Source organism: Bacteroides sp. BFG-606 (assembly GCF_024788145.1).
Classification (GTDB): Bacteria; Bacteroidota; Bacteroidia; order Bacteroidales; family Bacteroidaceae; genus Bacteroides; species Bacteroides vicugnae.
The window spans coordinates 5,825,773-5,941,115 of sequence record NZ_JANUIL010000001.1 but is presented as its reverse complement, the minus strand read 5'-3'; the positions used below and the strand labels follow the sequence as shown (position 1 = coordinate 5,941,115).

At 42.7% G+C, this 115,343-nt stretch carries 81 protein-coding genes, 1 tRNA gene and 2 pseudogenes (2 of these 84 only partly in view); 40 read left to right on the top strand and 44 right to left on the bottom strand.

Features of this window, described 5'->3' with window-relative positions; all coding sequences use genetic code 11:
• The 10 genes from NXV01_RS22945 to NXV01_RS22900 all read left to right on the top strand — a co-directional run.
• On the top strand, positions 1-1,012 hold the 3' portion of the coding sequence (locus NXV01_RS22945) for a DUF4980 domain-containing protein (RefSeq protein WP_259023273.1). It extends 824 nt beyond the left edge of the window; the window shows 1,012 of its 1,836 coding nt (coding positions 825-1,836); the start codon falls outside the window, past its left edge; the stop codon is at positions 1,010-1,012.
• A gap of 317 nt (positions 1,013-1,329) precedes the next feature.
• On the top strand, positions 1,330-2,499 hold the full coding sequence (locus NXV01_RS22940) for an MFS transporter (RefSeq protein WP_074556869.1): 1,170 nt from the start codon (positions 1,330-1,332) through the stop codon (positions 2,497-2,499).
• 35 nt (positions 2,500-2,534) lie between these two features.
• A complete protein-coding gene (locus NXV01_RS22935) occupies positions 2,535-3,422 on the top strand; it encodes a carbohydrate kinase (protein ID WP_004311736.1) in 888 nt (295 codons plus the stop codon).
• A gap of 310 nt (positions 3,423-3,732) precedes the next feature.
• Entirely contained in the window at positions 3,733-4,575 is an 843-nt protein-coding gene (locus tag NXV01_RS22930) for a Bro-N domain-containing protein (protein WP_259023272.1), read from the top strand.
• A 356-nt stretch (positions 4,576-4,931) separates the two neighbouring features.
• A complete protein-coding gene (locus NXV01_RS22925) occupies positions 4,932-10,514 on the top strand; it encodes a carboxypeptidase-like regulatory domain-containing protein (protein WP_259023271.1) in 5,583 nt (1,860 codons plus the stop codon).
• A gap of 4 nt (positions 10,515-10,518) precedes the next feature.
• Complete coding sequence (locus NXV01_RS22920; RefSeq protein WP_409012959.1) at positions 10,519-13,389, top strand: substrate-binding domain-containing protein; 2,871 nt, start codon at positions 10,519-10,521, stop codon at positions 13,387-13,389.
• Positions 13,390-13,581: 192 nt separating this feature from the next.
• Positions 13,582-13,920, top strand: a complete 339-nt coding sequence (locus NXV01_RS22915) for an MGMT family protein (protein WP_099146077.1) — start codon at positions 13,582-13,584, stop codon at positions 13,918-13,920.
• Positions 13,921-14,217: 297 nt separating this feature from the next.
• The gene (locus NXV01_RS22910; protein WP_259023269.1) at positions 14,218-15,444 is read left to right on the top strand and encodes a glycine betaine/L-proline ABC transporter ATP-binding protein; all 1,227 of its coding nucleotides are present in this window, start codon (positions 14,218-14,220) and stop codon (positions 15,442-15,444) included.
• Positions 15,441-16,268 (top strand): proline/glycine betaine ABC transporter permease, encoded by an 828-nt coding sequence (locus NXV01_RS22905; RefSeq protein ID WP_008651872.1) that lies wholly within the window; start codon positions 15,441-15,443, stop codon positions 16,266-16,268. The genes NXV01_RS22910 and NXV01_RS22905 overlap by 4 nt, the downstream gene beginning before the upstream one ends.
• A 48-nt stretch (positions 16,269-16,316) precedes the next feature.
• Positions 16,317-17,180: a glycine betaine ABC transporter substrate-binding protein gene (locus NXV01_RS22900; RefSeq protein ID WP_008651869.1), complete on the top strand. Its 864-nt coding sequence runs from the start codon at positions 16,317-16,319 to the stop codon at positions 17,178-17,180.
• 165 nt (positions 17,181-17,345) lie between these two features.
• On the opposite strand, the pseudogene nifJ reads toward NXV01_RS22900, so the two are convergent.
• Positions 17,346-20,895: pseudogene (gene nifJ, locus NXV01_RS22895) on the bottom strand (pyruvate:ferredoxin (flavodoxin) oxidoreductase).
• A 32-nt stretch (positions 20,896-20,927) separates the two neighbouring features.
• The gene (locus tag NXV01_RS22890) at positions 20,928-22,106 is read right to left on the bottom strand and encodes an ATP-binding protein (RefSeq protein WP_008651863.1); all 1,179 of its coding nucleotides are present in this window, start codon (positions 22,104-22,106) and stop codon (positions 20,928-20,930) included.
• A gap of 162 nt (positions 22,107-22,268) precedes the next feature.
• On the opposite strand from NXV01_RS22890, the gene NXV01_RS22885 reads away from it, so the two are divergent.
• A complete protein-coding gene (locus NXV01_RS22885) occupies positions 22,269-23,468 on the top strand; it encodes a hypothetical protein (RefSeq protein ID WP_259023268.1) in 1,200 nt (399 codons plus the stop codon).
• Between the two features lie 54 nt (positions 23,469-23,522).
• On the opposite strand, the gene NXV01_RS22880 is transcribed toward NXV01_RS22885, so the two are convergent.
• Complete coding sequence (locus tag NXV01_RS22880; RefSeq protein WP_259023267.1) at positions 23,523-25,079, bottom strand: ATP-binding protein; 1,557 nt, start codon at positions 25,077-25,079, stop codon at positions 23,523-23,525.
• Positions 25,080-25,912: 833 nt separating this feature from the next.
• On the opposite strand from NXV01_RS22880, the gene NXV01_RS22875 reads away from it, so the two are divergent.
• The gene (locus NXV01_RS22875) at positions 25,913-26,098 is read left to right on the top strand and encodes a hypothetical protein (RefSeq protein ID WP_234132736.1); all 186 of its coding nucleotides are present in this window, start codon (positions 25,913-25,915) and stop codon (positions 26,096-26,098) included.
• A gap of 52 nt (positions 26,099-26,150) precedes the next feature.
• Here NXV01_RS22875 and NXV01_RS22870 read toward each other — a convergent pair whose 3' ends face one another.
• On the bottom strand, positions 26,151-27,602 hold the full coding sequence (locus NXV01_RS22870; protein ID WP_259023266.1) for a glycoside hydrolase family 10 protein: 1,452 nt from the start codon (positions 27,600-27,602) through the stop codon (positions 26,151-26,153).
• A 108-nt stretch (positions 27,603-27,710) separates the two neighbouring features.
• Here NXV01_RS22870 and NXV01_RS22865 point away from each other — a divergent pair, with 108 nt between their 5' ends.
• The 3 genes from NXV01_RS22865 to NXV01_RS22855 are packed head-to-tail and all read left to right on the top strand — an operon-like array spanning position 27,711 to position 29,858.
• A complete protein-coding gene (locus tag NXV01_RS22865) occupies positions 27,711-29,141 on the top strand; it encodes a carbon starvation protein A (protein ID WP_148364664.1) in 1,431 nt (476 codons plus the stop codon).
• Positions 29,138-29,368: a hypothetical protein gene (locus tag NXV01_RS22860; RefSeq protein ID WP_148364665.1), complete on the top strand. Its 231-nt coding sequence runs from the start codon at positions 29,138-29,140 to the stop codon at positions 29,366-29,368. The genes NXV01_RS22865 and NXV01_RS22860 overlap by 4 nt, the downstream gene beginning before the upstream one ends.
• 4 nt (positions 29,369-29,372) lie before the next feature.
• Positions 29,373-29,858 (top strand): outer membrane beta-barrel protein, encoded by a 486-nt coding sequence (locus NXV01_RS22855; RefSeq protein ID WP_008999784.1) that lies wholly within the window; start codon positions 29,373-29,375, stop codon positions 29,856-29,858.
• Between the two features lie 78 nt (positions 29,859-29,936).
• Here NXV01_RS22855 and NXV01_RS22850 read toward each other — a convergent pair whose 3' ends face one another.
• From NXV01_RS22850 to uvrA, 3 genes are all read right to left on the bottom strand, one after another.
• The gene (locus tag NXV01_RS22850; RefSeq protein ID WP_259023265.1) at positions 29,937-30,719 is read right to left on the bottom strand and encodes a bifunctional 2-polyprenyl-6-hydroxyphenol methylase/3-demethylubiquinol 3-O-methyltransferase UbiG; all 783 of its coding nucleotides are present in this window, start codon (positions 30,717-30,719) and stop codon (positions 29,937-29,939) included.
• Between the two features lie 97 nt (positions 30,720-30,816).
• Positions 30,817-32,334: a sigma-70 family RNA polymerase sigma factor gene (locus tag NXV01_RS22845; RefSeq protein ID WP_148364667.1), complete on the bottom strand. Its 1,518-nt coding sequence runs from the start codon at positions 32,332-32,334 to the stop codon at positions 30,817-30,819.
• A gap of 315 nt (positions 32,335-32,649) precedes the next feature.
• Positions 32,650-35,421: an excinuclease ABC subunit UvrA gene (gene uvrA, locus NXV01_RS22840; RefSeq protein ID WP_259023264.1), complete on the bottom strand. Its 2,772-nt coding sequence runs from the start codon at positions 35,419-35,421 to the stop codon at positions 32,650-32,652.
• 16 nt (positions 35,422-35,437) lie between these two features.
• Here uvrA and NXV01_RS22835 point away from each other — a divergent pair, with 16 nt between their 5' ends.
• The gene (locus tag NXV01_RS22835) at positions 35,438-37,024 is read left to right on the top strand and encodes a glycoside hydrolase family 10 protein (protein WP_195650598.1); all 1,587 of its coding nucleotides are present in this window, start codon (positions 35,438-35,440) and stop codon (positions 37,022-37,024) included.
• Between the two features lie 85 nt (positions 37,025-37,109).
• Here NXV01_RS22835 and NXV01_RS22830 read toward each other — a convergent pair whose 3' ends face one another.
• The 4 genes from NXV01_RS22830 to purL all read right to left on the bottom strand — a co-directional run bounded on the left by NXV01_RS22830 (position 37,110) and on the right by purL (position 46,302).
• Positions 37,110-37,658 (bottom strand): chromate transporter, encoded by a 549-nt coding sequence (locus NXV01_RS22830; RefSeq protein WP_074637856.1) that lies wholly within the window; start codon positions 37,656-37,658, stop codon positions 37,110-37,112.
• Between the two features lie 127 nt (positions 37,659-37,785).
• Positions 37,786-38,328 (bottom strand): chromate transporter, encoded by a 543-nt coding sequence (locus NXV01_RS22825; protein ID WP_074637854.1) that lies wholly within the window; start codon positions 38,326-38,328, stop codon positions 37,786-37,788.
• The gene (locus tag NXV01_RS22820; RefSeq protein ID WP_148364670.1) at positions 38,325-42,329 is read right to left on the bottom strand and encodes a response regulator; all 4,005 of its coding nucleotides are present in this window, start codon (positions 42,327-42,329) and stop codon (positions 38,325-38,327) included. Before NXV01_RS22820 ends, NXV01_RS22825 begins: the two co-directional genes overlap by 4 nt.
• Positions 42,330-42,597: 268 nt before the next feature.
• Complete coding sequence (gene purL / locus NXV01_RS22815; RefSeq protein ID WP_148364671.1) at positions 42,598-46,302, bottom strand: phosphoribosylformylglycinamidine synthase; 3,705 nt, start codon at positions 46,300-46,302, stop codon at positions 42,598-42,600.
• A gap of 258 nt (positions 46,303-46,560) precedes the next feature.
• On the opposite strand from purL, the gene NXV01_RS22810 reads away from it, so the two are divergent.
• The 9 genes from NXV01_RS22810 (at position 46,561) to NXV01_RS22770 (ending at position 55,958) form a co-directional block, all read left to right on the top strand.
• Positions 46,561-47,214: a LysE family translocator gene (locus tag NXV01_RS22810; protein ID WP_008774798.1), complete on the top strand. Its 654-nt coding sequence runs from the start codon at positions 46,561-46,563 to the stop codon at positions 47,212-47,214.
• 10 nt (positions 47,215-47,224) lie between these two features.
• A complete protein-coding gene (locus NXV01_RS22805) occupies positions 47,225-47,770 on the top strand; it encodes a DUF4924 family protein (protein WP_008774797.1) in 546 nt (181 codons plus the stop codon).
• Complete coding sequence (rfbD, locus tag NXV01_RS22800) at positions 47,771-48,631, top strand: dTDP-4-dehydrorhamnose reductase (protein ID WP_004300950.1); 861 nt, start codon at positions 47,771-47,773, stop codon at positions 48,629-48,631. It abuts the gene before it with no gap.
• Positions 48,632-48,707: 76 nt separating this feature from the next.
• Positions 48,708-50,282: a peptide chain release factor 3 gene (locus NXV01_RS22795; RefSeq protein ID WP_008025990.1), complete on the top strand. Its 1,575-nt coding sequence runs from the start codon at positions 48,708-48,710 to the stop codon at positions 50,280-50,282.
• A gap of 77 nt (positions 50,283-50,359) precedes the next feature.
• Entirely contained in the window at positions 50,360-50,950 is a 591-nt protein-coding gene (locus NXV01_RS22790; protein WP_008999793.1) for an RNA polymerase sigma factor, read from the top strand.
• Between the two features lie 10 nt (positions 50,951-50,960).
• Positions 50,961-51,800 (top strand): FecR family protein, encoded by an 840-nt coding sequence (locus NXV01_RS22785; RefSeq protein ID WP_148364673.1) that lies wholly within the window; start codon positions 50,961-50,963, stop codon positions 51,798-51,800.
• Between the two features lie 800 nt (positions 51,801-52,600).
• Positions 52,601-52,861, top strand: coding sequence for an OadG family protein (locus tag NXV01_RS22780; RefSeq protein ID WP_148364674.1), 261 nt, complete (start codon positions 52,601-52,603; stop codon positions 52,859-52,861).
• A 26-nt stretch (positions 52,862-52,887) separates the two neighbouring features.
• Positions 52,888-54,723 (top strand): biotin/lipoyl-containing protein, encoded by a 1,836-nt coding sequence (locus tag NXV01_RS22775; RefSeq protein WP_217721190.1) that lies wholly within the window; start codon positions 52,888-52,890, stop codon positions 54,721-54,723.
• Positions 54,723-55,958, top strand: coding sequence for a sodium ion-translocating decarboxylase subunit beta (locus tag NXV01_RS22770; RefSeq protein WP_148364676.1), 1,236 nt, complete (start codon positions 54,723-54,725; stop codon positions 55,956-55,958). The genes NXV01_RS22775 and NXV01_RS22770 overlap by 1 nt, the downstream gene beginning before the upstream one ends.
• Positions 55,959-56,065: 107 nt before the next feature.
• Here NXV01_RS22770 and NXV01_RS22765 read toward each other — a convergent pair whose 3' ends face one another.
• The 6 genes from NXV01_RS22765 to NXV01_RS22740 form a co-directional block, all read right to left on the bottom strand.
• Positions 56,066-57,337 (bottom strand): TolC family protein, encoded by a 1,272-nt coding sequence (locus NXV01_RS22765; protein ID WP_167511752.1) that lies wholly within the window; start codon positions 57,335-57,337, stop codon positions 56,066-56,068.
• Between the two features lie 48 nt (positions 57,338-57,385).
• A complete protein-coding gene (locus tag NXV01_RS22760; RefSeq protein ID WP_259023263.1) occupies positions 57,386-60,418 on the bottom strand; it encodes an efflux RND transporter permease subunit in 3,033 nt (1,010 codons plus the stop codon).
• A 152-nt stretch (positions 60,419-60,570) separates the two neighbouring features.
• Positions 60,571-61,623 (bottom strand): efflux RND transporter periplasmic adaptor subunit, encoded by a 1,053-nt coding sequence (locus NXV01_RS22755; protein ID WP_234132745.1) that lies wholly within the window; start codon positions 61,621-61,623, stop codon positions 60,571-60,573.
• Between the two features lie 434 nt (positions 61,624-62,057).
• Entirely contained in the window at positions 62,058-62,486 is a 429-nt protein-coding gene (locus tag NXV01_RS22750) for a hypothetical protein (RefSeq protein WP_259023475.1), read from the bottom strand.
• Between the two features lie 661 nt (positions 62,487-63,147).
• On the bottom strand, positions 63,148-63,555 hold the full coding sequence (locus NXV01_RS22745; RefSeq protein WP_148364681.1) for a hypothetical protein: 408 nt from the start codon (positions 63,553-63,555) through the stop codon (positions 63,148-63,150).
• Between the two features lie 239 nt (positions 63,556-63,794).
• Positions 63,795-64,049, bottom strand: a complete 255-nt coding sequence (locus NXV01_RS22740) for a type B 50S ribosomal protein L31 (RefSeq protein ID WP_005678397.1) — start codon at positions 64,047-64,049, stop codon at positions 63,795-63,797.
• A 451-nt stretch (positions 64,050-64,500) separates the two neighbouring features.
• Between NXV01_RS22740 and NXV01_RS22735 the strand changes: the two genes are divergently transcribed.
• Complete coding sequence (locus tag NXV01_RS22735; RefSeq protein WP_195649554.1) at positions 64,501-65,505, top strand: class II fructose-bisphosphate aldolase; 1,005 nt, start codon at positions 64,501-64,503, stop codon at positions 65,503-65,505.
• A 113-nt stretch (positions 65,506-65,618) separates the two neighbouring features.
• Here NXV01_RS22735 and NXV01_RS22730 read toward each other — a convergent pair whose 3' ends face one another.
• The 7 genes from NXV01_RS22730 to NXV01_RS22700 all read right to left on the bottom strand — a co-directional run bounded on the left by NXV01_RS22730 (position 65,619) and on the right by NXV01_RS22700 (position 72,918).
• Positions 65,619-66,965: a tetratricopeptide repeat protein gene (locus NXV01_RS22730; protein WP_259023261.1), complete on the bottom strand. Its 1,347-nt coding sequence runs from the start codon at positions 66,963-66,965 to the stop codon at positions 65,619-65,621.
• A 225-nt stretch (positions 66,966-67,190) separates the two neighbouring features.
• Complete coding sequence (locus NXV01_RS22725; RefSeq protein ID WP_117937399.1) at positions 67,191-68,351, bottom strand: sodium ion-translocating decarboxylase subunit beta; 1,161 nt, start codon at positions 68,349-68,351, stop codon at positions 67,191-67,193.
• A 1-nt stretch (position 68,352) separates the two neighbouring features.
• Positions 68,353-68,784 (bottom strand): biotin/lipoyl-containing protein, encoded by a 432-nt coding sequence (locus tag NXV01_RS22720; protein ID WP_148364684.1) that lies wholly within the window; start codon positions 68,782-68,784, stop codon positions 68,353-68,355.
• A 24-nt stretch (positions 68,785-68,808) separates the two neighbouring features.
• Positions 68,809-69,726, bottom strand: a complete 918-nt coding sequence (locus NXV01_RS22715) for an OadG family transporter subunit (protein ID WP_148364685.1) — start codon at positions 69,724-69,726, stop codon at positions 68,809-68,811.
• Positions 69,727-69,757: 31 nt separating this feature from the next.
• A complete protein-coding gene (locus NXV01_RS22710; protein ID WP_148364686.1) occupies positions 69,758-71,311 on the bottom strand; it encodes an acyl-CoA carboxylase subunit beta in 1,554 nt (517 codons plus the stop codon).
• Positions 71,312-71,339: 28 nt separating this feature from the next.
• Positions 71,340-71,744: a methylmalonyl-CoA epimerase gene (gene mce, locus NXV01_RS22705; RefSeq protein WP_002561104.1), complete on the bottom strand. Its 405-nt coding sequence runs from the start codon at positions 71,742-71,744 to the stop codon at positions 71,340-71,342.
• Positions 71,745-71,919: 175 nt separating this feature from the next.
• Positions 71,920-72,918 (bottom strand): GNAT family N-acetyltransferase, encoded by a 999-nt coding sequence (locus NXV01_RS22700; RefSeq protein WP_148364687.1) that lies wholly within the window; start codon positions 72,916-72,918, stop codon positions 71,920-71,922.
• Between the two features lie 238 nt (positions 72,919-73,156).
• Between NXV01_RS22700 and NXV01_RS22695 the strand changes: the two are divergent.
• The 3 genes and pseudogenes from NXV01_RS22695 (at position 73,157) to NXV01_RS22685 (ending at position 79,106) form a co-directional block, all read left to right on the top strand.
• Positions 73,157-76,397, top strand: a pseudogene (locus NXV01_RS22695) (SusC/RagA family TonB-linked outer membrane protein).
• A 23-nt stretch (positions 76,398-76,420) separates the two neighbouring features.
• A complete protein-coding gene (locus NXV01_RS22690; protein WP_195649551.1) occupies positions 76,421-78,445 on the top strand; it encodes a RagB/SusD family nutrient uptake outer membrane protein in 2,025 nt (674 codons plus the stop codon).
• Positions 78,446-78,563: 118 nt separating this feature from the next.
• Positions 78,564-79,106, top strand: a complete 543-nt coding sequence (locus NXV01_RS22685; protein WP_148364690.1) for a carbonic anhydrase — start codon at positions 78,564-78,566, stop codon at positions 79,104-79,106.
• Positions 79,107-79,111: 5 nt separating this feature from the next.
• On the opposite strand, the gene NXV01_RS22680 is transcribed toward NXV01_RS22685, so the two are convergent.
• Positions 79,112-79,330: a hypothetical protein gene (locus NXV01_RS22680; protein WP_148364691.1), complete on the bottom strand. Its 219-nt coding sequence runs from the start codon at positions 79,328-79,330 to the stop codon at positions 79,112-79,114.
• A 122-nt stretch (positions 79,331-79,452) separates the two neighbouring features.
• On the opposite strand from NXV01_RS22680, the gene NXV01_RS22675 reads away from it, so the two are divergent.
• The 5 genes from NXV01_RS22675 (at position 79,453) to NXV01_RS22655 (ending at position 82,396) form a co-directional block, all read left to right on the top strand.
• On the top strand, positions 79,453-79,989 hold the full coding sequence (locus NXV01_RS22675) for a nitroreductase family protein (protein ID WP_004327009.1): 537 nt from the start codon (positions 79,453-79,455) through the stop codon (positions 79,987-79,989).
• Between the two features lie 2 nt (positions 79,990-79,991).
• Entirely contained in the window at positions 79,992-80,327 is a 336-nt protein-coding gene (locus NXV01_RS22670; protein ID WP_148364692.1) for a hypothetical protein, read from the top strand.
• 7 nt (positions 80,328-80,334) lie between these two features.
• On the top strand, positions 80,335-81,129 hold the full coding sequence (locus tag NXV01_RS22665; protein WP_195649550.1) for a Rossmann-like and DUF2520 domain-containing protein: 795 nt from the start codon (positions 80,335-80,337) through the stop codon (positions 81,127-81,129).
• A complete protein-coding gene (locus tag NXV01_RS22660; protein WP_148364694.1) occupies positions 81,110-81,631 on the top strand; it encodes an HAD family hydrolase in 522 nt (173 codons plus the stop codon). The genes NXV01_RS22665 and NXV01_RS22660 overlap by 20 nt, the downstream gene beginning before the upstream one ends.
• Before the next feature lie 183 nt (positions 81,632-81,814).
• Positions 81,815-82,396 (top strand): Maf-like protein, encoded by a 582-nt coding sequence (locus NXV01_RS22655; protein WP_148364695.1) that lies wholly within the window; start codon positions 81,815-81,817, stop codon positions 82,394-82,396.
• A 183-nt stretch (positions 82,397-82,579) separates the two neighbouring features.
• Here the strand turns inward: NXV01_RS22655 and NXV01_RS22650 are convergent, their stop codons facing one another.
• The 8 genes from NXV01_RS22650 to pheS all read right to left on the bottom strand — a co-directional run bounded on the left by NXV01_RS22650 (position 82,580) and on the right by pheS (position 92,744).
• Positions 82,580-84,787, bottom strand: coding sequence for a tetratricopeptide repeat protein (locus NXV01_RS22650; RefSeq protein ID WP_195649548.1), 2,208 nt, complete (start codon positions 84,785-84,787; stop codon positions 82,580-82,582).
• Between the two features lie 7 nt (positions 84,788-84,794).
• Complete coding sequence (locus tag NXV01_RS22645; protein ID WP_074705417.1) at positions 84,795-85,979, bottom strand: DUF418 domain-containing protein; 1,185 nt, start codon at positions 85,977-85,979, stop codon at positions 84,795-84,797.
• Positions 85,980-86,215: 236 nt separating this feature from the next.
• Entirely contained in the window at positions 86,216-87,208 is a 993-nt protein-coding gene (locus NXV01_RS22640) for a porin (protein ID WP_195649547.1), read from the bottom strand.
• 61 nt (positions 87,209-87,269) lie between these two features.
• Entirely contained in the window at positions 87,270-88,238 is a 969-nt protein-coding gene (locus tag NXV01_RS22635) for an ABC transporter substrate-binding protein (protein WP_259023260.1), read from the bottom strand.
• A 105-nt stretch (positions 88,239-88,343) separates the two neighbouring features.
• Positions 88,344-89,603, bottom strand: coding sequence for a phosphoglycerate kinase (locus NXV01_RS22630; protein WP_148364699.1), 1,260 nt, complete (start codon positions 89,601-89,603; stop codon positions 88,344-88,346).
• A gap of 93 nt (positions 89,604-89,696) precedes the next feature.
• Complete coding sequence (gene nth, locus NXV01_RS22625) at positions 89,697-90,374, bottom strand: endonuclease III (RefSeq protein ID WP_004300865.1); 678 nt, start codon at positions 90,372-90,374, stop codon at positions 89,697-89,699.
• A complete protein-coding gene (locus NXV01_RS22620; RefSeq protein ID WP_148364700.1) occupies positions 90,371-91,570 on the bottom strand; it encodes an MFS transporter in 1,200 nt (399 codons plus the stop codon). The genes nth and NXV01_RS22620 overlap by 4 nt, the downstream gene beginning before the upstream one ends.
• 154 nt (positions 91,571-91,724) lie before the next feature.
• Positions 91,725-92,744, bottom strand: coding sequence for a phenylalanine--tRNA ligase subunit alpha (gene pheS / locus NXV01_RS22615; RefSeq protein ID WP_148364701.1), 1,020 nt, complete (start codon positions 92,742-92,744; stop codon positions 91,725-91,727).
• Positions 92,745-92,864: 120 nt separating this feature from the next.
• Here pheS and NXV01_RS22610 point away from each other — a divergent pair, with 120 nt between their 5' ends.
• The 3 genes from NXV01_RS22610 to NXV01_RS22600 all read left to right on the top strand — a co-directional run bounded on the left by NXV01_RS22610 (position 92,865) and on the right by NXV01_RS22600 (position 95,980).
• Positions 92,865-93,881 carry an energy transducer TonB gene (locus NXV01_RS22610; protein ID WP_195649545.1) on the top strand — a complete coding sequence of 339 codons (1,017 nt, stop codon included), beginning with the start codon at positions 92,865-92,867 and terminating at the stop codon, positions 93,879-93,881.
• Between the two features lie 891 nt (positions 93,882-94,772).
• Positions 94,773-95,639 carry a hypothetical protein gene (locus NXV01_RS22605; RefSeq protein ID WP_148364703.1) on the top strand — a complete coding sequence of 289 codons (867 nt, stop codon included), beginning with the start codon at positions 94,773-94,775 and terminating at the stop codon, positions 95,637-95,639.
• 128 nt (positions 95,640-95,767) lie between these two features.
• Positions 95,768-95,980: a hypothetical protein gene (locus NXV01_RS22600; RefSeq protein ID WP_117934125.1), complete on the top strand. Its 213-nt coding sequence runs from the start codon at positions 95,768-95,770 to the stop codon at positions 95,978-95,980.
• A 73-nt stretch (positions 95,981-96,053) separates the two neighbouring features.
• On the opposite strand, the gene NXV01_RS22595 is transcribed toward NXV01_RS22600, so the two are convergent.
• From NXV01_RS22595 to NXV01_RS22555, 9 genes are all read right to left on the bottom strand, one after another.
• Positions 96,054-96,623 carry a PepSY-associated TM helix domain-containing protein gene (locus tag NXV01_RS22595; protein ID WP_004321502.1) on the bottom strand — a complete coding sequence of 190 codons (570 nt, stop codon included), beginning with the start codon at positions 96,621-96,623 and terminating at the stop codon, positions 96,054-96,056.
• 21 nt (positions 96,624-96,644) lie between these two features.
• Complete coding sequence (locus NXV01_RS22590; RefSeq protein ID WP_195649544.1) at positions 96,645-98,852, bottom strand: S46 family peptidase; 2,208 nt, start codon at positions 98,850-98,852, stop codon at positions 96,645-96,647.
• Positions 98,849-101,038, bottom strand: coding sequence for a zinc-dependent metalloprotease (locus tag NXV01_RS22585; protein WP_195649543.1), 2,190 nt, complete (start codon positions 101,036-101,038; stop codon positions 98,849-98,851). The genes NXV01_RS22590 and NXV01_RS22585 overlap by 4 nt, the downstream gene beginning before the upstream one ends.
• A gap of 44 nt (positions 101,039-101,082) precedes the next feature.
• Entirely contained in the window at positions 101,083-102,648 is a 1,566-nt protein-coding gene (locus NXV01_RS22580) for a DUF6850 family outer membrane beta-barrel protein (RefSeq protein ID WP_258981402.1), read from the bottom strand.
• A 91-nt stretch (positions 102,649-102,739) separates the two neighbouring features.
• Positions 102,740-103,927 carry a DUF4876 domain-containing protein gene (locus NXV01_RS22575; RefSeq protein ID WP_195649541.1) on the bottom strand — a complete coding sequence of 396 codons (1,188 nt, stop codon included), beginning with the start codon at positions 103,925-103,927 and terminating at the stop codon, positions 102,740-102,742.
• 8 nt (positions 103,928-103,935) lie between these two features.
• Positions 103,936-106,914, bottom strand: a complete 2,979-nt coding sequence (locus NXV01_RS22570; RefSeq protein WP_259023259.1) for a TonB-dependent receptor — start codon at positions 106,912-106,914, stop codon at positions 103,936-103,938.
• A gap of 23 nt (positions 106,915-106,937) precedes the next feature.
• Positions 106,938-108,008, bottom strand: a complete 1,071-nt coding sequence (locus NXV01_RS22565; protein ID WP_195649540.1) for a FecR family protein — start codon at positions 108,006-108,008, stop codon at positions 106,938-106,940.
• Positions 108,009-108,087: 79 nt separating this feature from the next.
• Complete coding sequence (locus NXV01_RS22560) at positions 108,088-108,660, bottom strand: sigma-70 family RNA polymerase sigma factor (protein WP_122137782.1); 573 nt, start codon at positions 108,658-108,660, stop codon at positions 108,088-108,090.
• Between the two features lie 282 nt (positions 108,661-108,942).
• A tRNA-Ala gene (locus NXV01_RS22555) sits at positions 108,943-109,016 on the bottom strand.
• A gap of 116 nt (positions 109,017-109,132) precedes the next feature.
• Between NXV01_RS22555 and NXV01_RS22550 the strand changes: the two genes are divergently transcribed.
• Genes NXV01_RS22550 through pulA form a run of 3 tightly spaced genes read left to right on the top strand, consistent with a single transcriptional unit; the run spans position 109,133 to position 112,056 of the window.
• Positions 109,133-109,435 (top strand): DUF4286 family protein, encoded by a 303-nt coding sequence (locus tag NXV01_RS22550; RefSeq protein ID WP_004304386.1) that lies wholly within the window; start codon positions 109,133-109,135, stop codon positions 109,433-109,435.
• Positions 109,432-109,998, top strand: coding sequence for a crossover junction endodeoxyribonuclease RuvC (ruvC, locus tag NXV01_RS22545; protein WP_195649539.1), 567 nt, complete (start codon positions 109,432-109,434; stop codon positions 109,996-109,998). Before NXV01_RS22550 ends, ruvC begins: the two co-directional genes overlap by 4 nt.
• Before the next feature lie 51 nt (positions 109,999-110,049).
• Positions 110,050-112,056: a type I pullulanase gene (pulA, locus tag NXV01_RS22540; protein WP_195649538.1), complete on the top strand. Its 2,007-nt coding sequence runs from the start codon at positions 110,050-110,052 to the stop codon at positions 112,054-112,056.
• Between the two features lie 21 nt (positions 112,057-112,077).
• Here the strand turns inward: pulA and NXV01_RS22535 are convergent, their stop codons facing one another.
• Together NXV01_RS22535 and NXV01_RS22530 are read right to left on the bottom strand one after the other, a co-directional pair.
• Positions 112,078-113,790, bottom strand: coding sequence for a glycoside hydrolase family 43 protein (locus tag NXV01_RS22535; protein WP_258981393.1), 1,713 nt, complete (start codon positions 113,788-113,790; stop codon positions 112,078-112,080).
• Positions 113,791-113,897: 107 nt separating this feature from the next.
• A protein-coding gene (locus NXV01_RS22530; RefSeq protein ID WP_195649536.1) for a two-component regulator propeller domain-containing protein crosses the window boundary here: on the bottom strand, positions 113,898-115,343 show its final stretch. 2,688 nt of this gene lie beyond the right edge of the window; 1,446 of the gene's 4,134 nt are visible here — the last part of the coding sequence; its start codon lies off the right edge, out of view; it ends in the stop codon at positions 113,898-113,900.

The following is a 115,343-nucleotide window of genomic DNA, read 5'->3' as shown; positions in this document are numbered from 1 at the left end:
ACGCGACTTCCGCGACCCGAAAGTCTTCTGGTATGAAGGCACTCAACGCTGGATTATGACATTGGCAGTAGGGCAGGAGATGCAATTCTTCTCTTCTCCCAACCTGAAAGACTGGACATTCGAAAGTAGCTTCGGCAAAGGACAGGGTGCTCACGGAAACGTTTGGGAGTGTCCCGACTTGTTCGAACTTCCGGTAGAGGGAACGAATGAAAAGAAATGGGTATTACTTTGCAGCTTGGGCGACGGTCCTTTCGGTGACTCGGCCACTCAATACTTTGTCGGAACGTTCAACGGAAAAGAATTTGTAAACGAATCACCCTCCAAAACCAAATGGATGGACTGGGGGAAAGACCATTATGCTACCGTGACTTGGAGCGATGCTCCCGACAACCGTCGCATCGCTATCGCATGGATGAGCAACTGGCAATATGCAAACGATGTTCCTACCTCTCAATACCGTAGTCCGAACTCTGTTCCTCGCGATTTGAGCCTATTCACCGTAGATGGCGAAACTTATCTTCAGTCGGCTCCCTCTCCCGAACTGCTGAAACTGCGTGACATCTCCAAGAAACGCTCGTTTAAAGTGAACGGAACACGTACCATCAAAGACATGATTGCCGGCAATGAGGGGGCATACGAAATAGAACTGACTATCGAAAATCAACATGCGGATGTAATCGGCTTCCGTCTCTACAATGACAAAGGCGAAGAAGTGGATATGCAATATGACATGAAAGAAAAGAATTTCTCGATGGACCGCCGCAAGAGCGGAGATGTAGGTTTCAATGAGAACTTCCCAATGTTGACCTGGACGACCATTGAAAGTGGAAAAGACGAATTGAAACTCCGTCTCTTTGTCGATAAATCCAGTGTGGAAGCCTTTGGTGATGGCGGACGTTTTGTGATGACTAATCAGGTATTCCCGTCGGAACCTTACACTCATATCGACTTTTACAGTAAAGGAGGAGCGTATAAAGTAGATTCGTTTGTGATCTACAAGTTGAAGAAATAAGCTCATTCTTCTTACTCTATGCGCTCTTTTCTCGTTTCTTTAGAGTAGAATACTTCTTTCCCTATAGACTAATACGTCTTTCATTATGGAAGAGTACGTCTGTCCTAGTGGAAGAGTTCTACTAAAGTGCGGAGACACTTTCCCAAAGCTACGGTTCTGTTAGTTCGTCACGGCCGTGGTAACCCAACAAGACCGTAGCTTTAAAGTAACAAGGAACGGGAGATACATCAACTGTATAAAGGACTGATGCATACATTGCCATAGGGTTATGTGCTCCGCCCTATGGAAACAGAATTCATCATATAAAAGATAAAATAATGGAAAACAGTAAAAACTCTTCCCTCTCCAAACTAATCCCGGTGATGCTTTGCTTCTTCGCCATGGGATTCGTTGACCTGGTAGGCATTGCCTCCAATTACGTAAAGGCAGATCTTGGTCTGTCGGACTCACAGGCGAATATCTTTCCATCACTGGTATTCTTCTGGTTCCTGATTTTCTCCGTACCCACCGGCATGCTGATGAGCCGCATTGGTCAGAAGAAAACAGTATTGCTTAGTTTGATTGTGACTTTCGCTTCTCTGTTGCTACCCGTTTTCGGCGACAGCTATATGCTGATGCTGATTTCTTTCTCCCTCCTGGGCATCGGAAATGCGTTGATGCAGACTTCTTTGAATCCATTACTTTCCAATATCGTGCGTGGCGACCGCCTGGCAAGTAGTCTGACTTTCGGCCAGTTTGTGAAGGCCATTGCTTCTTTTCTGGCACCTTACATCGCCATGTGGGGAGCGACACAGGCCATTCCGACTTTCGATCTAGGCTGGCGCATCCTGTTCCCTATTTATATGATTGTAGCTGTCATTGCTATTCTTCTGCTCAATGTCACACAGATTGAAGAGGAAAAAGAAGAGGGCAAACCGTCTACTTTCGGACAATGTATCGCCCTGCTTGGCAAACCGTTTATTCTGCTTTGTTTCATTGGCATCATGTGTCATGTCGGCATTGACGTAGGTACGAATACTACCGCCCCGAAGATTTTGATGGAGCGCATCGGCATGGGATTGGATGATGCTGCTTTTGCAACCAGTCTTTATTTTATTTTCCGTACGGCAGGTTGCTTTCTGGGTTCTTTCATCTTGCGTAAGATGTCTCCGAAATCTTTCTTCGGCATTAGTGTGGTGATGATGTTGATTGCCATGATCGGTTTGTTTATCTTCCATGAAAAGGCAATTATCTATGCTTGCATTGCTTTGATTGGTTTCGGCAACTCTAATGTATTTTCCGTTATCTTCTCGCAGGCATTGCTTTATCTGCCGGGTAAGAAAAACGAAGTTTCCGGCTTGATGATTATGGGACTTTTCGGTGGGACGGTGTTTCCGTTGGCAATGGGAGTGGCTTCGGATACTTCCATGGGACAGAATGGTGCTATCGCCGTAATGACGGTGGGCGTGCTTTATCTCTTGTATTATACGTTCCGTATCAGAAAATAATTTTATAACTTTGGAAACAATAAAACCCGTATATCATGAATAATATAATTGTAGGAATGGGCGAAGCACTTTGGGATGTGTTGCCCGAAGGAAAGAAAATCGGTGGTGCTCCGGCAAACTTTGCCTATCATGTATCACAGTTTGGTTTTGACAGTCGTGTAGTGAGTGCCGTAGGCAGGGATGAACTGGGAGAAGAAATTCTGAAAGTATTCAACGAGAAGAAGTTGAAGATGCAGATTGAACAGGTAGACTATCCTACCGGTACGGTGCAGGTGACGCTCGATGACGAGGGCGTGCCTTGTTACGAAATCAAAGAGGGCGTGGCGTGGGATAATATTCCCTTTACGGATGAGTTGAAACGTCTGGCCTTGAGCACACGTGCTGTTTGCTTCGGTTCGCTGGCTCAACGTAATGACGTGAGCCGTGCCACTATCAATCGCTTTCTGGATACGATGCCCGATATAGATGGACAGCTCAAGATATTTGATATCAATCTCCGCCAGGATTTCTACTCTAAAGAGGTACTGCGTGAATCGTTCCGCCGCTGCAACGTTCTGAAGATAAACGACGAAGAACTGGTGACTATCAGCCGTATGTTTGGTTATCCCGGCATCGACTTGCAGGATAAATGCTGGATTTTGTTGGCAAAATACAACCTGAAGATGTTGATTCTCACTTGCGGCATCAATGGCAGCTATGTGTTCACTCCGGGCGTTGTCTCTTTCCAGGAGACGCCCAAAGTACCGGTTGCCGACACAGTGGGCGCAGGCGATTCTTTTACGGCTGCTTTCTGTGCTTCCATTCTCAATGGAAAACCGGTGCCCGAAGCGCATAAACTGGCTGTCGAGGTTTCTGCTTATGTTTGCACACAGAGCGGTGCGATGCCCGAACTTCCGCAGGTTTTGAAAGATAGACTGATGTAAGTATGTGTGTATAACTAGTTTATATAATAATTTAGGCACGGATTACGCGGATTTCACGGTCTTTAGTGTTGCTATTACTGCAAAGCAACAGCGTTAATCCGTGTAATCCGTGCCTAAAAGATGATGGCAATCAATTAGTGACCTTATCCGTTTGCGAGAAACATAAAAATGAATTTATGCCTTGTTTTACTTTGATGTCTTTGCTTGTTGTGCTATAAATAAAGTACCTTTGTAGGAGTTTAATAACTACTTTACTTATCCTGATTTTGACCAAGAGGGTAGAGTAAATATGAATTAAAATAGAATAGCAATGACAAAAAGAGAAGCATTAAAGTTGTTTGAGGATAAGAAAGTACGTACCGTATGGGATGACGAACAGGAGAAGTGGTACTTTTCCATAGTAGATGTAGTGGCTGTGTTGACGGATAGTGTAGACCCGACTGCTTATTGGAGAAAATTGAAGCAACGTTTAAAAGTAGAGGGTAATGAAACCGTGACAAATTGTCACGGTTTGAAAATGCGAGCTGCCGACGGTAAAATGAGAATGACAGATGTTGCTGATACAGAGCAACTTTTTCGTCTTATTCAATCAATCCCCTCACCCAAAGCCGAACCCTTTAAACTATGGATGGCGCAAGTTGCCAGTGAACGCATAGATCAGTTGCAAGACCCGGAATTATCCATAAACCAAGCAATGAAAGATTACAAGCGCTTGGGGTATTCTGACAACTGGATCAATCAACGTATCAAAAGCATTGAAGTTCGTAAAGAGCTGACCGACGAATGGCAGCGTGGTGGAATAAATGGTACTCAATATGCATCACTGACGGATATTATTACCCAAGAGTGGAGCGGTCGTACGACTAAAGACTATAAGAAGCTGAAAGGACTGAAAAAAGAGAATCTCCGTGATAATATGACTAATCTTGAATTAGCTCTTAATACGCTTGCGGAAGCTTCAACAACCGAAATTTCAAAGCAGAAGAATCCGAAAGGTTTCGACCAGAATGCCAATGTTGCAAAGAGGGGTGGTAGTGTAGCTAAAGCAGCGAGAAAACAGTTGGAGGCCCAATTAGGACGGACGGTTATATCTTCTGCCAAAGCAAATGATTATTTACTGTCAGATGGTGAAGAGCAAAAAGAAGGTGAATAATTGATATGAAAAAAGTGAATAACGCAAGTTGCTTGATATCCATGGTATAAAATAAAAAAGGAGCAACGCCTTGCTCCAACCTTTGTTAACCTTAAATCTAATACTATGAAAAACACATTGCAAAGATACGGACTTCTGTCAACTTTGCAAATAATCCAAATAAAAAGAGATGTTTTATAACATCAATTAAGTGTTTGTATCACGCTTTATACGTTTGTTAATGGTTTCTTGGGTAAGTATGGGGACTATTTTTACTTTTTTTCAGAGGATAAGATTGCGAATAATCGGATGATTTATAGCATACTCACAGTTTTATTTTCTATTTTTGTTCTCAATCTATCTATTTATCGAATACCATGAACACAATGCTATGCCAGCTAAAGAGCCTGTTGTTATTGGGAGTCCTGCTTTTTGCCAATGGAGCATTCGGACAACCGATGCTCTGGGACGATGCCTCTTCCGAAACGATCGTTTTCGAACTGACCAACAAAGAGGCCTTGAAACTTCTCAAAGGCAAACTCCGACAGAAACAGTGGAAAAAAATACAGCAGACTCCTTTTGCCCGTTTCACGGAAACTTGGAACAACCCTCCGGTCAAAGGGCATTTTCTGCTGGCTGATGTAGAGCGGAACGAAGTTCATTACCGTTATGCTCCGGTGATTCCTTTTCATGTTTTCCTTTTCAAGGAGTATGGTGTACTTACCTTGCAGGTGGTTGATGCCGGGGGAACAATCAGGAAAGATGCCAAAGTGCGGGTAGGCAGCAAGGCTGTTTATTACGATGAAGACAGTCAGACGTATACTGATGATAACTGGTCCCAGAAAGAACAGCACATTTTGACGGTTGAAGTGGATAAGTTTCGTGCGGTATTCGATTTGAGGAAACACCTTGTACCACCCTGGTATAAAAATGATTATGACCGGCAAGATGCACCGGAGTTTTATAGTTACCTGATTACTGACAAGAATAAATACAGACCGGGCGAAACTGTCCGTTTCAAGTCTTATGCTCTCTCCGAACATAAACGCCCTTTGAAACAGGAACTTTCATTGTGGATGCGTGTCGGTTCTTCCTGGCGTGACTATAAGAAGATAATGTCCGTCGTCCCTTACCATCCGGGAGGCTTCGCCGGAGAATTCCTGTTGGCGGATTCATTGAACCTGAAGCTCGATCAGAGATATACTGTACAGCTTCGGGATAAGCGGGGACGCATCGTAGCCTCCACCAATTTCAAATATGAAGACTACGAACTGAACGGAAACAAGTTGTTGGTGAAGCTGGCTTCGAATGTGCAATATACACCGCAGAGTAACCGCATGGATATCAGTGCAACGGATGCCAACGGACTTCCTTTGCGGGAGGTGAATGTAGAAGTGACTGTGGGCAGACAGCAGGTGCTGAAGTCGTATGCGCAGATACTTTCTTTGCCCGACACACTGATGTCCGTGCAAGCGGAACTGGATGCTTCCGGAAAAGCCTCGGTAGATATTCCAGCTCGGATATTCGGAGCTTCCGATTGCTTCTATACAGTGAATGTCGTTCTGCTTACGGCAGACAATAACCGTTTGGAACAGCAAAGCAAAGCGACTTTCTACTATTCGTGCTACGATGTGCAGTGTACCACGCAGGCGGATACCATTTGTTTTTCATTCTTCGATCTGGGAGTGGAACGTCCTGTGGCAGCCGAACTGACCTATGGTGAAAAGAAAGAAGTGAAGAAAGTGCGTTTGCCCTATCGCGAACCGTTCAATCAGGCAGTGACGGACTATCGTTTCAAAATACCGGAAACAGGATATGAAACGACGATTGCTTCCGCCGCACTTGACTCCAAACTGGAACTGAATGGCGGCATAGAAAAAGATTCGTTCTGTGTCTCCCTTTCCAATCCTTTGCAGCTGGAGCTTTCCTGGTATGTGTATCAAGGCAACCGCCTGTTGCAGAAAGGTTCGGGAAAAGAGATGGAACACAAATCCGGAGAGATCGATCCCTCTTCCGTTTATTACGTAGAAGTATTTTATTTCATGGGGGATAAGGAATGTATGTTGAAACGCTCGTACACTTCACCCTCCGAACGGCTGGTGATTGAATCTGATTTGCCGGAACGAGTGTATCCCGGTCAGAAAGTGAAAACAAAACTGAACGTGACCAATATACAAGGGCTTCCGGTATCCAACGTCGATCTGACAGCTTTTGCGGTCAACACGCAGCTGGATTATCACGTACCTGATTTACCCTATTACGGGAGTGCACCCCGTCCACGCGAGCAACGTGCTTCCTACTCAATGAAGCAAAAAGAGTATCTGCATACGGCCACATTGGATTATCAGCATTGGAACCAGTTGCTTCATTTGGATAAGTTGCCTTATTATCAGTTTGCTTATCCTGCGGGAAAGCTGTTCCGTCAGACGGTTGACACACCGGATGGAACCACCCAGTTTGCTCCTTATGTGATGCTGAACGGACGGGCGGTGAATATCTATGTGATTGAGCAGAACGATGTTCCCTGCTATTTTTCGTGGACGGAACAGCCCAAGCAGTATTCTTTTCCTGTATTGCATCCTTCGGGAAAGCAGAAGATAACGTTGCGAATGCACGACAGGGCTTTCATCATTGATTCTCTGGCTTTCGACCGGGGCAAGAAAACGATTTTGAGTTTCGATATGAATCAGTTGCCGCAAGGAGTGGAAGTAGTCTGGTTGCGGCAGAAGAAAGGGAAATATGATGAGTATAAATTTACTTCGGAAGAGAAGAAGCGTTATGAACGGTATCTTTGCCGTCTTCCGGTGATGGATGGGGCGGTATATACTTCGCTCGAACATAATGGAAAGCAGTTTCCGGTTTCACTCATGGAGCTGTCGCGCTACAAGAAAAAGATATTGGCAGGTCCTGTGGAGCCGGGACCTTGGAAATATATGAATGGTGTGTTGTATCGGCATGAGGGAGGTTTCTCTTATGAATTCGAGGGCAATGTGGTTTATAAATATAAGGATGAGGAACTGTGTCCGGCTTATTTGAATTTTTCGTCTGTGGCAAAGATTCCGACTTTGAATGATTACCACTTATCACCGGAAAGATTCTGTAGTCTGGTGGCAGAACTTCGCAAGGGGAAGAGTTGGCATCCTACCCGGATTTATTTCTCCCTACCGGATAAGACGCTGAATTTCCGGCTTCCGGAAGAAAAAGATTCTACCGGAGTGGCTAATTTGCTCTTTAAAGACTGCACTACCGGAGAACTGGTTTATCCGGATACCTTGGTGCAGATGAACAGGATATACTCCAAATTTCCTGCCGGAACGTATGATGCGATTTTACTTTATAACAATGGAAAGTATCTGAAACAGGATGCTCTGAAGATACAATCATATACCTATCTGGATGTAGATATGGAGTCTCTGCCTCTACATGAACGTGATTCGTTGTCATCTGGGTGGCTCTTGCTGGGAAGAGGAATTGGCAGGATCGGTACAAACTTTCTTGGTCACAGGGAAATGAGAATCAGGCAGTATGTACGCAATTATGGCGGTAAAGTCTCCGGTTATGTGACGGATGCTACCGGAGAGCCTTTAATCGGGTGTAGCGTGGTGGTGAAAGGAACGACGGAGGGAACGATCACCGACATGGACGGATATTTTGAAATGGATTGTGACAGGGGAGGGGAGCAGCTCTTGTTTAGCTATGTCGGCTTTAAACAGCAGGAGATGAGAGCAACTCCCGGAGCCAATCTGTTGGTTACTTTGGAAGAAAATAGTCAGACGCTGGAGGAAGTGGTCGTTGTAGGATACGGCACGCGTTCAAGATATTCGTTGACGGGATCCGTTGCCGGACTAATGACTGGTTCTTCTTCTGCTGCTGCAACCGCACCTTTGGAGAAATTGGAGGAGCAGGATCGGGAAGCGAAAGAAGAAGCGGATAACGAACAGTTGTATAATGAACTTATGCAATTGAACGGCTTGCGTCGGAATTTTTCGGATGTGGCTTTCTGGCAACCTCGTTTGTTTACGGATAAAACCGGAACGGTACAGTTTGAAACAACTTTCCCTGATAACGTGACGAAATGGGAGACTGTCGTTTATGGTATGAACCGTCGTTTGCAGACGGGTACTTTCCGACGTTCCGTCCGCTCTTACAAACCGTTGATGGCGGAGTTGAAAACTCCCCGCTTCTTGGTGGAGGGGGATCAGAGTACGGTGGTCGGGACTATCCGCAATTATCTGGATGGGCAGCACATAGCCGGAAAAACACAGTTCTGCGTCGGAACGGATACATTGAAACGGCAGGAAGTGGGTCTCACGGAGGGATTTCATGAAACAGTGCCGATGCAGGCAGCACATGCCGATAGCGTGACCATCAGCTATCTTTTCACTCGCGATGATGGGTATCAGGATGGAGAGGAATATACGATTCCGATACTACCACAGGGAACTGAATTGGCACAGGGCACATTGGGGATTCTGTCTGATGCAAAGACGGTCAAAGTGCAATCCGGCGAGGATGAAGAAGTGATAGTGAGTATCACCGATAATCAGTTGGATATCTATAAAGAATCGGTGAATTATCTGACAGGATACAAATATTTGTGCAATGAGCAGCTGGCATCCAAGTTGATCGGTCTGCTGGCTTACCAACAGTATATGCAGAGTAAGGGGGAAAAGGTGAAAGTAGACAAAGCGATCCGATCTATTATCCATCGACTGACGAATCATCAGAACAAACATCAGTTATGGTCGTGGTGGGGGAACTCTGAAAATACTTCTTTCTGGATGTCTGCGCATATCCTGCGGGCTTTGAAGATGGCGCAAGATGCAGGTTATCCTGTGGAGTTGAATCTGAATGGTTTGAAAGTGGAGTATGCTCATACGAGTCCTTATCGAGGAATGAAACTGGAAGATATAGAAATAGTTCATGCTCTTCATGAGTGGAAAGTGGAGGCGGATTATTCTTCGGCAGTCAGATTATTGGAACCTTTCGTCCGGCAACTGGAACAGAAAGAAGACTCGTTGGCAAATAGAAACAAGTATTATCGTCCTCTTTCCTACCTGAAAGAGAAACTGCTTCTCTGGGAAATCAAGCAACAGGTGGATTCGGTGAATGTGGGTGATAGTGTACGTCCTTATCTGAAAAAGGATCTGCTCGGAGGTGTTTACTGTGACGACGGACGGCGTACTTATTATTGGGAGGGAAATCAGCTGATAAATACATTGATAGCCTACCGGATTATTAAAAATGACTCTTCTCTGTGTAAGTTGAAAGAAAATATGCAATTGCATATTTTGCGGACTAAGGAGCACGGATGGAATACGTATCAGGCTTCTTCGGCTGTGACAACTGTTCTGACCGATTTGCTGGCAGATTCCGGAGGGATGTCAGGAACATCGGTATCTGTGAGCGGTAAGGATCACCAACGGATTACGGATTTTCCTTACCATACCCGGCTGACAGCAGGCGACAGTCTGCTTATTTCAAAAACGGGAAAAGAGCCTTTATTGTATAGTGTCTATTCAATGAAGCGTGTGATGGATGCTCGTCAGAGTGATGCTTTCAAGGTGGAGGCGACTTTGGACAAAGATTCTTTGGTGGCGGGTGTACCTGTTACATTGACAGTTACCTTGCAGGTGAAACAGGAGGGTGCGCAATACGTGATGCTTGAAGTTCCTGTTCCGGCAGGTTGTAGTTATGCCTCAAAACCTGTTAATTTCTCTCGTTCTGAAGTGTATCGTGAGTATTTTAAAGAGAAAACTGTTATCTTTAGCGAAAAATTACCGGTAGGTACTTATCAGTTTACGGTCCCATTGCTTCCACGTTTTACTGGAAAATACACGCTGAACCCTGTGAAAGTGGAACTGATGTATTTCCCGGTGGTGAATGCAAATAATGCGGGGAGAGAAATTTGGATTACAGAAAGAAATACAAAAGATATACGAAAGAAAGGGAATGATTGAAGCGATGAAATATACGAAGTGGATAACAGTCTTGTTTTGTCTTTTGGGCTTGGCGGCCTGTCGGCAGGATGCGCCTCGTTTCCGTATTGGGGTGGCCCAATGCAGCGATGACTCTTGGCGGCACAAGATGAATGATGAGATTCTTCGTGAAGCGATGTTTTATGATGGAGTATCGGTTGAAATCCGCTCGGCGGCGGATGATAACCGTAAGCAGGCGGAAGATGTTCATTATTTTATAGATAAAGGAGTTGATTTACTGATAATTTCCGCCAATGAAGCGGCTCCCATGACTCCAATTGTGGAGGAGGCCTATCAGAAAGGAATACCCGTCATTCTTGTAGACCGGAAGATACTTTCTGATAAATATACTGCCTATATCGGTGCCGATAATTATGAAATAGGTCGTGCGGTAGGAAATTATATCGCATCAAGTCTGAAAGGGAAAGGGAATGTAGTGGAGCTTACCGGACTGGGTGGTTCCACCCCTGCCATGGAACGCCATCAGGGATTTATGGCCGCTATCAGCAATTATCCGGATATCAAACTGATTGATAAAGCGGATGCTGCTTGGGAACGTGAACCGGCAGAAGTGGAAATGGATAGTATGCTTCGCTGTCATCCGAAGATTGATGCGGTGTATGCACATAACGACCGTATCGCTCCGGGAGCTTATCAGGCTGCGAAGAAAGCCGGACGTGAAAAAGAAATGATTTTTGTTGGCATTGATGCACTGCCCGGCAAAGGAAATGGGCTTGAATTGGTGCTTGACAATGTGCTGGATGCAACTTTTATTTATCCGACTAATGGGGACAAAGTGATGCAACTGGCTATGAATATTCTTGAGAAGAAGCCTTATCCTCGCGAAACGGTCATGAATACTGCCGTTGTAGACCGCACGAACGCGCACGTTATGCAACTTCAGACTACCCATATCTCGGAACTGGATCAGAAGATTGAAACATTGAACGGACGTATCGGTGGGTATCTGTCGCGTGTAGCTACGCAGCAGGTCGTGATGTATGGCGGCTTGGTTATTCTTTTATTAGTAGCGGGATTGTTATTGGTAGTTTATAAATCCCTCCGTTCCAAGAATCGCCTGAATAAAGAGTTGTCCGAACAGAAGAAACAAGTAGAGCAACAACGCGATAAACTCGAAGAGCAACGGGATATTCTTGAAGAACAGCGGGACAAACTTGAGGAACAGCGGGATCAGCTTATCCAGCTTTCTCACCAACTGGAAGAAGCGACTCATGCCAAGCTCGTTTTCTTCACAAATATATCTCACGATTTTCGTACTCCACTGACATTAGTTGCCGACCCGGTAGAGCATTTACTGGCTGATTCGTCTTTGAATGAAGACCAGCGACGAATGTTATTGTTAGTTCAGCGAAACGTGAATATCCTCTTGCGTCTTGTCAATCAGATTCTGGATTTTCGTAAGTATGAGAATGGAAAAATGGAATATACTCCTATTTCGTTAGACATTCTTTCTTCTTTTGAGGGATGGAACGAATCTTTCATGGCTGCAGCCCGGAAGAAACATATTCATTTCTCATTCGATTATATGCCGGATACGGATTACCGCACGTTGGCAGATGCAGAGAAATTGGAACGCATCTATTTCAACCTCCTTTCCAACGCTTTCAAATTTACTCCGGAAAACGGAAAAGTAACTGTACGCTTATCTTCCCTGACTAAAGACGATCATTGCTGGATTCGCTTTACCGTTGCCAATACCGGTTCAATGATTTCTGCGGAGCATATCCGGAATATTTTCGACCGTTTTTATAAGATAGATATGCACCATGCCGGTTCGGGTATTGGACTGGCATTGGTAAAGGCTTTTGTGGAATTGCATAAAGGTACCATCACGGTGGAAAGTGATGAAAAGCAAGGAACTATCTTTACCGTTGATTTGCCTGTACAGACTTGCGAGACTGTTGTTTCTGAAAACTCTCCGGCATTCTCTGTGCCTGCTACTTCTGTAACCTCCACCGATGCTGCAACCTCTGTCGTTGCTGGGGCTCCCGTAACTCCTGCAACTTCCGGTTATTCCGGTTCTTCGAGCTTGAATGATGCTTTAACTTACGAAGAAGAGGAATTGGAAAAAAGCTACGACTCTTCCAAACCTTGCGTTCTGATTATTGATGATAACGCTGATATTCGCTTATATGTGCACGGATTGCTCCATACCGATTATACTGTTATAGAAGCTGCAGACGGCTCGGAAGGTATTCGTAAAGCTATGAAATATGTCCCGGACTTGATTATCTCCGACGTAATGATGCCCGGAATAGATGGAATTGAATGTTGTCGTCGCTTGAAAAGCGAATTGCAAACGTGTCATATCCCTGTCATTCTGTTGACAGCCTGTTCTCTGGACGAACAACGGATTCAAGGATATGATGGTGGAGCAGACTCCTATATATCCAAACCTTTCAGTTCGCAATTACTGGTGGCACGTGTCCGCAACCTGATAGACTCACATCGTCGTCTGAAACAATTCTTTGGTGACGGGCAGACATTGGCCAAAGAAGATGTCTGCGATATGGACAAAGACTTTGTGGAGAAATTCAAGGCTTTGATTGAGGCTAAGATGGGAGACTCTAATCTGAATGTGGAAGACTTGGGCAAAGATATGGGATTAAGCCGTGTGCAACTCTATCGCAAAATCAAATCCCTGACTAATTATTCTCCGAATGAATTGCTTCGCATCGCCCGTTTGAAAAAAGCAGCTTCTTTGCTTGCTTCCTCGGATATGACAGTGGCGGAGATTGGTTATGAGGTTGGTTTCAGTTCTCCCTCTTATTTTACCAAATGTTATCGGGAACAGTTTGGAGAAAGCCCGACGGATCTGTTGAAGCGGAAAGGATAGCATTTATTTCTTTGATTGAGGTATAGTAAAAGTGTATGTACTATGTTTTAGGCGTGAATTGCGCAAACCTGGCGTACATACATATAGAAGAAACGGCTAAGGTTGGGGTGTTTATGATTGTAGAGGCGATATTATTTGCAGATTCTTTTCTTTTTTATTTAGTTTTGGGAGTGAATAAGTAAAGTTCAGGTGATGAAAGATTATAAAGTAGACAAGGCGAGCCTTTCCGCATCCTTTTGTCGAGAGGTGTATCAGGTTGTCCGGGAAATTCCGGTAGGTAAGGTTTCTACCTATGGAGGAATCGCAGCATTATTGGGAATGCCTCAATGTTCCCGTATGGTGGGGCGTGCTTTGAAGCAGATTCCGGATGATTTATCTGCACCCTGTCACCGGGTTGTCAATGTGTCGGGACGCCTTGTACCCGGTTGGACAGAGCAAAAGCAGCTCTTGCTGGAAGAGGGGATTTCTTTCAAGCAAAATGGATGTGTAGACCTGAAAAAGCATCTTTGGAATTACTCCACTTCTGAATAAAATTTGCATGTTTAATCTATTTTCCTTACCTTTGTGCCAACAATATGCAAGAACAGACTGTTATTTATTTATGAAAATACTGTTTTTTACTGTTCATTGAGAGGATAATCTTATCAAATTCTATTCCTTTTAAACTACTCAGTCTGTTTTTTTATCATTAAGAAACTCATCGGATTGTCATGTTGCCATGTGACAGGATTGAACCATGCGGATATTCAACTTGTTTATCGTAAGTGAGAATAATGGACGCAGCAGTTGAGAACAAAACAAATATTATAATCTAAACCAATATATTATATGAGTAAAATAGAAATAAAGGATTTGTACCTTATCTTTGGTCACGAGAAGCAGAAAGCACTCAAGATGCTGAAAAAAGATAAGAGTAAGGCGGAAATACTGAAAGATACCGGTTGTACGGTAGGAGTGAAAGACGCCAATCTTTCAATAAATGAAGGAGAGTTTTTTGTGATAATGGGGCTCTCGGGAAGTGGAAAATCGACATTACTGCGTTGTATCAATCGTCTGATACGTCCTACAGCCGGACAAGTGCTTGTAAATGGAGTAGATATATCTAAAATATCCGAAAAGGAATTGTTGCAGGTTCGCCGGAAAGAGCTGGCGATGGTTTTTCAGAATTTCGGTTTGTTGCCTCACCGTTCTGTATTGAGTAATATTGCGTTCGGCCTTGAACTTCAGGGAGTGAAGAAAGAAGAGCGTGAAAAGAAAGCCATGGAAAGTATGAAGCTAGTCGGGCTGAAAGGATATGAGAATCAGATGGTAGGTGAACTTTCCGGTGGTATGCAACAGCGTGTCGGACTGGCACGTGCCCTGGCCAATAATCCCGAAGTACTTTTAATGGATGAGGCTTTCTCTGCGCTCGATCCTCTGATTCGCGTGCAGATGCAGGATGAACTACTGGCCTTGCAATCAAAGATGAAAAAGACGATTGTCTTTATTACCCACGACTTGAGTGAAGCGATTAAACTAGGTGACCGTATTGCAATTATGAAAGACGGAGAAGTGGTGCAGGTAGGTACTTCGGAGGAAATCCTGACTGAACCGGCTAACGATTATGTAGCCCGTTTTGTTGAAAACGTGGACAGGAGCAAAATTATTACCGCCTCTTCTTTAATGATTGACAAACCGTTGGTAGCCCGTCTGAAGAAAGAAGGTCCCGAAGTTTTGATTCGTAAGATGCGTGCGAAGAATATAACTGTATTACCAGTAATAGATGCCGACGATAAACTGGTCGGAGAAGTACATTTGAACGATTTGCTTAAGCTGCGTAGCAAACAGGAAAAATCCATTGAAGCGGTTGTGCGTAAAGAAGTACATTCAGTGTTGTGTGATACAGTGCTCGAGGATATACTTCCTCTAATGACAAAGAGCAATTCACCGGTATGGGTGATAGATGAAATCCACGAGTTTCTGGGAACAATCCCACTTTCATCCTTAATCATAGAAGTGACCGGGAAAGATAAAGAAGAAATAAATGAAATAATTCAAAACGCAATAGACTTATGATAAATATAGGACAATATATAGAAATTGCCATCAATTGGATGATGGTACATTTTTCCACATTCTTTGATGCCGTGAATACAGGCATCGGTAGTTTCATTACAGGTTTCCAACACATTCTTTTCGGAATTCCATTTTATCTGACGATTTTGGTACTTGCCGCAATTGCATGGGTAAAGGCAGGACGGGGTATTTCCATTTTTACCGTATTAGGATTATTATTGATTTATGGAATGGGGTTTTGGGAGGCAACCATGCAAACTCTGGCTCTCGTTTTATCATCTACCTGCCTGGCTCTGATTTTTGGAGTACCTTTAGGAATATGGACAGCCAACAGTCCGCGTGCGGATAAAATACTTCGCCCTATTCTCGATTTGATGCAGACAATGCCTGCCTTTGTCTATCTGATTCCTGCTGTTTTGTTCTTCGGATTGGGAACAGTGCCCGGAGTTTTTGCGACAATCATATTTGCCATGCCTCCTGTGGTCCGTCTTACCGGGTTGGGAATCCGGCAGGTTCCTAAAAATGTAGTGGAAGCTTCCCGTTCGTTCGGAGCTACCCGTTGGCAGCTGTTATATAAAGTACAGCTTCCTTTGGCGCTGCCCACCATCCTGACTGGTGTAAACCAGACAATAATGATGTCACTTTCTATGGTCGTAATCGCTGCAATGATTGCTGCCGGTGGTTTAGGAGAAATCGTATTGAAAGGTATTACCCAAATGAAAATCGGACTTGGGTTTGAAGGTGGTATAGCAGTTGTTATTTTGGCTATCATTCTGGACCGTATCACACAAGGAATGGCAGGAAGAAAAAATAAACAGGATTAAAATGGAAAGAACTAAACCCAAAAGGACTAAAAACAGAAAGGAAGAAAAATGAGAATATATAAATTAGTAGGAATAGTACTGTCCGCGCTGCTTTTGCTAGCTTCCTGCACGAATTCCGACCCAAATAAGAAAAAAGTAAAAATAGCCTATGCCAATTGGCTGGAAGGCATTGCCATGAGTCATTTGGCTAAGGTGGTATTGGAGGAACATGGATATGAGGTTGAACTGCAAAATGCGGATCTTGCCCCTGTTTTTGTATCCATGTCTCGGAAAAAGTCAGATGTCTTTCTGGATGCCTGGCTACCGATAACGATGAAAGATTATATGGACCAATATGGTGATAGCATCGAATTCTTGGGTGAGGTATATGAAGAAGCTCGCATCGGGCTGGTCGTACCTGAATATGTCACGATTCAATCTATTAGTGAACTGGCAGATTATAAAGACCGTTTCTCTTCTGAAATAGTGGGAATTGATGCCGGGGCAGGAATTATGAAGACTACGGATAAGGCCATTGCTGCTTATGGACTTGACGGATATGCTCTTATGACTTCAAGTAGTTCAACCATGTTGGCATCTTTGAAAAAAGCGATGGATAAGGGAGAATGGATTGTCATTACAGGGTGGACACCACATTGGATGTTCGATCAGTTTGACTTGAAATTCCTGGATGATCCGAAGAAAGTATATGGAGATTTGGAAGAAATACATGCCATTGCCTGGAAAGGTTTCAGTGAAAAAGACCCGTTTGCCGCTGAATTTTTCGGTAATATCAAATTAACGACAGAAGAACTTAGCTCTTTTATGACAGCTATGAAGGATGCCCGGATGGATGAAGAAGAAATAGCCCGTAAATGGAGGGATGAACACCGGGAACTGGTTGATAGCTGGATACCGAAATCAAAGGAATAAATAGATGAATAGACTGATTAAATAATGCGAATCTGTAGTTGAATAAGAGTAAAAACGGTCTAAAATTGATTCAAAACCGGCCTAGATATGAAATTGGCTTAGACATAAAAAAGGGAGTCTGCTCAATGCATGACTCCCTTTTTATATTTATCTGAGTGTGATTAATTATTCAGCACCCCAGTTTTCTCTAGCCAAACGTTTGTAACTGTTATAACGCCATTTTGCGTTTTCTTCAGCAGCCTTGAACAGTTCTTCAGCTTCAGTAGGATATTGTTTCATTACAGAAGCGTAACGAACTTCACCCTTCAAGAAACCTTGGAATTCTTCCCAGTTCGGTTCTTTGCTATCCAACTGGAATGGGTTCTTGCCTTCTTCTTCCAAAGCAGGGTTGTAACGCCACAAGTGCCAGTAACCGCACTTAACGGCCTTTTCTTCTTCTTCCTGACTCTTACCCATACCTGCTTTCAGACCGTGGTTGATACACGGAGCGTAAGCGATAATCAAAGATGGTCCAGGATATGCTTCCAGCTTCACGGATAGCTTTCAGAGTTTGAGCTTGGTCAGCACCCATAGCGATCTGTGCAACATATACATAACCATAAGTAGTAGCCATCAGACCGAGGTCTTTCTTACGTACGCGCTTACCAGCAGCAGCGAACTTAGCGATAGCACCTACCGGAGTAGCCTTAGAAGACTGACCACCTGTGTTAGAGTAAACTTCAGTATCCAGAACGAGGATGTTAACGTCCTTACCGGAAGCGATTACATGGTCAAGACCACCGTAGCCGATATCATAAGAAGCACCGTCACCACCAATGATCCACTGGCTGCGTTTAACAAGATATTGTTGCAGTTCAGCGATTTGTTTGCAGTGGTTGCATTTATCTTTGTTAGCTTCAACAATAGGAATGATCTTAGCAGCCAATTCCTTAGTCTTGTCTGCATCCAGCATATTGTTGATCCATTCAGCGAATAGTTCTTTCACTTCAGCAGGAGTACAGTCAGCAGCAATAGCTTCGTTCATCACTTTCACGATACGGGCACGCATCTTTTCGTTAGCCAATTCCATACCCAGACCGAATTCACAGAAGTCTTCGAACAGTGAGTTAGCCCAAGCAGGACCGTGTCCGTTTTCGTTTGTAGTATACGGAGTAGAAGGAACTGAACCAGAGTAGATAGAAGAACATCCGGTAGCGTTAGCAACCATTTCACGGTCACCGAACAATTGAGAAATCAATTTCACGTACGGGGTTTCACCACAACCAGAGCAAGCACCAGAGAACTCGAACAACGGAGTAGCGAACTGTGAGTTCTTCACGTTAGACTTGATATCAACAAGATGTTGTTTAGTCTTCACGTTTTCAGCACAGTAAGTCCAGTTGTCAGCTTCAGCCAATTGGCTTTCGAGGTGTTTCATTGTCAATGCTTTGCCACCTTTCTTCGGATTACCCGGACAGATGTCAGCACAGTTACCACAACCCAGACAGTCGAGAACGTCAACCTGAATACGGAATGTCATACCATCGAATACTTTACCTACCGCTTTCAGTTGTTCGAACTTGGCACCCTTCTGCTCTTCAGCATCGAGTACGAACGGACGGATAGAAGCGTGAGGACAAACGTATGCACACTTGTTACATTGGATACAGTTTTCAGGATTCCATTCGGGAACGAATGCGGCTACACCACGTTTTTCGTATTTAGAAGTACCTTGATACCAAGTACCGTCTTCGATACCCTTGAATGCAGATACTGGCAACAAGTCACCGTCTTGTGCATTGATCGGACGAACTACTTCGTTGATGAATGCAGGATCATTGTTTTCAGCTTTAGCGTCATCCGGCAGGTTAGCCCAAGCAGGATCAACAGCCAAAGTCTTGTATTCACCACCACGGTCAACGGCAGCATAGTTCTTGTTGACAACGTCTTCACCCTTCTTACCGTAAGACTTAACGATGAATTTCTTCATCTGCTCAACAGCTTGTTCTACAGGAATAACGCCTGTGATACGGAAGAAGGCAGATTGAAGGATAGTATTGGTACGGTTACCCAAACCAATTTCCAGTGCAATCTGTGTTGCGTTGATATAGTATACAGAAATGTTGTTCTGTGCGAAATATTTCTTAACCTTGTTAGGCAGGTTCTTAGCCAGTTCTTCACCTTCCCAGATTGTGTTCAGCAAGAAAGAACCGTTCTTACGCAAACCACGAGTTACATCGTACATGTGCAGGTAAGCCTGAACGTGGCAAGCTACGAAGTTTGGAGTATTAACCAAATAAGTGGAACGGATCGGAGTGTCACCGAAACGCAGGTGAGAACAAGTGAAACCACCAGATTTCTTAGAGTCGTAAGAGAAGTAAGCCTGGCAGTGTTTGTCGGTGTTGTCACCGATAATCTTCACAGAGTTCTTGTTAGCACCTACTGTACCGTCAGCACCCAAACCGTAGAATTTAGCTTCGAACATACCTTCGCCGCCTAAAGCGATTTCTTCTTTTTGAGGAAGAGAAGTGAAAGTAACGTCGTCTACGATACCGATAGTGAAGTGGTTCTTTGGCATTGGCATAGCCAAGTTTTCGAATACTGAAAGGATTTGAGCAGGAGTAGTATCTTTTGAACCCAAACCGTAGCGACCGCCAACGATAACCGGAGCATTTTCTGCACCGTAGAAGCAGTCTTTAACGTCAAGATAAAGAGGCTCACCGTTAGCACCCGGTTCTTTAGTACGGTCAAGAACTGCGATAGTTTTGGCAGTCTTAGGTACAGCGGCCAGGAAGTGCTTAGCAGAGAACGGACGATACAAGTGTACGGCAACCATACCCACTTTTTCGCCGTTTGCTATCAAGTGGTCGATAGCTTCGCGGGCAGCTTCTGTTACAGAACCCATAGCGATAATTACGCGTTCTGCATCTTCTGCACCATAGTAATCGAACAAACCGTATTTACGACCTGTAATCTTAGAAATTTCATTCATGTATTCTTCTACGATAGCAGGAACTGCTTCATAGTAGTTGTTGCATGATTCACGATGTTGGAAGAAATGGTCAGGATTTTCAGCCATACCACGAGCTACCGGTTTCATCGGATTCAGTGCGCGGGCACGGAATTCTGCCAAAGCTTCCTGGTCGATCAGCGGAGCAAGATCATCATTTTCCAACATTTCAATCTTCTGGATTTCGTGAGATGTACGGAAACCATCGAAGAAGTTCATAAACGGAACGCGGGATTTGATGGTAGCCAAGTGAGCAACACCAGCCAAATCCATAACTTCCTGTACAGAGCCTTCAGCCAACATCGCAAAGCCAGTCTGACGAGCTGACATTACGTCTTGGTGGTCACCGAAGATACACAATGCGTGAGAAGCCAATGTACGAGCAGATACATGGAATACGCAAGGCAAGAACTCACCGGCAATTTTGTACATGTTAGGGATCATCAGGAGAAGACCCTGAGAAGCAGTGTAAGTAGTAGTCAACGCACCAGCCTGAAGAGAACCGTGAACTGCACCGGCAGCACCACCTTCAGATTGCATTTCCTGTACCAATACTGTTTCGCCGAAGATGTTCTTACGTCCTGCGGCAGCCCATTCGTCTACGTACTCAGCCATAGTCGAAGAAGGAGTGATGGGGTAGATAGCCGCTACTTCAGAGAACATATACGAGATATGTGCTGCAGCCTGGTTACCATCACAAGTGATGAATTTCTTCTGTTTAGTCATAACTAAATTAAATATTTAAGTAAATAAATCTTTTAATATAAAAAGCCGAACATCCAGAGAGGTATCTGGTTGCCCCGACCTATTTCAGCCTTATGCAACGCGTACGTCACATTCGGATTGTTCTTGATCTTTGCGCCTTCCTGGCAAATTTTGAACGGCATTACTTCGTCCACCATAAAAGAGACGTTTTTATCTCCTTTATGTACCTTATGGTCTTTCCATAAAGAATTTGCAAAGAATGTGTCGAGCACATCCTGCTCTTCCACTTTCACCGGATAGATGGAGTACATCAGGTTGGAGTTGTGCATCATTATCTTCGACGGTTTTTTAGGGAATTCTTCCCCTTTCGGATAAACCAGATTAATGAGTCGCGCATCTGCCAGATACTTGATATAGTTCATCACCGTGGCGCGAGATGTCTGTATGTCGCTTGCCAGTTGGCTCACATTCGGAGCCTTCGGTCCGTCGACAGCGAGCAAATATAGCAATTTTTTTATCTTTGAAAGATATTTCAGTTCAATTTGTTTGATGAGCAGGATATCTACTTCTACCATCATGTTCATTGTTTTCAGCAGATTCTCCGAAAAGTTACGCTTTTCGAGGAAGAATGGATAGAACCCATGATGCAGGTAATCCTGGAAGTAATCCAGCGGACGAACTTTGGAGAGTACTCCTTTGGCAATCTGTTCGTGAGTGCTAAGAATTTCTTCGAGGCTGTATGCCCTGAATTTCATGCCTGTCTGCAAGTTCAGGAATTCACGGAAAGAGAATCCGCGCAGGTTATAGCTCTTTGCAATATCACGCAGTTCAAGATTTTCCTCTTTCAGTCGCATTACGGATGAGCCGGTAAAGACAATCTTCAAATTAGGAAAACGGTCGTAACACATGCGCAACTCTCTGCTCCATTCCGGGTGTTTGAACACTTGGTCGATCAACAATACTTTTCCACCACGTTTCTGGAATTCGTTAGCAAAATCTACAATGCTGTGGCCAGAGAAGTAGAAGTTGTTCATGTTGATGAACAGGCAGGAGCGGTCGTTCCCGAATTTTTCTTTGGCGTATTGGAGAAGGAAAGTGGTTTTTCCTACGCCACGTGTCCCTTTGATACCAATCAGGCGGTCGCTCCAGTCGATCTCGTCCATAAGATCGCGGCGAACGGGGGCATTGGTGTGCTCAACGAGGTAGGCGTGTGTGCGATAGAATGATTCCATTTCAGTTCTTTGTTTTTCGGGTGGCAAATATACTGCTTTTTTTAGGATTTGCAAAGTAGAGATGGCAAAATTGTGCTTTTAATTCCAACTTTCTGTTTATTGTAGCTATTCCTGATTATTTCCTGTATATATTTGCAGAATAAAGTTTTGAATTCGTTTAAAATGACAAAAAAGGCTCTTTATATATTCAATCCGGAACATGATTTGGCGTTAGCCAGCGGTGAAACAAACTATATGGCACCGGCTTCCGCCCGGCAAATGGCATCCGAATTGGCTTTGTTGCCGATGTGGTATGCGGAAGAGGGAAGTGTTGTATTGGCTCCTTCCGCTTATAATCTCGATTATGTGAAGAAGATACAGGAATTATTAGGACTTTCGGTTGATTTGATGACAGAACCTGAACTTGCTTCCGAGCGGAATTTGGATATTCATCCTTGGGGCTGGGATATAGCAGTAAGAAAACGACTGTTGGATTTGGGAGTGGAAGAAAGCGAACTTCCTTCTATTGAGCAATTGGATAAACTGCGTTCTTGTTCCCATCGTTCCTGCGCTGTGGAACTATTACCACAGTTACAACTGGGAGCTTGTTTTTGTGGAGAGTCTTTTTACCTGACGATTCCCGAAGAATGGAAGTCATTTGTAGAATCACATGATACTTGTTTACTGAAAGCTCCTTTATCCGGTAGTGGAAAAGGATTGAACTGGTGCAAAGGTGTATATACTCCTTCCATTTCCGGTTGGTGCTCACGCATTGGCAATCAGCAAGGAGGTGTTATTGGTGAACCTTTATATAATAAGATGGAAGATTTCGCTATGGAATTTCGTTCTTCGGGTAACGGTAGATTTGACTTTGCCGGATATTCTCAATTCCGTACGGGTGGGAGTGGGGCATATGAGGGTAATTTGCTGATTTCGGATGCTGCCATCGAACGGAACCTTTCGGAATATATCCCTGTTGAAGAAATTTATAAGCTGCGTAACCGTCTTGAACAAGAGTTGCTTCTTCGGTTCGGAACTATTTATAATGGTTATTTGGGAGTGGATATGATGATCTGCCGTTTCCCGGATTCCCCTGTTTATCGTATTCATCCCTGCGTGGAAATCAACTTGCGGATGAATATGGGAGTGGTGGCGCGTCATATATATGACCGTTATATATATCCTGTTTCGACAGGAGCTTTTCAGATAAGCTATTACCCTTCGGAAGGAGCAGTCTGGAGCGCACATAAAGAAATGGAGGAGACTTATCCTTTGGAGATAGAACAAGGAAGAATAAAATCAGGCTATTTGCCATTGGTGCCGGTTCATAAAAAAAGTAGTTATCGGGCGTGGGTTCTTATCTCAAAAAGCGTACATTTATAACTTTATGCATGGCATACATACATGCATCCATCCATACAGTGGTATAAAGTCTGATTATTCTACTTCTTTCACCAGCCATTTTTCTATATTCCGGGTCTTTGAGCTGAAATTAACCCCAACCTTTACAATCTTACGATTATCTTTTGCAAAGGGTAGTATATATCTTTTTTCTTCAATTTGCTGAAGAGCTTCTTCCGCACTTCCGTCAAATTTGAATTCCATTACATAAATGTATTTATCAGTTTGTACAGTAAGATCAATGCGTCCGTCAGAGGTGTGATACTCTGCCTGTACATAGAACCCCAGTAATTTGCTGACGATAAATAATACATTCTGATAATGTAATTCCAAATCGCGTATCAGTTCGTAAGGAGTGTCGGCAAAGAGACTCTGCAGACGTATGAAGAAGTCCTCATAATTACCTTCTTCTACATCATGGACGAATTCTGTAATGTAGAAAGCGGTCTTTCCTTCGTCGATTGAAGTATAAAAAGGGACTAGGTATTTAATGAATCCCTCTTCTACTTCCCGGTTGGGGAATCCTAAATAGTAGATACCGAAACGTTTATCATAATCTTTGATGGTAAGATAACCACTCTGATAAATCACGGGCACAGGATTCTTGGAAGAAGAATCAATACTATTCAGCGTATCGGAAGTCGCTTTATCATTGGCCAATTGGTGTAAGTCATAATTATCCCGTTTCAGAAGTTTGACGAGATGGGAAGGAGTACCGGTTTCAAACCAGTAATTACCGAATGACATAGAGTCGAATGTATTCAGTAAACTGAAAGGGTTATATATACCTGCCGAATCGAAAGTAAAGTGGTATCCGTCATAGCACTCTTTCAATTCTTGGCACGTCTCTTCATAGCTCATGCCTTGCGTATCTGCAAGGATATGTAAATCCGTCTCTAAATAATGGTGGATTTCTTCGTTTGTGATACCGCAAAGTTCGGTATACCGTTTATCCATAGAAATATCTTTAAGATTATTCAAATCGCTGAATACACTCACTTTCCCGAACTTTGTCACTCCTGTGAGAAAAGCGAATTGAATATACTTATCCATCGTTTTGAGTACTGAATAGAACGCTTTTAAAGTATCACGATAACTATCCTGCAATTCTTCATTCCCAATGGCCTGCAACATCGGCTTGTCATATTCATCAATGAGAATCACTACCCGCCGACCACTCTGTTCAGCGGCACGGCGAACAATGCCGAGAAAACGGAGAGGTGCACCTATTTCCACCGGATTGGATCCATATAGCGATTCCCATTCATCCAGCTTCATGTTAAGTATATTATCCAAACTTTCGGGGCTGTCATACTTCTGCGTATTTAAGTCGAGATGCAGAATGGGGTATTGAATCCAGTCTTTCTCCATTTTTTCAACAGCAAGACCTTGAAATAGCTCCTTTTTGCCTTGGAAGTAAGCTTCGAAAGTGGATAGAAGAAGGCTTTTCCCAAAACGCCGGGGACGGCTAAGAAAGTAGTAGGAACCGGATTTTACCAGTTCATACACGAATGAAGTTTTGTCTATATAAAGATAATTTTCTTTACGCAATTTTTCAAAACTCTGTATTCCGATGGGATAAAGCTTCTTCATAATATTCTTGCTTTTGTTTATTCAAGTAACAAAGATAATAATTCTTCTGTTTATCTATGCCGCTAATGATCATTTTATATGTTTCATTGGTTATCATTCTTTCTGTCAACTTCCGCTTCCCTGCAAAAGATTTTTCATTTTCATTTCTCATATTCTCATAATGTTCGCATAAAGCAGAGATTATCAGATAGATAGTCTATGAGAAATGATTTCTAAATAGGCATTTCTCATACTACTATGGCAAAATATCGCAGGATTCAGGTCATTTCTCATACTCGTTAGAGGTATTTCTCATCGTATTCTGTCGCATTTCTCATTCACAGAAGGGATGGCTTTCTCTGTGTACTGTTCTCTTATTCCTACGCAATAGCATCTTGCAAACAGTTCATTGTTTATTTGTATGAAATGTACTATTTAATCATTTGTGAATCACTAAGTTATACTGTTTTTTATAAGGAGGATCTCATTCGTTCCACTCTAGTGAACAGATCGTTGCACTCCAGTGGAAAGAACCGTTCACTCCAGTGCAAAGATCTATTCACTGGAGTGGAACGAACCGGATAGCGGTAAGATAAAACGGTAATGGTGAAGGAAAAACAGATAAGTATACGGTGAATGATACACAGAAAAGCAATAAACAATAGAGAGTTGCTAAGGAAACTGAAGAAGGAAAGGAGTATGAAAATAAGATGAGAAATGACTCGGAACCTATGAGAAATGCACCGTTTTTAGCTAAAAATAGTGAAAATACTATGAGAAATGCCATTTTATGTTTTATTTCTCATAGTGTCATATAAGTGATTTACAGTAGATTAGCTTTGTTTTATGAGAATATGAGAAATGAAAATGAAAAATCTTTTGCAGGAGAAGTGAAAGTCGATAAAGAATCAGGGCAAACGCTCAATAATTTATACAGACCTCTTGTAGAGGGCGTAGAGTGTGTTTCTACATTATTGTATCATGATATTGCGAAAATGCATGGTATATGTCTCTACTGTATGGCCTTGAGAGGCTTATAAGGGCGTCAATATTATTGAGCGTTTGCCCTGATAAAGAATTGGTCTTTGTATATCATATCTGCGTCGCTGCACTTTCATTTCCGTAACGGTCTACGGCTGTAACGGCAAAATGTTTCTTACTATTCCAAGGGAGGATGGGAGCATAGATATAACTTGTATCCCGAATACCCTGTGCAACAATATTTTCCGGTCGGCTGATGTCTACCGGATATTCATTCGATGCGTAAATAACATACATCGGCTGATTACGCGAATCATTGTCAGTAGCAGCCTGCCACTTTAATTCCGTATATCCATTGTCGATATTCGTTGTTTTCAGTTTGGATGGAGCCGTAGGCGGAACATTGTCCAGCCACGGCATAGGTGGCTGTAAAGCTGGATATGCATAGAAGTTCTCGGCCAATTCGTCATAAATACCTTGTGTGTTTTCCATTAGATATTTCACTCTGTAGTGTGCTTCACCCGCCAGTTTATGAGTGCGAATGAAATTCATCTGACGGTCAATCTCGTCACGCGTCCATTTTCCTTCGTCGGGATGAAGGAAGTAGATGCCGAGTCCCGGAATGACCTGCCGTCCGTTACTCTGCTCCTGCCAGTCGAGGGCAAAAGGATAGAAACTGTTTCCTTGAAAATACATCATTGGATATATTTGATCCATGATACCTTCGCCAAGCCATCCTTGCGGGTCTTGATAAACGGTAAAGAAGGCGTTCCATCCACGGGAAGGATAACGCGAAGTGTCCTTGTATTTTCCTACCGGACTGGCACTTAGTTTCACCCATGGCTTCATGGCCTTTACACCTTTATGTATATAGCGTACGATTTCCGAAATATTATCCCGCCGCCACTGTTCCACTGTGCGGCCTTTGCCATATCGGCGGAAGTCGTACTTGTCGGGGAAGAAAGGAGCATTCTCCGGATAGCGCAGATAATCGAAATGCACTCCGTCGATGTCATAGCGACTGACGACTTCCCGCACCAGCTTCATCAGATATTCTTTAGTCCCCGGGTGTCCCGGATTCAGGAAATATTCATTTTTATACGGTACGCAAATATCTTTCATTCGTTTGGTAACAGACCGGCTACCGAGAGAAGCAACATGCTTTCTGTTTCCCAACGGGATAGTCACCATCCAGGCATGACACTCCATGCCTCGCTTATGACACTCTTCAATGGCAAAAGCGAGCGGGTCATAACCGGGATTCCCATCGGATTTCCCTGTCAGGATAGAATTGAAAGGTTCGATGGACGAAGGATATAATACATCCCCGCGTGTACGCGTCTGAAACAGGACAGTGTTGAAGTTGGCAGCTTTCAGTTTATCGAGAATATCTACCAGTTCTTCCTTCTGCTTACGGATACTTTGCGGACTTACAGCACGTGTACGAGGCCAGTCGAGACCATACAAAGCCGTAAGCCAGGCCGCACGGACTTCATACTTGGGCTGCGCAGCCATCGGGAGTAAAGGAAACAAAAGTGAAAGAATGAAAATAGTCAGGCGCATATTCTTTATTTTTTGTTTTAAATCCCTGCAAAGTTAGTAAAAGTGTCGGTATTGTTGGGCTGTTTCGTGAGATTATGTTACATTTGCCAAGCTAAAAAACGACACACTATGATTACATTTACTCTATGCCTGCTTGCGTTGATAGTAGGCTATTTTACGTATGGACGCCTGATGGAGCGCGTCTTTGGTCCTGATGATCGTAAAACGCCGGCACTGACCAAGGCTGATGGAGTGGACTATATCCCTTTGCCAACCTGGAAGATTTTCATGATTCAGTTCCTTAATATTGCGGGATTAGGTCCGATTTTCGGGGCGATTATGGGAGCGAAGTTCGGTACTTCTTCTTATTTATGGATTGTACTGGGAAGTATTTTTGCAGGTGCGGTGCACGATTATTTTGCCGGGATGCTTTCTTTACGTAATGGTGGTGAAAGTTTGCCCGAAATTATCGGTCGCTATTTGGGACTTACGACGAAGCAGATAATGAGAGGATTTACCGTTATCTTGATGATTCTGGTAGGTTCTGTATTTGTTGCCGGTCCTGCCGGACTGCTGGCGAAGCTCACACCGGAAAACTTGGATGCTACGTTTTGGATTGTCGTTGTGTTTGCTTATTATATTTTGGCAACTTTATTGCCTGTAGATAAAATTATTGGTAAAATCTATCCGCTGTTTGCGGTGGCGCTGCTGTTTATGGCAGTAGGTATCCTGGTGATGCTTTACGTCAATCATCCTGCCTTGCCGGAACTGTGGGATGGTTTGCAGAATACGAATCCCGAAGCGAGCGAGCTTCCTATTTTCCCGATTATGTTTGTGAGTATTGCTTGCGGGGCAATTTCCGGTTTCCATGCTACGCAAAGCCCTTTGATGGCACGTTGTATGACTTCAGAGCGTCACGGACGTCCGGTGTTCTACGGTGCGATGATTACCGAAGGTATTGTTGCCCTTATTTGGGCTGCCGCCGCTACTTACTTCTTCCATGAGAACGGAATGGGAGAGAGTAATGCTTCCGTTATAGTAGATGCCATCACAAAAGAATGGCTGGGGGCAATCGGCGGAGTGCTCGCTATTTTGGGAGTGATTGCAGCCCCGATAACTTCGGGAGATACGGCTTTCCGTTCCGCCCGTCTGATTGTAGCGGACTTTCTGGGACTGGAACAAAGAAGTATGCGTCGCCGTTTATACATTTGTATTCCGATGTTTGTGGTAGCTATCGGTCTGCTTTTGTACAGTCTGCGCGATGCAAATGGATTTAATATGATATGGCGTTATTTTGCTTGGGCTAATCAGACATTGGCGGTGTTTACCTTATGGGCCATAACAGTATTTCTGGCAGTATCCAAGAAACCTTATATCATTACTTTGATACCGGCACTGTTCATGACGAGTGTGTGCTCTACTTATATATGTATTGCCCCCGAAGGATTGGGACTTTCGCACGTGATTTCTTACAGCGTTGGTATAGCGTGTGTAGTGATCGCTGCTGTCTGGTTCTACGTTTGGCTGGGCAAGCAGAAAACAAGAAAATTATCAGAATGAAGAAAATAAAAAAATCAACAGGAGTGGCAATTGCATTCCTTATTTATGTATCCGTAACAGCGGCTTATTTGTTGCCTCGTAATACGGAAGTCAGCTTAACGGAGAAAATAATTACGGTGGCAGTTTCTTATGTCATCGTCTTTCTTCTTTGGCTAGTGCTTCGGAAAAAGGAGCAAATGCGTGAACGCCGCAAAAAAGACGAACAATCTATTCACTTAAAAAAGTAAGTTTATGAAAAAATTAGCTTTGGCACTTTGCTTATTGGCAGTCTCTTTCACTGCACAGGCGCAATTTGAGAAAGGAACTACGATTATTAATCCTTCATTATCGGGATTGGACTTTTCGTATAGTAAAAATGATAAAGCAAAGTTTGGTGTTGGTGCACAAGTCGGTACATTCTTTGCCGAGGGTATTGCCTTGATGGTAAATGCCGGAGCCGATTGGTCGAAACCGATAGACGAGTATACATTAGGTACGGGAGTACGTTTCTATTTCAATAAAACCGGTATCTATTTAGGTGGAGGACTCGACTGGAATCGTTTCCGCTGGAGTGGTGGCAAGCATCAGACTGACTGGGGACTGGGTATCGAAGGCGGATATGCTTTCTTCCTTTCGCGCACGGTAACGATTGAGCCTGCTGTTTATTATAAATGGCGTTTCAATGATGGCGATATGTCACGTTTCGGTGTCAAGATAGGATTCGGTTTCTACTTATAATAGTTGGATTTAATATATTATCCCTCTTGGTAAGCGAAAATTTGCCAAGAGGGATTGATGTATCTTAATCTTATAAGTTTATTCTTTTTGTTTTAAGATGTAGAAGCAACTTGTGCTAGCGAAATTCCTCAGGTAAGGTATTTCGGAAATCATTTTATTCAATTTATGTGGGGATAGCCCGAATTTTATTTTATAATGCGGGTTGATGAACCATAGTTGCCTGTTTAGTATTTTTAGATTTTTCTTTTTAATTAATCTTTCGAATAATTCTACCGTTACACCTGTCTTTTTAATGGAAAGTAATTCATTTATACAGTCAGCATCCGCTCTAAAAGCTTTCAGAAGTAATCGGTATATGGAAGTGGGGAATAAATGAATAAAAGGCAAACAGGACAAAATTTGGTTTCTACATATTTGTTGATGACCTCCGAACGGCATTTGCCATGCAGGAAATGCCATAAAGACAATACCTTGTGGTTTCAGGTATTTGCTCAAATTAGATAAGAATAGTTCTTTTTCTGTGATGTGTTCAAATACATCATGGCAGATAATAATATCAAAATTCTGCTCCAATTCCTTTAGCTTAAATATATCTGCTGCTATAAATTCACCTTCTGCATGAGATTCATTAAAAAAAGTTTTTGTATCTTTAATACGACTTTGGGCTATGTCAACTCCAACGGTATTACATCCAATTTCCGAAAAAGGAAGTAAGTTACCTCCATCACCACAACCAATTTCTAATACATTCATTTTTGCTTCTATTGTATGCCAATACTGGATATATGGGATAAAATAGTTCCTACTTGTTATAGACAGTTCTTTGAAATAGATATTTCTGTTTTGATGACGCTCTTGCATAATAATAGTTCATGTGTAATGATTGATACAATTAGAATAACTTTCTATAATCATGATAAATTATTCCTTGAAAGACTGCATGATGATCGTTCTTTTTTTACCAGGATAGGCGAATACCTATAGGTAATGTCACATCGAATGGCTTTGTAGTCCTAATTGTATTTAGTGTACTTCCATTATTAAAGTAGTAGCGTAAATTAGGTTCTGCATAGATTCCGATAGAAGATGTTATATGATACTGGATTCCTATACCAAAATCTGCCGACCACTGTAAACGTGGATATAGATTACTCATCTTTTGATATATAATTTGCCCATTATCTGATGTGAGTTCTTCTAATGTTGCTCTTACAGGTATATCCAAAGTTATTCCTGCGGAAGTATATATGGAGAATCTTTTTTGTTTCCATATATTGAAAGAACCTTTGAATGGGATTCCTATATAACTGATTTTCTGTACTTTTTCTAAATAGGAATCGTTGATGATAGTGAAATCAGAACGTAAGTATGTATACCGTACTCCGGTTTCTATGCCCCAATGTTCATTTATATTCTTACGCACCGAAAGTGATAGCGTAATGGGAATATGATGATATGATTTTTCTACTACCTCTTTGGAATCTCCGGATGAAATATCACCGGGGATTCTTGAGCGTTGAGTGTTGGTTTGTTTTTCTCCTCCTGAATAAGATAAAGCTAATGACCAATTCTTTTTATCGTTGGAAAGTTGTTTGATTGTATAAGCGGAATAATGTTCTTGCTGCTTTGGGGTATCTTGCTTTTCTGTTATTTGATGATAAAAAGAGTTTATGCTGTCTTTCTCTTCTGTAGCACTGTCTTGCAAAATAACCTTTTGTGTGGATAAATTTCTTATAGGTTCGGAATGTACATACTTGGGAGGAGCAGACACATAATCTTGGCTCAAAACAGTTTTTATGGAATCTTTTAATAATATATTTGCAATTTCGTGTTCTTTCTCTTTCTGTGTAATTGCTATATTTTGTTTTGTAATGATAGTATTCTTAGATATATATAGCCATATTTGTATAGAAATAATAGATGATAATATAAATAATCCTATGACAATGCGGTATTGGGAGATGAGCTTGCGTAGCATATCCTTTGCTCTTGACAATTGCGATGAGGAAGAATGAGGGGCTATGTTTAATAATAAACTAATCTCTTTGTGAGACAATCCTTCTAATATGGCTAATTTGAAAACTGTGCTATATCCCTCCGGGAGTGATTCTATCATTCTGAGCATCGTTTTGTAAGGTGGAAAATCATTGGATGGGAATGTATCCACAGGGTCTTCTTCCTCACTTATTTCTTCTAAAGAGATTGTAGTCATCGAATTGCGCTGTTTTAAATATCTTAAAGATATATTTTTCATTATCGTCCCCATCCAATGCTCTAATTTTTCAGGAGAATGTAAGGAATCTATAGATGTGTAGATGATAATAAAACCGTCATGTAAGAGGTCTTGTGCTATTTGTTTGTCAGAGACATAATGAAAGCAAATTTTTATCATCTTATCGGCATAGGTTTGGTAAAGCCAGCTTAAAGTTCGCTCATCTCCTTTTTTACACAATTCTACAAGTTCCTTTTTGTTCATATGTTTTATTATCTGTACAACACTCTATAATAAATATGATACACAAAAATTAAAAAGACTGCATGTCTTTTGCTATTTTAACATTTATATTCTTTGCTTTTAGTGGTGAGGGGAAGATGCAGTACGTCAGGATATGGACGGTCTGAGAATTGTTTATAGCCTTTGCTTACCTGAGTGTTGATCGACTTGTTTGTGTTAAGAAGTAAAGATGCAATTGGGGTAAAAAATGAGAGCAAGATTTTGTACATATCTACCAAAAGTAGATAGTACAAAGATCTTGTATATGTAGGGAGAAATACAACGAAATAATAATGCTTATCCCAGTTTTTCTTTCAGGAACTGTCCTGTATAGCTTGCTCCGCAAGCGGCAACTTCTTCCGGAGTGCCCACTGCTACAATGTTTCCGCCCTTATCTCCACCTTCCGGTCCGAGATCGATTACATAATCGGCACATTTGATGACATCCATATTATGTTCGATGATAACGATGCTGTGTCCCCGGCGAATCAGTGCGTCGAAAGCATCCAGAAGTTTGCGAATATCATGGAAGTGTAGTCCTGTAGTCGGCTCGTCAAAGATAAACATCGTGGGGTCGGCTTTCTCCTGGCTCAAATAGAATGCCAGTTTGACACGTTGGTTCTCACCACCGGAAAGAGTCGAAGATGACTGCCCTAATTTAATATATCCCAATCCTACATCCTGCAAAGGAAGCAGCTTCTTTACGATTTTCTTTTGTCCATGTTCATTGAAGAATTCAATGGCTTGATTCACGGTCATTTCCAATACATCATAGATGCTTTTATCGTGGAATTTCACTTCCAGCGTATCAGACTTGAACCGTTTTCCATGACAAGATTCACACTCCAGTACCAAGTCTGCCATAAATTGCATCTCTACAGTAATGGTTCCTTCCCCTTTACACTCTTCGCAACGCCCGCCTTCACTGTTGAAGCTGAAGAATCCGGGAGTATACCCCATTTGTTTAGCTAGTGGTTGTTCAGACCATAGTTTACGGATTTCGTCGTAAGCCTTGATGTAGGTCACCGGATTAGAACGTGATGATTTACCAATAGGATTCTGGTCTACAAATTCTACATTTCGCAGGTCGCGCAAACTTCCTCCGATTGAAGAGAATTCTCCCGGTCGGTCACTGCATTCATCCAATTCGCGTTTCAATGCCCGGAAGAAAATGTCTCTCACCAATGTACTCTTTCCGGAACCGGAAACACCGGTAACGACTGTCATTACATTAAGTGGGATGCGTACGTTTACTCCTTTCAGGTTATTCTCACGTGCACCTTTCAATTCTATATAATTATTCCACGGCCGGCGATGCTCCGGAACGGGAATTTCATCTTCTCCCAAAAGATAACGTACCGTATAGCTGTTGCTTCCCTTCTTCAAATCCTTCATATCGCCTTGGTAAACAACCTCTCCACCCAGACGTCCTGCATTAGGACCTATATCAATAATGTAATCTGCGGCACGGATAATCTCTTCATCGTGCTCTACCACCACTACTGTATTGCCTAATTGTTGTAGTTGACGCAACACATGGAGCAGACGGTCCGTATCACGGCTATGCAGTCCGATACTTGGCTCGTCGAGAATATAAAGGCTACCAACAAGGCTACTTCCCAGTGAAGTTGCCAGATTGATACGCTGACTTTCTCCACCCGATAAAGAATTACTAAGCCGGTTCAAAGTCAGATAGCCCAAACCTACATCAATTAGAAAACGAATCCGGCTATTTATTTCAACCAGGATACGTCGGGATACATTGCTGTCGTGCTCGTCCAATTCCAGATGATCGAAAAATTGCTTCAGCTCTGTGATAGGCAAATCCACCAGTTCGGAAATGTTTTTTCCACCTACTCGAACATATCCGGCTTCCGGTTTCAGGCGAGTGCCGTGGCATTTCGGGCAAAGTGTCTTTCCGCGGTAACGTGCCAGCATTACCCGATATTGTATCTTATATTGATTCTCTTCCAGCATCTTGAAGAAATCATTGATGCCATGGAAATATTGATTGCCTTCCCAAAGCAAACGGCGTTGCGCATCTGTCAACTCATAATAAGGAGTGAAAATAGGGAAGTCGAATTTATCCGCATTGTGAATCAGTTCTTCTTTCCATTCACCCATCTTTTCACCTCGCCAGCACACGATAGCACCTTCATATACGGATAAGGAACGATCCGGAACAACTAAATGCTCATCAATACCGATCACTTTACCGAATCCTTCACATACGGGACAAGCACCGATAGGAGAGTTGAATGAAAACATCTGGTCATTAGGCTCTTCAAAGGTGATACCGTCTGCTTCGAATTTAGTGCTGAAAGTATGTAACTTCGTAGTTCCGTCTGATAGATAAAAACGCAGCATACAGGTTCCGTCACCTTCATACATGGCTGTTTCGGCAGAATCGGTCAGTCGACTGATGGCGTCCTTGCTGTTGGCAACAGCCATACGGTCTACCAGTAGATATACTTCATTACCTGTCACAGGCGTATATTCATCGATACGCTTCATCTCCCCGTTCACTTCGATACGGTTGAACCCTTGTTTCAGGTCTATCTCCAGTTGCTGTTGCAAGGTGCGGTCTTCACGCAGGCGGATAGGTGTCAGTACCGTATATCTTGTACCTTCCGGGTATGAGAGCATGCAGTTGACAATGTCTTCTGTAGAGTGTTTCTTCACTTCTTGTCCGCTGATGGGACTATATGTTTTCCCTACCCGTGAATATAACAGGCGTAGATATTCGTAAATTTCAGTCGAGGTGCCCACGGTAGAACGGGGATTACGGCTGTTCACTTTCTGTTCGATAGCAATGGCGGGAGGAATTCCTTTGATAAAGTCACATTCCGGCTTGCTCATTCGCCCCAGGAACTGACGCGCATAACTGCTTAGACTCTCCACGTAGCGGCGTTGTCCTTCTGCATAGAGAGTATCAAAAGCGAGAGATGATTTTCCCGAACCCGATAATCCGGTGATGACAACAAGCTTGTTGCGGGGAATATCTACATCGATGTTTTTTAGGTTGTTGACGCGTGCGCCTTTGATCGAAATATAGTTGTTTTCTGACATAAAATACTCCTTTTTTATGGTAGTCGGCAAAGTTAGCGAATTTATCGGGAGTTTGTATTATCTTTGCGTCACATTATTACGATTTAAGAATATTATGAAGCTGAAAAACTATCTTTTACTTTTAGCTCTTCTTCTGGTGGTAGGAGTGAGGGCGCAGGTGCCGTCAGGCAATAAATATCCTAAACGTGAATTCCGTGGAGCATGGATACAAGCTGTTAACGGTCAGTTTCGTGGCATTCCTACAGAGAGATTGAAACAAATATTGATTAGTCAATTGAACTCTCTTCAGGAAGCCGGCATTAACGCAATCATCTTTCAGGTACGCCCTGAAGCAGATGCATTATACGCTTCCCAGCATGAGCCGTGGAGCCGTTTCCTGACAGGAACGCAAGGTCAGACACCTTCCCCTATGTGGGATCCGATGCAGTTTATGATTGAAGAATGTCAGAAACGGAATATGGAATTTCATGCCTGGATCAATCCTTACCGCGTGAAGACCTCATTAAAGAACAAGTTGGCACCGGAACATATTTATCACCAGCATCCGGAATGGTTTGTTACTTATGGCGATCAGCTATATTTCGATCCGGCACTTCCCGAAAGTCGTGAACATATCTGCAAAATTGTGACCGATATTGTGTCTCGTTATGATGTAGATGCTATTCACATGGATGATTATTTCTATCCTTATCCGGTTAATGGGTTGGATTTTCCGGATGATGCAAGTTTCGCCCGTTACGGTGGAGGTTTCACCAATAAGGCAGATTGGCGTCGTAGTAATGTGAATGTGTTGATAAAGAAGCTTCATGAAACGATTCGTGGCATCAAGCCATGGGTGAAGTTCGGTATTAGTCCGTTCGGTATTTATCGTAATCAGAAAAGCGATCCGTTGGGAAGTAACACCAATGGTTTGCAGAACTATGATGATCTTTATGCCGATGTGCTTCTTTGGGCACGTGAAGGATGGATTGATTATAATATTCCGCAAATTTATTGGGAGATTGGTCACAAGGCTGCCGACTATGAGACATTGGTGAAATGGTGGGCTACTCATTCGGAAAACCGGCCGTTATTTATCGGCCAGTCAGTGCCAAAGACTGTTCAGTTTGCCGATCCGCAGAATCCTTCTATCAATCAGCTTCCCCGTAAGATGGCTTTGCAACGTGCTTACCAAACAATCGGAGGAAGCTGTCAATGGTATGCAGCAGCTGTTGTTGAGAATCAGGGTAGATATCGTGATGCTTTAATCAGTGAATATCATAAATATCCTGCTTTGATTCCAGTCTTTGATTTTATGGATGATAAAGCTCCGGGCAAGGTACGTAAGATGAAAAAAGTATGGACAGAAGATGGTTATATCCTTTTCTGGACAGCTCCGAAAGCTGATACAGAGATGGATAAGGCAGTTCAATATGTAGTCTATCGTTTTGACAGTAAAGAAAAGGTGAATTTGGACGATCCTTCCCATATTGTAGCTATCACGCGTAATCCATTCTACAAACTTCCTTATGAAACAGGAAAAACGAAATGCCGTTATGTAGTGACAGCTTTAGACCGCTTGCATAATGAATCCAAATCTGTAAGTAAGAAGTTAAAACTTTGATTATTTGATAGTTGATAGTTGATAATTGAAAGTGACTATGCAGCATAGCGCAGCTAACTATCAATTATCACCTATCAACTATCAACTAATAAAGTAGTAGCCCTGCAATGCCGCAGCCGATAATCATTAATATCGGATTGGCTTTGTATTTTCTTGTTCCGATGAAAGCGATCAGGAATATAATGATACTGATGACGAACGAATAAGTATCTTTCGTAGGCGAACCGAAATTCTCCACATTCATTAATACTAGCGCAGCGGAAGCGAGTAGTCCTACTACTGCCGGGCGTAGCCCGTCGAAGATAGATTCCACCACAGGATGTTTCTGATACCTTAAAAAGAACTTGCTAATGGTCAGCATCAAGATAAAAGAGGGGAGGACCACTGCAAAAGTTGCAATGATGGAACCCCAAACACTTCCGGTAGAAGTAAACCCTACATAGGTCGCTGCATTAATGCCGATAGGTCCCGGAGTCATCTGACTGATTGCTACAATATCAGTAAACTCCTGTGAACTCACCCATCCGTAACGGGTAACCACTTCACCTTGAATCATGGAAAGCATGGCGTACCCACCTCCGAAACCAAAGAGGCCAATTTTGAAAAATGTATAGAATAACTGTAGGTAAATCATGTGATTAATAATTTATTATATAATAATTTTAGGCACGGATTACACGGATTTCGCAGTTTTTGGAATTATGAATCTGTAAAATAACAGCGTTAATCCGTGTAATCCGTGCCTTCTCAACTCTCCTTTCTTAGCTCTTGACTTTTCTAAGTTTTCCCCACAGGAATCCTCCTACACCGGCAGCAATGATAATCCAGATAGGGGAGAAGCCCAACAGCCAGATTAATAATGCCGAGACAACAGGAATCCACAGATTGTAGCGGTTGATTTTAGCGGATCGTCCCATGGTAAATGTCGGTGCCGCGATGAGTGCCACCACTGCCGGGCGGATTCCTTTAAAAATACGTTCCACTATCGGATTGTCTTGGAAACTATGAAAGAACAGGGCGATAGCTAATATAATAATGAAAGACGGCAAAATAGTACCCAATGCTGTGATAATACTTCCCCGGATGCCACGCAGCTTATATCCTATGAAGATAGAAATATTGACTGCCAGAATTCCCGGAGCGGATTGGGAGATAGCCAACAGGTCTATAAAATCTTCCTGCGCAATCCATTTTCGCTTGGTGACAATTTCATTTTCAATCAGTGGCACCATTGCATACCCTCCTCCAATGGTAAAGGCGCCTATTTTAAAAAAGATTCCAAATGCTTCGAGATAAATGTTCATTCTTTCTTTTCTCCTCCTTCCTTACTAGCTGTTTTTTTCTCTTTGCCATACTGGCTGGGACTTACATTAAAATGCTTCTTAAATACTTCGCGGAAGTACTTGGCATCACTGAATCCCGTCATTTCTGCAATTTCTGTTATGCTATGTGTGTCTTCTTTTAGTAATTGTACGGCACGTTTCAGACGAATCAATCGGATATAATCTCCCGGTGCCTGATCGGTTAGCGCCCTTAATTTGTTGTAGAAGCTTGTGCGACTCATTCCCATCAGGCTGCATAACACATCTACTGTGAGAGCCGGATTGTCGATGTTGTCTTCCACATTCTTTTTAACGTTTGCAATAAACTTCCAGTCAATATCCTGTGAACAGTTGATGCAGTCTTCGTCATTTTCCTCATCATTCAGATCCAGATTTGCGTATTTGCTGCGCAAGAGTGCACGATTAGCCAACAGATTGGCCACATTTGCTTTCAGTATACCAATGTTGAATGGCTTCACAACGTATTCATCCGCACCAATCTGAAGTCCCGAGAGAATATCTTTTTCATTATTCAAAGCAGTCAGCAGGATAACGGGGATGTGGGAAGTCTCGATATTGTTCTTGATAGCCTGGCATAATTCATCACCCCGCATTTCCGGCATCATAATGTCTGAAATAACCAGCTCCGGCTTGTACTCGGGAATAATCGTCAGTGCTTCTTTTCCATTGGAACAAACCTGTACGACATATTCTTCGGATAACGTTTGCGACAGATAGTTGCGCAACTCATCATTATCTTCCACAATTAAGATACGACGATGATTTATGTTCTCTTTCTTCTGTGCGTTTTCGTAGATTTCAGGCGATGAAGACGGAACGTTTTCGATTTCTATACGCTGTTTGCTCGGAGTTGCCAGATGTGCTTTCCGGAAACGCTTGCTGTCTTTGGGGAACGTTATTTTGATAACTGATCCCTGGTTTTCGATACTTGACAGATTAATCTTTCCTTTGTGCAAACGGACTAACTTCCATACAAGCATCAGACCGATACCACTTCCTGTTACTTTGGAGTTAATGGCATTGCTGCCGCGGAAATGGAGCTTGAACAGCTTCTTTTGTTCGTTAGCCGGAATTCCGATTCCTGTGTCTCTGACTTCCACACTCCATGAATCTGTTGTTTCAGAAACGAAAACCTGTACATTTCCATTTTCGGGAGTATATTTCAATGCATTCGAAATGATGTTCTTAAAAATAGACTCCATTTTCTCTTTATCAAACCATACATTCATATACCTGAAATTACTTTCATAAGTGAAGTTGATATGTTTGATGTTGGCGTACTGCTGAAATGCATTGAATATTTCATTCATAAACGTGTTTAGTTCATGCTCTGAAATATATAGCTCGGAAGAATATACGTCCGCTCTCTCAAAGTTGATAAGATTGGTCGTCAGGCGTAGCAGGGCATTTACGTTTCGTAATGCCGTATTCATGTTCGAAATCCCTTCTTTGCTCAACTCCTCTTTCTCGCGTAGCTCTTCCAAAGGTGCTTTGATAAGGGTCAATGGGGTACGGATATCATGCGCTGTATTGATAAAGAAATGTATTTTCTCATCGGAGACTTTGCGTTGCTTCCTCAAAATCAGTATACGCAATAGGACGATGGCAATGAGACAAAGGATAGCTGTATAAACCAGCATGGCCCAGAATGTCAGCCAGAAAGGTTGGGCTATGATAATATCCATACTTCTTTCTTCAAGCATGATGCGTTTGTCTTCATTGGAGATGGCACGTACCCTTAGCGTATATTTGCCCGGGGCAAGATTGGTGTAACGAATCGTGTTCTCTGTTCCGGGTTTGCTCCATTTATCATAGAAACCTTCTAGCCTCCAAGAGTAAAGAATATTGGAAGGATAGTCATAGTTGATGGAAGAAACCTGCAAAGAGAATATGTTTTGATTGTATTTTAACTTTAGTACCTTTGTATCATTGATGCTTGCTTTCAACGGAGAATCCTCATCACCCGGATAGATTGTTTGATAAAAAAGCTTGAAATCGCTGAAAATCATTTTAGAAGAATAACTTCTGGGCAATTTCATATCCTTGTCAAATTCCACTGCTCCGTCAGAACTGCCTAAAATGAATTTATTGTTTTTCCGTAACGTACCTGATAGCGCATTGAAATGGGTGGTCATCAATCCCATATCTTTGGTCCAGTTATAGAATTTTTTCTCATTGGGATAAAAACTTGTCAATCCGCTTTCTGTACTCATGATTATATCTTTGTCCGCATCCGATAATATGGTATAGATATTATTGGATATCAAAGCACAGTTTTCCGTGTGGTAATGAGTGAACAGTTTTTTATTAATATCGTAAATCAATAGTCCCGACCCGCTGGTACCTATATACAATGAACCGTTTTTTGCTTGGTACAGGGAATAGATATAGCTCGACTCTACCGGAAGTTTTATGCGCTCGAATTTTCCGGATTCTTTATCTAAAAGACATAGGCCGGTGGCACTACCGATCCACATACTTTTTTCATCTTTCTCAACGATGGCGGTAATGGAATTTAATCCATCATAAAACCGTACTTCCTGCGTCTTCAGATTAATACGCTTGAGGTTGTAGAATCCTCCCGACCAGATATAACCCTGCATATCTGTACGAATATCACGTATATATTTATCCGGTCGCTTGTTTGTATGAGTGTACAAAGGCGGCATGAAATAGCTGACACTGAACGTTTTCTTATCTATCTGGTAAGCACCGGAAGAGTACCCGCCTGCCCAGATAATTCCGGGAGCCACTTCGCATATAGTAAGAAAGATATGGCTTTTATTACCTTGCGACTCTTCAAAAGCACTAAGCACCGATCGCCATTGTCCGGTCTTTGAATTAAAAAAACTGATGCCATTGTTCGTTGCAAACCATAAATCTCCCTCTCTGTCTTCAATAATGGCATTTACTTGATCGTTGATTAAAGACTGTTTATTACCGATGGAGTGCTTAATCCATTTGTAGCTCGTATAACGGTTGTTTTGTATCGTGATTCCGATGGGATAATTAGCCAGCCATATCCGTTCTTCATCATCCACAAAAATGTCATTGATACTGTTACCGTTCATGCCACAATTACTGTTATAATCAGCCACAATTTCGGGTACTATTTGATAAGTATCCATATTTATTTTGTGTACTCCTCCGCCATCGGTAGCTATTAATAACTCTTTGTCATTTAGCGGCTTGAACCGTGTGATACTGATATCTTTCAGGTTATAATCCGGTCGTATGACGGATTTGGTATTCATATCATAAACCATAATTCCCCGCAAGAAAGTGCCGATGAATAGTTTCCGAATCTTTTTGTCGAAGTGTAAATCGCTTACTTGGGCTTTCACGCTCTCCAACTTATCGCAATTGATAAGTTTCAATGCGTTGTTTTCTAATTGGGCATAATGAATCCCCATTTCCGTACCGATGAAGAAATGCGATTCGTCTATTTGTTCAATATCAGTGATTTCTTCACTTATATCATTCTTTATATGGGTGACTTGTTTGGTGTCCGTATTATAGAGAAAGATAGTATCTTTATTGCATAGCCAGATGTGTTTGTTCTGGTCGAGCCAGGCATAAGTGACCGGGTCCGGCTGTTCGCTGAAACTTTCCATCGGTAATTTATATACAAGACTGAAGCAGTCGTGAATCTGGTCATACCGGAATACTTTTCCTTTTTTTCCGATTTCCCATAAGACTCCTTCCTGATCAATATAAAGCCAGTTTAGATTTAACAGAGAGTTCACTTCTGCGTCACCATCCATTAACTTATATCGTTTAAACTCTTTTCCATTGTATCGATCAATACCTTCGTGCGTGAGGAACCACATGTATCCGGTTTTATCTTTTTGAATGCAGTAAACCCGCCGGTTACTTAACCCATCCTCCACTCCGAGATATCGATACGTCTGCGCGACACAAATTAGAGGAAACAATAAGATTAGAAAAAGCCATTTTTTCATACAAATAGGACTTTTAAGGGTTATTGAATCTTTTATGAGGGGGAAAGTTTGACAAAATTAAGAAGATTTTTTGATATTACAAAATTTTGATGAAAGATAACAGCGCTCCAAAAATGAAGAAAATAGACTATTTTATAACTATTTGTATATACTGTTTGTTTTCGGTATTTTGGTATCTATCAGAAGTCTTCCGGTAGAATGGAAAGTTCCGTAAAATAAGAGGCTGGCACTATTTAAAGTACCAGCCTCTGTAAAATATGGAAATGATTTATTTCATTTTCGCTTCCACCCACTTGCGGGCATTGACAAACGCTTCTATCCATGGAGTAACCTGATCGCTGTTCTTGCGGTCGGCCGGATAGCAACCGTTCTGCCATGGGAAGATGGAACGTTCCAAGTGAGGCATGATAGCCAAGTGGCGTCCGTCTGCGCTGGCCAGTGCTGCGATAGAATAATCGGAACCGTTCGGATTGCCCGGATATTCATCATAGCTATACTTCGCTACTACATTATATTTATCTTCGTCATATGGCAAAGAGAATTTTCCTTCTCCGTGAGCTACCCAGATACCCAGTTTGCTTCCACTTAAAGAGCCGAACATCACACTGCGGTTAGTCGGGATAGTAAGACCAAGGAAGCGTGATTCGAATTTGTGTGAATTGTTATGTAGCATTTTTCCTTTCTTCTTCAGTTCCGGGTTGATAAGATTGAGTTCCATCATCAGCTGGCAACCGTTGCAGACACCCAATGACAATGTATCTTCGCGTGCATAAAATTTATCCAATGCTTCTTTAGCTTTCGGGTTGAACAGGAATGCGCCTGCCCATCCTTTAGCAGAACCCAATACGTCGGAGTTAGAGAAACCGCCACAATAGACGATCATGTTTACATCTTCCAATGTTTCGCGTCCGCTGATGAGGTCGGTCATCGTCACGTCTTTCACGTCGAAACCTGCCAGGTAGAGTGAGTAAGCCATTTCGCGTTCGCCATTCGTACCTTTCTCACGGATGATAGCTGCACGGATACCGCTTGGAGTGCGACGGTCCGGAGTGATACCATATTGAGAAAGCTTGCCTTTGAATTCCGGCATGAAAGCGAATTCAACGGGCTGCATCTTGTAGTTCTCGAAACGTGCTTTAGCACAACCGTTCATAGATTGTTTGCGGTCGAGCAGGTAAGAAGAAGAATACCACACATCACGCATATAGTCGATACCGAATTGGTAAGTAGCTCCGTCTTTAGATACCAGGATGTGACGTTCATCAGTCGGTTTACCCAACTTCATATAGCCTACGCCGGCATCTTCCAGAATCTTCTTCACTTCATCCTTATGCTTGTCGCTGATCTGGATAACGATACCCGGATTTTCAGCAAACAGAATCTTAACGATATCCTGTTCTTTCATCTTGTCGAGGCTGATTTCCATACCGCCTTCTACATTAGAGAAGCACATTTCGAGCAATGTAGTGATCAAACCACCGGCAGAGATATCGTGTCCTGCAAGAATCAATCCTTTGTTGACAAGTTCCTGTACGGCAAGGAAAGCATCACGGAAATATTCGGCATCTTGTACGCAAGGTACTTCGTCACCAACTTTACCCAGAGATTGTGCAAAAGCCGAACCACCCAGTTTCAGTTCATCGAAGCTGAAGTCAATATGATAAAGCGTAGTCTTTTCATTGTTAACCAATACCGGAGATACCACTTTCTTCACGTCGGAAACTTCACCACCGGCAGAAACAATCACAGTTCCCGGAGAAATCACTTTCTCGCCGTTCGGATACTTCTGTGTCATAGACAGAGAGTCTTTTCCGGTAGGAACATTGATCTGCAGCGCGCAACAGAAATCGCTTAAAGCTTTTACAGCTGTGTAAAGACGGGCATCTTCACCTTCTTGAGAGCGGCAAGGCCACATCCAGTTGGCAGACAGTGAAATGCTATCCATACCTTCCGCCATTGGAGCCCAAACAAGATTGGTCAGCGCTTCGGATACAGAAAGAATAGAGCCGGCAGCCGGATCAGCCAATGCTGCTTGCGGAGCATGTCCGATAGAGGTAGCGATACCTTTCTCGCCACGGTAGTCGAGTGCTACGACACCGCAGTCGCTCAACGGCAACTGAAGTTCACCCTGACATTGCTGACGAGCCACTTTGCCTGTAACCGAACGGTCTACCTTGTTTGTCAACCAGTCTTTGCAGGCTACAGCTTCAAGCTGCAATACATTCGTCAGATATTCATGTAGTTTAGACAATTCGTATTTCGGCATTTCATAATGACGTTCTACGGTCTTGTCTACCATATAGGTTTTGGGAGAAGAACCGAACATCTGTTCTACGGCAAGGTCGAACGGACGTACACCGTCAGCCTGTTGGAAAGCGAAACGATGATCGCCGGTTGTTTCACCGACTACGTACATTGGAGCGCGTTCGCGTTCGGCAATCTTACGTACATGTTCAATAGCCTCTTCTTTAATCAGCAGACCCATACGTTCCTGACTTTCGTTAGCGATGATTTCTTTGGCAGACAAAGTCTTGTCGCCGATAGGCAACTTGCTCATATCGATCAAACCACCACATTCTTCCACGAGTTCGGACAGACAGTTTACGTGTCCGGCAGAACCGTGGTCATGGATAGAAACCACCGGATTCACCTCTTCTTCACAAAGAGCGCGTACTACGTTATTGGCACGTTTTTGCATTTCTGCGTTGGCACGTTGCACGGCATTCAACTCGATGCCACTGCTGTAACGACCGGTATCAACAGAAGATACGGAACCGCCACCCAGTCCGATACGGTAGTTGTCGCCACCGATAACCACTACTTTGTTTCCAGCTTCCGGTGTGCCTTTCAGGCAGTCACGTTGTGTACCGTAACCAACACCACCGGCAAGCATGATTACTTTGTCGTAACCATAAACTTCTTTGTTTTCTGTATGTTCGAAAGTCAGTACCGAACCGCAGATCAGCGGTTGGCCGAACTTGTTACCGAAGTCGGAAGCACCATTGGATGCTTTGATTAGAATCTGTTCCGGAGTCTGGTATAGCCATTTGCGTACCGGAAGAATCTCTTCCCATTCGCGTCCTTCTTCTGTGCGTGGATAAGAAGTCATGTAGACTGCAGTACCTGCAATCGGCCATGAACCTTTACCACCACCCATACGGTCGCGGATTTCGCCGCCGGTACCGGTAGAAGCACCATTGAATGGCTCAACAGTAGTAGGGAAGTTATGAGTTTCCGCTTTCAGTGAGATAACACTCTTGATGTCCTTTACTTGGAAGAAATCAGGTTTTGAATGATCTGCCGGAGCAAACTGTTCCACAACCGGACCTTCAGCGAAGGCTACGTTATCTTTATAAGCAGAGATTATTTTATTCGGATTTTCCTGTGTAGTCTTTTTAATCATCTGGAACAGGGAAGATTCCTGCTCTACGCCGTCGATGATAAACGTTCCGCCGAAAATTTTGTGGCGGCAGTGTTCGGAGTTGATTTGTGCGAAACCGAATACTTCAGAGTCGGTCAGCTTCCGTCCGAGGTCCTTTTCTACTTTCTTCAGGTAGTCCATTTCTTCTTTGGAAAGAGCCAAACCTTCTTTTTCGTTGTACACTTCGAGATCTTCAATGTAGATGATCGGTTCCGGCTGACGGTTTGTCGTGAATACGTTTTGGTCGAGTCCTTTGTACATGCGTTGGAGCATCGGGTCGTAATCGGCATTTTCGTCCTTAACAGGGAAGTACTCCTCGATGCGGCTTATGCCTTCGAGCCCCATGTTTTGGGTGATTTCTACTGCGTTTGTACTCCAGGGAGTGATCATTTCGCGGCGTGGGCCAACGAAACAGCCTTTCAGGTTTTCTTCACTTTCCATCACGGCTTCGCCAAAAAGCCAGCAGAGTTTATTACTTTCGTCAGGGGTGAGCTGATGGTTGCTCTCTACGGCAATCACGCTCTTGGAAGGGGTTCTGAAAAAAAGAATCATGTTGTATATTTACGATTTTACGATTTACGATTTTACGATTGAAGTTCCTGCAGGAGAAACTCTTCTCTTTTTCTGTGGCGCAAAGATAATCAATTTCGTTGGTGGTAGGAAAAAAATAGAGAATAAATTCCTATACCTTATTTAATATGTTTATTTTCGATGTACGTTTTACTTATTATCGCTATATATAGTGATTCTTGTGTGGAAAAAACGTTAATATACTATCCCCATATCACAAAAAAGTGCGATATTTGCGACATGATTCAGATAGAGACAATATTCGATATATTAGTGAAAGGCTTTATTATTGGCGTTGTTGTGTCCGCACCCCTCGGTCCGGTGGGCGTATTATGCATCCAGAGGACTTTGAATAAGGGGCGTTGGTATGGATTTGTAACAGGTCTGGGAGCCTCTTTGAGCGATATAGCATACGCTTTGCTCACCGGCTACGGGATGAGCTTTGTGTTCGATTATATTAATAAGAATATTTTCTATCTGCAATTATTGGGGAGCATCATGCTACTCCTTTTTGGTATATATACCTTTCGTAGCAACCCGGTGCAGTCCATTCGTCCGGCTTCCTCCAGCAAAGGTTCTTATTTCCATAACTTTATTACCGCATTTTTCGTCACTCTCTCCAATCCCTTGATAATCTTTCTGTTTATCGGACTTTTCGCCCGTTTTGCCTTTGTGCAGCCGGGGGTTCTGGTGTTCGAAGAGATTACAGGATATGTTGCTATTGCTATAGGGGCATTGACCTGGTGGTTGGGGATTACTTACTTTGTGAACAAAGTGCGCACTAAATTCAACTTGCGTGGTATCTGGATACTGAATCGTGTTGTAGGAAGTATTGTAATGCTGGTATCCCTTGCCGGACTGATTTTTACTTTGTTGGGAGAATCACTTTATTAAGAGATAACTTATGAATCAGATAGCACAACAACTGAAAGAGAAGAATATTGCCGAGTACCTTATATATATGTGGCAAGAGGAAGACTTGATCCGCGCCAATCATTGTGAACCGGAAGAGATGGAGGTAAATATAATTGCCCGTTATCCGGCAGATCAGCAGCCTGCCATGAGAGAATGGTATACCAACCTGATTACGATGATGAGTGAGGAAGGAGTACGGGAAAAAGGTCATTTGCAGATTAATAAGAATGTGATTATCAATCTGACAGAATTGCATAACGCATTGGCTTCTTCTCCTAAATTTCCTTTTTACAGTGCCGCCTATTTCAAGGCATTGCCGTTTATAGTAGAATTACGGAATAAAAACGGCAAGAAAGACGAGCCCGAATTGGAGACCTGTTTTGAGGCGTTGTATGGAGTGCTCCTGCTTCGTCTTCAAAAAAAGCCTATCAGTGAAGGTACTGCTAAGGCAGTGGAAGCTATCACTAGTTTCCTTTCTATGTTGGCAAACTATTATGATAAAGACCGTAAAGGTGAATTAAAACTGGATGAATAAATGAGAATTTTGGTAACGGGTGCCAACGGTCAGCTTGGCAATGAGATGCAGGTGCTTGCAAAAGAGAACCCGCAACATACGTATTATTTCACGGATGTAGAGGAGCTTAACATCTGTGACAAGCAAGCCGTTTGGGCTTATATCGCAGAGAAGCGGATTGAGCTTGTCGTGAACTGTGCCGCATATACGGCCGTAGATAAAGCGGAAGATAATTCGGAACTAGCCTATCAATTGAATTGCGAAGCACCGAAACAATTGGCAAGTGCGGCACAATTCAACGGAGCCGCCATGATACAGGTATCTACCGATTATGTCTTTGACGGTACTGCACACACTCCGTATACGGAGGATTGCGACCCTTGTCCGGACTCCGTATACGGCACCACCAAACTGGAAGGAGAATATGACGTGATGAATTATTGCGAGAAAGCAGTCGTAATCCGTACTGCATGGCTTTATTCCACTTTCGGCAATAATTTTGTGAAGACAATGATCCGTCTTGGAAAAGAGCGTGACAGTCTGGGAGTTGTTTTCGACCAGATCGGAACCCCGACTTATGCTAATGACCTGGCACGTGCCATCTATACCATTATAAATAAAGGTATAGTCCGCGGCATCTACCATTTCAGCAATGAAGGCGTTTGTTCCTGGTATGATTTCACAGTGGCTATTCATCGCTTGGCAGGAATAACCTCCTGCAAAGTGAAACCTCTGCATACAGCCGAATATCCTGCAAAGGCCAACCGTCCGGCATACTCTGTACTTGATAAAACAAAAATAAAAACAACATTTGGCATCGAAATCCCCCATTGGGAGGAAAGTCTCCAACGATGCCTGGAGAAATTGGAAATTAAAAATTGAGAGTTGAGAAATAAAAAAGAAACCACTTTGAGTATCATTTTTTAATTTCCAATTTTCAATTCTCAATTTAATAACTATGGCAGATAATACAGAAATTTTGAGACGGCGAACGTTCGCCATTATTGCGCATCCGGATGCCGGTAAGACATCATTGACGGAAAAGCTATTGCTTTTCGGTGGTCAGATACAGGTAGCAGGTGCTGTAAAGAGTAATAAGATAAAAAAGACGGCTACGTCCGACTGGATGGAAATCGAGAAACAACGTGGTATTTCGGTAACGACTTCCGTGATGGAGTTCGACTATCGGGATTATAAAATCAACATTCTCGATACTCCGGGTCACCAGGACTTTGCTGAAGATACATACCGCACACTGACTGCTGTAGACAGTGTTATCATCGTTGTAGACGGTGCGAAGGGGGTGGAAACGCAGACGCGTAAACTGATGGAGGTATGCCGCATGAGAAAGACTCCGGTAATAATCTTCGTCAACAAAATGGACCGTGAAGGAAAAGATCCGTTCGACTTGCTCGATGAACTCGAAGAAGAACTGATGATTCAGGTTCGTCCCTTGTCCTGGCCGATAGAGCAGGGAGCACGTTTCAAAGGAGTATACAACATCTACGAACAGAAACTGGACTTGTACCAGCCATCCAAACAGATGGTAACGGAAAAAGTGGCAGTCGATATTCATACGGAAGAACTGGATCAGCAGATTGGCAAGCCATTGGCAGACAAGCTGCGTGGTGATCTGGAACTGATCGAAGGTGTTTATCCCGAATTTGATTCGGAATCCTATCTCGCAGGAGATTGTGCACCTGTATTCTTCGGATCAGCGTTGAACAACTTCGGTGTGCAAGAGTTGCTGAACTGTTTCGTGGAGATAGCTCCCAGTCCTCGTCCCGTACAGGCAGAAGAGCGTGAAGTGAATCCCGACGAACCGAAATTCACCGGATTCATCTTTAAGATCACAGCCAATATTGATCCCAATCACCGTTCTTGTGTGGCATTCTGTAAGATTTGCTCCGGCAAGTTTGTCCGCAATGCTCCCTATGTGCACGTTCGTCATGGAAAGACCATGCGTTTTTCATCGCCCACCCAATTTATGGCACAGCGTAAAACAACGATTGACGAAGCCTATGCAGGAGATATTATCGGTCTGCCGGATAATGGTACCTTTAAGATTGGCGATACGCTGACAGAAGGTGAAATGCTTCATTTCCGCGGATTGCCGAGCTTCTCGCCGGAGATGTTCAAGTATATTGAAAATGCCGATCCGATGAAGCAGAAACAGTTGGCGAAAGGTATCGATCAGTTGATGGATGAAGGTGTGGCACAGTTGTTTGTCAATCAGTTCAATGGCCGTAAGATTATCGGTACGGTGGGACAGTTGCAGTTTGAGGTCATTCAGTACCGTTTGTTGAATGAATACAATGCGTCCTGTCGCTGGGAACCGGTAAGTCTTTATAAAGCCTGTTGGGTAGAAAGCGATGATCCCGCAGAACTGGAAGCCTTCAAGAAACGTAAATACCAGTATATGGCAAAGGATAGAGAAGGGCGCGATGTGTTCCTGGCAGACTCCGGTTATGTACTTCAGATGGCGCAGATGGACTTTAAACACATCAAATTCCACTTTACAAGTGAGTTTTAAAACATATTCCGTTGATTTTAACTAAAAAATCAGGTAAAAAAAGGAAAAACATATCTCATATAAATGAGTGAATAGAAATGAAGACACTATCCTGGGATAAAATTCAGCAAGGGGATGAAGAGGCATTCCGGCAGCTTTATGAGCAATATGCAGATTTACTGTATGGATATGGCATGAAGATAGCCGGTGATGAGACTCTGGTAACCGAGGCGATACAGTCGTTGTTTGTTTACATCTTTGAGAAAAGAGAAACTTGCGCGGCTCCTCAATCCATACCCGCTTACTTATGTGTTTCGTTGAGACACATGATAGTGAACGAACTGAAAAAGGAGAATAGTGGCTCATTAAAATCACTGGATGAAGTAGGCACAAATGAATATCAGTTTGATCTGGAGATTGATATTGAAACTGCTATTATCCGTTCAGAGTTAGAAAAAGAACAGCTAGAAGTTTTGCAGAAAGAGCTGAACAATTTGACAAAGCAACAGCGGGAGGTATTGTATCTTAAGTATTATAAGAAGATGAGTCCGGAAGAAATAGCCCAGGTGATGGGACTCACTTCACGTACGGTTTATAATACTACTCATATGGCTATCTCCAGTTTGCGGGAGCGTATGAGCAAATCTTTCTTGTTGTTGGTAGCAGCTAATTTGTGGATTTTTAATTGAGGTGTGAGATATGGAAAAGTGGACAGAATCTTTAGATAAATACTTAGAAGAAGGAAAACTTCCTCTGGTTGGCGAAATCTTTTCTCGTAAAAAAGAAATAGGTGATAAGCTGAAGTTGCAACGTGAGGAGAGCCATAAGATCGCCTTAAGCCGGAGAAGAAAGCAAGGTACGGGAAGAAGTTTCTCTTTTTCATGGGGAGCGGCAGCGGCAGTTGTCCTTCTTTTGGGGATAGGCGGTTACTTCCTGGCAGAAGAAAAGGTGGTGACTGATAATACGGCTATGAACTATGAATTTCCGGATGGCAGCACTGTGCAGGTGATGGAAAATTCCCGCCTGACTTACAATCATATCACATGGCTTTGGGAGCGCAAATTGCAACTGTTGGGTAAAGCCTCTTTTAATGTAACCAAAGGCAAGACATTCACCGTCCGTACAGAAGCCGGCGACGTGACCGTACTGGGAACGAAATTCCTCATCGATCAGCAGGGAAAGAAGATGACCGTCAACTGTGAGGAAGGAAGCGTGAAAGTCGAGACTGCTGTAGGTAAGCGTACATTGCTTGCCGGAGAAAGCGTGCATTGCGATGAGAACAAGATTGTGCCGGTAGAGAAAAAGGCAGAAGAATCGGAGTTCCCCGAGGTGTTGGGGTATGAAGACGATCCGCTGATAAATGTAGTGGCAGATATTGAACATATATTTAAGGTAACAGTCGTCGGGCACGAGAAGTGCGAGGGATTGACCTACAACGGGACGGTTTTGACGAAAGACCTGAACGCCACACTGGAAAAAGTCTTCGGCTCGTGTGGAATCAGTTATCAAATTCGAGGGAAAGAAATTATTTTGCAATAAAAAAAAGCCTCTTCTGGATAGTCAGGAGAGGTTTTTTTGTTTTTCTTCAAATTTTCTTCATTTTTTCTTGGTAAAAAACAAACGAATGCTTCTCTTTCTAATATAAGAGCTATTTAATGATGTTTGAAAAAAACGGTAGAATTGATTAGAAGATTAAATGTTGTAGAAGGAATTATCCGGCCATCTTCCTTATTAGGAATAAAGGCCGGAGCTCAAAACAAACAATAGAAAGCCTTGTAGTGAATAACAAGCTAAATTCAGAACAAACAATATTTCGAAAAGAAAACAAACTAGGGCTCAAAGCAAACAATAGACAGTGGGCAGATGAAAAATTCCTGCCGGAGACGTAGGTCAGAAATGGTTCCCTCACCAGGGTTATATGAGTTTTAGAAGGCTTGTTTTTCCCGATCAAACAAGTTGGCTTAAAAGGGTTTTTCAACTAGACTGCTACGCTAATTAAAAGAATGAAAGCCGTGATGGTGCATGAGAGGTTTAACAAGACCGGTTTTATCTGGTAATTTAATAGGTTAAGAAGAGGGTATGAAACCAGATGAGGGCTAAACCGGTTTATCATTGAGTATTTTTATTTAATAATTGTTTTATCAGAGTGTGAGAGAAAGTTGAGGGGCTTTCTCTCACATTTTTTTGTAATAAGTTTCTGCTCATAAATACCCTGATTATCAATCAGAGAAATGACAGTTTTATACATTATATTCCTTTCTTAATTTATTTTATAATAAAAATTTGGTATTTTCGAACGCTTTTTAGACGAACAACTTAAATTACTAATAGTTTATTATATGGAAAATATCGAAACAGCGATCCTGCTGATGGTGGTCGGAATGGCTACCGTGTTTGTTATTCTGCTGATTGTGATTTATTTAGGTAAGTTGTTGATTACATTGGTCAACAAGTACGCCCCCGAAGAAGTGGTTCCTGTGAAGCGGGAAGCACCGCGAGGTCCTACACCTGTTCCGGGAAATATTTTAGCAGCCATTACTGCTGCTGTGAATGTAGTGACACAGGGTAAAGGAAAAATCACTAAAGTAGAAAAATTATAAATCTATAAAGAATATCACTGAAAGACATGAAAAGAGAAGTAAAGTTTAGCTTGGTTTTCCGAGATATGTGGCAATCAGCCGGAAAATACGTACCTCGTGTAGACCAACTCGTAAAGGTAGCTCCGGCCATCATTGAAATGGGTTGTTTCGCCCGTGTAGAAACAAACGGCGGAGGTTTTGAACAGGTAAATTTATTGTTTGGTGAAAACCCGAATACAGCCGTGCGCGAATGGACAAAACCGTTCCATGAAGCCGGTATTCAAACCCATATGCTCGACCGCGCACTGAACGGACTCCGTATGAGCCCCGTTCCGGCAGACGTCCGCAAATTATTCTACAAAGTAAAGAAAGCACAAGGAACAGACATTACCCGTACGTTCTGCGGATTGAACGATGTGCGTAATATCGCTCCTTCCATCACATACGCAAAGGAAGCAGGCATGATTTCACAATGCTCGCTTTGTATCACTCATTCGCCTATTCATACGGTAGAGTACTATACCAATATGGCACTGGAACTCATCAAACTGGGTGCAGACGAAATCTGTATCAAAGATATGGCAGGTATCGGCCGTCCCGTATCATTAGGTAAGATTGTAGCCAATATCAAGGCAGCACATCCTGAAATCCCTGTTCAGTATCATAGCCATGCAGGTCCCGGATTCAATATGGCAAGCATCCTCGAAGTATGCGAAGCAGGTTGCGACTACATCGATGTGGGTATGGAACCACTCTCATGGGGAACTGGTCATGCTGATTTGCTTAGTGTACAAGCCATGCTGAAAGATGCCGGATATCAAGTGCCTGAAATTAATATGGAAGCCTACATGAAAGTGCGTGGCATGATTCAGGAATTTATGGACGACTTTCTCGGCCTGTATATCAGCCCGAAAAACCGCCTGATGAACTCCTTGCTGATTGCTCCCGGACTTCCCGGCGGTATGATGGGTAGTCTGATGGCCGACCTCGAATCCAATCTGGAATCTATCAATAAATATAAGGCAAAACACAATCTGCCGTTTATGACACAAGATCAGCTTCTCATCAAGCTGTTTGACGAAGTGGCTTACGTATGGCCTCGTGTCGGTTATCCTCCATTGGTGACTCCGTTCAGTCAATATGTGAAGAACCTTGCCATGATGAACGTGATGGCGATGGAAAAAGGGAAAGACCGTTGGGGAATGATTGCCGATGACATTTGGGACATGATTCTGGGTAAAGCCGGACGTTTGCCGGGCAAACTTGCTCCGGAAATCATTGAAAAGGCGGAACGTGAAGGCCGCAAGTTCTTCGAAGGCGATCCACAGAACAACTATCCGGATGCTCTTGATAAATATCGCAAACTGATGAAAGAGAACAAATGGGAAGCCGGACAGGACGACGAAGAACTCTTCGAATATGCGATGCACCCGGCTCAATACGAAGCCTACAAGAGTGGCAAAGCTAAAGAAGACTTCCTCGAAGACGTGGCAAAACGCCGTGCCGAAAAAGATAAATCACCGGAAGAAGATGTCAAACCGAAGACACTGACCGTACAGGTAGACGGACAGGCTTATCGTGTCACTGTAGCTTATGGTGATACCGAGCTTCCTGCTACTCCTGCGAGTGCTGCCGCTGCTCCGGCAGGCGAAGGCAAAGAGGTGGTTTCTCCGTTGGAAGGCAAGTTCTTCTTGGTGAAAAATGCACAAGAAACTGCTTTGCAAGTAGGCGACACGGTGAAAGAAGGAGACGTAATCTGCTATGTAGAAGCGATGAAAACCTACAATGCGATTCGCGCTGAATTTGGCGGCACAGTGACTGCTATCTGTGCCAACCCGGGAGATGCTGTTTCAGAAGATGATGTATTAATGAGGATAGGATAATGAACGAAATATTTGAGAACTTATATGACATGACTGCGTTCAGCAATATCATTGCCGAACCGCAGTTCCTGATAATGTATGCCATCGCGTTCATCCTGCTCTATCTCGGAATTAAGAAACAGTATGAACCGTTGTTGCTTGTGCCTATCGCTTTCGGTGTGTTGCTTGCCAACTTCCCCGGAGGAGATATGGGTGTGATTCAGGCTGATGAGAATGGTATGATTATGGTGAACGGAGTGATGAAGAACATCTGGGAAATGCCTCTGCATGACATTGCCCACGAACTCGGCATCATGAACTTTATTTACTATATGCTGATTAAGACAGGTTTCCTGCCTCCGATCATCTTCATGGGTGTCGGTGCGTTGACGGACTTCGGACCGATGTTGCGTAACCTGCGTCTTTCTATTTTCGGTGCAGCCGCACAGTTGGGTATCTTTACCGTGCTGTTGGTGGCTATCCTGATGGGATTCACTCCGAAAGAAGCTGCCTCTCTGGGAATTATCGGTGGTGCGGATGGGCCGACGGCTATCTTTACCACCATCAAACTTGCTCCGCATTTGCTGGGTCCTATTGCCATTGCAGCTTACTCATACATGGCACTCGTTCCGGTGATTATTCCGCTGGTAGTGAAGCTGTTCTGTACGAAGAAAGAGTTGAGTATTAACATGAAAGAGCAAGAAAAGATGTATCCCTCAAAGACGGAAATCAAGAATCTGCGTGTATTGAAGATTATCTTCCCGATTGTGGTAACTACCGTTGTGGCCCTCTTCGTGCCAAGTGCTGTGCCATTGATCGGAATGCTGATGTTCGGTAACCTGGTGAAAGAGATCGGAACCAATACATTCCGTTTGTTCGATGCTGCTTCCAATAGTATCATGAATGCAGCTACTATCTTCCTCGGATTGTCTGTAGGGGCAACAATGACTGCCGAAGCATTCCTCAACTGGACAACAATCGGTATCGTGATCGGTGGATTCCTTGCATTTGCACTTTCTATAACCGGTGGTATTTTCTTTGTGAAACTAGTGAATCTTTTCTCGAAGAAGAAAATCAATCCGCTTATCGGTGCAACCGGTTTGAGTGCTGTTCCGATGGCAAGCCGCGTAGCCAATGAAATAGCTTTGAAGTACGATCCGAAGAATCACGTATTGCAATACTGCATGGCAAGCAACATCTCCGGCGTAATCGGTTCTGCCGTAGCCGCGGGTGTGTTAATTTCCTTCCTTGCGTAGTCAATATAGCTGACCTTATATACAATAATCCGGAGATATGGGTATTGCCCATTTTCCGGATTTTTTATTATATACTGCTTTATGAATGCAGATTTCAGATTCTTCTTTTATTCACTAATCACTTTTCTGTATTCCGCTACCGCCATCTTTTCCGACAGATACGCATTAATCAGATTTGTGTGTGCTTGTGTCCATGATAGTTGTGCCGACAACACATCTACCATATTCGCTTTTCCCTCATTGTAAGAGAACGAAACCAGGTCGAGATTTTCATTGGCCAGATTCATAGTCTCGGTGGCAGTTTTCACTTGATATTCCGTTTCCGTCAGTTTGGTCAGTGCGGCAGAAAGTTCCTCGTTGATATTGTCCGTCACATAACTCTGTTGCAGTTTCTGTATTCCGATGTACGCTTTTTGCTGGCGGTTCGTTTTGAACCGGGCTCCCCACCGGAAAATCGGGATATTGATATTAATGCCGACGATGGGATTGAAAGATACATCATATCCGAGATTAGGCGTAGCCGTAGCCCATCCGCCACTGAAATACATATTCAGTTGCGGGTTGAACTGACTAAGAGCTGCTTTGCGCTGTGCCTCACTCTTCATGATGTTCACTTCCGTACTTTCAAAATCCGCACGGCGTTGCAACACATTCTCTAAAGAAAGTATCTGTACCGGGGCAGAAGCCTTGTCAATCGTATAAAGACTGTCTACAGGACTATTTGGTTCTTCTCCCATTAAGATATTCAGCTTTTGCAGGGCTAGCGTATAGTTCTGGCGAGCCTTGATATATTGCAGTTCCGCTTCTTTTAACCGGGTGGAAATCATTAATAAATCCGTGCGGCTAATCATCCCGTCGCTGAAACGATCCTGTATGATGTCATACTGCTGTTTCACGATGCTTTGATACTTATCCGCTGCTTGCAACATAGCTTGTGAGGCAGAAGCATTCCAGTAAACCGCATCACTTTGATAATGAATCTGGTCGATGGTAAGCTCCTCGTTCAGCTGATTCAGCTTTTCATCCGCTTTGGCAATCTTGTGCTGGGCGTTGAGCGCACCTCCTGTATACAACGGTTGCGAAACGATAAATACTCCTTGATAAGTATGATTGCGGTATTCGCCCAATGGCTCGTTCCATGCACTAAGGTCGCTCATGTTAAGCGTACCGTCCGCATTGACATCGATTTTAGGTAAGAAACCGGTATGAGCAATTTTCCGTGCTTCCGTACTTGCCATTGTCTTTAGTTTCTGTTGCTTCAGTATTTGGCTGTAAGCTTCCACCTTATCCCGGTAGGCTTCCCGGCTAAGATAAGGCTGTTGTGCCCCGGCCGTGAGGCCGAGGAACAATAGAGACAGAGTTATAAGTTGAGTTTTCATTTTATTCAATCTAAACAATAAATTCAAGTTTCATATAAGAATAGGCAATTAGCCTTTGATTCTCTGAATGGCACAATAAGCTACCGGAAGAACAAACAATGTCAGCGCCGAAGCCACCAACAAACCTCCCATAATCGTAGCCGCCATACCGCCAAACATTGCATCGAACAACAATGGTAACATACCCAGAATAGTAGTACCGGACGCCATTGCTACAGGAATAATACGGCTGGTCGTGGCACTGACAACAGCATCCAACGGTTTTTTGCCTGTCTTTGCCTCCAGGTCAATCTGCTCTACAAGCACAATCGCGTTTTTGATATTCATACCAATCAGTCCGAGCAACCCCAAAATAGAGAAGAAGTCGAACGACTTGCCGAGTAACACCAATCCTAACACGATACCGATAAAGATAAGCGGCAGCATCAACAGAATCACTGTCGGTTTACGGTACGTCCTGAACAAGAACAACAGAGTGACAAACATCAGGAAGAACGTCAACGGCAAGTTCTTGGCCAGCGCCTCATTAGATTCCACCTGACTTTCCTGCTCCCCGAAATATTTCATTGTATATCCCTCCGGCACTTTTATTTCTTTCTGTACCAGCGGCCAAACCTCATTGAAAGCAGCAATCGCATTTACCCCGCGACGCGGATCGCACTGTGCCATCATCACCATTTGCCGGTTGTAATCTTTCACGTTCGAGAAACGGTACTGGAAATCAAATTCCGATACCACCTGTTCCAGGCTGGTTGTCTCATTCCCTGTGCCAAACACAGGCAACGTGCGCAAGTCATTGATGCGGAATGAATCCACCGTGTTGTCCTTCAATAAGATAGGCAACACCTGATCCCCCTGCCGGTATTCTCCGAGCGTCATACCCGTAGTTCCGATCTGGATACTCTGTGCCATGCCCTGACGGGATACCCCTAATGGCTGTGCCCGTTCGGGACTATATATCGGTTTCCACACAGGAATCTTGTTTCCCCACGAATTGCGTATGTTGATTAAATCCGGATTCCGGTGCATAATCTCCAATGCCTGATTGGTGAGTGCCACAAGTGTGTCTACATCCGGTCCTATAAACCCGATTTCGATAGCGGCATCCACCGCGGGCGACAGCTTGAACAGGCTTGTACGCGTAATCGCATTCGGATAATTCGCCTTCATATATGCGTCGAAATCTTCCTCATACTCTTTTGTATATTTACTGTCTGTTAATTCAATCAACACATTGGCAAAATTCGGTTTCGGTCCTACGGAAGTGGAAGCGAGGTAATACCTTAACGGCGTGCTGCCGAAGGTGATCGACACTTTTTTCACTTCCGGCTGTTTTGCCAGATGCTCTTCCACCGATTTCATCTCTTTCACCACATCGTTGATGCTATATCCGTCGGGATAGAACACGTCTGCCCGGAAATAGGGCTTGTCCAAAGAAGGGAAGAAGTTTTGCGGCATCGTCCCCATGATAATCAGCGAAGCAACGAAAAGCACTACCATCGAACCCAGTGTCAACGTTTTCCTACGAATCAGTGTACGGAGGATAGAAGCGAATTTGTGATAAAACGGTTTATCATACGGGTCTTTGGCACCATCTTTTGCTTTCGCTTTCAGGATGAAATTACCAAAAACGGTGGTCTGCGTCAGTGCAAGTACCCAGCTCAATCCCAACGAGATGGCAAGTACCACAAAAAGCGGTTTCACAATTTCCGCTACGGCAGAAGGAGCAAGGTAGAGCGGAAGGAACGAACAGATAGCGATAAAAGTAGCCCCGAGCAATCCCCATTGCGGACCCGTTGCACCATCTATTAGTGCTTTCCGCCGATCTACTCCGCGGGCAATGGCAATTTGTGCGTTATCCGTCACCACAATGGCGTTGTCCACCAGCATACCCATGGCGATGATAAATCCCGCCAACGAAGTACGGTTCAGCCCGACACCGAAGAAAGACATGATAAGCAATGTACCTCCAATGGAGAAAATAAGTGACGAACCGATCAGCATACCTGCACGCAAGCCCATCACCAACATGATAATCACAATCACAATCAGAATAGATTCGATCAGATTGATGATAAATCCGTTGTTGGCTTCATTGGCTATCTCGTTTTCCAGATATAGACTTTGTAGCTCCAATCCCACAGGCATCAGTGGCAGCAATTCGTCCAGCTTGGCTTTCACATTCTTACCCGTTTGCACCACATCCCGTTGCGGGTCGGTGGAGACACCGATGCCGATGGCACGTTTGCCGTTCACGTGCATAATGTTGGATGGGGGATCTATGTATCCTTTTTCGATAACGGCGATATCACCGAGTTTCACCTGTCCGGCCTTTGTGGTAATTACTTGGTTGCGAATATCGTCTACAGTGGTGTACATGCCGTTGGCAGTCACCCGGAGTTGTTGCTCGCCGGCACGGATTTCTCCGGTATTGATAATCTGATTCTGCGATTGCAGCAGACTGGCAAGCTGTTTCGGGTCGATGCCCATACCTACGAGCTTATTAGTAGAAATGAAAATATTAACCACTTCTGTCTGCGTTCCGAACAAAGCCACTTTCATCACTCCGTCTGCCGTCACTACCTGTGTCTTGATCCGTTCCACCCAGTTGCGCATCTCTTCGTATGTGTAACCGTCGTCCGCCGTCAGACCGTAATAGATGCCGAACACGTCACCGAAATCATCGGAAACAGTTGGTGCGGAAGCACCGCTCGGCAACTGTGGCTGTATGTTGAGCACCTTCCGTCGTAACTCGTCCCACTTCTGTGGAATGGAGCTTGCTGACAAGGAAGGTTGTAATTCGAATGTGATTTTTGAAAGCCCGTACATAGATTCTGATTTAATCTTGTACACACCGCTCATACTTTGAATCTCGCGGGAGATGGGCTCGGTAATCAACCGCTCCACTTCAGCCGGTTCGGCACCCGGATAACGGGTCATGATAACCGCCGACTTTATCACGAAAGGAGCATCCTCTTTCTTACCCAGCTTGCCAAAGGAAGTGATTCCCCCAATCAGCAGCACGGCAAGAAAGAAATAGATGATTTTCGTATTATCTAATGAATATCTAGCTAAACTCATAATAAATGATAGTTGATAGTTGATAAATGATAGTTGGGATTAAATGATAGTTGACAATTGATAAATGATAGTTGGTATGTGATCGGTAAAAAAAAATGATTACTAGCCGATTCCAATTAGCAGTACCCTATGGCACAGCCCACTATCATTTATCACCTATCACCTATTATAGATTCTCCTTCCACTAGTTGGTGTACGCCTGCAATGACGATTTTTTCACCGGGTTTCAAACCTTCCGAGATGAGCGCCTGTGCTTCTCCGGTCGGGGCGTTGACGGTCACTTCCCGTTTGTGGACTTTGTTGTCTTCTATCACCCAGACATACATTTTATTCCCTTCACTTTCACCGAATACGGCACTAAGTGGTACAATCGTCCAGCTATCCTGCACCAACGGACCTACATCTGCTGTGAAACGGATGCCACACGTGAAACCGGGTTTCACTGCATAAAGATCACGGTCGAATGACGGGTCGTCAATCGTGATACTGACCGGGATACCTGTGCCATCGGTCGAAATATCCAGATATTCTTCCAGTTTCGCTTGAAACACGTGTCCTTTGAAGGTATCAAACTCAACAAGGAAACGCGGATCTTTGGCGCGCAACAAATAAAGATAAGCATCCGGAATGGTGAATTTGATACGCAGATTGTGCGTGTTGACAAGCTGAACGATACCTTCACCGGAGTTGACACGCTGATAGTTTTCTACCAGTCGTTTTTCGATAGAACCGTCGAAAGGAGCTGTCAGCTTGGTGTCGCGCATATTGTTGGCAGACAGTTCGTATTCAGACTTCGCCTTTTGGAAGTTGGCGAGGCTGATTTCATATTCCTGTACGGAGATCGCTTGCCGGGAGAGGAGCCGTTTGTTACGTTCCACTTGTGCGGAAGCCGTTTCGTATGCTGATTTTGTAGCAGCATATTGCAACGCGATGTCTCTGGGGTCGATAGCTGCTATGAGTTGTCCCTTTTTCACTTTCTGTCCTTCGATGACAGGAAGCTGGATGATTTGTCCGTTGACCCGGAAAGCCAGCTTCACATATTCCACCGCTTCCACGATTCCCGAGAAATCTTTTCTGATAATCGATCTTGACTCGACAATCGTAGTCTTTACGGGACGGGCAGTTGTCGTTGTCGTTTCTTTTTTCTGTCCGCAGCCAGCAAGCAAGATTGCAGCCGCTAGGACGAATCCAAATTTCTTTTTCATATACCACGTTGATGTTTAGAGGTTTTGCGTTGATAAATAGCGAATAATATACTAAAACAACTCCCGTTTATTTATGTTCAACATTCCTATCTTTTCATATTCTGCCTCTTAACCATTATATGGAACACAAAAAAACGGGAACTTTACCGTTTCTAAGGTAAAATTCTCATCCAACTCTTTTGAAGGTTATTGCATTATTCATAACGAAATCGTACGAATTTGAATTAAATGAACTATTTCACCACAGAGGACACGGAGGACACAGAGTTTTCAGAGTTCTAATTCAGAGATTATTATAACCTCTGTGTCCTCCGTGTCCTCTGTGGTGAAAACCGTGTAATAATGTGTCAATATGCTAATTGTTTACGCTGTGTCCCACATGGTAATTATTGGTGTTTTGATTCATCATTAGCAGGTGCACTGACAATTATTCACTATTGGAACCTTTTGCACAGCCTTTTTATCCAACTGTCACTACGTATAACGTTGTTATTCTCTCCAATCGCTTTTTTCAAATCCCGGATTCGTTCGTTTTGTCTTTTCATTGCTGTTTGTATCTCGTTTATCAATGTATTTATTTCCTTCTGCAGCTGAATTTCTTTTTCTTTCAATTGAATAATGTAGGCGTATTTCTCGCAGACCATCATTTTGTCTATACACAGTTGTTCCAGCATATCAATATATTCTGCTGTAATACCGGCTTTACTTCGGCGAAAGAGTTCCAGAATACATTCTTTGTCAACGTTCGGAACATTGTCTATGTATAACATAGGGAATTGTCCCATTTCCACCCAAAGCAGGATCGCTTCTTTTTCGATGTGATACTTAATCACTACTTTTTCTACACTAATCCATTTGGGTATATCGCTTTTGTTTTAATGTGTTATAAAAAAGGAGTAAATAACGTATTGTCCGGAGAGGTGCAACGAACACCCACGATTTTTGTGATTTCGGTCGGGGGGGGAGAATTGGTTTGGGGTATAAGGATTGTTGAAACCGACCGGATACAATAAAAACGTGAGTGCTGTTGTACTATTATCTAAATCGAGGTCTTAGCATACCGTGCACCAGATAATGATAAACAACAGACACCTATGCTAATCAATATATATAACATCTTTAATCGATATGTTGATATACGATCATCTACGTGGAGTATCTGTTGTATCATCTCCCGGTGCATGAAATTTGCTAAGTTTCGATTTGGGAGACAATACGTTATTTACTCCGTTAGGAAATAAAAAACCGCTTTTGCTTTTTCATCACGCTGATGGGCAGAAAGCGTATGACAAAGATATATGTTTTTTTCGGAATTAGATGGAAAAGAGGTATCAATTACAGGAAATATGGTATATTGATAGGGTAGATATGATATATAGATAAGGAATATGGTGATAATGATAAAAAGTTTCCGACAGTTTAATCATGAACTGCACTCTTAAAGTTGGATACAAAACTTTAGGAGTACAGTTCACTAACCGCCAGAAACATTATATTTCTGTACAACTATTTTTTTATTTCATTTTAGTTCCGTTTTCTTTCCGGCTTTCCGGAGAAGATAGTCAGTTCTAAAATTTCAAATATGATTTCTGTTGTGGTATATCCGTTAAATGTATATTCCAGATTTTCGTCCTCAAGAAAGTATTTGAGATAAATGGTTGGAGTGCCATTGTGGAAGTCGAGAAAAAGGTAAGAAGTATAGTTATAGATACCCAGATCGGCAAACTCATTTAGAATAGCAGTATTGAAAACTGTGCACCAGCCTGTTTTTGATTCGTTTCCGGACATTTCGAATCTACGATGTTCTTTTGCGAGATCGTCCTTTTTTACATGTCTGAACTGCTCAAGCAATTCATCATTGAAAGAAAGGCGTTGTCTGATAAAATTAAAAACTTCCTCCTTTGTCATTTGTTTTAAATCAGTTATTTCCATTTTTACTTAATTAGTCGGGTAAAGGTACTCCCTTTATTTGATAATAAATCGGATTTGGTGATATTTCTTTTATTTCTTTTTGGGGTTATATCTCTAAAAACTTTCTGACTCCGGCTGAAACCATTTTGTTTCGAAGGGGGAGGAATAAACAAATCGAAAGGAATAAGGAATACAGAAACGAAAAAGAGGAAATTCTCTACGAGAATCTCCTCTTTTTTCATCTTTCACGAAAGATCGAATTATTTCTTCTTACGGTCACCGTAACGGCTCATGAACTTATCAACACGACCTGCAGTATCCACCAATGTAGATTTACCTGTATAGAACGGGTGAGAAGTGTTTGAGATTTCAATCTTCAGCAACGGATAAGTTTCACCTTCGAATTCGATGGTTTCTTTAGTTGCTACAGTTGACTTAGACAAAAACATGTCACCATTTGACATATCTTTAAATACTACCGGACGGTATGATTCTGGATGAAGGCCTTTTTTCATTTCAGTATCTGTTTTTTTAATTTATATTCTGTTACTATTTTGGTAAGAAATAGTGTAATGGTCATTTTCAGAGCGCAAAGATAATGCTTTTCTGTGAAATAGAAAAAGGTTTTATGGAAAAAACTTCGATAAAGATGCTCTGCTTTCTAAATTTAGGCAATCCGTACCTATAATATATCTATATTAATATGATTCGCATTATTCATATACGAATAGCATAACTCATATTGATGAATGATGGATAGAATGCAGAAATGCACTTTACTGTCTTTTATCCGTTTATTTGCAAGGTAGACATTACAATCTAATGTCACACTCGTATTCCTGCTAATTTTTGGTGTCTGATTTAAACCTTTTTCTACTATATTTTTCTTTCCAATGTTCGTTATTCGATGGATAATGCTTACTTTTGCGTAGAATTTTTATTCACTAACAATAAACTTTAAACAAAATGGTAAATTACAAAGATTTAGGATTGGTAAACACAAAAGAAATGTTTGCTAAGGCTATCAAAGGTGGATATGCTATCCCAGCATTCAACTTCAACAATATGGAACAGATGCAGGCTATCATCAAGGCTGCTGTTGAAACTAAATCTCCTGTGATTCTTCAGGTTTCTAAAGGTGCTCGTCAGTATGCTAACGCTACTTTGTTGCGTTACATGGCACAGGGTGCTGTAGAATATGCTAAAGAATTAGGCTGCGCACATCCGGAAATCGTTCTTCATCTTGACCACGGAGATACATTCGAAACTTGCAAATCTTGTATCGATTCAGGTTTCTCTTCAGTGATGATCGACGGTTCTCATCTTCCTTACGAAGAAAACGTTGCATTGACTAAGAAAGTTGTTGAGTACGCTCACCAGTTCGACGTAACTGTAGAAGGTGAACTTGGCGTATTGGCTGGTGTAGAAGATGAAGTTTCTGCTGACCACCACACATATACTGACCCTGAAGAAGTAATCGACTTCGCTACTCGCACTGGTTGCGACTCTTTGGCTATCTCAATCGGTACTTCTCACGGTGCTTACAAGTTTACTCCGGAACAATGCCACATCGACCCGGTTACAGGTGTAATGGTTCCTCCTCCATTGGCTTTCGAAGTATTGGATGCTGTAATGGAAAAACTTCCGGGATTCCCTATCGTTCTTCACGGATCATCTTCAGTTCCTCAAGAAGAAGTGGAAACTATCAACAAATACGGTGGTGCACTGAAAGCTGCTATCGGTATTCCGGAAGAATGGTTGCGTAAGGCTGCTAAGTCTGCTGTCTGCAAAATCAACATCGACTCTGACTCACGTCTGGCTATGACTGCTGCTATCCGTAAGACTTTCGTTGAAAAACCAGCTGAATTCGACCCACGTAAGTATCTTGGTCCGGCTCGTGACAACATGGAAAAACTGTACAAGCACAAAATTCTTAACGTGCTCGGTTCTGATAACAAATTGGCACAGTAATCCTCGGATTATTCCATAAATAAAAGAAAGGCTGCTCCCGGTTAACCTAGGACAGCCTTTTTTGTTAACTTAAATATTGTCCCAGCGAATATCATTGCAGAGCAGAGCCATACTTATTTATTGTTCTGTTCATTTTTCATGGATGTTGAGTGTCCGTTTTGAAAGAATTTTTCTACTTTCTGTTTGTCTCGAAGAACTTTCAGCCAGTTGGCAGCAGCATTATAATAATTAGATTTTCCCAGGATAAGTTCGCCTTCCTCATTTATTTCCAGCTCCTCTTTCTCACTGTCTTTAGGACGTGTTTTTAGAAATGCTTCCAGGCAGCGCTCGGTGTTTTTCTTGTCTTTCAGGGCATAGAAGTATATATAGGCCATGTCATACAATAGTTTGTGGTTTTGTTTGTCATACTGTTGGTAACGTTCTTTGATGGATTCGATCTGTTCTTTATGCATTTGTGCCATCTTGTAGCAGTCGGTCATTCCAATATAGAGTCTGGTCATGCTGCTATCTTTAGGTATGGATAATTCAATTGCTTTTTCCAGATAGTTTACGCCTTCTTTTTTCCAGGAAGTTTTAGAACACGCCCGGCCGAGATAATAAAGGAGATTGATATTATCGGGATCGTATTTACGGGCGACTTCCAAAAAATCATGGGCTTCGTAATATTTCTCCACTGCATAATAGCTAATTCCCAGATAATAACAAGTGTGGAAGGTGCTATCTCCTTGGCTAACAAGATATTCATAACGCCGGATGGCAGTGGGATAGTCTCGTTTGAGGCAATATGCCAAGGCATTCTGCCGGTTGACCGAGATATTGGTACTGTCAATTTGACGGTATTTTTCTGTAGCTTCGATGGCCTCATCGAAATATGAACCGGATATATTCAAAGCTCCCAGTTTGGTGGCAGCCAGGTAATCGTCGGGATATTTCTCCTGAATATTGTAATAGCAACCTGCGGCAGGCAGAAGTTCGCCCATCCCTTCAAAACTTTGAGCTTGCAGATGCAGGACAATAGCAGAACTGTCTTTTTCCGTCATTAGACTACTTTCGCCAAGTGCATCGCGAAACTTTTGCTGGGTCAGGAGTAAACTGATATATTGAATACGTACATATTTGTTCTCCGGATTCAGATCAAGGGCGTGTTCGTAATATTTCAGCGCTTGATTGTATTTGGCCAGTGCCCGGCAGCATTCGGCTGCTTCAATGAATGCACGAGCATTGGTGGTATCGTTAGAGATAATTTCTTCGTAGGTGGAAAGTGCCTCTGTGGTGAGTCCTAGTCCCCGCAACGCTTTGCCTTTCTGTAAGAGTAGGTGAGGGGTTGATTTCTTTTGGGCGATAAGAGAAAGAGCTGTCTCGTAATCGTAGTTTGCCATAGCTTCCTGAATATGGTCTGTGTGTTGTGCCATGAGAGGGATGGTGCAACCAAGGAAGAACAGAATAATAATCCGTTTCATAAAATCTTATTTTAGTTGTTTGACTTATTTGTTGCAAGTTACTAAAAATATTTTATTTACGAATTATTCGTAGATCGTTTTGGATAGATTAACGGAATGATAAGAGAAGATAACACTATGGCTGTATATAAAGAACACCCGTGTCGCAACTGAATGTAACACGGGTGATCTTTATATATATGTTTAAAGCATACCGAATGGAAATCCGGCAGGGGCATTTGTCTCTTACATCAAGAATCCAAGCAGGATACCGGCAGCAACTGCTGAACCGATCACTCCGGCAACGTTCGGCCCCATAGCGTGCATCAACAAGTAGTTGGTTGAATCGTATTCCAAACCGATTACTTGCGAGATACGTGCAGAGTCAGGAACGGCAGATACACCTGCGTTACCGATCAACGGATTAATCTTGTTGCCCTTCTTCAGGAAGATATTGAATATCTTAACAAAGATGACACCGGATGCAGTTGCAATGATGAATGACAATGCACCGAGAGCGAAAATCTTGATAGAGTCGAGCGTCAGGAATTCGGAAGCTTGCGTAGAAGCACCTACTGTCAGACCCAACAGGATAGTGATAGTATCAATCAACGGACCGCTGGCAGTATTAGCCAAACGACGGGTTACACCACTTTCTTTCAATAGGTTACCGAAGAACAGCATACCTAGCAAAGGCAGACCTGAAGGAACCAGGAAGCAAGTCAGCAACAAACCGATGATTGGGAAAATCACCTTCTCTGTGTGAGAAACTGCACGCGGCGGTTTCATGCGAATGACGCGTTCACTTTTGGTGGTGAGCAGGCGCATAATAGGCGGCTGTATCACCGGAACCAACGCCATGTAGGAGTAGGCGGACACCGCAATGGCTCCCATCAGGTTAGGTGCTAGCTTGGAGGAAAGGAAGATGGCCGTCGGACCGTCTGCTCCACCAATGATACCGATAGCACCGGCTTGCATCGGGTCGAAACCCATTTCCAATGCGATCATGTATGCACCGAAGATACCGAACTGTGCAGCTGCACCGATCAACATCAATTTCGGGTTGGAGATAAGTGCCGAGAAGTCCGTCATAGCACCGATGCCTAAGAAGATGAGCGGCGGGTACCAGCCGGAGGTCACTCCCTGATACAGGATATTCAATACAGAACCTTCTTCATAGATACCGACTTTCAGTCCCGCATCCATATTAAAAGGTATATTACCGATCAATATACCGAAACCGATAGGAATCAGCAACATCGGTTCGAACTCTTTGGCTACTGCCAAATAGATGAACCCCAAACCCACAAGAATCATAACGATGTGCCCTACAGTAGCATTTGCAAAGCCCGTATATGTCCAGAAGTCGGCGAGGTTATTTCCTAAAAAGTTTATAAAATCTCCCATATTATTCAATAATTACGAGGTCATTACCTTCAAGAACAGAGTCACCTTTGTTTACGTTGATGGCAGTAATTTTACCGTCTTTATCCGCATTGATATTGTTTTCCATCTTCATGGCTTCCAATATAATGATAGTCTGGCCTTTCTTTACAGTATCGCCTACGTTTACTTTGATGTCAAGGATAACGCCCGGCAGCGGAGATTTCACTCCCGATTTTCCGGTAGACGGAGCAGCTGGTTTCACTACTTGAGTAGGAGCAGTAGGAGCATTAGGCATAGGACGCACTGTTACTGGTTTCGCAGCAGGCTTCGGTTGTTTCTCCATTTCTACTTTATAGTGTGTACCGTTCACTTCTACATGAGCGATATTATCTTCAATATTTCCGATGGTCACTTTATAAGAGTTGCCATTGATTTTATATTTGTATTCTTTCATCGTTTTATTTTTTTATGGGGTGATTTACTTTTTGGGAGTTTCACGCAAGGTGTAAATCTTCGAACTCCATGGTGAATAGCTACGTTTTACACGAGTGATGGTGAGTACCGTTTCTTCTACGTCGTGTACCTCATCCTGCATCTCGTGTAATGCCATAGAGATGGCAGCGTAAACTTCGCCCGGAGCTTGTGACAGCTCTTTCGCTTCTTGTTTGTCGATGCCTTTAGATTTCATAGCATTACGTTTGCTCAAATTTACGGCTACTTTTCCTACAATCTTGAAAGCAATAAAGAGAAGAATCAATCCGCAGAATACTACGCTCATGGCAGAAATAGACATTCCAATACCTTCAGCATCGTGTTCCTCAAATTTTTCCATTTTGGCATTACTGTCAAGAGTCTTATTGTTAGTGCTCGGAGTCACGTATTTGTCACCACTTCCACCTTTTACTTCCCACTCCATTGCTCCGTCGCTTATGCGAGCGTATGATTGGTCGGGACCGAGAGCGCCTGCCGGCACTACAATCTGGTCAAGCAACTTTCTGCCGGAGTCGTACAAGCCAATCCAGTTGGCAGTCTCCGGATTCAGCTTAAAACTGGTATGGAAAGTACCGCGGTTAGGCTCGCCGTCTGCCCAGAACAGAGCATGTTGACGTGGTTTCACTAATGTCAGTATATCACCTTTCGGGATAAAATAAGTAATTGTATCGCCCGGTTGGCTACTTACTTTCAGCAAACAAGCTGCCAGGTCGGCGCTACCGAATGATTTATTGAATATTTCAATCCATGCACTATGCAACCCGTAGTCGTCCTGAAAATTACTCTGATTGTCTATCAGGATTTCATTCAGTACCAACTTGTTGTTTGACTTTTGCTCTCCACAAGAAGTCAGCCCAATCAGCAACAGCAAAGAAAGGAATATTCCGATTTTGGTTTTGTTCATAATCGTTCTTGTTTTAATGTGAAAAGTTGGATTACAACGGAATATTACCATGCTTCTTAGCCGGATTACTCAATTTCTTAGTCTGCAACTGCTGCAAAGCACGGATCACGCGGAAACGTGTGTTGCGTGGTTCAATCACATCGTCAATGTAGCCGTATTTTGCTGCATTGTAGGGATTGGCAAACAGTTTCGTGTATTCTGCTTCTTTCTCTGCAAGGAATTGGGCAGGATTTTCCTGATCTTTAGCCTCACGTGCGTACAATACTTCTACTGCTCCTGCACCACCCATTACTGCAATTTCGGCAGTCGGCCATGCGTAGTTCATATCACCGCGAAGTTGCTTACAGCTCATCACGATGTGAGAACCTCCGTAAGATTTACGTAATGTGATAGTAACCTTGGGCACAGTAGCTTCACCGTAAGCGTACAACAGCTTAGCTCCATGAAGGATAACACCGTTGTATTCCTGGCCTGTTCCCGGAAGGAATCCCGGTACGTCTACCAACGATACGATAGGAATATTGAATGCATCACAGAAACGGACGAAACGTGCACCCTTGCGAGATGCATTGCTGTCGAGCACACCAGCCAGATACTTGGGCTGATTAGCAACGATACCTACTGACTGGCCGTTGAAACGGGCAAAACCGATGATGATATTCTTTGCATAATCTTTCTGGATTTCAAGGAATTCACCGTTGTCCACGATAGCGCCGATTACTTCGTACATATCATACGGTTTAGTTGGGCTGTCGGGAATGATATCGTTCAAAGAATCTTCCAAACGGTCGATTGGGTCTGTACAATCTACATAAGGAGCTTCTTCAAGATTATTTTGAGGAATAAAGCTTAACAGTTTACGAATCAGTTCGAAACCTTCTTCTTCTGTTTTAGCGGTGAAGTGAGTCACGCCTGATTTTGTGGAGTGAACGCTTGCACCACCGAGGTTTTCTTGGCTAACATCTTCACCTGTTACGGTTTTCACAACTTTTGGTCCGGTAAGGAACATATAAGAAGTGCCTTCCATCATCAGCGTGAAGTCGGTCAGAGCCGGAGAATAAACAGCACCACCGGCACAAGGACCGAAGATACCGGAAATCTGTGGGATAACACCGGAAGCAAGGATATTGCGTTGGAAGATTTCTGCATAACCGGCCAAAGCATTGATACCTTCCTGGATACGTGCACCACCCGAGTCGTTGATACCGATGCAGGGAGCACCCATTTTCATTGCCTGATCCATGATTTTACAGATTTTCAGTGACATTGTTTCTGACAGTGAACCGGCAGAAACGGTAAAGTCCTGTGCGAACACATATACCAAACGTCCTTCGATCGTACCGCAGCCGGTCACTACTCCGTCGCCCGGATAATGTTTTTTATCCATACCGAAGTTCGTGCATCTGTGCTCAACGAACATGTCCATTTCTTCGAAGCTACCCTCATCAAGCAGCATAGCCAGACGCTCGCGTGCTGTGTATTTCCCTTTTTCATGTTGCTTCGCAATTGCTTTTTCACCGCCTCCGATACGTGCTACGGCACGGCGTTCAATAAGCTCTTTAATTTTTTCAAGTTGATTACTCATGAGTTCTTGTTGGTTTTAGAGTTTATGATTAATGTTCGCAGAGTTCTGTTAACACGCCCAGAGTTGATTTCGGGTGAAGGAAAGCGATATTCAAACCTTCAGCACCTTTGCGGGGAGCTTTGTCGATAAGGCGGATTTCTTTGCTTTCTGCTTCTGCCAAAGCATTAGCTACGCCATCTTCTACAGCAAATGCAACGTGATGAACACCTGCACCTTTGTTTTCAATAAATTTGGCAATGGTACTTTCAGGGCAAGTCGGTTCCAACAGTTCGATTTTGGTTTCACCTACTTTTAAAAAAGCGGTTCTTACTTTCTGATCTTCCACTGTTTCAATGTTGTAACACTTCAGACCTAATACATTTTCGTAGTAAGGAAGGGCTTCTTCAATGCTTTTTACAGCAATGCCCAGATGTTCAATGTGTGAAATCTTCATAACTATACTTTTTTTATTTGGTTTTAAATCTGTGCTCATAAGGCATAAAACAGCACAAAGAAAGACAATTCTTACCTAATAAAGAAATATTTCTGCATTTAATTGTTGGGTGATAAAGCAGAAAAAATGGTGGACAAGGAACATAAAGAGTTGTTTTGTAATCTTGAGATTACATTTAGATGTAAAATTTGACTAAGAGTTTGTTCAGCCAATTCCAGTTGACGCGGAACCAGCGGCGGGTACTACTTTGTTTTCCTCCGAAGCGGAGAACAAAATCACGATAGCCGTGTCTGCGGAACGGAAGACCCACATCCATAAATTCCATGTGGCGGAATCCTCGCTGGTGTGCATCTTCCAATGCTTTCCAAACGGCTAGCACGCCCGGGTATTGAAGTGCGTACGTCTTTCTCATCCCTCCTGAAAACCAGAGGTATGCATCGTCTCCCGAATAGATGCAGACGGAACCGCCGATGATTTTCTCTTTATATTTTACAACGAATATTTTTGCTAGTTTTCCTTTAATTAGCACGCTGTTCATGTGACGGAAGAAATCGTTGGCGGGAAAATATCTGCGTATGCGGGAAGAATAGACTTTGTGTAGCATTCGTGAGAAGGCGTGTATTTCTTCCACTGTATGTGCTTCCTCTACTCTGGCTCCATTTTTGAGTCCTTTTTTGATCTGCCGGATGCGCGACGGACTGAATCGGTCTTCCGTCTTTTTCATGCTGTGTAACGAATTGCGTACCCGTAACCAGTTGACAGGGAAATAATCGTTGGCTCTGAAAACCCGATAGCCGAACATCGAATTGTTCAGGTTTCGGAATTCGATCAGGACACAGCTGCGCGATGCTTCCTGCGTGAGATGTTCGAGCATATCCCCAAAGACTTCTTCTGCTTTCTCTTTATTGTCAGAAAGGGATTCGTCCAGAAATTCACCTTCGCTATATACTACACAATGTTTCACTAAAGAGGAAGGAAGCCACTTTTTAGCTTTGCGGATAGCGGCGAGCAGGCGTGCCACAGGTTTGCCGTCTTCCGTTGCGACTATTAATAAAGGAGTATACCCGGGAGTTGCTTCATAAATCTGAAATAACTCTTTGGAATGGAAGGTGTTTTTTCCCGGTAATTCAGGAATATCCTTCCCTTGATAATATGTCGTTAGTTTAAGTGGCATCTAGGTACAAATTTACACTTTTTATTCTTTATTCAACAACAAAACGGAGAATTTGTTGGAGATGCTTGAAGTAAAGTGCTGTTTATCTTTGCGAATTTATTGGAAAAAATATATCTTTTAAGAGAAAAATGGTATAAAAGGTGAGTACGTGTATAAATTATGTTCGTCATAATTATGATTATAATCAAATAGTTTTTGCAAAACAACGAGAATTAATATTAACTTTAAATTAGAACGAATGAGATACAATGCATTTGTTGAAGCATGGAAGAATCATCATAGACGCGCTTCCATGATTTTAGGGCTGTCTTTATTGTATGCCCCTCTGTCATATTCTGTTTATGCAGAAGATGGAGTCTCTAATACTATGGTGCAAGTTGTCACACAAACGAAAACTGTGAAAGGAACTGTTGTTGATGAAAGCGGGGAGCCACTGATTGGTGTTTCTATTGTTGTGAAAGGAACAAGTACAGGTACGATTACTGATTTTGACGGTAACTTTTCTATCAATCTTCCAGCGGGAAGAAAAGAACTGGTCATTTCTTATATCGGTTATAAAGAACAAACTGTAACAGTGGCGGGGAATGGACCGGTCAATGTGAAAATGGTTTCGGATACAAAGGCATTGGATGAGGTTGTTGTGGTAGGTTACGGTACGATGAAAAAACGCGATTTAACCGGGGCTATCACTTCTGTAAAAAGTGAAGATGTCGTAATGAACCCGGGCTCGAATCCGATGCAGGCTTTGCAAGGTAAAGTAGCAGGATTGGACATTACGCGTGAATCGGGACAGGCCGGTTCGGGAGTAAAGATGCAGCTGCGTGGTAACCGGTCATTCCAGAAGGATTCTGGAAATCCTTTATTTATAATTGATGGTATGCCAGGGGATTATTCTACATTGAATCCTAATGATATTGAAAGTATTGAAGTTTTAAAAGATGCTTCCTCAACGGCTATTTATGGTTCGAGTGGTGCAAATGGTGTTATTTTAATTACTACAAAAGGCGGTAAGGAAGGTAAAGCTATAGTTAATTTTAATGCGTATGTAGGTGTAAACGGCTGGTCAAGAACACCGGAGATGCGTAGTGGAGAGAGCTATATACAAACATTGAGAGATGCTTCTATTGGTGCTGGTGATGGACGTTGGAGTTCAGTTGCAGATGATAAAAATCTGTTTACTACTGATGCTGAATGGAATGCGCATCAAAATGGACAATATATAGACTGGGTGGATGCTTTGTTGAAAACTAGTGTAACACAGAATTATTCAGTTTCTGTGGCCGGTGGAACGGAAAAAACAAAAGCCTATTTTTCTCTGAATTTTTCTAATGAGGATGGGCAGTTTGCACAAGATAGCTATAAACTTTATTCATCTAAAATCCGGGTAGACCATAAGATTAAGAACTGGATGAAGGTTGGGATTGATACGCAGTTATCCTATGTACATCAAAATAAAGCTGATTCTGATTTGCAGACTTTGATGGCATCAAATCCCCTTGGAACTTTGTATAATGAAGATGGGAGTATAAACCCTCAACCAGTTGCCGACCCTTCATCTACAGTATATAATTATCTTTTGAATGAGGATAAAAGTTTGTATCGCAATCAGGCCCAAAACCTCAAAGTATATTTTAATCCTTATTTGGAAATCACTCCTCTTAAAGGATTGACTTTTATTACTCGTGCCGGTGCCAGTTTGGGATATTCACGTAGCAATACTTTTACCGGAGAGGGATCTGTTCAATGGTATAAAGCAAATCAAACGGCAGATGGCATTAAGGCACAGGTAAAAGACAGCCGTTCGTATAACTATAAATGGGAGAATATACTTACCTACAATTTCCAAATTAAGAAAGTACATGATATAACTCTTACCGCGGTTACGTCTTGGAATCATAATCGTAGTGATGTCACTACTTTGTATCAGAAAGGTGTTTCTGATAATAAATTCTTATGGCATAATATTCTTGACGGTAATTCTGCAACTTCGGGAAGTACTTCATATAGCATGTCTAAAGGAATGGGATATGTCGGTCGTTTGAATTACTCATATTTGGGCAGGTATTTGCTCTCTGCATCTGTTCGTCATGACGGATCTTCCAGACTGGCAGAAGGTAATAAATGGGATACCTTCCCGGCTTTTTCTTTGGGTTGGAGAATTTCTGACGAGAAATTTATGGAGAGTACGACAAATTGGTTGAGTAATCTGAAAATTCGCTTTGGATACGGTGTTACAGGTAGTACGGCAGGTATTGATCCTTACTCTTCTGCTGCGTCATTGGATGCTACTTCTGTCAATATGGTGTTAGGGGGGTGTTTTGACGCCTATTTATAAGTTCTCGCAGAATATTCCAAACTACTTGCTTACGTGGGAAAAGTCATATAATACCAATATCGGTATTGATGCTGCGTTCCTGAATAATCGTATTGATGTTAGTATGGAATATTATAATACAAAAACGAAAGATGTTATATGGAATAAAGCTCTTCCTGTTGTAAACGGTGCATTCTCACCAGATGGTGGAACTACAGCGAATTATACCACAAATTTGAATATGTGTGAGACCAGCAATAAAGGTTTTGAGTTGGTTCTTAATACACGCAATATTATAACAAAGAATTTTACTTGGAGCTCTAGTGTGACTTTCAATCATAATAAGGAAGAAATTACTAAATTGTCCGGTGGAGATTCTGATGTGCTTAATAATGGTGACACTGGATATGCATTGGCATTGGGAGAAGCTATCAATTCTTATTATCATTATAAGTTGGACGGTGTATGGCAAAAGGGGGAAGAGACTGATGCGGCAGTATTTGGGGCTGCACCTGGTGATTTGAAAATCAATATACCTAATTTGGTAAAGGAGGCAGATGGCAGATTCTATAAGATTGATGAGGAAACGGGGCGTGCTGCCGTAGATGCAAATGGTAATGTTATTTATTATACATCTGATAATAAATATACTCCAAGTGATGCGGATTATCAAATCTTGGGTCATAATTCTCCGGATTGGTCTTTAGGTTTTCAGAATAATTTCACTTGGAAGGACTTTGATTTAAGTATATTCGTGTATGCACGCTACGGACAGATGTTTGCCTATGATATGCTGACATCTTATGACCCGAAGGGTATACGTAACTTCCCAACATATTTCAATTATTGGACGGAAAACAATCCATCAAATGATTTTCCTGCTGCCAATGCTAATAAAGGGCTTGAACAATATACGGGATATTATGGACTACGTTATGTAGACGGTTCATTTATAAAGATTAAGAACATAACCTTGGGATATAGCTTGCCGAAATCCATATTAAAATCAGCCGGTATAGAGAAATGTCGTTTCTATGCTACAATTACAAATCCGTTTGTATTTGCAAAAAGCCATTTGCTGAAAGACTATGATCCTGAAATGAATGGCTCTCTGAAGTACCCATTGACCAAACAATTTGTATTTGGTGTAAATGTTACATTCTAGTTTTCACTAAAAAAAGTATTGAAATGAAAAGAACAATCTATAAAATAGCAGCGCTTACATTCGCTGTGGCTTCAATGTCTGCCTGCTCGCTTGATGAGTATAATCCAAGTCAAAAAACAGGGGATGAAATTCTTGCTACTTTTGATGGGCTCAAAGGATTACAATCTTACTGTTATTCATCACTTTATGGGCAGTTATTCAGTGTGTATGATTTCTTATCCGTTGCTGAAGGCGGAACGGATTGTTGGATAACTCCTGCAGGTAATCCTGATTATGCCAAACAGGTGATTTATTATGATGGTTTAGCCACAAATACCAATGCGACAAATAAGTTGTTTGGTCAGGCTTATTCTATGATCGGTAATTGTAATGCGGTAGTGACCAGAGCTGAATTGGTAACTGACGGTAATGAAAAGGATATAACGACTTTAGTGGCTGAAGCCCGTTGTCTCCGTGCATTCTATTACTCTATATTAGTGAATAATTATGGCAATGTAACATTAACATTGGAAGAATCATCCCAAGATCCTATTTTGACTCCGCGGCGTAACTCGATTGAAGAACTATATACGCAGATAATTGATGATTTGAAATTTGCAGCCAACAATCTTGAGGACACCCCTTACGATAATAATCGTGCGCGTGTGACTAAGAAGACTGCGTTAGGACTTTTGGCTCGTGTCTACGCTCAAGGTGGAGGTGAATATGGTTTGACAGAGGATGGAGTATCTTATTGGCAGCGTGCAAAAGAAGTGGCAGAAGATATGATTTCAGCATATAGCAGTTGTCTTTATGATGATGTGGAAGATGTTTGGGCACCGGCGAACAATCGAAATAATAAGGAGGCCTTATTTATTGCTGCCGGTCCGGATGCAACAAATCTGGAGATTTGGAACGCGGGGACACAATGTAATAATAACTTTACTTATATGTATCCAAAACCAAATACTTTAACTATTTATCCAACACCGGATAATCAAAACTATTGGTATGGACGTACAAATAATAGTACTTTGGCACCCTCCAAGTATTTGTTGGATTGCTTTGATGCAGATTATGATAAGCGATGGGAGGTAACCTTTACGACCGCCTTTGTGCAGTTCTCCGGCGTACAGTCGGGAGGTAGCTACCTATTTACTAATAAGAAGCAAACATTGGATGATGGTACTACACCGAAAATAGGAACCAAACATGGTGTAAATGATAACATTAGTTCATTTACAATTCTTACTCAAAATATGATTAATACTTATGGGTTGGATGCAAAATTTCATAATGAGTATATTTATCCATATGGTGACTTGAATTATGCATATTACGATGGAACTTGGGCTCCGAGGCTTACTGCCAAGGTTTGGCCTAAAGGAGAAAATAGCGGTGATCCTTCCAAGTTGCAAGAAGTGAAGAATCCTTATGTAATCCCTTATCCTGTTGCTGAAGACGATGATAGAATTTGTTTCTATTTGTCAAAAGAAAAACTTTCGGATGCGGAAAAAGCGAAACGTAGATATTATGTAATCAATATTGATGATTTGTTTGATAACGGACAATATCGTAAAACGGATATAAAAGTCACTAATGACAAAAACATGTATCCTGGTTTCAACAAATTTAATTGGCTATCGGAAGATTCATATAGTAGTAATCTGCAACGTAAGACAGGTGATGTATTCATTATGCGTATGGCTGAAGTATATCTGATTGCTGCTGAAGCTAACCAGCAATTAGGAAATGGCGGAAAAGCGGCAGAATATCTGAATGTACTGAAAAAGCGTGCAGCTCGTGATGATGCATCTTACAATGCCATGAAATTGAGTAATGCTACACAAAATGATGTTATGGACGAGTATGCTCGTGAATTATGTGGAGAATATCAACGTTGGGTGACGATGAAGCGTCACAAAGATTCTTTCAAACAACGTCTTACTGTTGGTAATCCTCGTGCGGCTGAAAACTTTGATGAAAACAAGCATTATTTACGTCCGATCTCTTTTAACTTCTTGAGTCAGATTGATAATGCAGAAGAATATGGAAATAATGGGTATTAGAACTCTTACAGATTAAATTTTAAATTAGGAGGGGATATGTCGCGATGACATATCCCTTTTTTATATATTTTCTTTATCTTTGTGCCATCGAACAGAGCTTTATAATTTAAGCGGAACTATGATAGAAGAAATATTAGCTTACAACAAAGAATTTGTTGAGAACAAGGGATATGAATCGTATATTACCAACAAATATCCCGATAAGAAAATAGCTATTCTTTCCTGTATGGACACCCGACTGACTGCTTTGCTTCCAGCCGCATTAGGAATTAAGAATGGCGATGTAAAAATGATAAAGAATGCAGGTGGCGTTATTTCCCATCCTTTCGGTAGCGTGATCCGGAGTTTACTCGTAGCTATCTTTGAACTGGGTGTGGAGGAGATAATGGTGATTGCTCATTCTGATTGTGGAGCTTGTCACATGCATAGTGAAACGATGCTTGAAAAGATGACGGCACGGGGGATAAATCCGGATTATATTGACATGATGCGCTTCTGCGGAGTTGATTTTCATGCCTGGCTGGATGGCTTCGAAGATACGGAAAAGTCCGTGAGGGGAACAGTCGATTTTATCGTGCGTCATCCTTTGATTCCTTCAGATGTGACAGTTTACGGATTTATTATCGATTCTACAACTGGAGAATTAACACGGATTGTATAGATAAACTATCTTTTTAATACCTCTAAATATAGTGACGCTATCCTGAATACAAAAAAATAAGGCAGCTTTTTATCGGCTGCCTTTATCTTTCTACGGTTATATACTTTCTTTGACTGGTGCACTCGTTTGTGACAAATAGGGTGCCCGTACATCTCAATTTCTGCCTCACGGCTAGCTTTACGATTCGCTTTAACGTAATCGTCTTGTGTAATTCGCTTTTTCATAATGAAATTATTTCTCTGTGCAAAGATACGATATATTCTTCATTTAGTATAAACTTTTATTTCCTATTACGCTCGGTTTGCATTATCTTTGCATACATTAATCAAATGAAACCGGAAATAATATGGAAAATTTCAGTGAATTGATAAAGAACCGTCGTAGTATGCGGAAGTTCACCGATGAAGAATTGACACAAGATCAGGTAGTTGCATTGATGAAAGCAGCTTTGATGTCTCCTTCTTCCAAACGTAGTAATAGTTGGCAGTTTGTAGTGGTTGATGATAAAGAGGTATTGAAAGAATTGTCTCATTGCAAAGAACAGGCTTCTTCGTTCATTGCCGACGCAGCTTTGGCGATTGTTGTAATGGCCGATCCGTTGGCTAGCGATGTTTGGATTGAAGACGCTTCCATTGCTTCCATCATGATACAGTTGCAGGCTGAAGATCTTGGCTTGGGAAGTTGTTGGGTGCAGGTTCGCGAACGTTTCACTGCTACCGGAATGCCTTCCGATGAATTTGTCCATGGAATTTTGGATATTCCCTTGCAACTTCAGATTCTTTCTGTCATTGCTATCGGCCATAAAGGGATGGAACGTAAACCTTTCAATGAGGAACATCTTCAATGGGAGAAAATTCATATTAATAAGTTTGGAGGAAAATAAGCATGGGAGCTGCTAAAGCGAATAATAGTAAAGATACCTATCTGGCTACCGCTGTTACCTTTATTGTAATCGGAGCACTTTTTCTGATCGATAAGTTGATTCATTTTTCTTCCATCGGGCTACCATGGGTAATGAATAAGGACAATATGTTATTGTACGCTTCGATCTGTTTCCTTATTTTCAAACGTGATAAATCAATTGGTCTGGTGTTGCTTGGCCTTTGGCTAGTGATGAATATCGGTTTGGTAATATCCTTATTAGGTTCGTTATCCGGATATCTGTTGCCATTGACATTGCTCATCATCGGAATCATTTTATTCTGGTTTGCAAAACGATAAGAGAATAATGAAAAGAAGTATAGAAGATACACCGATCGTGTTTATCGGTGCAGGTAACTTGGCTACTAATCTGGCGAAAGCTCTTTATCGTAAAGGCTTCCGCATTGTACAGATATATAGCCGGACCATGGAATCTGCCCGTGCCTTAGCCGAGAAAGTAGAAGCTGAATATACTACAGATTTGCAGGCTGTCTCCAAAGATGCAAAATTGTATATCGTATCGTTGAAAGATGCCGCTTTAGTAGATTTGTTACCGCAGATAACAGAGGGAAAGCAGGCGTCTTTGTTGGTGCATACGGCAGGAAGCATCCCGATGAGCGTTTGGGAAGGGCATGCAGAACGTTACGGAGTATTCTATCCGATGCAGACATTCAGCAAACAGCGTGAAGTCAAATTTCAGGAAGTGCCTTTCTTTGTTGAAGCGAAAAGGCCGGAAGATGTGGAGCTGTTGAAGGCTGTTGCCGCCACTCTTTCGGAAAAGGTCTACGAAGCTTCTTCCGAGCAACGTAAAAGCCTTCATTTGGCTGCTGTTTTTATCTGCAACTTCACAAATCACATGTATGCATTAGCAGCCGATTTACTTGAAAAATACAACTTGCCTTTCGATGTCATGCTTCCGCTGATAGATGAAACGGCTCGTAAAGTACACGAATTGGCGCCACGTGATGCACAGACCGGACCCGCTGTTCGTTACGATGAGAATGTGATGAGTAATCATCTTGCCATGTTGGTAGATTCTCCGGCATTGCAGGAAATATATAAACTAATGAGCAAAAGTATCCATGAGCACCATCAACTATGATTTATCCCGTATCAAAGCTTTAGCTTTTGACGTGGACGGAGTATTGAGTTCGACCACTGTACCTTTGCATCCTTCCGGTGAACCGATGCGAACCGTGAATATCAAAGATGGATATGCCATCCAGCTGGCTGTGAAAAAAGGACTTCACATAGCTATCATCACCGGTGGCCGCACAGAAGCGGTACGTATTCGTTTTGAAGGACTGGGAGTGAAGGATTTATACATGGGTTCTGCTGTGAAGATACACGATTATCGTGCTTTTCGTGATAAGTACGGATTGACCGATGATGAAATTTTATATATGGGAGATGACGTACCGGATATCGAAGTGATGCGTGAGTGCGGACTGCCATGCTGTCCGAAAGATGCCGTGCCGGAAGTGAAATCCGTTGCAAAGTATATCTCATATGCAGACGGTGGACGCGGATGCGGACGTGATGTAGTGGAGCAGGTGCTGAAAGCTCACGGTCTATGGATGGCGGAAGACGCTTTCGGTTGGTGAATGGATTAGACGATTGGACAATTTACGATTGGAGTATCTTTGTAAATTAATCCGGTGATGTCAATAGCAGTACTTTTGACCGTCAACGAAATTGCTCTTAATCATCAACAGAAACATTTTTCAATCATCAATAAAAAGTATTTTCAATCGTAAATAGTAAATCGTCAAATCGTAAATAAAATCATGCTTGATAACTTAAAGAAATACCGGATTATATTAGCTTCCAATTCTCCCCGTCGGAAAGAACTGATGTCAGGACTGGGAGTAGACTATGTAGTCAGAACATTGCCGGATATAGACGAGTCATATCCGGACACATTGGTGGGTGCTGAAATACCTGAATATATTGCTCGTGAAAAGGCAGATGCTTACCGTACCATGATGAAGCCGGGAGAATTATTGATTACGGCAGATACCATAGTCTGGTTAGATGGGAAAGTACTTGGAAAACCGGAGGGCAGGGAAGGAGCCGTTGAAATGCTTCGTACTCTTTCGGGAAAATCTCATCAGGTCTTCACAGGAGTTTGCCTGACTACTACCGAGTGGCAAAAAAGCTTTACCGCTTCCTCCGAAGTTTTGTTTGATGTCTTGTCGGAAGATGAAATCCTGTATTACGTAGATCGTTATCAGCCGATGGATAAGGCAGGAGCTTATGGCGTTCAGGAATGGATCGGATATATCGGGGTTAAATCAATTTCCGGTAGTTTCTATAATATTATGGGACTTCCTATACAGAAACTGTACGGAGAGTTGAAAAAGCTATAGTAAGTATCTTGAATCTATCTGAATATATCAGTGTAATTAACGTATTGATTACATAAAATACATAAGATATACTTAGTACAATAATGCAAAAAAGGCTGCCTCGAAATAGAAAATGAGGCAGCCTTTTTCTGTATTTTTAAGCAGGAACATTTACTGAATATCCCAAACTGAAAGATGCGAAAACTATAATAAATCCAGCATCAGAGGAATATCTTCTTCCCGAATTCCTTGTGTGAGAAGAGCCTCTTCATCTTTATGGAACATTTCCAAGAATCGTTCCCGGTTTCCACTTGCTGTAATGGCTTTTCCATAGAAAACGGCAGCTTTCTGAATATCTCCCATCACCCAAGCAACATGTCCTGCATTCATATAGTCAATAGCCAGAGGCTTTTGTTCTATTATTTTTTCATAATACTTCATCGCCTGTTCATGTTTCTGGCTGATGAATGAACACCAGCCGATACCACGCCATGCCTTGATGCAATTGCTCTCGATGAAATCCAGTTTGAAGAAATAATTCAGTGCTTCTTCATATTGCCCCAATTCAGCCAGACAACTACCGATATGGAAAGTCACGTTGGTATCTTCCGGAGCAGCTTCTTCTACCTTTTTGTAGTAGGTGATTGCTACCTGATAGTTTCTGTTCAGCCGATAACAAATAGCCAGATGGCGATTGTTCCAGATATTATCCGGTTTCAGCGTGTCTGCTTTCAGGTAAGCCTGAATAGCCTCTGCATATTTCTTCCTTTTTTGCAATGCATAGCCAAACTTCTGATAATATTCCGCACTCTCTCCTTCGAATCCGCCAATCGTTTCCAACTCCTCATAAATTTCGATAGCCTCGTCCCAACGTTCCTTTGACAGGTAGAAATCGGCAATGGGAAACAATACATCTTCCCAGTGCAATATATTATCGAGTGCAGGGACATGATGAAGATCGAGCTTCTCTTTAAAAATATCTCTGAATTCACTCTTACGCACACTAAGTTTGAAGAAACGATACAAATCGTGCAGGTATTGGTTGCTGACCGTTCCCGGACGTTCATTGAATTTCTTCATCGTCTCAACATTCGATTTCTCCGCCAATTCTGCAACCTGCTGTTCGTTCAGTTGGCTCAACATCATATCCTGTTGTGACTGTGGCAATTGATGGATCGTGAAAAAGAGCGAGTACTTATCACTATTGCTGAAGAACCCCGATTGAAGAATTAAATCCAGTAGACTGCCTCCCTGATTTCCCGCCTGCTTCATTGCCTTGAGCACATTAGACTGTTGCTTGCTGAATGGATAAAACCAGTTATGTACCTCGCGGAAGAACGGATAGTTTTTCAATGCCGCAAAAGTGCTCATATATACATCTGCACCCTCCAACTGCAATTCGTTCATTTCACGCAATTTATCCCCCAGTCCGGATTTCTCGAATGCATCTTCCCAATCCGGATTCATATCGTTGTTCTCTTCATCGCTTTCTTCAAAGCCGAACCGCATATTTTTCATGGAGGAAACATTCTTCAGCATTTCGGGAATAATCTCCTCCCTCATCTTTTTATCAATCTTTTCCGTTTCCTGACATAATAGCATTTGGCGGTAAATACGTGCGACATCTTCTCTGAATGAAGGAATTTCTTCCATGAGATCCACCCTTTTTATCAGTTCCGGATAGAAAGTAAGGCGGCTTCTGTAAATGTGGAAAATAATCATCGCACCAACCAATGCCCGTTGACTGACGTTGACGTTGGGATGCTCGTAAGCATCAAGCAACCACATTATTTTTCGTAAGTCGAAACATTCCATCAAGCTTAATGTGAGGGCGCTGACAAACAAACATAAGTCATCTCCCGGAAGTAATTCCGAGGCAAGCATGGCTTTTGCATCTTCCTCGTCTTCGGGAGTCCATGCACTGTTCGTCCATGTTCTGATAAACATAAACTTGAGCGTGTCCTCATGCCGCTTTAATACTTCATCCATCTTTTCGTCAGACAGTAATCCGCTGACTGCCAAGTCGTCATTAAAAGACTCCAGTATGTGCAATATGGTTTTAAGACCATAGTTTGACAAGTCTGGCGATTTGGGAGTGCGTCGTACTTCATGATAGTATCTTGATGAAGCGTTATCCAATATGAGCAAACGTGATTGGTCGGCAATTCCCCACGTGTCTGATACCATTTTCTGATACAGATTCCACCGTTCAGGGTCATTTGCTCCTTGTTTCATGTATTCCAGCATATACTTGTAGGAAGTCTGCAATTGTTCCAGGCGGGTGCGCAGATCCCAGTCAGGACACTGCCACAGCAGAGATTCCAACTGCATCAAAGCTTCCTTGAGTCTTTTCTCTTCAAGTAAGGTACGTATATATGCGTATTGTTCATTAATTGTTTTTTCGTTCATCATTATTTAATTATTTATTTTTTCCAATCCAGGTCAAACGTTTCCAGAGACCCTCAAAAGGACCATGTTTATGGTGTCGGAGCCACCACGAACAGAATACCATTTGTAATAGAACAAAAAGGATGCCAAAAAGAAAACTATATGTGATTCCTAAATATCGTCCCAATTCGAATCCCCAATGATAGAACAAAAGAGAACCGAAAATAGATTGCCCGAGATAGTTCGTTAAACTCATTTTACCATAAGAGGTGAAACGCATAAAGAAACTGCGGTCTTTCACACGGTAGAAAGTCAACAGTAATCCTGTCACCAGTAATACCATGAAACTAAGGCTGCTGAATGAACTTAATATCAATTGTAGAGGAACAAGGACGGCACTCCGTTCGATGAATTCCGGCAACATATTATTTAATCCGTAGATGGGGAAGAAGCAGAGAAGCGAAATTGCCAATGCTTTTAGCCACAAGCGTTCGTTCTGTTCGCTATACAGGAAATATTTGCGGCGACCAACCAGCATTCCGAATAGGAATAGTCCCGGTGTTTGTAAGATACGTCCGTGTTCCAATGCCCAGGTCATGTTAGCCATTTGTCCTTCCCACATATTCATGCGGACTGTTTCAAGGAAGTTGCCATGCTTTTGCACGTCGAAAGCGATGCTGAAATAATAACCTGCCAGACTTTTACCTGCCACATAGTCAGGATTGCATAAGGCATAGATCAATTTTGCCCAGTCGATAGGTTGAAGGATTAATAAAGTAGCAAAGATGGCAACTGTACGGTCACTCATCCGGCAGAATATCGGCAGGATAATTCCTAAAATTGCATACATGGTTAATATTTCACCGGTAAAGAAAGCGGCATTGAATTGTCCTATAATGAACAGGATGAATAATCTCCATAAAAAACGCAGGCGGAAATCTTTCCCTCTCCGTTGTTGGTTATTGTCCTGAATATAGAAACTGAAACCGAATAGCAAAGCAAATACAGCGTATGCTTTATTGCTGAATGTGAAGAATAATCCTCTCCAGATTGCCTGATCGGTAAATTTCATCCATTCAAAAGGGACTTCTTCCGGAAAAGAATAGAAATTAAAGTGTTCAATACTGTGCAAGAGGATGATTCCCATTACTGCCAATCCTCTTAATACGTCGGCCACGTCTATTCGGGCATTGGTTTCGGCGATTTTACTTTCCATGTTTTTTTAGCTATTGTTATTAATAAGATTAATATTTGTTCCAAGAGGAATATATTCAGGCACGGATTACGCGGATTACACGGCTTCAAAAAGATTGCGCAGCCAAAACCGTGTAATCCGCGTAATCCGTGCCTAATTCCTTATTTATAATTTCATTCATAACCCTATGGGAATGAATGATAGTCTGTTTTCAACTACTACGATTAATACTTAATACTTGACACTCAATACTTGAATTAAAACCTCACCTGTACCTGTGCCTGTATCAGATTGGAATCTTTCTGTCCATCTCCTTTTTTGTCACAAAAGGTATATTGTGCCTGCAATCGACATCTGGGATAAAACCAGTATTGTACGCCTGCAATATAGTTATTTTGTTTGAAATCTGCGCTCTTGTTCGGGTTGAAATAATCGTACGAAGCGATGAAATCGAAATTCCGTGCAAAGCGTAGGCTTCCCGTTGCATAGAAGCCTTCACTTGTCACACTTCGGTCTTTTCCGCCAAGATATTCCGTACGCAGATTAAAAGTCGGAGTAGTGACAACACCTCCTGCACTCCAACGTTTCTTGGCGTAATTTTCTCCCGCTTTGATTCCGGTATATTCCGAATCGGCTATGGCGTGCCCTGTTCCGCGGATGAACGAACCACCTACGGATAACCATTTCAGAGGATAAACCATCAAATTGCCGACCACATCTTTCTGGTTGTTTTTGTCTTTGGTATTCAATCCCTGCCCGTTCATTACGGCCACTTTATATTGCAGGAAGTCTCGAAATACTTTCCCGTGAAGCATCATGCCAATATCCCGTCCGGAAGTCATTCCGTAACACTTATCGCTACCGCTTACTCCTGCCAGATAGCAGACAGATTGTGAATAGCAATTAATAAGTTCTACTGTAGTAGGAGACAATTCGTTTTCTATGGTATAAGGAACTTTGAATTCACCGATACGTGCCGTAAGTCCGGGGAGAAACTGATAATCGGTATATACTTCGAGTAGCATACCGCCATTGTAGAAGTCATACATAAAGTCGCAAGTCCACCGTTTGGTGATCTTTCCATGTGCCATGAAAATGATTCTTTTGATGTCGAATGTATTGTCAGGATTCGCTGCATCGTCGTATGTATATCCCAGCTGGGCATATCCGGAGAGGCTAATTCGTTCTTTCAGCGTGTTGACAACCTGATTTAGTGGCGTTTGTTCTTGTGCAAGAAGGGCATTTTGCATACCTATTATACATAATACAAAAGTGAAGAGTTTAAGTAGTGTTTTTCGCATGAGTCAGTTGTTATTTGATTATGGTTGATACTGTGGGGATAAACGTAGTGTCAATCAGATTCTTTTCAGAGTAGGTTTGGGGTATTCGGTGGTTTTCTTTCAACCAGTGTATAGCCTTGTCTATCGCTTCAGCGGAGGGGCGTTTTGCTTTTTGATAACCGGGGAGGGCAACGAGCCCTGTCAGATTTTCGGGCACACCTATTTCTATCAGTACTTGTTCCCATTCTTTCTGCGGGTGCATTTTTATATAATCTACTCCCAGGTTATATCCTGTGATGAGTAACTCGATTTCTTTTCTCTTTTCGTTGAGTGCTTTTCGTGAAAAAGCGGTAGCGGTGAAATCGATACCCAGCTCTTGTGTACTTACCAATGAACGATGTTTATTGTTCATGGCGATGGATGCGGCAGGATCGGGCAGGAAAGAGGCGTCAATCTGATTGTACTGCAACATTTGCAGGCGGAGAGGAAGCTGGCCGATTTCCGGCATGTTTATTTCCGTATGCTTGATTCCGGCTTTGCTTAATAGCTGGTCGGTGGCATATTCGATAACTGTGTTGCGCGATACAGCGATATTCTTTTCCTTGAGCTGTTCCAGTTGGTTGATATTACTTTCTTTGGAGACAATGAAGCAGAAATAACCGTCATTCTTCAGGATGAATGCTAAATCAGTATGATGAATAGCTTGTAATGCTACCGCACTGGGATAATCAGTAATCATGCCATCCATTTTCCGGGTTTGGAAAGCAGCGTTTCGGTCGTTGGCAGAGTTGAATGAAAGAATGGTCAAGTCCAGTCCTAATGAGTCGTAAATGCCTTGCGTTTTGGCTATATGAAAAGGAAGTCCGTCTAGTGTAGGCATCATGCCTAAGGTAAGTGGTTGCAGTTCGGCTAGAGGTAAAAAAGAGCTGTCTCCTTTCTTACTCTGGCAAGAGTAAAGGAAGAAAAGGATGAACCAAAAGAATAGTACCGGTCTTTTCATACCTCGTTTTTATAAATAAGAGGACCTCTTTTTTTATAAATAGGGGCAACTCTTTTCACAAAGAACTGCCCCGACCAACATTTTTGTGTGAAATTAACAATAATCTTATTCTTGAATAGCAGCGATACCCGGAAGAACTTTTCCTTCGATTGCTTCGAGCAATGCGCCACCACCAGTTGAAACATAAGACACACCGTTAGCCAAACCGAACTTGTTAACGCAAGCTACAGAGTCGCCACCACCTACGAGTGAGAATGCGCCTTTCTTAGTTGCTTCAACGATTGCTTCACCTACTGCACGTGAACCGTGAGTGAAGTTATCAAATTCGAATACGCCTGTAGGACCGTTCCAAAGAATAGTCTTAGATTCTTTGATCACGTTAGCGAAGATTTCTTCAGTCTTAGGACCGATGTCAAGACCTTCCCATCCGTCAGGAATTTCGTCAACAGCACAGAATTTAGTATTTGCATCGTTAGAGAATGCGTCAGCAATCTTAGCGTCAACAGCCAATACCAGGTTTACACCTTTTTCTTTAGCTTTCTTTATCAAATCCAAAGCCAGGTCAAGTTTGTCGTCCTCACAGATAGAGATACCGATTTTACCCCCCATTGCTTTAGTAAATGTATAAGTCATACCACCGGCGATGATCAGGTTGTCCACCTTGCTCAACAGGTTTTCGATGATTTCGATCTTAGAAGAAACTTTAGAACCACCCATGATAGCAGTGAACGGACGTTGGATGTCGTTCAATACTTTATCAACAGCTTTCACTTCTTTCTCCATCAAGTAACCGAACATCTTGTTGTTTACGTCGAAATATTTAGCGATCAATGCTGTAGAAGCGTGTGCACGGTGGGCAGTACCGAATGCGTCGTTTACGTAGCAGTCAGCGTAAGAAGCCAATTTCTTGGTAAATTCTTTCTGGCTTTCTTTTACAGCTTTCTTAGCAGCAGCTTTTTCTTCGTCAGTTGCATCTTCTGCCAAACCTCTTGGTTTGCCTTCTTCTTCAGCGTAGAAACGAAGGTTTTCGAGCAACAGCACTTCTCCCGGTTGCAGAGCAGCAGCTTTTACAGCAGCTTCTTCGCCCATGCAGTCGTTAGCGAACTGAACCTCAACGCCCAGCAGTTCAGACAGATGCTTGATGATATGTTTCAAAGAGAACTTATCGGCAACGCCTTTCGGACGGCCCAGGTGAGAGCCAATGATGATGCTTCCGCCGTCTGCCAGAATCTTCTTCAAAGTAGGAAGAGCTGCACGCATACGAGTGTCATCTGTAATGTTGAAGTTTTCGTCCAGGGGTACATTGAAGTCCACGCGAACAAATGCCTTTTTACCGGCAAAATTGAATTTGTCAATTGTCTGCATAATACTCTATTTTTATTTAAAAGTGTTTTTAAAATTCTTCTTTTAGAACGACTGCAAAGTTACTATTTATTTCGGTTCCTTGCTATTAAATCGTTATTTATTCTTGGCTTTTGGTTCCTCTTTTGTAACTTTATAGGTGTTACAGAAATATTTGCACATCATTTGCAAACCACAGGTGTCACATTTGGGAGTACGTGCCTGACAAACGTAACGGCCGTGCAGGATGAGCCAGTGATGGGCAATCGGTATGAGCTTTTCAGGAATATTCTTCACCAGTTCTTTTTCCACGCTGAACGGGGTGGTGCAACTGTCCGGGACCAGTCCGATGCGGTGGCTGACACGGAACACGTGTGTATCTACCGCCATTGCCGCTTTTTTGAATACAACCGACTGAATCACATTGGCTGTCTTTCTTCCTACACCGGGCAACTTTATCAGATCTTCCAGATTATCCGGCACCTCGCTATTGAAGTCATTCACCAGCATCTTTGCCATGCCGACCAGATGTTTGGCTTTGTTGTTGGGATAAGACACGCTTCGTATGTATTCGAAAATCACTTCCGGCGTAGTGGCAGCCAGTGCTTCCGGAGTCGGAAAATCTTTATACAAAGGAGGAGTGATGATATTCACCCGTTTGTCCGTGCATTGTGCAGAAAGAATAACAGCGATCAGCAACTCATACGGATTGTTGTAATGCAGTTCGGTTTCGGCTACAGGTATGTTGTCCTGAAACCAGGCGATTACTTTCTCATAACGTTCTTTCTTTCTCATCGTAGCTTGTTTTTATGGTAATGAGGCGTCACTTTTAGTCTGAAATAGAGGGCGGAAACTACCGTCAGGCAGGCTCCGAAAAGATAGGCCTTATCAAATGTACTTATTTCTGCGATATATCCTCCGGTCAGCATACCGATGCCGATTCCTACATCCCAGGAAGTGAGGTAGGTAGAAGTCGCTGTTCCCCGCTGGCTGTTAGGGGCGAGGTTGACAAACAGCGTGTTAAATGCCGGAAACATAATGCCAAACCCGACACCCATTAATAATGCGATGCCAAAAAACAGCAGGGTACAGACGGTATCATTCCATTGAATCAGGTATACACAGGCTGAAAGCAGGAAGAAACTGAAAACAACCAGGTATAATCCGGCAGCTATTACTTGCGTTATTTTTCCGCGATCCACCAGTTTTCCTGAAAAGATGCGGGAGATGGCCATACCGACTGCCATAAAGGTAAAGAAGAACCCGGTTTGTGTGTTCAATCCTATTTGGCGGGCGTACATGGCGACATAGTTAGTGGTCATTCCGTAAGGGATGGAAAGTAACAGCAGACTAAGTCCGGCAGGCAGTCCTTTCATCAGGATAAAGCGGTCGAGCGAGATCGGCTCCCGTTTCACAGGAGGCTTGTAGGGCGTTTTTACCAGACTTGCACATAGAAAACCTAAAATGCAGGAACCGAATGCATAACAGAATATCGTAGCAAAAGAAACTCCCGCATCATGCAGAAACAGTCCGAACATCGGTCCGATGGACATGGCTGTGTTGTTGGTAAGCCCGTAATAACCTAAGCCTTCCCCTCGCCGGGAAGAGGGCATAATGTCTATCACTACCGTGTTTCCGCCTACTGTGACCATTCCAAAAGAGACTCCGTGAATGATTCGGAAGATAATAAATAAGGTAAGGGAACCGGCAATTAAATATCCGCCGAACATCATCATGAAGATGAAGTAAGCAAACAGATAAAGAGGTTTCCGGGCAAACGTGTCGAGCAGATAGCCGGAAAACGGACGGATACAGAGGGCTGCCACCGTGTAGCAGGAGAGGACAATGCCGATAGTGGAATTTCCAGCCTGAAAGAATTCGGATAAATAGAACGGCAAAACAGGAATCAGCAACCAGAAACCGAAGTATAGCAGGAAGTTGGCTGCCAAGATGAAACAATAACTGGGAGTAATGAGTCTATCCTTTGCCATAATGAATGTATTTGTTTCACCACAGAGGACGCAGAGGACGCAGAGTCTCACGGAGTTTTTTCTTTCTAATGACTTTCTATGAAAAACGAGCCGTAGTTGATACGGCTGAAATAAGAACTCTGTGTCCTCTGCGTCCTCTGTGGTGAAATCTAATTTAGTAAGCGCTCTCGAATTCTTTTAGGAAGCGCGTATCGTTTTCAGAGAACATACGGAGGTCTTTCACCTGATATTTCAGGTTTGTGATACGCTCGATACCCATACCGAGAGCATAACCGCTGTATATTTTGCTGTCTATTCCGTTTGATTCAAGTACGTTCGGGTCTACCATACCGCAACCGAGGATTTCTACCCAGCCGGTGTGTTTACAGAACGGACATCCTTTGCCACCGCAGATGTTACAGCTGATATCCATTTCCGCACTTGGTTCGGTAAACGGGAAGTAAGACGGACGCAGACGAATTTTTGTATCAGCACCGAACATTTCTTTGGCGAAGAGCAGCAACACCTGCTTCAAGTCGGTGAATGATACGTTTTTATCTACATACAGCGCTTCTACCTGATGGAAGAAACAGTGTGCGCGATAGCTGATAGCTTCGTTACGATATACACGTCCCGGACAGATGATGCGGATAGGAGGCTGTGACGTTTCCATCACACGGGTCTGTACAGAAGAAGTATGTGTACGCAATACTACGTCCGGGTGGGCTTCGATAAAGAAAGTATCCTGCATATCGCGTGCCGGATGGTCTTCGGCAAAGTTCAGTGCCGAGAACACGTGCCAGTCATCTTCAATTTCCGGACCTTCGGCAATGCTGAATCCCAGACGGGCAAAGATATCAATGATTTCGTTCTTTACAATGGTGAGCGGGTGGCGTGTGCCGAGTTCCACAGGATAAGCCGAACGTGTCAAATCCAGTCCGTCACAATCGTTGTCCTGACTTTCAAACATTTCTTTCAGCGCGTTGATTTTGTCCTGCGCTTTTGTTTTCAGTTCATTCAGTCTCATGCCGACTTCTTTTTTCTGTTCGGCAGCTACGTTACGGAAATCTGCCATTAAGTCGTTAATGGCTCCCTTCTTACTTAGGTATTTGATGCGGAGAGCTTCGAGTTCTTCGGCATTGGAGGCGTGTAAGGCTTCCACCTCTTTCAGAAGTTGTTCAATCTTAGCTATCATATTTTTGATGTATTGTTATTCAGTTTCTTAGTAAAAACCGTGCAAAGATATAATTTTATCACGAACCATCGAAATAATTTGTATCTTTGTTGCCGATATGTACCGAAAATCCGGCAACTTATGAAAAAGATTGTTTTCTGTCTTCTGCTTTTAACCTTTTCTTTTCGCCTTGCGGCCCAAATTGACTATTTGGAGCCGGTGAAGCCTTTTTCCACTTATACAGGCGAGTTAGGCGAATATTATCGTAGTGTGTTTTCTTTACTTAATACAGGCTTCCAGAAACAGCCTTATGCGCGTTTTGCAGCTATCCCTTCCTTTTCGCCGGAGTATGCAATGTCGGTAGAGAAGAGGAACGGACGTTATACGCTGGTTTCGAACACATTATCGCGTACTTATTGGCAGGCGGAGAAGGGAACGGTGACGGTGGATACTAAATCGGTTGTCATTAGTGCTTCCCTGTATCAGTCTTTAGGGGCTATCTTCCGTTTAGTGACAGAGCAGGTACAGGATTTGGACGGTTCTACGGCTGGTTTGGATGGAATTGTTTATTTTTTCTCTTCTACGAATGCCAAAGGTAAAGAGCAGATGGGACGTAAATGGTCGCCGGAAAAGGGAACGTTGATGGAACGTCTCGTGTTGGTTTGTCAGTCGGCTTATATGTTATCCCGGGGGGAAAATATTTCGGAACAGACGTTGGCAGTGGAGGCTGCTGCTTTATTAAAAGCATTGCAACAGCGTACCAAGGAAGAGCCGGATGCTTATAAGCGGCCGATGTATATCGGAATTTATCCGGTGGGTCCCCGTTCAAAGACACTTTCCGGAAGACAGGTGGAGGAACCTGCTCATTTCTCTGCGATGACTCCGGAAGAATATATTGCCAGTGAAATGGTTTATCCGTCAGGGCTTTTGGAGAAGAATGTTTCGGGTTATGCTTTATGTGAGTTTACTATTGATAAAGAAGGGGTTATCCTTCGTCCTCATATTCTACGTTCCACTCATCCGGAATTTGCAGAGGAGGCTCTCCGTATTGTCAAAGGGATGCCGAAATGGTCACCTGCATTGGTGGGAGGAAAGCCGGCGGATAGTAATTACACTCTTTATGTTCCTTTCCGTCCGCAACTCTATCGGAATAAATAAGCAACTTTGCATCTAAAGTCCGATTAATAAAAAAAGAGATATTGCATTTATAAGTTGAACTTATACTCTCTCCAATAAATAAAAAAATAAATTTGCTGTCATCTGTCACAGATTGTGACTTAACTGTTTGATTATGAAAAGTTAATGGCGTGACAGCAGCATGGTGACAGCACTGTGACGGCAATAATGCTGTCACTGCAAAGCAAAGAAGAGATAAACGCACTGCAAAGGCGGTATGGTAGAGATGCATACCCAAATCAAGTAAAAATCACAGATGAAGTTTCATGGCCTGAATAGTATTAACCACAGGCAGATAAGCTATTTTATTTATTACCCCTGTACATACGGGGCGGGATCTGCCTTGTAACCGATAGTTTCAAGCCTTGAAACTATTGGTTTTGCGGTGCGAAACTACAGTTTCATCGCCTTGAAACTGTAGTTTCTCCTGCTTGGAACTATTAGTTTCTCTTAGGTGAAACTATAGTTTCACACTGATGGAACTTTAGTTTCTCGCCGATGAAACTATTCCCCCATGTAGTTGTTTACTTATTTATCTTATATAAAATTCCATTGTAACTAAAAAGCTTGTCATTTATTATCTTTCTTTTCAGAAAAAAGAAGTATATTTGCAATCAAGGACCGGACCTTTGACAGCCGGACTTGTATTTATAGGACATTTAATTTATCTAACAGGAAACTAGCAATTTTCAAACAGATGATAAATCAAATGTCCGTGCCAAGCTTATATCCTTATCGATATATAAGTTTTGGTGCGGGCATACTGTATTTTCATCTGTCGGTTTTGCTAGTACCGCTGTTGGGAAATATATGTATCGTTCGCACCTTTTTTATATTTGGTTGCGACGTATACATCTAAAAACAAAACGAGGTATGACAACAAAACAATGGATTGGTATTGAAGAAGCAGCAACCAAGTATCAGGTATCTACCAGACGTATTATTACTTGGTGTAAAAGACAGGAGATTATTTATTCAGAAATCGGTGATTATCTGATGCTTGATGAAAACAGTCTGACGGATTGTCTTGAACGAAATATCCGGTTCAGTCTTTCCGAAGAAGAACACAAACGCCGGATGGATGAGAAGATGAAGGAAAATGAAGAGGAACTTTTTCTGCTTCAATCGCTGAAAGAGTTGACCCCATTGATTCGGTTAATAATAAAAGAGCTTGCCGGAATGATAAGAAATGATGAAAGACGGCAACTGTTTCTCTATACCGTCTTGCAAGGAAACATCAAGGATTTTAGTGTCCGGAAACACATGAAATATCGTCAAGCGCAGAAAGTATTTGAGGGACTTGTACAGGAAATAAAATCTCAAGCGGGATTCCTTAGGACTTATAAGGAAGAAAATATCCGCCTTAGAGCAACAATAAGGGCGTATGAAATGAAATCCCGCCAGAATGGCTTTGATAATGATATGCTCATGAGGGAAGCAGAAGAGACGAATCCGGAAATTTTTATTCCCGAAGATATAAAAGCGGCAAAGGCTTTGCTCGATACTCCTATCACAGAATTGAAATTCGATATTCGGTCGCAGCGGATCATTTCAGAAGCTGATATAAAAACACTCCGGGAACTGCTACAAATCACTTCTCAATATGGGTTTAGGAAATTGCGTGATATGTTACGGAATTTCGGGCTGGTTTCACAAAAGAAAGTGGAAAAACGCTTGAAAGAGCTGAATGTACTGGACGTTGCCGGTAACTGTAATTTATATAGGTATCTGGATGAATGACACAGATTGGGCTGGAGTGTTTCTTTGATAGTATAATAACATGACTGATTTCTTCAAAAATCATTAAAATAGAAAACTTTTCTTCGTTTGTATTGTCTTATAGCCATAAACTTTTAAAACGAGAACTTATGGATGATATGATTAACAGGCATGATTCGATAGCCGAAGAAAATATCGAACCGAATGGTCGTCCGGCTAAGAACCAGTTTGAGGAATGGAGTGGCGAGGTTGCCGACCGTGCCGATGACGCATTTAAGAATGACAAGAAAGACGGTCCCATTAAAGACCGTGAGAAACGTATAAAAGAAATGGACGAAGTGATTAAAAAGGACCTTGAATAAAGGTCCTTTTTTGTTTTCTGCGATACGGAAAGATAGTACAGAAAGATGCATACGGATAAATAAAAATAAGAAATTATACTATCATCCAGTAAATCAATATAGGTATTAAAATTCCTATTATCGTTAGAATTCCGCCAATGCCCCACAATCCCTTTTTCCCGGGAACAATCAGTAACCCGGTGATGAGCAAAATAAACATGAGTAAGAGGAATGCATCGGAGGTTATTGTCCATAAAGAACCCGGATTGCGATGTAACTTATTCAATGCGGTTAGGAAAGCGGGACGATGCATTTCTTTGATAAATGCCTGCTGGCTGGTTGCATCCAACTTGATTACCAATTGCTCTTTGCCAAAGATGGTCAGTTTGTTTTTACTGAGGCTGAAACGGTTATACAGGTCGGGATTGCATGAGAGATCGGAGATAATCTTTCGTGCATCGGCTTCTGTAAAATCGTCTTTATTGGCAGGGAGCTGGAATATATAGTCCACTGTGCGTTCCTTTTTCTGATTCATGAATGTAAATTCTTTCCGGTGGTTGAGCAGGAAGCCGGAAAGGAGATAGACAAACAGGATGCCTGCACAAATGAAAGATACATAACGGTGCGTTAAACGTAAGTATTTTAGTGTTTTGGGAGATAACATTTTTATATAGAATTTACTAAGTTAGTGAATGTCCAATTCGTTTAATATGTATTGGGAATGTGAGTATTGCTCCAAAGTCCATAATACATAGCGGATATCTACTGCGATGTTACGGCTTTTCTCATTGCCTGCAGTTTCGTAATCGGAACTAAGTCCCTGCCAGATACGGTCGAAGTTGATACCCACCACTTCTCCTTTGGCATTCAATACCGGACTGCCCGAACTACCCGAAGTGGTATGTGCATCTGTCAGGAAACAACAGGTGGGTGTCACTTTCTGGTTAAAGTAGTTACTGGGTTGGCGTTGTTCGATGAGTTTGACGAAACGTGCCGGCAGATTGAAGTCCTTGTTTCCGGCATAAAGGCGATGACGGCTGAGCATTCCGTCAACAGTTGTAAATGGAGTATAGATGACTCCTTCGCTGGGAACGGCTGCCTTTACTTTTCCCGTAGAATAACGCAGGGTGCGGTTAGCGTCAAATGCAATTTGTGTCCCCTTGTTCTTTTCAGCGTATGCTTGCAGATACAAGGAGTAGAGTTTCATGTTTTTATTCTGATACGCTTGTTTCAAACGGTTTATTTTTTCTACATACACCAGATAGAAACCGAGTGACAACTGATACAGCCCATCTTGTGACAGTGCAGCTGTTCCTTGTGTCGGTACACTGTCCAGAAGTGCGAGCATACTTTCCTGATTACGCAAGGGGGAATGATCGTACAGGCTGTCTATATAGGCAGAAAGATGTTGAGGGTAATGCTTTTCTACCTTTTTCAATGCTGTGGAGTAGAAAATAGAATCTACGTGATCCAGATAATAAGCCAACATCTTTTTCATGATATATTTGTCGTCTTCAGGTCTGAAATCACGATAGAATGCTACGGTAAGCGGTTTCAGTTTGCGGATTTCTCCTTTCATGGCAGTCTTTACATTTTTGCCTTTTCTTTGTTCCATTTGCACCAGTTTTTCAAATTTTCCGGCAAAAGGGATGACGTTGGTACCGTAAAGTGCGACTTCGCGAAACATCTGGTCTGTGAAGTTCAGTTGGGTAAGACGTTCGTAGTTTGCTTTCATATCATCGAGCAATGTTGCCCCGTAGCGTTGCGTACGGGTGTCATCAGACAGAATCCATTCTGTCATCGCCTGTTCCTCCTGCTGTTTCCGGGCAATGATGCCGGATTCTTTCACACCACTGATCTCACCAATTGATTTTAGATAGACATTAGCAGCGCTTCCGGCCTTAATGTTATAGTAGGAATAAAGCGAGTCGGCAGCCGTTTCTTTACGTTGTGTGTAGAAGTCGAGCTTGATTTTGGCAATATCTGCTTCTGCTTGCGTGTCTTTGAATACAATTTTCTCAAGGGCGAACGAAGGGACATATTGCCTTGTTTGTGCAGGATATCCGGCAACCATCACAAAATCATCGGGTTTCACTCCTTTGGTAGAGATAGACAAATGAGCGTCGGGTTGATAGGGGCGGTTCTGCTTGTTGTAGGCTGCCGGTTGGTTTTTATCGTTGGCATAAACGCGCAAGATGGCGAAATCGGCGGAGTAACGGGGCCATTGCCAGTTGTCTGTGTCGCCTCCGAATTTCCCTATCGAGATGGGGGGAGCGGCTACGATACGCACATCCTTGAAGCTGCGGAAGACAGCTAGGATGTATTGTCTGCCACCAAATAAGGAGTAGATTTTTCCTTCTACACCGCGACCTTTGGCTTGGGATTTGACAATTTTATTCCCGTTCTCGTTGATCTTTTGGGTAAGTGCCTGATCGGTAAGATTCCCGGTATCTTGTGTGATTTCCGTCGTTACGTCTTTGATAGTGATTAATTGATTGACCTGTAAATTCGGAAGATAAGTCTCTTCGCTGCGTTGGGTAGCCCAGCAGCCATGCTTCACGTAATCGTGGTTTGCATCGGAGATATGTTCGAGATAACGTGCGACACAGTGGAAGTTGGTCAATACCAGTCCTTCACCGGAGATGAAAGAGGCACTGGCAGAGGGAGAAAATGTACTGTTGTCATAACTTAATGAAAGGATAGCATTCGACAAGCACGACTGGTTGATGTCGTAAATGTCTTTTTCACTAAGACGCAATCCCTGTTTTTTCATTGCCTGATGTACTTTTCCTTGTATTTGAGTAGGTAGCCAGAAGCCTCCATCGGCATGCACGGGTTGTATGCACAACAGGCAGAGGAGGTAGAAGGCGGAAATAATGGTAGTTAGCTTCATTGTATTTTGTTTTTTAAATAATTATTCCAGGTAGAAGGATTAGTTGTTAACTGTTCGCGGATGCGGGTAAGATGCTCGCTGACCGTCGGGGAGAAGAGTACACTGAAAGAGGAGGTACGTGCTTCTGTTAGCAATGATTGCAAGGTCTGGAGATAGCTTTCCTGCAAATGTCGTGTGAATATGTCCGGTGTCTTGTCCGTAAAAAGATAGTTGGCAGAGACTTCCAGATAATGGGCGTAGGTAAATCCTGCTGGTGTTTCGTTCGAAGAGATTCGTTCGGCAATGATTCTGCCAAACATCTTTTCAATAATTGTCTTTTGTGCTTTTATGATGGCTTCGGTTGGGTTGCCGGCATATTTGCATACGGCATCCGTCCGTAGGAAGTCGTATCCGCCAAGCAGTTCTTTCCAAAGAAATTCGACAGCTTTTCCGGATACTTCATCGGAGAAACCAATAAAAGGAATCACACGTTCCAGATGGTCGAAATAGGCTTGCTGCAAATCGGTATAGGTGGCGGGCATCTCCTCAAACGGGTTATCTGTCAGACGTTTTTTGTTCCATTCCGGCAATTGCGTCAATATTTGTTGAAGGTTGCGGATTCCGTAGGTTGCCGATGCGACAGGGTCGTTGCCGAGATCGGAGGTTTGAACGGTAGGATCAGTGGGGATGGTGCTCGGTGCTATGCGTCCGCAATGATACATGGGGTCGTTTTGTTTTTCATCTATCCATCCGGCTACAGTTCGGGTGTTCTCGCGGGAGAGATAGGCGTATCCGATACGGATGGCGTATCGGTCGTACACTCCCAACAGGGGAGGTAATACGTAACGGACGCCGTCTCCCGGTTGGGCGACATAATTGAACCGGGCATAATCCATGATGGACGGGGTGGTGCCGTAACGTTCTGTAAATTCCGGACGGCGCAGGTCTTCTGTATTATAGGCATACGAGGCTTTGAAATTATGTTCCAGTCCGAGGCAGTGGCCTATCTCATGGGCGGCGGCGTAACGGATTAATTGTGCCGTTATGTCATCCGGTAGTGTTTTCGTGCGTGCCGCAGGATGGTAGGCTGATGTTTGCAGGAAATACCATTTGCGTAGCAGGGCTATGACATTACTGTGAAACAACACATCTGCTTGCAGAATTTCTCCTGAACGCGGGTCTACCCAGTGTTTCCCCATTGCGTTCGGGAAATCGCTGACTACATATCGGAAACAGTTGAAACGTATATCGTTCGGATCGAACTCCGGTCCGGCTTCGGCGTATGTCTTTGCTTGCATAACTTCTTTAAAACCAATCTCTTCGAATGCTTTGTTCCAATCCAGTATTCCTTTGCGTATGGCTTTTTTCCAAAGAGGAGGGAAGGCATCGTCTATATAAAAAACGATGGGTTGTTGAGGCTTCACTTGTTTGCCTTGCAAATAACTGCGTACATCTTTAGGAGAGGGGACAATCCGGAAGCGGGTGATGTAGTTTTCCGCTGCGATTGAGGAAGTATCGAAGTCGAATTTCCGTTTAGGGATATTGTCATATCCTACCCGGGCATCGTGTATACGTGGTTGCATGGGTTGCTCAGGCAGTAGTAACAGCGATTTCCGTATCGTAGTGAGGAAAGGCTGGGTGGTTCCTTCAAAACCATACTGTACGCTGACTTCCAGGTTCTTTTCGTGGACGTCTACCTGAAGTATTTTATTGAGTTGGGGCAGGGAACGTCCTGGTGACGTTTTCCCTCCAAAAGGGTCTACACTTTCTATGGGCTCACTAAGAAATTTGCTCCAGTTTACAACAATCGAGCTGTCTGTCTCCTGTTCTATTTTCCAGGATTCCGCTATGGGAGTGATGGCATTGCGCGCATAAGCCGGATATGAAAGATGAGTTGTGTCCTCACATAAGTTTTTGGAGTCGGGACGTAACAGATATAACTGTTCTTTGTCATATTTGAAACGTATCCATACCGGATCATAAAGTCGCTGGCCTGCATAAAGTTTGACTTTATTATTGGGAGAACTGACGGTCATCACACGGGCTGCTAACAGGAAATCCCGGTTTATCAATCGTTTGGGTATTTCTACCAAACATCCTTTGGCGTTTTGCCGGATGTGAAACATGGGGGCAGAGTTACCCCAAAGGAGGGTGGGAAAGAGCAGCAGGAGTAGCAACCGAAGTTTGTTATTGGCAATTCTCATCATGATTGGTGTAAATTATCTGGTTGTTTTTTGTGGGGTGAGGAAGGTTAATGGTACAGTCCGAGACTTATTCCGAACATTTTGGAATCGGTTTTCTTGTCGGTCTTCAGATATGCTCCTGTGGCTTTGACGAACCACACGTTGGTGTGTTTTTTTATAGTTACAGGCATTTGATATTGTATTTGCAATTTTCCGTGCGCATACGATGCTCCATAATAGGTTATGTCGGGTAAAAGCACACTTTGGGCGTATTCTGTGGACGGATCGTTGAGTGACAGGTCCGATGATAGCGAGATGTGATATCCGGCTTCTGCTTCTATCCATAATGAACGGTTGTTTTTGCGCAGGAATGAATATCCGCCTTCCATGCAGATAGTTGCCTGGCGGACTGTAAGTGATGAAGACGGAAGATTGTATTGATCTTCTACCGATTGGAAATAGGCGCGTGCGCCTGCGTAGGCTGTGGCTTCTCCGGTGTGATGATTACTCCACAACAGGCGGTAGTGCAGATTGGCATTGAGTAAATCGACGGTGTAACGTTCGTCATACGTGAGAAGTGTGTTCCAGTAGGAGGATTCGATACCTGTTACCGGATCTTTTTCTATTATTTTTTCCTGACGGTATTCGTCGGCTTTTCCTGTCTGATAGTTAATGGAAATGTCGATGATGTGTTCTGTGCGTCCGGATTTGATCCGGTTCATAGAAAGCAGGTTGTAGGTGGTAGTGTGATATTTTCCCGGTGAATATTTGATGTCTCCCCATACGTCTTCGTTGCCTTTGGCGTATGAAAGGGTGGTAAGCGTTTGAATCCGTTCGTTCTTATATTGATAAGACAATTCACCGCCAAATTCATGGTTGACGAATTCACGTTCAAAACCGGAGTAACCACCAGTGGTACCATCAGCATTTTCCATTCCGGTAAAGGTGTAGTATTTGAGGTTCGGATCGGTTTGTACGGTGGTGATGTTGGGGATTTTTTCTTTTCTGCGATGGTAATAACCGCTAAGACCCAGCGAGTGTTTGTTCCACGTGTAGGTGACGGCAGGAGTCAGTTGATAGTCTGCCAGATTGGTGCGTGAACGGGGGTCTTTTAGTCGGGAAAGATCTCCTACTTTATAATCCAGTCGTGCGCCGAAAGTGAAGTTTTTGATAGGCAGAGTGGCTAACGCTGCCGAGAGGTCGAAGTTCTGGAAGTCGTACTTTCCTTTGATGGAGCTTCCTGAAAAGTAAGGATTGGAGTGGTGGCTACGCAATACGTCGCTCCATGAACGGTTGAATTGCCGTCCCATGTCAAAGGTAAAACGCCCGTATCCGTAGAGAAATTTCCCAATTTTTTGGTATCGTTCTGAAGTGAACAATAATTTGTTTTGCTCATCACCGTCCTGAACCCGATAGTGTGTGCCTTGCTGATGAGAGAATTCGAAATAACTGATTCCCCGGTTGGTCAGCGTATCCAAAGAGAGCCCGGCAGGATTCAGGGTACGTCTCCATAACTGGGTAGCATCGGCGTACTCGTATTTTTCTTTTGTCTGTAATTCGATATCTTGGGCATGTATGTACAGTGCAGTTACCATCAGACCGGTAAAGAGTATATATCGATGGTTCATCATCATTTCTGAATTGGTTTAATTATTTCGTGAAGTAGTTGAAGAGACTGTACCGGAAGGTTATATGTTCTTGGGGCACAGTCTCTTTTGTTTTCTATTATTTGTATTCCTTCGGTTTGATTTCACTTGATACGGCAAAATCGTTACTGCTGTTATTGGTATCAGCAAGAATGGTGCGCCCGTTTTCTGTCTTGGCTGTTTTGCGGTAAACTACTTCTCCGGTATATCCGGTGGTAGCCTCCGTGTATTGATAGCCTGCATCAATATAGTTGTAAAGACGTTTAGTGTTTTTATCTACTCCCGTACTTTTGTTTTTCAAACATTCTACACCATCCATTATGTATTTTACAGGGGTTTTGACAAACTTGCTTCCTTTATCCTTGCCGTCAACGTATACAGTTTCCCATGAGGTCACATCTTCATCTGTACTGAATAATACAACAGAACAGGGGCCACCTTGTACCAGGTTCATATTACTGATTGTGGGAAATGTTGTATATATCAGTTCCACAGCCGGGGTTGCAGGATTGTTGGTTGTTTTCCCCTGCGTATCTTTAGCCTCAAAGTCGGCTTTGGATAAATCTACTTCATTATTTCCTGTGTGGTCGATGGCGCTATTGGCAACGATTATCGAGGCTCCCGGTGCAACTTCTGCGACTACATTAGATGGGAAACGGTAAATCTGCTTTAGGTAAATATATTCCGGTGTGGAGCCAAGCGTATATGCAGGAGTACTTTCCGACTCTACCAGTCCGAAATAAAGTCCGGCTATATCAACGGTTTGGTCCGAGTTATTAAAGAACTCAATGTACTTACCTGCCAGATAATTTTTATTATTGTTGTCTTTGGTTCCTGCATAGTAAACTTTGCTGATAACAATTGATTGTTTGGCAGAAATACTTGTTTGAAGTTCGATGGTTGCTGACGAACCGACAGTATATTTCAATAGACTGCCGGAAATCACATAATTTTCATTTTGCGGATCGTTGCCTGTCATTTCTTCATATTCTTCTGCAGTGATTTCGCAGGAAGTAGAGATGTCATACAAATCGGGAATCACTCCTTCGAAAGTGGCTATACCTTTTTCGTTTGTAATGGCGGTGTATTTACCCATTGTAACAGTGTGCCCTGTATATAGAATGTCGGACTTGAATCCTTCGGGCATGGATACTTTCACTTGTACGGTCAATGCTTGTGTGGCATTGTCGTCAGAGGAACATGCAGCCATGATAACTGTGACAGCCGCAAACATCATTTTTGTAATAAAAGAAATTGTTCTATTCATATTGTGATTTATAAATTAAAGAATAATTCGACACCAAAACTGAAATTACCTGTATTACGCTGTACTAGCGTGTTGGAGGTAGAGTTTTTGAGAAAAGGTTCGTAAAAGAGTATGTTGTTGGCATAGAATGAAATGCCGCCTATATTGCCCAGCTCCTTGGTGAGGCGTCCCGCCATTAACCATGTAATAGGGGCTTTGCTTGGCACATTGTCTTTAGGATTCTTGCGTTGGCTTTTCAATGATACTCCTTTTATTTTGTAGTTCTCATCTGCCAGCATATCTGCTGTTATTTCATGATAAGAGAGGTCTGTGTCTATCCATCCGATAGGGTCCATCGGAGGATTGTTGCTCTTGGAATAATTGTACCAGATGGCTTGTGTTGAGAACGAAGCTACCATACGCAGTGCCGGGATATTGGTCACAATCCGCAGAGTGTTCGTAAAGCGGCGGTAAGTGCTATAGTTTAGCCCGGATGGATATACAATTTTGAATGGAATGGTATTGGTTACCTGATATTCAGTAGGTAGATCGGTAGGATTGCTACTGTTGATGTCTGTAGAGTAGGTCTTGGATTCCATATATGCTCCTGACAGATAGAATGAAGTGTGCAGTGCCGGAATCTCGCCGAAGTCAAAGTCCATTTCTATCCCTTTATTGATAGAGACATTCGTGTTTCCTATTTTACCGGTCGTACTGAGTACAAGGTCCGTGCGTTCTGGATTATCCCAATCTATTTTTGTAGCTTGTCCAGGAGTGATAATCAGTCCTTTTTCCGCAGAATAATAGTTGGCTGTATACGTAAAATATTCTGTGGCCGATCCGAATCCGTTAGCGGTTTTATCATGATAACCGATGAGGCTTAATTTATGCTTGTCCGATAACTTTATGTCGAACCCTGCCTCCCATTTGCGATTGGTCGCATTCTTCAATCCTTTAGTTCGTTGCACGTTGTACACTTGGGTGTGGTACATCAATATTTGTCCGACTTTGTCGTCTTGAGGCATATAATTGGCAGCTACACGGTCGATGTACTTTTTGTCGGGATAGAGATAATCTAAACCGGGAGTTTTTGAGTTGAGTCCGAATCCTCCACGGATATTCAGCCATTTGTTGACGGAGAACGAAGCATTTACACGGGGAGAGAAAGAAAAGGTTGCTTCATCCGCCCACGGCTGTAAGGTGGTGAAACGTCCGCCTAACTGTATTTTCAGAAATCTGTTTTCTGATATATCCCAACGGAAGTTATCTTCTATGTAAGCGGCCATCTGATGGATGCTCGGAATATCGGAGAAAGGACGGGGACGTCCGTTACTGTTGGGTTGCAATGGGTAACGGTCGTCATCATTATAATATCCGCGGGCATTATTCCAGTCGTAGTGGTATTCCACTCCCATTTTGAAGTTCTGATATGTTTTCTTTGATTTTACGAAGAACGTGTTGCTGACTTTGGCATATACATTTCCGGGACGGCTAAGGGAACCTCCGCTTGCCTGATATGAGCTTTGCTCGAAAGGCACATTATAATACCCTGTTTCTGTGGCAGTAAGTATCGGTAGCAACCCGGACGAATTGGCAACAATGGCGCTCTTTTCCATCTCTGTTTGAGTATAGCTGACACCTAATGTGTAATTAACAGTACGTGAGAATGGTTTATTAATTGATAGTTTGCCATTATGGCTTAGTGAGAACAGCTGGTTGCGATTCTTTTGAAAAGTGCCGTCGTCGATGGCATCCGGGTCTTTTCCATTCCAGTCTTTGCCCATCATGTAACGTACCTTTGTGTCTGTATGCCAGATACGTGAAAAATCTTTGCTGTATCCCAAGCTAAAGGTGTAACGGTCGAATGACTTTGTTTTCTGGCGTGGATCTCCCCATGCTTGTGCATAGTCGAGATTGAAATTCAGGATACCGGCATCTTTGTTTAAACGCAATCCTTTACCGAGCGAGTAATTCATTGTTCCGGGATTTATCTTTCCCTTGATCTGCCAGGGAGTTTGTCCGATTTTGGAATGAACAACTACAAGTCCGGAGGTTAAATCACCGTATTCGGCAGAAGGAATACCACGGATTATTTCTACGGATTCAATATCGTCCGCACTAATTTGGCGTAAGTCTGTTCCGACAAATGCGGTACTTGAAAATCCTCCTTGCGATAGTGTACCATTGTTGGACATGGGAACTCCGTCCATTATGATACTCGAACCGAAGGCATTGGTGTTATTGTTAACAAGAGTACGGAGCTGTACATTGGAACGGGATGTCAGATCTGTATTTTTCATTAAGTGCCCCGGTATGAGTTGCATCACATCATCAAGGCTCATAGCCTGTAAATGGTCTATCGCTTGTCTGCCTATAATGGAGCTGGTAGATTCTCCGGCCGCATTTTGTTTTGCTACCACTACTACCTCTTTCAAAGCTAGCGAAGTGGGAGACATGCGGATCGTCAGATCCAGGTTTTGTTCAACGTTGATTTCCCGTTGCACAGTCTCGAAGCCTACATACGAAATATTTAATATGTATTTTCCTGTGGGGACATTTTTTAGTACAGCCTTTCCCTCCATGTCGGTTGCGGCATAAGCTCCTAGCGGATTAAGAACGCAGGTTGCCATTGGTAGCGGCTGTTTGTTTCCCCTTTCCAATAACAGGATATGGATGTCATGAGTGGTGGTTTGCTTTTGAGCAGGATAGAGTAGAATAACGGATTCATTGATTTCGTACGTCAGTCCTATTTGCTTGCAAAGGTTGTTGAGTAAAGTGCTCAATGATGTCCCTTGCGGATAATTGAGTGTTACAGTCTGTTGGCCATTAATATTCTTCTCTTCATAGACAAAATGTACATTGGCAGCTTGCCGAATCTGGGTCAGTGCAGTACGTACCGGGATATTCCGTACTGATATGACCACATTTTGGTTTTGTGCCGATACATTGGCGGCAAACAGGATAATGGCTACTGTTTGCATCATCCGGATTAAAAGATATTTTTTCATATTTGAACAACGCTTTTTCCTGTTTAATATTGGGGACGGTTCTCTGTTATCTCAATAACATTTCCCTTCTGTCTGAAGTGTACATTAGAAACTTTGGATAATATATCTACTGCTTTTTGTAATGGTTGGTCGCGGAAGATGACTCCTGCAAACTTTCGTTCACGCAATTGCGGGTCGGTAAAGGTTATGTTGACGTTATACCAGCGCGAAAGTTGTTGTACAATAGTTTCCAGTGACGTATCGGTATATTCGTATATACCGTTTGCCCAGGAAGTATATTCCTGTACCTGAACTGTTTGTGTATTAATTGTTTTTGATTGTATGACAGCTTGCTCACCGGGTGAAAGAGATTTTTGTTCTGTCCCTTTCTTTTCCTCGCAGTATACTTTTACGGCTCCTTCTTCCAAGGTTACGGTAGTTTGATTCTTCTCGTAAGTATTGACATTAAACCGTGTTCCTACTACTTCTACTATACCGTACGGGGTATGTACAATGAAAGGATGGAGCGTATCTTTGGCAACTTCAAAGAGAGCTTCTCCTGTGAGGTAGACTTCTCTTTTATTACCGGTAAAAGAAACGGGATAAGTAAGGCGGCTTTCGGCATTGGCGTGTACACGTGTACCGTCTGAAAGCACGAGTTTATATTCTCCTCCTCTGGGTACATTTAAAATATGCTTTCCTGCATTCTTTTGTATACTCGTTTGAGTGTCGTATCTTAATTCTTTTTCTGTATTTTGAGCAACTTGCATGCCGTTTGCATTAAATATGGATTTATCTTGCGACAGCAGGTCGTAAGATTCTCCGTTATTTACAAACAGGGTTGCTTTCTGTTCCCCTCTGTGTGCAAATAGAGATTGGTCATATTCTGTGAGTGTGTAAAAACTGAAAGCTGCTATTAACAGGCAGGCAGCGGCAGTGCTGCTCCAATAGGTGTACATTCGTATCCGTTTACGGTGGCGGATGCGTTGCTGGATTGATTCCCATGCTTGTGCTTCATCGCATTGTGCCGCAAATTCATTTACCCGTTTCAACCGGTACCAGTTGAGCAAAGTAATCAGATTTTTCTCCGTTTTATTATGATCTTCTTGATTCATCTTTTCTCTCGTTTTATTATATGATCCGGAATTGTGTAAAATGGGTGTCAAAAACGAGAGACTTTTTTTCTTGGAAGATTTATGATAGGTTTATCAAGAATAAAGATACTAGAAGTAATTTCTCGTTTTTACGCAGTTTCTTCATCGCTCTGGCAAGATAAGTCTTTAATGTATTGACGCTGATATGCAGTTCGCTAGCTACTGCTTTATAGCTTTTGTTTTCAATAACGACACCATAGAGTGCTTTCTTTTCTTGTTCGGGCAATGCTGCTAAAGCTTTTTCCAACTCCTTTTCTTTTTGTTCACGTTCATTCTCTTCAAGGCTTTCACATATATATAGGTATTCTTCTTCGTTTAGAAGAATATCGCTGGAGTCTATCTTTTCTCGTTTTTCAATGAATTTCAGTGATGCATTGCGAATACAGAGATAGGCATATCCTTTCAGATTGTCAGTAATGGTTTTATAGAGCTTTTTTTCCCAGAATGAAATAAAAAAACTTTGAACGATATCTTCGGATTCGGAAAAGTCATCTGTAATCTGTACTGCATACATACATAAACGGATATAGTAACGCTGAAAGAAAAGGTTGAAAGCCTTCTCCTTATCCGTGCTGAATAGACTTACTAATTCTTTATCCGTTAAATGATTCATTTTTATAATAGAATTACGCAATGCAAAATAACATAAAAATCTTAAGATATAATACTTCTTGTTTATGTTTTTATGATAAAACGTCATTGAAATACCTATTTGTAGGTATTCGATATCTTTTTGAAAGTGTAGATGTTCAGTCGGAAATGCAGCTGTAAGGCCGGAAACATGGGAGATTTAGGCGTTTTTTTCTATGAGTTTTTCTTTTGAAGGGAATAGAGGGATGGAATAGTTATAAAAAAGAAAAAAGAGTTCTGTTTTAGAACCCTTCTGCGATGTTTGTGGAGCGTATCGGACTCGAACCGATCACCTCGACACTGCCAGTGTCGCGCTCTAGCCAGATGAGCTAACGCCCCTTTTCTATCTTATATGATAACGTTTGTAAACGAATCTTTTTTTGTTGCCGCAAATATAATGCATTATTCTGAAATAATTGCTATGTTTGCGGTAAATAATAGTATGAAATTAAGATATGCTGATTTATAATACAACTTTTCAAGTGGACGATGACGTTCACGACAATTTCATGATTTGGATAAAAGAAAGCTATATCCCTGAAGTACAGAAACACGGTGCTTTAAAAGCACCGCGCATTTGCCGGATATTGAGTCATCGGGAAGAAGGAAGTGCGTATTCTTTGCAATGGGAGGTGGAAAGCAGCGGGTTGCTGCATCGTTGGCATTTGGAACAGGGAGTACGTTTGAATGATGAACTGGCAAAAATATTTAAAGATAAAGTGATCGGGTTTCCGACCCTGATGGAGGTGATAGAGTGATTCAACCGGTAAAAGAAAAGATAATCCTGGGGATTGACCCCGGTACGACAATCATGGGATACGGTGTTCTAAGAGTGAAAGGAACCAAGCCTGAAATGATTGCGATGGGGATTATCGACTTGCGTAAATTTGCCAACCACTATCTGAAACTTCGCCATATCCATGAACGGGTATTGAGTATTATTGAAAGTTATCTGCCTGATGAGCTGGCTATTGAAGCGCCTTTCTTCGGTAAAAATGTACAATCGATGTTGAAGTTGGGCCGTGCACAGGGGGTAGCGATGGCAGTGGCGTTGAGCCGGGACATTCCGATTACGGAATATGCTCCTTTGAAGATAAAGATGGCTATCACCGGAAACGGGCAGGCATCAAAAGAACAGGTAGCGGATATGTTGCAGCGGATGTTGCGCTTTCCCAAAGAGGATATGCCTACTTTTATGGATGCAACAGACGGATTGGCGGCAGCCTATTGTCATTTCCTGCAAATGGGACGCCCGGCAATGGAAAAAGGTTATAATAGCTGGAAGGATTTTATAGCGAAGAATCCGGATAAGGTGAAGTAAAGCGACTGATTATAGGGATAGATATAAAGGAAATATCTAGGGGAGGTTTAAATGAAGATGGGAAGTAATTATTTAGCAATATTAGGGGTGACTACAGTGACAACAGTAATGAGCTGCTCCCCTGCGAAAAAGGAATATGCTTCTTTTGAGCTGTATCCGGTTCGTACGGGAAGTCTTATGGAAATGGAATATACGCCGTTGGCAACCAAATTCTATCTTTGGTCACCAACTGCAGAAGAAGTACGCCTGATGCTATATGATGCCGGTGAAGGCGGACATGCTTATGAAACAGTAAAGATGGAACCCACAGAAGATGAAACCTGGACAACTTCAGTAGACAAGAACCTGCTTGGTAAATTCTATACTTTCAATGTAAAAATTAACGATAAATGGCAGGGAGACACGCCGGGAATCAACGCCCATGCTGTCGGAGTGAATGGGAAACGTGCCGCCATTATTGACTGGAAGACTACAAATCCCGAGGGATGGGAGAGTGACAGGCGTCCTTCTCTGAAATCTCCTGCTGATATGATTATCTATGAAATGCATCATCGTGACTTCTCGGTTGATTCTACTTCGGGAATTAAGAATAAAGGTAAATACCTCGCATTGACTGAACACGGGACCATGAATTCGGATCGGTTACTGACCGGTATCGATCACTTGATAGAACTGGGTGTGACACATGTACATCTTCTTCCTTCCTCTGACTATGCTTCTATCGACGAAACAAAACTGGAAGAAAACCACTATAACTGGGGATATGATCCGGCGAATTATAATGTGCCGGATGGCTCTTATTCAACTGATCCTTATCAACCTGCCACTCGTGTGAAAGAGTTCAAACAGATGGTACAAGCATTACATAGAGCTGGTGTTCGTGTGATAATGGATATGGTTTACAATCATACTTTTAATACCGTTGAAAGTAACTTTGAACGTACTGTTCCCGGTTATTTTTATCGTCAGAAAGAAGACGGGACATTGGCAAATGGTTCCGGATGCGGTAATGAGACGGCAAGCGAACGCCCTATGATGCGCAAGTTCATGATAGAGTCCGTTCTTTACTGGATAAAAGAATATCATATTGACGGTTTCCGTTTTGACTTGATGGGGGTGCATGATATTGAAACCATGAATGAGATCCGGAAAGCGGCGAACAAGGTTGATCCTACCATTTGTATTTATGGAGAAGGTTGGGCAGCCGACACTCCCCAATATCCGGCAGATTCGTTGGCAATGAAAGGGAATGTTTCCCACATGCCGGGAATTGCCGTATTCTCGGATGAATTGCGTGACGGGCTTTGCGGACCTGTGTGGAAAAAGGAGAAAGGGGCTTTCCTCGCCGGAGTTCCGGGAGCAGAAATGAGTGTTAAATTCGGTATTGTGGGTGCTATTGAGCATCCGCAAGTACGGTGTGATTCTGTTAATTATAGTCAGAAACCGTGGGCGGAGCAGCCTACCCAGATGATTAGCTACGTTTCCTGCCATGACGGTTTGTGCCTTGTTGATCGCTTGAAAGCAAGTATGCCGGGAGCTACTCCCGAGCAACTGGTTCGACTTGATAAGCTTGCGCAGACGGTAGTCTTCACTTCGCAAGGTATTCCTTTTATCTATGCAGGAGAAGAAGTGATGCGCGATAAACAAGGAGTGGACAATAGTTATAAGAGTCCGGATGCAGTCAATGCTATCGATTGGCGACGTAAAACGACGAACGGAGATGTTTTCATGTATTATAAGCGACTCATAGATCTGCGTAAGTCCCATCCCGCTTTCCGTATGGGAGATGCGGAAAAGGTTCGGAAGCATCTGGAGTTTCTTCCGGTGGAGGGACAAAACCTGATTGCATTCCGCCTGAAGGATCATGCGAACGGGGATAGTTGGGAAGATATTATCGTAGCTTTTAATTCCCGTATGACTCCTGCGCGTTTGGAAGTGCCTGTTGGTAAATATACAGTGGTATGCAAAGATGGCGTGATAGATGTGCGTGGATTAGGTACGCAGACCGGACCGGAAGTAATTATTCCCGGACAGTCTGCATTGATTATGTACAAGTAACTTTTGTTTGAAGATTAAGAATCATTTTCCGGTATACATACCGATAATAGTTCCTGTAAACCCACCTGCTTTATGGGTGCTTAAGATGGTGGCATCTAAATCGTTGACTACTTCTTGCCATTTCTTCTTGTCGAAAGATAGGGTGAAGCTGTATTTTCCACCGCGTCCAGTGATACGAAGGTAAAGAGGGAGGTCGGTTCGTTTATCCTCTAGTGTAAATGTACCTTCAGTTGTCTGTTTGCCATTGTCAGTACGGACTACAGTAATCACTTGTTTTCCTTCCCGGATTGTTTTGCCAAAAATGAGATTGAATTTTTCATTCTGATAGCAGACAAGTCCGGCAAATGTTTGTTCATTGAGCGGAGTGAAACTCATTTCCGTAGTAACAGTGAAATTGGTATGTTGCTGACGATGACCAATAAAGGCGGGAGCACCCACAGTATAAATATCAGAAGCGGCAGGAGTCAGATGAAGTTTGCCTTCGTGAATACTCCACCAGTTCTCTCGCGGTGTCCGGATGAACAGCCATTCCAAAGCTAATTTCTCATCGGTATTGAAGTCATCTCTCCATCTAAAGTTACCTGTAAATGTTTGTGGCGTAATTCCGGCAACATCAGCTTTCCAATTTTCGGGACGTACAACAGTAGGAATTGCTTTCCCTTTTTCCATAATGACAGGTGTTCCCTTTTTCCATGTAACCGGAAGCAGGAATGTTTCACGTCCGGTATGGTATAAGTCACCTTCATAAGGGCGGCAAGCCAGGAATATGGCAAACCATTGTCCGTCCGGTGTTTCAATAAGATCGGCATGTCCTGTGCAGGTGATTGGATTGGCACGGTCTTCGGGGAGATCGCGTTGCGTTAAGATCGGGTTGTCGGATACGGGTCGGTAGGGACCTTTCACATGGTCGGAGGTGAAAATAACCTCTGAATGATTGACGGATGTGCCACCTTCAGCAGCCATCAGATAATATTTTCCTTTGATTTTATAGAGATGGGGTCCTTCTATCCAGATAGGGTGTTTGCTTTTGTCTACGCCTCCATCTACGATGACTTGTTTTTTCCCGAATGTCTGGTCGGTGCCCGGATCATAGTTGTGAATCCAGATGGCACGATGCCCGTCATATTCCGGTATTCCTATTGGTGCGTCATTATGAACGAGATATGCTTTTCCATCTTCGTCGAAGAAGAGGGAAGGATCGATTCCGCCAACTTCAGGAAGAAGGATCGGGTCGCTCCAACCTTGTTGCGGGTCTTTCGTTTTTACAACAAAATTGCCGATGCCATCTACGCAGGTGGTAACCACATAAAAAGTGTCATTAGCAGGATTATAGCTGATGGCTGGTGCATAAATACCTCCGCTTAGGCGGATGTTGTCGAGTTTTAATTGTGAGGGACGGTCGAGTACGTGTCCTATTTGTTCCCAATGTACGAGGTCACGGCTGTGTAGGATTGGGATTCCCGGATAGTAAGAGAAAGAGGAATGTATCATGTAATAGTCTTCTCCTTTCCGGCAGATACTGGGATCCGGGTAAAAACCACAGACAATCGGATTCCGGTATTCATAGATCGAATCAATCGGTGTTTCGAAAATAACATCTTCTCCCTGATATTCGAAGAAGTCGAAAATGGCTTCATTTGTTTGGGGAATGGATTGGCATCCGGTTATATTAAATCCGGTAGCTATGGTAAACAGGATAATAATTAGAGAAAAGAAAATCTTTTGTGTCGTCATGGCTCTACTTTATTAATGAATGAAATGGAACATTTGTGATACACGGCAAAGATAACGGCTTCTTTTCTAATTCGGATTCTTGTTTGTAACAAGTCTTATTCTGTTTGTTACATCTGTTGTTCTTTATATTCACTCGGTGAAATTCCGTAAAAGTCTCTGAATGTATTGGAAAAATGAGAGAGGTTGGAGAAGCCTGTAGCGTATGCAACTTCCGAAACGCTTAGATTCTTCTCACGTAGCAGATTGGCAGCTTGTTTCAGTCTGATAGAACGAATGAAATCTCGTGCTGACTGATTAGTCAACTCCTTTAATTTGCGGTGCATATGTACGCGGCTCATTCCAACGTTGGCTGCCAGCATCTCTACATTAAGGGCAGGATCGGCGAGATGGTCATTGATGGTTCTCATTACTTTACTCATTAAGATCTCATCATTGGACTTCATTTCTATCTTTGTTATTTTTTCTTCTACTTGTTGTTCACCTACCAGTTTGCCGCGCAGTCTTTCCCGATTGGCTATCAGATTACTGATAGTAGTTCGTAATAATTCAGTGTTGAATGGTTTTACGATATAAGCATCTGCTCCAATTTCAAGCCCTTCGATTTGGTCTTCGGCTTTCGATTTGGCGGTTAATAATATAATCGGTATATGATTGATATTGATATTCTGTTTTATTTTCCGGCAGAGAGTGATCCCATCCATTTCGGGCATCATAACATCACTGATGACGAGATCGGGTTTCTCCTTCAAAATGGTTTCCAGTCCTTCCCGTCCATTTGTACATTCATAGATACGGAAATCACTATCCAGTTCGCTACGTATGTAGCGGCGTATTTCTTCATCATCTTCTACAATTAAGACGCGATAACGTGTTTTTGCTTTGGGTTTCCTGTACTCATTGGTTTTGTTTTCTTCTTCCGTTTCATAGATCGAATCTTTGGGAAGTTGGGAGATGGTTGGTTCGCTTCCGGTTTCTTCAGGATTTTCCAGTTCCTCTGCTTTCAAGTGATTACTACCTAACGGTAGGCGGATGACGAAACGGGTTCCTTGTCCGTCTTCGCGGTTTTCTGCTTTGATGATGCCGTGGTGCAGTTCCACTAACGACCGTGAAAGATGCAGTCCGATTCCTGTACCGAAATTAGATTGTGTCATGTCGTTGTCAATCTGATAGAAACGCTCGAATATTTGTTCTATTTTGTTTTTGTCAATACCGATCCCGTTATCGGTGATATCTATTTCGAAATAATCTTTCAAAGCACCCCGGTAGGCATCGTTGTGACCGGTTTTCAATAACACTTCGATATTTCCTCCCTCATGTGTATATTTGAAAGCATTGGAAAGGACATTCATCAATACTTTGTCAAAGTTATTTAGATCAATCCATACTTTCAGAGAATCAGCACCTTCCAGTTCTTTTTCGAAAGTAAATGTGATGTTCTTTTTTTGCGCTTGATAATTGAATGTTTGCATCAAGTCATTGATAAATCCTACGATATCTGTTTCCCGGAATTTCAGATGCATTTGTCCTTTGTCCAGTTTTCGTATGTCCATCAG

Coding starts and splice junctions, on each gene's coding strand:
- NXV01_RS22900 (WP_008651869.1), top strand. CDS start 16,317: ATGAGAATATATAAATTAGTAGGAATAGTACTGTCCGCGCTGCTTTTG.
- NXV01_RS22600 (WP_117934125.1), top strand. CDS start 95,768: ATGGATGATATGATTAACAGGCATGATTCGATAGCCGAAGAAAATATC.
- NXV01_RS22650 (WP_195649548.1), bottom strand. CDS start 84,787: ATGATGAACGAAAAAACAATTAATGAACAATACGCATATATACGTACC.
- NXV01_RS22795 (WP_008025990.1), top strand. CDS start 48,708: ATGGCAGATAATACAGAAATTTTGAGACGGCGAACGTTCGCCATTATT.
- NXV01_RS22880 (WP_259023267.1), bottom strand. CDS start 25,079: ATGAAGAAGCTTTATCCCATCGGAATACAGAGTTTTGAAAAATTGCGT.
- NXV01_RS22595 (WP_004321502.1), bottom strand. CDS start 96,623: ATGTTATCTCCCAAAACACTAAAATACTTACGTTTAACGCACCGTTAT.
- NXV01_RS22590 (WP_195649544.1), bottom strand. CDS start 98,852: ATGAAGCTAACTACCATTATTTCCGCCTTCTACCTCCTCTGCCTGTTG.
- NXV01_RS22930 (WP_259023272.1), top strand. CDS start 3,733: ATGACAAAAAGAGAAGCATTAAAGTTGTTTGAGGATAAGAAAGTACGT.
- pheS (WP_148364701.1), bottom strand. CDS start 92,744: ATGATAGCTAAGATTGAACAACTTCTGAAAGAGGTGGAAGCCTTACAC.
- NXV01_RS22745 (WP_148364681.1), bottom strand. CDS start 63,555: ATGGAAATAACTGATTTAAAACAAATGACAAAGGAGGAAGTTTTTAAT.
- NXV01_RS22665 (WP_195649550.1), top strand. CDS start 80,335: ATGAAAAGAAGTATAGAAGATACACCGATCGTGTTTATCGGTGCAGGT.
- NXV01_RS22830 (WP_074637856.1), bottom strand. CDS start 37,658: ATGATTTACCTACAGTTATTCTATACATTTTTCAAAATTGGCCTCTTT.
- NXV01_RS22645 (WP_074705417.1), bottom strand. CDS start 85,979: ATGGAAAGTAAAATCGCCGAAACCAATGCCCGAATAGACGTGGCCGAC.
- NXV01_RS22535 (WP_258981393.1), bottom strand. CDS start 113,790: ATGACGACACAAAAGATTTTCTTTTCTCTAATTATTATCCTGTTTACC.
- NXV01_RS22885 (WP_259023268.1), top strand. CDS start 22,269: ATGACAAAAAAGGCTCTTTATATATTCAATCCGGAACATGATTTGGCG.
- uvrA (WP_259023264.1), bottom strand. CDS start 35,421: ATGTCAGAAAACAACTATATTTCGATCAAAGGCGCACGCGTCAACAAC.
- NXV01_RS22780 (WP_148364674.1), top strand. CDS start 52,601: ATGGAAAATATCGAAACAGCGATCCTGCTGATGGTGGTCGGAATGGCT.
- NXV01_RS22755 (WP_234132745.1), bottom strand. CDS start 61,623: ATGAAAAAGAAATTTGGATTCGTCCTAGCGGCTGCAATCTTGCTTGCT.
- NXV01_RS22655 (WP_148364695.1), top strand. CDS start 81,815: ATGCTTGATAACTTAAAGAAATACCGGATTATATTAGCTTCCAATTCT.
- NXV01_RS22620 (WP_148364700.1), bottom strand. CDS start 91,570: ATGGCAAAGGATAGACTCATTACTCCCAGTTATTGTTTCATCTTGGCA.
- NXV01_RS22875 (WP_234132736.1), top strand. CDS start 25,913: ATGAGAAATGAAAATGAAAAATCTTTTGCAGGAGAAGTGAAAGTCGAT.
- NXV01_RS22785 (WP_148364673.1), top strand. CDS start 50,961: ATGGAAAAGTGGACAGAATCTTTAGATAAATACTTAGAAGAAGGAAAA.
- NXV01_RS22585 (WP_195649543.1), bottom strand. CDS start 101,038: ATGATGAGAATTGCCAATAACAAACTTCGGTTGCTACTCCTGCTGCTC.
- NXV01_RS22660 (WP_148364694.1), top strand. CDS start 81,110: ATGAGCACCATCAACTATGATTTATCCCGTATCAAAGCTTTAGCTTTT.
- NXV01_RS22845 (WP_148364667.1), bottom strand. CDS start 32,334: ATGAACAAAAAGGAACTTGTAGAATTGTGTAAAAAAGGAGATGAGCGA.
- NXV01_RS22805 (WP_008774797.1), top strand. CDS start 47,225: ATGAATCAGATAGCACAACAACTGAAAGAGAAGAATATTGCCGAGTAC.
- NXV01_RS22575 (WP_195649541.1), bottom strand. CDS start 103,927: ATGAATAGAACAATTTCTTTTATTACAAAAATGATGTTTGCGGCTGTC.
- purL (WP_148364671.1), bottom strand. CDS start 46,302: ATGATTCTTTTTTTCAGAACCCCTTCCAAGAGCGTGATTGCCGTAGAG.
- rfbD (WP_004300950.1), top strand. CDS start 47,771: ATGAGAATTTTGGTAACGGGTGCCAACGGTCAGCTTGGCAATGAGATG.
- NXV01_RS22690 (WP_195649551.1), top strand. CDS start 76,421: ATGAAAAGAACAATCTATAAAATAGCAGCGCTTACATTCGCTGTGGCT.
- NXV01_RS22560 (WP_122137782.1), bottom strand. CDS start 108,660: ATGAATCATTTAACGGATAAAGAATTAGTAAGTCTATTCAGCACGGAT.
- NXV01_RS22760 (WP_259023263.1), bottom strand. CDS start 60,418: ATGAGTTTAGCTAGATATTCATTAGATAATACGAAAATCATCTATTTC.
- mce (WP_002561104.1), bottom strand. CDS start 71,744: ATGAAGATTTCACACATTGAACATCTGGGCATTGCTGTAAAAAGCATT.
- NXV01_RS22850 (WP_259023265.1), bottom strand. CDS start 30,719: ATGCAAGAGCGTCATCAAAACAGAAATATCTATTTCAAAGAACTGTCT.
- NXV01_RS22735 (WP_195649554.1), top strand. CDS start 64,501: ATGGTAAATTACAAAGATTTAGGATTGGTAAACACAAAAGAAATGTTT.
- pulA (WP_195649538.1), top strand. CDS start 110,050: ATGAAGATGGGAAGTAATTATTTAGCAATATTAGGGGTGACTACAGTG.
- NXV01_RS22740 (WP_005678397.1), bottom strand. CDS start 64,049: ATGAAAAAAGGCCTTCATCCAGAATCATACCGTCCGGTAGTATTTAAA.
- NXV01_RS22550 (WP_004304386.1), top strand. CDS start 109,133: ATGCTGATTTATAATACAACTTTTCAAGTGGACGATGACGTTCACGAC.
- NXV01_RS22725 (WP_117937399.1), bottom strand. CDS start 68,351: ATGGGAGATTTTATAAACTTTTTAGGAAATAACCTCGCCGACTTCTGG.
- NXV01_RS22675 (WP_004327009.1), top strand. CDS start 79,453: ATGGAAAATTTCAGTGAATTGATAAAGAACCGTCGTAGTATGCGGAAG.
- NXV01_RS22700 (WP_148364687.1), bottom strand. CDS start 72,918: ATGCCACTTAAACTAACGACATATTATCAAGGGAAGGATATTCCTGAA.
- NXV01_RS22860 (WP_148364665.1), top strand. CDS start 29,138: ATGAAGAAAATAAAAAAATCAACAGGAGTGGCAATTGCATTCCTTATT.
- NXV01_RS22925 (WP_259023271.1), top strand. CDS start 4,932: ATGAACACAATGCTATGCCAGCTAAAGAGCCTGTTGTTATTGGGAGTC.
- NXV01_RS22610 (WP_195649545.1), top strand. CDS start 92,865: ATGAAAAAGATTGTTTTCTGTCTTCTGCTTTTAACCTTTTCTTTTCGC.
- NXV01_RS22685 (WP_148364690.1), top strand. CDS start 78,564: ATGATAGAAGAAATATTAGCTTACAACAAAGAATTTGTTGAGAACAAG.
- NXV01_RS22820 (WP_148364670.1), bottom strand. CDS start 42,329: ATGAAAAAATGGCTTTTTCTAATCTTATTGTTTCCTCTAATTTGTGTC.
- NXV01_RS22605 (WP_148364703.1), top strand. CDS start 94,773: ATGACAACAAAACAATGGATTGGTATTGAAGAAGCAGCAACCAAGTAT.
- nth (WP_004300865.1), bottom strand. CDS start 90,374: ATGAGAAAGAAAGAACGTTATGAGAAAGTAATCGCCTGGTTTCAGGAC.
- NXV01_RS22765 (WP_167511752.1), bottom strand. CDS start 57,337: ATGAAAACTCAACTTATAACTCTGTCTCTATTGTTCCTCGGCCTCACG.
- NXV01_RS22835 (WP_195650598.1), top strand. CDS start 35,438: ATGGTAGTCGGCAAAGTTAGCGAATTTATCGGGAGTTTGTATTATCTT.
- NXV01_RS22715 (WP_148364685.1), bottom strand. CDS start 69,726: ATGAACAAAACCAAAATCGGAATATTCCTTTCTTTGCTGTTGCTGATT.
- NXV01_RS22670 (WP_148364692.1), top strand. CDS start 79,992: ATGGGAGCTGCTAAAGCGAATAATAGTAAAGATACCTATCTGGCTACC.
- NXV01_RS22770 (WP_148364676.1), top strand. CDS start 54,723: ATGAACGAAATATTTGAGAACTTATATGACATGACTGCGTTCAGCAAT.
- NXV01_RS22730 (WP_259023261.1), bottom strand. CDS start 66,965: ATGAAACGGATTATTATTCTGTTCTTCCTTGGTTGCACCATCCCTCTC.
- NXV01_RS22915 (WP_099146077.1), top strand. CDS start 13,582: ATGAAAGATTATAAAGTAGACAAGGCGAGCCTTTCCGCATCCTTTTGT.
- NXV01_RS22720 (WP_148364684.1), bottom strand. CDS start 68,784: ATGAAAGAATACAAATATAAAATCAATGGCAACTCTTATAAAGTGACC.
- NXV01_RS22570 (WP_259023259.1), bottom strand. CDS start 106,914: ATGAAAAAATATCTTTTAATCCGGATGATGCAAACAGTAGCCATTATC.
- NXV01_RS22710 (WP_148364686.1), bottom strand. CDS start 71,311: ATGAGTAATCAACTTGAAAAAATTAAAGAGCTTATTGAACGCCGTGCC.
- NXV01_RS22630 (WP_148364699.1), bottom strand. CDS start 89,603: ATGCAGACAATTGACAAATTCAATTTTGCCGGTAAAAAGGCATTTGTT.
- NXV01_RS22920 (WP_409012959.1), top strand. CDS start 10,519: ATGAAATATACGAAGTGGATAACAGTCTTGTTTTGTCTTTTGGGCTTG.
- NXV01_RS22580 (WP_258981402.1), bottom strand. CDS start 102,648: ATGATGATGAACCATCGATATATACTCTTTACCGGTCTGATGGTAACT.
- NXV01_RS22870 (WP_259023266.1), bottom strand. CDS start 27,602: ATGCGCCTGACTATTTTCATTCTTTCACTTTTGTTTCCTTTACTCCCG.
- NXV01_RS22890 (WP_008651863.1), bottom strand. CDS start 22,106: ATGGAATCATTCTATCGCACACACGCCTACCTCGTTGAGCACACCAAT.
- NXV01_RS22940 (WP_074556869.1), top strand. CDS start 1,330: ATGGAAAACAGTAAAAACTCTTCCCTCTCCAAACTAATCCCGGTGATG.
- NXV01_RS22855 (WP_008999784.1), top strand. CDS start 29,373: ATGAAAAAATTAGCTTTGGCACTTTGCTTATTGGCAGTCTCTTTCACT.
- NXV01_RS22635 (WP_259023260.1), bottom strand. CDS start 88,238: ATGAAAAGACCGGTACTATTCTTTTGGTTCATCCTTTTCTTCCTTTAC.
- NXV01_RS22905 (WP_008651872.1), top strand. CDS start 15,441: ATGATAAATATAGGACAATATATAGAAATTGCCATCAATTGGATGATG.
- NXV01_RS22935 (WP_004311736.1), top strand. CDS start 2,535: ATGAATAATATAATTGTAGGAATGGGCGAAGCACTTTGGGATGTGTTG.
- NXV01_RS22565 (WP_195649540.1), bottom strand. CDS start 108,008: ATGAATCAAGAAGATCATAATAAAACGGAGAAAAATCTGATTACTTTG.
- NXV01_RS22640 (WP_195649547.1), bottom strand. CDS start 87,208: ATGCAAAATGCCCTTCTTGCACAAGAACAAACGCCACTAAATCAGGTT.
- NXV01_RS22825 (WP_074637854.1), bottom strand. CDS start 38,328: ATGAACATTTATCTCGAAGCATTTGGAATCTTTTTTAAAATAGGCGCC.
- NXV01_RS22680 (WP_148364691.1), bottom strand. CDS start 79,330: ATGAAAAAGCGAATTACACAAGACGATTACGTTAAAGCGAATCGTAAA.
- NXV01_RS22865 (WP_148364664.1), top strand. CDS start 27,711: ATGATTACATTTACTCTATGCCTGCTTGCGTTGATAGTAGGCTATTTT.
- NXV01_RS22910 (WP_259023269.1), top strand. CDS start 14,218: ATGAGTAAAATAGAAATAAAGGATTTGTACCTTATCTTTGGTCACGAG.
- NXV01_RS22790 (WP_008999793.1), top strand. CDS start 50,360: ATGAAGACACTATCCTGGGATAAAATTCAGCAAGGGGATGAAGAGGCA.
- NXV01_RS22810 (WP_008774798.1), top strand. CDS start 46,561: ATGATTCAGATAGAGACAATATTCGATATATTAGTGAAAGGCTTTATT.
- NXV01_RS22775 (WP_217721190.1), top strand. CDS start 52,888: ATGAAAAGAGAAGTAAAGTTTAGCTTGGTTTTCCGAGATATGTGGCAA.